Annotated in this window: 109 protein-coding genes and 4 pseudogenes (2 of these 113 only partly in view); 55 read left to right on the top strand and 58 right to left on the bottom strand. The window is 60.8% G+C overall.

What is annotated here, in order from left to right:
• The 3 genes from M5B44_RS09650 to dnaQ form a co-directional block, all read right to left on the bottom strand.
• A protein-coding gene (locus M5B44_RS09650; protein ID WP_248738987.1) for a GNAT family N-acetyltransferase crosses the window boundary here: on the bottom strand, positions 1-523 show its 5' portion. 92 nt of this gene lie to the left of the window's left edge; 523 of the gene's 615 nt are visible here — the first part of the coding sequence; it begins with the start codon at positions 521-523; its stop codon lies beyond the left edge, outside the window.
• Positions 524-537: 14 nt separating this feature from the next.
• Positions 538-2,793, bottom strand: a complete 2,256-nt coding sequence (locus tag M5B44_RS09645) for an Orn/Lys/Arg decarboxylase N-terminal domain-containing protein (RefSeq protein ID WP_248738986.1) — start codon at positions 2,791-2,793, stop codon at positions 538-540.
• Between the two features lie 154 nt (positions 2,794-2,947).
• Complete coding sequence (gene dnaQ / locus M5B44_RS09640) at positions 2,948-3,706, bottom strand: DNA polymerase III subunit epsilon (RefSeq protein WP_085708594.1); 759 nt, start codon at positions 3,704-3,706, stop codon at positions 2,948-2,950.
• Positions 3,707-3,896: 190 nt separating this feature from the next.
• Between dnaQ and M5B44_RS09635 the strand changes: the two genes are divergently transcribed.
• Positions 3,897-4,202, top strand: coding sequence for a DUF2388 domain-containing protein (locus M5B44_RS09635; RefSeq protein WP_248738985.1), 306 nt, complete (start codon positions 3,897-3,899; stop codon positions 4,200-4,202).
• On the opposite strand, the gene rnhA is transcribed toward M5B44_RS09635, so the two are convergent.
• Both rnhA and M5B44_RS09625 read right to left on the bottom strand, forming a co-directional pair.
• Positions 4,203-4,664, bottom strand: a complete 462-nt coding sequence (rnhA, locus tag M5B44_RS09630) for a ribonuclease HI (RefSeq protein WP_039770807.1) — start codon at positions 4,662-4,664, stop codon at positions 4,203-4,205. It abuts the gene before it with no gap.
• 89 nt (positions 4,665-4,753) lie between these two features.
• Positions 4,754-5,512: a methyltransferase domain-containing protein gene (locus M5B44_RS09625; RefSeq protein WP_085708596.1), complete on the bottom strand. Its 759-nt coding sequence runs from the start codon at positions 5,510-5,512 to the stop codon at positions 4,754-4,756.
• A gap of 65 nt (positions 5,513-5,577) precedes the next feature.
• On the opposite strand from M5B44_RS09625, the gene gloB reads away from it, so the two are divergent.
• From gloB to M5B44_RS09580, 9 genes are all read left to right on the top strand, one after another.
• Positions 5,578-6,345, top strand: coding sequence for a hydroxyacylglutathione hydrolase (gloB, locus tag M5B44_RS09620; RefSeq protein ID WP_114886648.1), 768 nt, complete (start codon positions 5,578-5,580; stop codon positions 6,343-6,345).
• A gap of 99 nt (positions 6,346-6,444) precedes the next feature.
• Positions 6,445-7,911, top strand: coding sequence for a transglycosylase SLT domain-containing protein (locus M5B44_RS09615; protein ID WP_248738984.1), 1,467 nt, complete (start codon positions 6,445-6,447; stop codon positions 7,909-7,911).
• Between the two features lie 164 nt (positions 7,912-8,075).
• Complete coding sequence (locus M5B44_RS09610) at positions 8,076-9,908, top strand: extracellular solute-binding protein (RefSeq protein ID WP_248738983.1); 1,833 nt, start codon at positions 8,076-8,078, stop codon at positions 9,906-9,908.
• A complete protein-coding gene (locus tag M5B44_RS09605) occupies positions 9,905-11,746 on the top strand; it encodes an extracellular solute-binding protein (protein ID WP_114882285.1) in 1,842 nt (613 codons plus the stop codon). Before M5B44_RS09610 ends, M5B44_RS09605 begins: the two co-directional genes overlap by 4 nt.
• 4 nt (positions 11,747-11,750) lie before the next feature.
• Positions 11,751-12,824, top strand: a complete 1,074-nt coding sequence (locus tag M5B44_RS09600) for a microcin C ABC transporter permease YejB (RefSeq protein WP_085708600.1) — start codon at positions 11,751-11,753, stop codon at positions 12,822-12,824.
• Position 12,825: 1 nt separating this feature from the next.
• Positions 12,826-13,845, top strand: coding sequence for an ABC transporter permease (locus M5B44_RS09595; protein ID WP_248738982.1), 1,020 nt, complete (start codon positions 12,826-12,828; stop codon positions 13,843-13,845).
• A 1-nt stretch (position 13,846) separates the two neighbouring features.
• Positions 13,847-15,457, top strand: coding sequence for an ABC transporter ATP-binding protein (locus tag M5B44_RS09590; protein ID WP_248738981.1), 1,611 nt, complete (start codon positions 13,847-13,849; stop codon positions 15,455-15,457).
• Between the two features lie 19 nt (positions 15,458-15,476).
• Positions 15,477-16,271 (top strand): enoyl-ACP reductase FabI, encoded by a 795-nt coding sequence (gene fabI, locus M5B44_RS09585; RefSeq protein WP_085708603.1) that lies wholly within the window; start codon positions 15,477-15,479, stop codon positions 16,269-16,271.
• 221 nt (positions 16,272-16,492) lie between these two features.
• Positions 16,493-16,918, top strand: coding sequence for a VOC family protein (locus M5B44_RS09580; protein WP_248738980.1), 426 nt, complete (start codon positions 16,493-16,495; stop codon positions 16,916-16,918).
• Positions 16,919-16,967: 49 nt separating this feature from the next.
• Here M5B44_RS09580 and M5B44_RS09575 read toward each other — a convergent pair whose 3' ends face one another.
• From M5B44_RS09575 to M5B44_RS09555, 5 genes are all read right to left on the bottom strand, one after another.
• Complete coding sequence (locus tag M5B44_RS09575; protein WP_114882282.1) at positions 16,968-17,933, bottom strand: sensor domain-containing diguanylate cyclase; 966 nt, start codon at positions 17,931-17,933, stop codon at positions 16,968-16,970.
• A gap of 62 nt (positions 17,934-17,995) precedes the next feature.
• Positions 17,996-18,574, bottom strand: a complete 579-nt coding sequence (locus M5B44_RS09570) for a hypothetical protein (RefSeq protein WP_248738979.1) — start codon at positions 18,572-18,574, stop codon at positions 17,996-17,998.
• A gap of 1 nt (position 18,575) precedes the next feature.
• Positions 18,576-20,738, bottom strand: a complete 2,163-nt coding sequence (locus M5B44_RS09565; protein ID WP_248738978.1) for a xanthine dehydrogenase family protein molybdopterin-binding subunit — start codon at positions 20,736-20,738, stop codon at positions 18,576-18,578.
• A gap of 17 nt (positions 20,739-20,755) precedes the next feature.
• Positions 20,756-21,211, bottom strand: a complete 456-nt coding sequence (locus tag M5B44_RS09560) for a (2Fe-2S)-binding protein (protein WP_085708608.1) — start codon at positions 21,209-21,211, stop codon at positions 20,756-20,758.
• 128 nt (positions 21,212-21,339) lie between these two features.
• Complete coding sequence (locus tag M5B44_RS09555) at positions 21,340-22,239, bottom strand: acetoacetate decarboxylase family protein (RefSeq protein ID WP_248738977.1); 900 nt, start codon at positions 22,237-22,239, stop codon at positions 21,340-21,342.
• Positions 22,240-22,466: 227 nt separating this feature from the next.
• Between M5B44_RS09555 and M5B44_RS09550 the strand changes: the two genes are divergently transcribed.
• Positions 22,467-23,297, top strand: a complete 831-nt coding sequence (locus M5B44_RS09550) for an alpha/beta fold hydrolase (RefSeq protein WP_085708611.1) — start codon at positions 22,467-22,469, stop codon at positions 23,295-23,297.
• 38 nt (positions 23,298-23,335) lie between these two features.
• On the opposite strand, the gene M5B44_RS09545 is transcribed toward M5B44_RS09550, so the two are convergent.
• Positions 23,336-23,728: a GFA family protein gene (locus M5B44_RS09545; RefSeq protein ID WP_248738976.1), complete on the bottom strand. Its 393-nt coding sequence runs from the start codon at positions 23,726-23,728 to the stop codon at positions 23,336-23,338.
• Between the two features lie 108 nt (positions 23,729-23,836).
• Between M5B44_RS09545 and M5B44_RS09540 the strand changes: the two genes are divergently transcribed.
• On the top strand, positions 23,837-24,985 hold the full coding sequence (locus M5B44_RS09540) for a GGDEF domain-containing protein (RefSeq protein WP_248738975.1): 1,149 nt from the start codon (positions 23,837-23,839) through the stop codon (positions 24,983-24,985).
• 37 nt (positions 24,986-25,022) lie between these two features.
• Positions 25,023-25,694, top strand: coding sequence for a class I SAM-dependent methyltransferase (locus M5B44_RS09535; protein WP_248738974.1), 672 nt, complete (start codon positions 25,023-25,025; stop codon positions 25,692-25,694).
• Positions 25,695-25,699: 5 nt separating this feature from the next.
• Here the strand turns inward: M5B44_RS09535 and M5B44_RS09530 are convergent, their stop codons facing one another.
• The 3 genes from M5B44_RS09530 to M5B44_RS09520 form a co-directional block, all read right to left on the bottom strand.
• Entirely contained in the window at positions 25,700-26,854 is a 1,155-nt protein-coding gene (locus M5B44_RS09530; protein ID WP_248738973.1) for an NnrS family protein, read from the bottom strand.
• Between the two features lie 2 nt (positions 26,855-26,856).
• Complete coding sequence (locus M5B44_RS09525; protein WP_248738972.1) at positions 26,857-27,105, bottom strand: transmembrane sensor/regulator PpyR; 249 nt, start codon at positions 27,103-27,105, stop codon at positions 26,857-26,859.
• A 166-nt stretch (positions 27,106-27,271) separates the two neighbouring features.
• Positions 27,272-28,618 (bottom strand): FG-GAP repeat protein, encoded by a 1,347-nt coding sequence (locus tag M5B44_RS09520; protein WP_248738971.1) that lies wholly within the window; start codon positions 28,616-28,618, stop codon positions 27,272-27,274.
• 148 nt (positions 28,619-28,766) lie between these two features.
• Between M5B44_RS09520 and M5B44_RS09515 the strand changes: the two genes are divergently transcribed.
• Positions 28,767-29,270, top strand: coding sequence for a VOC family protein (locus M5B44_RS09515; RefSeq protein WP_248738970.1), 504 nt, complete (start codon positions 28,767-28,769; stop codon positions 29,268-29,270).
• A 35-nt stretch (positions 29,271-29,305) separates the two neighbouring features.
• Positions 29,306-30,136, top strand: a complete 831-nt coding sequence (locus tag M5B44_RS09510) for a helix-turn-helix transcriptional regulator (protein WP_248738969.1) — start codon at positions 29,306-29,308, stop codon at positions 30,134-30,136.
• Between the two features lie 142 nt (positions 30,137-30,278).
• On the opposite strand, the gene M5B44_RS09505 is transcribed toward M5B44_RS09510, so the two are convergent.
• On the bottom strand, positions 30,279-32,561 hold the full coding sequence (locus M5B44_RS09505; protein ID WP_248738968.1) for a hypothetical protein: 2,283 nt from the start codon (positions 32,559-32,561) through the stop codon (positions 30,279-30,281).
• A gap of 161 nt (positions 32,562-32,722) precedes the next feature.
• Positions 32,723-33,094: a DUF6124 family protein gene (locus M5B44_RS09500; RefSeq protein ID WP_248738967.1), complete on the bottom strand. Its 372-nt coding sequence runs from the start codon at positions 33,092-33,094 to the stop codon at positions 32,723-32,725.
• Between the two features lie 407 nt (positions 33,095-33,501).
• On the opposite strand from M5B44_RS09500, the pseudogene M5B44_RS09495 reads away from it, so the two are divergent.
• Positions 33,502-33,708, top strand: a pseudogene (locus M5B44_RS09495) (helix-turn-helix transcriptional regulator); the annotation flags it as partial.
• Positions 33,709-33,868: 160 nt separating this feature from the next.
• On the opposite strand, the gene M5B44_RS09490 reads toward M5B44_RS09495, so the two are convergent.
• The 3 genes from M5B44_RS09490 to M5B44_RS09480 form a co-directional block, all read right to left on the bottom strand.
• Positions 33,869-35,689 carry a hypothetical protein gene (locus M5B44_RS09490; RefSeq protein ID WP_248738966.1) on the bottom strand — a complete coding sequence of 607 codons (1,821 nt, stop codon included), beginning with the start codon at positions 35,687-35,689 and terminating at the stop codon, positions 33,869-33,871.
• 186 nt (positions 35,690-35,875) lie between these two features.
• Positions 35,876-36,247, bottom strand: coding sequence for a DUF6124 family protein (locus tag M5B44_RS09485; protein ID WP_248738965.1), 372 nt, complete (start codon positions 36,245-36,247; stop codon positions 35,876-35,878).
• 355 nt (positions 36,248-36,602) lie between these two features.
• The gene (locus M5B44_RS09480; RefSeq protein WP_248738964.1) at positions 36,603-37,190 is read right to left on the bottom strand and encodes a LysE family translocator; all 588 of its coding nucleotides are present in this window, start codon (positions 37,188-37,190) and stop codon (positions 36,603-36,605) included.
• A 142-nt stretch (positions 37,191-37,332) separates the two neighbouring features.
• Between M5B44_RS09480 and M5B44_RS09475 the strand changes: the two genes are divergently transcribed.
• Complete coding sequence (locus M5B44_RS09475; protein ID WP_248738963.1) at positions 37,333-38,118, top strand: type 1 glutamine amidotransferase domain-containing protein; 786 nt, start codon at positions 37,333-37,335, stop codon at positions 38,116-38,118.
• Here the strand turns inward: M5B44_RS09475 and M5B44_RS09470 are convergent.
• Both M5B44_RS09470 and M5B44_RS09465 read right to left on the bottom strand, forming a co-directional pair.
• The gene (locus M5B44_RS09470; RefSeq protein WP_248738962.1) at positions 38,096-40,333 is read right to left on the bottom strand and encodes an ATP-binding protein; all 2,238 of its coding nucleotides are present in this window, start codon (positions 40,331-40,333) and stop codon (positions 38,096-38,098) included. The two genes, M5B44_RS09475 and M5B44_RS09470, sit on opposite strands and share 23 nt — an antisense overlap.
• A complete protein-coding gene (locus tag M5B44_RS09465) occupies positions 40,330-40,935 on the bottom strand; it encodes a biliverdin-producing heme oxygenase (RefSeq protein WP_248738961.1) in 606 nt (201 codons plus the stop codon). Before M5B44_RS09465 ends, M5B44_RS09470 begins: the two co-directional genes overlap by 4 nt.
• 273 nt (positions 40,936-41,208) lie before the next feature.
• Here M5B44_RS09465 and M5B44_RS09460 point away from each other — a divergent pair, with 273 nt between their 5' ends.
• Positions 41,209-41,829: a LysE family translocator gene (locus M5B44_RS09460; RefSeq protein ID WP_248738960.1), complete on the top strand. Its 621-nt coding sequence runs from the start codon at positions 41,209-41,211 to the stop codon at positions 41,827-41,829.
• Here the strand turns inward: M5B44_RS09460 and M5B44_RS09455 are convergent.
• Positions 41,826-42,239 (bottom strand): VOC family protein, encoded by a 414-nt coding sequence (locus tag M5B44_RS09455; protein ID WP_248738959.1) that lies wholly within the window; start codon positions 42,237-42,239, stop codon positions 41,826-41,828. The genes M5B44_RS09460 and M5B44_RS09455 overlap by 4 nt on opposite strands.
• A 109-nt stretch (positions 42,240-42,348) precedes the next feature.
• On the opposite strand from M5B44_RS09455, the gene M5B44_RS09450 reads away from it, so the two are divergent.
• From M5B44_RS09450 to M5B44_RS09440, 3 genes are read left to right on the top strand one after another with little or no spacing between them, the layout of a single operon-like run.
• Positions 42,349-43,431: a bifunctional transcriptional activator/DNA repair enzyme AdaA gene (locus M5B44_RS09450; protein ID WP_248738958.1), complete on the top strand. Its 1,083-nt coding sequence runs from the start codon at positions 42,349-42,351 to the stop codon at positions 43,429-43,431.
• 22 nt (positions 43,432-43,453) lie between these two features.
• The gene (locus tag M5B44_RS09445; RefSeq protein WP_248738957.1) at positions 43,454-44,251 is read left to right on the top strand and encodes an isocitrate lyase/PEP mutase family protein; all 798 of its coding nucleotides are present in this window, start codon (positions 43,454-43,456) and stop codon (positions 44,249-44,251) included.
• A gap of 3 nt (positions 44,252-44,254) precedes the next feature.
• Entirely contained in the window at positions 44,255-44,881 is a 627-nt protein-coding gene (locus tag M5B44_RS09440; protein WP_248738956.1) for a DNA-3-methyladenine glycosylase family protein, read from the top strand.
• Positions 44,882-44,894: 13 nt separating this feature from the next.
• Here M5B44_RS09440 and M5B44_RS09435 read toward each other — a convergent pair whose 3' ends face one another.
• The 3 genes from M5B44_RS09435 to M5B44_RS09425 form a co-directional block, all read right to left on the bottom strand.
• On the bottom strand, positions 44,895-45,992 hold the full coding sequence (locus M5B44_RS09435) for an extracellular solute-binding protein (protein ID WP_248738955.1): 1,098 nt from the start codon (positions 45,990-45,992) through the stop codon (positions 44,895-44,897).
• Between the two features lie 2 nt (positions 45,993-45,994).
• Complete coding sequence (gene aguA, locus M5B44_RS09430; RefSeq protein WP_248738954.1) at positions 45,995-47,110, bottom strand: agmatine deiminase; 1,116 nt, start codon at positions 47,108-47,110, stop codon at positions 45,995-45,997.
• 99 nt (positions 47,111-47,209) lie between these two features.
• The gene (locus tag M5B44_RS09425; protein ID WP_248738953.1) at positions 47,210-48,094 is read right to left on the bottom strand and encodes a LysR substrate-binding domain-containing protein; all 885 of its coding nucleotides are present in this window, start codon (positions 48,092-48,094) and stop codon (positions 47,210-47,212) included.
• A 209-nt stretch (positions 48,095-48,303) separates the two neighbouring features.
• Here M5B44_RS09425 and M5B44_RS09420 point away from each other — a divergent pair, with 209 nt between their 5' ends.
• Positions 48,304-48,792: a GFA family protein gene (locus tag M5B44_RS09420; protein WP_248738952.1), complete on the top strand. Its 489-nt coding sequence runs from the start codon at positions 48,304-48,306 to the stop codon at positions 48,790-48,792.
• A gap of 99 nt (positions 48,793-48,891) precedes the next feature.
• The gene (locus tag M5B44_RS09415; protein ID WP_248738951.1) at positions 48,892-49,689 is read left to right on the top strand and encodes a MipA/OmpV family protein; all 798 of its coding nucleotides are present in this window, start codon (positions 48,892-48,894) and stop codon (positions 49,687-49,689) included.
• A 6-nt stretch (positions 49,690-49,695) separates the two neighbouring features.
• Here the strand turns inward: M5B44_RS09415 and glp are convergent, their stop codons facing one another.
• Together glp and moaB are read right to left on the bottom strand one after the other, a co-directional pair.
• Positions 49,696-50,901 (bottom strand): gephyrin-like molybdotransferase Glp, encoded by a 1,206-nt coding sequence (gene glp / locus M5B44_RS09410; protein WP_248738950.1) that lies wholly within the window; start codon positions 50,899-50,901, stop codon positions 49,696-49,698.
• Complete coding sequence (gene moaB / locus M5B44_RS09405; RefSeq protein WP_085733108.1) at positions 50,898-51,437, bottom strand: molybdenum cofactor biosynthesis protein B; 540 nt, start codon at positions 51,435-51,437, stop codon at positions 50,898-50,900. The genes glp and moaB overlap by 4 nt, the downstream gene beginning before the upstream one ends.
• A gap of 298 nt (positions 51,438-51,735) precedes the next feature.
• On the opposite strand from moaB, the gene M5B44_RS09400 reads away from it, so the two are divergent.
• The 8 genes from M5B44_RS09400 to M5B44_RS09365 all read left to right on the top strand — a co-directional run bounded on the left by M5B44_RS09400 (position 51,736) and on the right by M5B44_RS09365 (position 59,304).
• Positions 51,736-52,635: a LysR family transcriptional regulator gene (locus M5B44_RS09400; protein ID WP_248738949.1), complete on the top strand. Its 900-nt coding sequence runs from the start codon at positions 51,736-51,738 to the stop codon at positions 52,633-52,635.
• 108 nt (positions 52,636-52,743) lie between these two features.
• Positions 52,744-53,586 (top strand): formate dehydrogenase accessory sulfurtransferase FdhD, encoded by an 843-nt coding sequence (fdhD, locus tag M5B44_RS09395; RefSeq protein WP_248738948.1) that lies wholly within the window; start codon positions 52,744-52,746, stop codon positions 53,584-53,586.
• A complete protein-coding gene (moaC, locus tag M5B44_RS09390) occupies positions 53,583-54,068 on the top strand; it encodes a cyclic pyranopterin monophosphate synthase MoaC (RefSeq protein WP_039770876.1) in 486 nt (161 codons plus the stop codon). Before fdhD ends, moaC begins: the two co-directional genes overlap by 4 nt.
• The gene (locus M5B44_RS09385; RefSeq protein WP_248738947.1) at positions 54,065-54,316 is read left to right on the top strand and encodes a MoaD/ThiS family protein; all 252 of its coding nucleotides are present in this window, start codon (positions 54,065-54,067) and stop codon (positions 54,314-54,316) included. The genes moaC and M5B44_RS09385 overlap by 4 nt, the downstream gene beginning before the upstream one ends.
• A 3-nt stretch (positions 54,317-54,319) precedes the next feature.
• Positions 54,320-54,781: a molybdopterin synthase catalytic subunit MoaE gene (moaE, locus tag M5B44_RS09380; RefSeq protein ID WP_102717759.1), complete on the top strand. Its 462-nt coding sequence runs from the start codon at positions 54,320-54,322 to the stop codon at positions 54,779-54,781.
• Between the two features lie 71 nt (positions 54,782-54,852).
• Positions 54,853-56,199 (top strand): chromate efflux transporter, encoded by a 1,347-nt coding sequence (gene chrA, locus M5B44_RS09375; protein ID WP_248738946.1) that lies wholly within the window; start codon positions 54,853-54,855, stop codon positions 56,197-56,199.
• Between the two features lie 423 nt (positions 56,200-56,622).
• Complete coding sequence (locus M5B44_RS09370; RefSeq protein WP_248738945.1) at positions 56,623-57,987, top strand: glutamine synthetase family protein; 1,365 nt, start codon at positions 56,623-56,625, stop codon at positions 57,985-57,987.
• A gap of 33 nt (positions 57,988-58,020) precedes the next feature.
• Positions 58,021-59,304, top strand: coding sequence for an NAD(P)/FAD-dependent oxidoreductase (locus tag M5B44_RS09365; protein ID WP_114882248.1), 1,284 nt, complete (start codon positions 58,021-58,023; stop codon positions 59,302-59,304).
• Positions 59,305-59,399: 95 nt separating this feature from the next.
• Here M5B44_RS09365 and M5B44_RS09360 read toward each other — a convergent pair whose 3' ends face one another.
• The gene (locus tag M5B44_RS09360; protein WP_085708644.1) at positions 59,400-60,185 is read right to left on the bottom strand and encodes a DeoR/GlpR family DNA-binding transcription regulator; all 786 of its coding nucleotides are present in this window, start codon (positions 60,183-60,185) and stop codon (positions 59,400-59,402) included.
• A gap of 248 nt (positions 60,186-60,433) precedes the next feature.
• Positions 60,434-61,327 (bottom strand): annotated as a pseudogene (locus M5B44_RS09355) (LysR family transcriptional regulator).
• An 84-nt stretch (positions 61,328-61,411) separates the two neighbouring features.
• On the opposite strand from M5B44_RS09355, the gene M5B44_RS09350 reads away from it, so the two are divergent.
• Positions 61,412-62,188 (top strand): NAD(P)H-dependent oxidoreductase, encoded by a 777-nt coding sequence (locus M5B44_RS09350; protein WP_248738944.1) that lies wholly within the window; start codon positions 61,412-61,414, stop codon positions 62,186-62,188.
• Between the two features lie 361 nt (positions 62,189-62,549).
• Here the strand turns inward: M5B44_RS09350 and M5B44_RS09345 are convergent, their stop codons facing one another.
• From M5B44_RS09345 to M5B44_RS09330, 4 genes are all read right to left on the bottom strand, one after another.
• Positions 62,550-63,569, bottom strand: coding sequence for an AbrB family transcriptional regulator (locus M5B44_RS09345; protein WP_248738943.1), 1,020 nt, complete (start codon positions 63,567-63,569; stop codon positions 62,550-62,552).
• Between the two features lie 28 nt (positions 63,570-63,597).
• Complete coding sequence (locus tag M5B44_RS09340) at positions 63,598-64,020, bottom strand: HD domain-containing protein (protein WP_248738942.1); 423 nt, start codon at positions 64,018-64,020, stop codon at positions 63,598-63,600.
• 15 nt (positions 64,021-64,035) lie between these two features.
• The gene (locus tag M5B44_RS09335) at positions 64,036-64,425 is read right to left on the bottom strand and encodes a hypothetical protein (protein ID WP_085708647.1); all 390 of its coding nucleotides are present in this window, start codon (positions 64,423-64,425) and stop codon (positions 64,036-64,038) included.
• A gap of 200 nt (positions 64,426-64,625) precedes the next feature.
• Positions 64,626-65,051, bottom strand: coding sequence for a hypothetical protein (locus M5B44_RS09330; protein ID WP_248738941.1), 426 nt, complete (start codon positions 65,049-65,051; stop codon positions 64,626-64,628).
• Between the two features lie 590 nt (positions 65,052-65,641).
• Between M5B44_RS09330 and M5B44_RS09325 the strand changes: the two genes are divergently transcribed.
• The 4 genes and pseudogenes from M5B44_RS09325 to M5B44_RS09310 all read left to right on the top strand — a co-directional run bounded on the left by M5B44_RS09325 (position 65,642) and on the right by M5B44_RS09310 (position 67,454).
• The gene (locus tag M5B44_RS09325; RefSeq protein ID WP_248738940.1) at positions 65,642-65,923 is read left to right on the top strand and encodes a fructose-bisphosphate aldolase; all 282 of its coding nucleotides are present in this window, start codon (positions 65,642-65,644) and stop codon (positions 65,921-65,923) included.
• A 260-nt stretch (positions 65,924-66,183) separates the two neighbouring features.
• A complete protein-coding gene (locus M5B44_RS09320; protein WP_248738939.1) occupies positions 66,184-66,546 on the top strand; it encodes a hypothetical protein in 363 nt (120 codons plus the stop codon).
• A 76-nt stretch (positions 66,547-66,622) separates the two neighbouring features.
• Positions 66,623-66,769: pseudogene (locus tag M5B44_RS09315) on the top strand (fructose-bisphosphate aldolase); the annotation flags it as partial.
• A 133-nt stretch (positions 66,770-66,902) separates the two neighbouring features.
• Positions 66,903-67,454, top strand: a complete 552-nt coding sequence (locus tag M5B44_RS09310) for a hypothetical protein (protein ID WP_248738938.1) — start codon at positions 66,903-66,905, stop codon at positions 67,452-67,454.
• A gap of 180 nt (positions 67,455-67,634) precedes the next feature.
• Here M5B44_RS09310 and M5B44_RS09305 read toward each other — a convergent pair whose 3' ends face one another.
• From M5B44_RS09305 to M5B44_RS09285, 5 genes are all read right to left on the bottom strand, one after another.
• Positions 67,635-68,690, bottom strand: coding sequence for a hypothetical protein (locus tag M5B44_RS09305; RefSeq protein ID WP_248738937.1), 1,056 nt, complete (start codon positions 68,688-68,690; stop codon positions 67,635-67,637).
• A gap of 329 nt (positions 68,691-69,019) precedes the next feature.
• Complete coding sequence (locus tag M5B44_RS09300) at positions 69,020-69,568, bottom strand: cupin domain-containing protein (protein WP_011333561.1); 549 nt, start codon at positions 69,566-69,568, stop codon at positions 69,020-69,022.
• A 205-nt stretch (positions 69,569-69,773) separates the two neighbouring features.
• Positions 69,774-71,057 carry an NAD(P)/FAD-dependent oxidoreductase gene (locus M5B44_RS09295; RefSeq protein ID WP_085686396.1) on the bottom strand — a complete coding sequence of 428 codons (1,284 nt, stop codon included), beginning with the start codon at positions 71,055-71,057 and terminating at the stop codon, positions 69,774-69,776.
• Between the two features lie 52 nt (positions 71,058-71,109).
• Positions 71,110-72,600 carry an aldehyde dehydrogenase gene (locus M5B44_RS09290; protein ID WP_248738936.1) on the bottom strand — a complete coding sequence of 497 codons (1,491 nt, stop codon included), beginning with the start codon at positions 72,598-72,600 and terminating at the stop codon, positions 71,110-71,112.
• 78 nt (positions 72,601-72,678) lie between these two features.
• Positions 72,679-74,055, bottom strand: a complete 1,377-nt coding sequence (locus M5B44_RS09285) for a glutamine synthetase family protein (RefSeq protein WP_085708652.1) — start codon at positions 74,053-74,055, stop codon at positions 72,679-72,681.
• Positions 74,056-74,337: 282 nt separating this feature from the next.
• On the opposite strand from M5B44_RS09285, the gene M5B44_RS09280 reads away from it, so the two are divergent.
• The 5 genes from M5B44_RS09280 to M5B44_RS09260 all read left to right on the top strand — a co-directional run bounded on the left by M5B44_RS09280 (position 74,338) and on the right by M5B44_RS09260 (position 79,453).
• A complete protein-coding gene (locus M5B44_RS09280) occupies positions 74,338-75,099 on the top strand; it encodes a gamma-glutamyl-gamma-aminobutyrate hydrolase family protein (protein WP_248738935.1) in 762 nt (253 codons plus the stop codon).
• Positions 75,100-75,318: 219 nt separating this feature from the next.
• A complete protein-coding gene (gene potA, locus M5B44_RS09275) occupies positions 75,319-76,461 on the top strand; it encodes a polyamine ABC transporter ATP-binding protein (RefSeq protein ID WP_007957110.1) in 1,143 nt (380 codons plus the stop codon).
• 29 nt (positions 76,462-76,490) lie between these two features.
• Complete coding sequence (locus M5B44_RS09270; protein ID WP_371321054.1) at positions 76,491-77,372, top strand: ABC transporter permease subunit; 882 nt, start codon at positions 76,491-76,493, stop codon at positions 77,370-77,372.
• Positions 77,369-78,253 (top strand): ABC transporter permease subunit, encoded by an 885-nt coding sequence (locus M5B44_RS09265; protein WP_085708655.1) that lies wholly within the window; start codon positions 77,369-77,371, stop codon positions 78,251-78,253. Before M5B44_RS09270 ends, M5B44_RS09265 begins: the two co-directional genes overlap by 4 nt.
• A gap of 102 nt (positions 78,254-78,355) precedes the next feature.
• Positions 78,356-79,453 (top strand): polyamine ABC transporter substrate-binding protein, encoded by a 1,098-nt coding sequence (locus M5B44_RS09260; RefSeq protein WP_085708656.1) that lies wholly within the window; start codon positions 78,356-78,358, stop codon positions 79,451-79,453.
• A 123-nt stretch (positions 79,454-79,576) separates the two neighbouring features.
• On the opposite strand, the gene thpR is transcribed toward M5B44_RS09260, so the two are convergent.
• Positions 79,577-80,116 carry an RNA 2',3'-cyclic phosphodiesterase gene (gene thpR / locus M5B44_RS09255; protein ID WP_248738934.1) on the bottom strand — a complete coding sequence of 180 codons (540 nt, stop codon included), beginning with the start codon at positions 80,114-80,116 and terminating at the stop codon, positions 79,577-79,579.
• Positions 80,117-80,223: 107 nt separating this feature from the next.
• Here thpR and M5B44_RS09250 point away from each other — a divergent pair, with 107 nt between their 5' ends.
• Positions 80,224-80,418, top strand: coding sequence for a hypothetical protein (locus M5B44_RS09250; RefSeq protein ID WP_248738933.1), 195 nt, complete (start codon positions 80,224-80,226; stop codon positions 80,416-80,418).
• 15 nt (positions 80,419-80,433) lie between these two features.
• Here the strand turns inward: M5B44_RS09250 and M5B44_RS09245 are convergent, their stop codons facing one another.
• Entirely contained in the window at positions 80,434-80,787 is a 354-nt protein-coding gene (locus M5B44_RS09245; RefSeq protein ID WP_085708658.1) for a DUF1428 domain-containing protein, read from the bottom strand.
• A gap of 18 nt (positions 80,788-80,805) precedes the next feature.
• Entirely contained in the window at positions 80,806-81,870 is a 1,065-nt protein-coding gene (locus M5B44_RS09240) for a hypothetical protein (protein ID WP_248738932.1), read from the bottom strand.
• 230 nt (positions 81,871-82,100) lie between these two features.
• Between M5B44_RS09240 and M5B44_RS09235 the strand changes: the two genes are divergently transcribed.
• Positions 82,101-82,373, top strand: a complete 273-nt coding sequence (locus tag M5B44_RS09235) for a hypothetical protein (RefSeq protein ID WP_114882235.1) — start codon at positions 82,101-82,103, stop codon at positions 82,371-82,373.
• A gap of 42 nt (positions 82,374-82,415) precedes the next feature.
• Here the strand turns inward: M5B44_RS09235 and M5B44_RS09230 are convergent, their stop codons facing one another.
• Positions 82,416-82,625: a hypothetical protein gene (locus M5B44_RS09230; RefSeq protein WP_085708661.1), complete on the bottom strand. Its 210-nt coding sequence runs from the start codon at positions 82,623-82,625 to the stop codon at positions 82,416-82,418.
• 283 nt (positions 82,626-82,908) lie between these two features.
• Between M5B44_RS09230 and paoA the strand changes: the two genes are divergently transcribed.
• From paoA to paoC, 3 genes are read left to right on the top strand one after another with little or no spacing between them, the layout of a single operon-like run.
• Positions 82,909-83,550 carry an aldehyde dehydrogenase iron-sulfur subunit PaoA gene (paoA, locus tag M5B44_RS09225; RefSeq protein WP_248738931.1) on the top strand — a complete coding sequence of 214 codons (642 nt, stop codon included), beginning with the start codon at positions 82,909-82,911 and terminating at the stop codon, positions 83,548-83,550.
• A complete protein-coding gene (locus M5B44_RS09220) occupies positions 83,547-84,503 on the top strand; it encodes an FAD binding domain-containing protein (RefSeq protein WP_248738930.1) in 957 nt (318 codons plus the stop codon). Before paoA ends, M5B44_RS09220 begins: the two co-directional genes overlap by 4 nt.
• Entirely contained in the window at positions 84,500-86,698 is a 2,199-nt protein-coding gene (paoC, locus tag M5B44_RS09215) for an aldehyde oxidoreductase molybdenum-binding subunit PaoC (RefSeq protein ID WP_248738929.1), read from the top strand. The genes M5B44_RS09220 and paoC overlap by 4 nt, the downstream gene beginning before the upstream one ends.
• Before the next feature lie 56 nt (positions 86,699-86,754).
• Here the strand turns inward: paoC and M5B44_RS09210 are convergent, their stop codons facing one another.
• Positions 86,755-87,699 (bottom strand): aldo/keto reductase, encoded by a 945-nt coding sequence (locus M5B44_RS09210; RefSeq protein WP_248738928.1) that lies wholly within the window; start codon positions 87,697-87,699, stop codon positions 86,755-86,757.
• A gap of 112 nt (positions 87,700-87,811) precedes the next feature.
• Between M5B44_RS09210 and M5B44_RS09205 the strand changes: the two genes are divergently transcribed.
• Positions 87,812-88,582: an alpha/beta hydrolase gene (locus M5B44_RS09205; RefSeq protein ID WP_248738927.1), complete on the top strand. Its 771-nt coding sequence runs from the start codon at positions 87,812-87,814 to the stop codon at positions 88,580-88,582.
• A gap of 140 nt (positions 88,583-88,722) precedes the next feature.
• On the top strand, positions 88,723-89,589 hold the full coding sequence (locus tag M5B44_RS09200) for a CAP domain-containing protein (RefSeq protein ID WP_085708673.1): 867 nt from the start codon (positions 88,723-88,725) through the stop codon (positions 89,587-89,589).
• 1 nt (position 89,590) lies between these two features.
• Here M5B44_RS09200 and M5B44_RS09195 read toward each other — a convergent pair whose 3' ends face one another.
• Both M5B44_RS09195 and M5B44_RS09190 read right to left on the bottom strand, forming a co-directional pair.
• The gene (locus M5B44_RS09195; protein ID WP_248738926.1) at positions 89,591-90,223 is read right to left on the bottom strand and encodes a PQQ-binding-like beta-propeller repeat protein; all 633 of its coding nucleotides are present in this window, start codon (positions 90,221-90,223) and stop codon (positions 89,591-89,593) included.
• A 31-nt stretch (positions 90,224-90,254) separates the two neighbouring features.
• Complete coding sequence (locus M5B44_RS09190; RefSeq protein WP_248738925.1) at positions 90,255-91,466, bottom strand: helix-turn-helix domain-containing protein; 1,212 nt, start codon at positions 91,464-91,466, stop codon at positions 90,255-90,257.
• A gap of 453 nt (positions 91,467-91,919) precedes the next feature.
• On the opposite strand from M5B44_RS09190, the gene M5B44_RS09185 reads away from it, so the two are divergent.
• A complete protein-coding gene (locus M5B44_RS09185) occupies positions 91,920-92,348 on the top strand; it encodes a nuclear transport factor 2 family protein (protein ID WP_248738924.1) in 429 nt (142 codons plus the stop codon).
• Positions 92,349-92,979: 631 nt separating this feature from the next.
• Here M5B44_RS09185 and mqo read toward each other — a convergent pair.
• The 3 genes and pseudogenes from mqo to M5B44_RS28990 all read right to left on the bottom strand — a co-directional run.
• Positions 92,980-94,629 carry a malate dehydrogenase (quinone) gene (mqo, locus tag M5B44_RS09180; RefSeq protein ID WP_248738923.1) on the bottom strand — a complete coding sequence of 550 codons (1,650 nt, stop codon included), beginning with the start codon at positions 94,627-94,629 and terminating at the stop codon, positions 92,980-92,982.
• Between the two features lie 471 nt (positions 94,630-95,100).
• Complete coding sequence (locus M5B44_RS28995) at positions 95,101-95,826, bottom strand: methyl-accepting chemotaxis protein (protein WP_371856525.1); 726 nt, start codon at positions 95,824-95,826, stop codon at positions 95,101-95,103.
• 129 nt (positions 95,827-95,955) lie between these two features.
• Positions 95,956-96,714, bottom strand: a pseudogene (locus tag M5B44_RS28990) (MCP four helix bundle domain-containing protein); the annotation flags it as partial.
• A 247-nt stretch (positions 96,715-96,961) separates the two neighbouring features.
• On the opposite strand from M5B44_RS28990, the gene M5B44_RS09170 reads away from it, so the two are divergent.
• Both M5B44_RS09170 and M5B44_RS09165 read left to right on the top strand, forming a co-directional pair.
• Complete coding sequence (locus M5B44_RS09170; protein WP_114882220.1) at positions 96,962-97,276, top strand: DUF2388 domain-containing protein; 315 nt, start codon at positions 96,962-96,964, stop codon at positions 97,274-97,276.
• Positions 97,277-97,390: 114 nt separating this feature from the next.
• Entirely contained in the window at positions 97,391-97,792 is a 402-nt protein-coding gene (locus M5B44_RS09165; RefSeq protein WP_248738921.1) for a hypothetical protein, read from the top strand.
• Here the strand turns inward: M5B44_RS09165 and ligD are convergent, their stop codons facing one another.
• Both ligD and M5B44_RS09155 read right to left on the bottom strand, forming a co-directional pair.
• Positions 97,793-100,357 carry a DNA ligase D gene (ligD, locus tag M5B44_RS09160; RefSeq protein ID WP_248738920.1) on the bottom strand — a complete coding sequence of 855 codons (2,565 nt, stop codon included), beginning with the start codon at positions 100,355-100,357 and terminating at the stop codon, positions 97,793-97,795.
• A 122-nt stretch (positions 100,358-100,479) separates the two neighbouring features.
• A complete protein-coding gene (locus M5B44_RS09155; protein WP_248738919.1) occupies positions 100,480-101,223 on the bottom strand; it encodes a tellurite resistance TerB family protein in 744 nt (247 codons plus the stop codon).
• Positions 101,224-101,482: 259 nt separating this feature from the next.
• Here M5B44_RS09155 and pcsA point away from each other — a divergent pair, with 259 nt between their 5' ends.
• The gene (pcsA, locus tag M5B44_RS09150; protein WP_085708683.1) at positions 101,483-102,205 is read left to right on the top strand and encodes a phosphatidylcholine synthase; all 723 of its coding nucleotides are present in this window, start codon (positions 101,483-101,485) and stop codon (positions 102,203-102,205) included.
• Positions 102,206-102,251: 46 nt separating this feature from the next.
• Here the strand turns inward: pcsA and M5B44_RS09145 are convergent, their stop codons facing one another.
• From M5B44_RS09145 to M5B44_RS09125, 5 genes are all read right to left on the bottom strand, one after another.
• A complete protein-coding gene (locus tag M5B44_RS09145) occupies positions 102,252-103,064 on the bottom strand; it encodes a class I SAM-dependent methyltransferase (RefSeq protein WP_248738918.1) in 813 nt (270 codons plus the stop codon).
• A gap of 33 nt (positions 103,065-103,097) precedes the next feature.
• On the bottom strand, positions 103,098-103,370 hold the full coding sequence (locus M5B44_RS09140) for a DUF4242 domain-containing protein (protein ID WP_085708685.1): 273 nt from the start codon (positions 103,368-103,370) through the stop codon (positions 103,098-103,100).
• A 217-nt stretch (positions 103,371-103,587) separates the two neighbouring features.
• Positions 103,588-104,802 (bottom strand): cytochrome c biogenesis protein DipZ, encoded by a 1,215-nt coding sequence (locus M5B44_RS09135; protein ID WP_248738917.1) that lies wholly within the window; start codon positions 104,800-104,802, stop codon positions 103,588-103,590.
• A 78-nt stretch (positions 104,803-104,880) separates the two neighbouring features.
• Positions 104,881-105,177 (bottom strand): hypothetical protein, encoded by a 297-nt coding sequence (locus tag M5B44_RS09130; protein ID WP_085708688.1) that lies wholly within the window; start codon positions 105,175-105,177, stop codon positions 104,881-104,883.
• A gap of 32 nt (positions 105,178-105,209) precedes the next feature.
• A complete protein-coding gene (locus M5B44_RS09125; protein ID WP_085708689.1) occupies positions 105,210-105,470 on the bottom strand; it encodes a DUF2790 domain-containing protein in 261 nt (86 codons plus the stop codon).
• A gap of 308 nt (positions 105,471-105,778) precedes the next feature.
• Here M5B44_RS09125 and M5B44_RS09120 point away from each other — a divergent pair, with 308 nt between their 5' ends.
• Positions 105,779-106,519, top strand: coding sequence for a response regulator (locus tag M5B44_RS09120; protein ID WP_085708690.1), 741 nt, complete (start codon positions 105,779-105,781; stop codon positions 106,517-106,519).
• Positions 106,516-107,823, top strand: a complete 1,308-nt coding sequence (locus M5B44_RS09115) for a sensor histidine kinase (protein ID WP_248738916.1) — start codon at positions 106,516-106,518, stop codon at positions 107,821-107,823. The genes M5B44_RS09120 and M5B44_RS09115 overlap by 4 nt, the downstream gene beginning before the upstream one ends.
• A gap of 58 nt (positions 107,824-107,881) precedes the next feature.
• On the opposite strand, the gene M5B44_RS09110 is transcribed toward M5B44_RS09115, so the two are convergent.
• The 3 genes from M5B44_RS09110 to M5B44_RS09100 form a co-directional block, all read right to left on the bottom strand.
• A complete protein-coding gene (locus tag M5B44_RS09110; protein ID WP_248738915.1) occupies positions 107,882-108,631 on the bottom strand; it encodes a DUF2063 domain-containing protein in 750 nt (249 codons plus the stop codon).
• Positions 108,624-109,463: a DUF692 domain-containing protein gene (locus M5B44_RS09105; RefSeq protein ID WP_248738914.1), complete on the bottom strand. Its 840-nt coding sequence runs from the start codon at positions 109,461-109,463 to the stop codon at positions 108,624-108,626. The genes M5B44_RS09110 and M5B44_RS09105 overlap by 8 nt, the downstream gene beginning before the upstream one ends.
• Positions 109,464-109,821: 358 nt before the next feature.
• Entirely contained in the window at positions 109,822-110,355 is a 534-nt protein-coding gene (locus M5B44_RS09100; RefSeq protein ID WP_248738913.1) for a hypothetical protein, read from the bottom strand.
• 448 nt (positions 110,356-110,803) lie between these two features.
• Between M5B44_RS09100 and M5B44_RS09095 the strand changes: the two genes are divergently transcribed.
• On the top strand, positions 110,804-111,545 hold the 5' portion of the coding sequence (locus M5B44_RS09095) for a class I SAM-dependent methyltransferase (protein WP_169429810.1). Its footprint extends 305 nt past the window's final position; 742 of the gene's 1,047 nt are visible here — the first part of the coding sequence; it begins with the start codon at positions 110,804-110,806; its stop codon lies beyond the right edge, outside the window.

Here is a 111,545-nt window from a genome sequence, read left to right as displayed (position 1 = left end):
TGTTCGGGTCGATACCGCGATAACGCAGATGGTCGATGCCACCGATCACATAACCGCAACGCTCATACAAGCGACAGGCACCGAGGTTGTTGTTCTGGGTCTCGAGCATGATCCCCGGCAGCTTTTTCTTGCGACTCCAGAACTGCGCCACATCCAGCAACGCTTTCGCCACACCATGGCGGCGTGCCGGCGCATGCACCGCCAGCTCATCGATATGGGCGAAACCGTTCCAGTTGGTGCTGATCACCAGATGCCCTACCGGCTGGTCCTCCAGATACGCCATGAAAATCGCACTGTCGGCGGCATCGCGAAAACTGCTGAACTCTTCCGGATCGATGCCGTAGCACTTGCGGTACGGCACGATCGGCGTCACACCCCACTGCGCGACGGGTTTACCGATTTCGGCCGTGCCATAGGCGGCGACCTCGAAGCTGAAATCGCTGCCCCAGATATAAGCGGCAAAGCCGTCGTCGGCAACGCGCACCGACAGCCCGGGGTATTTTGGATTCATGACCGGTTGCATACTGGGAAACGCCCTCATTCCTTGACGCAATCGACGGTGTAGTGCCGTCCATTGCCCTCGTCTTCGTGTTGCAGTCCGTGCACATCGACCACGAAACCCGGAAAACTCGCATCGAACGTGCGGGCAAACTTCAGGTAATCGATGATCGACCGGGTGGATTCGGTAAAACGCTCGCCGGGCATGATCAACGGAATCCCCGGCGGATAAGGCACCAGCATCACCGCTGCGACACGCCCCTCCAGCTCATCGATCGGCACCGCCTCGACTTCGCCGCGCACCAGTTGATCGTAGGCATGGGCCGGTTTCATGGCGATTTCCGGCAACACGGTGTACATACGCTTGAGGTGCCTGGCGGTGGCGTTGCTGCGATAACAGGCGTGGAGCTGATCGCACAGGTCGCGCAGACCCATGCCGCGATAGCGCGCCGGGTCTTCCTGAGCGACACACTTCAGGCAGGTGTCGAGGCTGACGTTGGCGTCGTAGCTGCGCTTGAACTCCAAAAGCTCGGTCAACAGCGTGCTCCACTTGCCTTTGGTGATGCCCATGGAGAACAGCACCAGAAACGAATAGAGCCCGGTTTTCTCCACCACCAGTCCGCGCTCCCAGAGGAAACGACTGACTACCGCCGCCGGAATCCCCTTGTCGCTTAAAGCGCCGCCAGCGGTCAGGCCGGGCATCACCAGAGTGACCTTGATCGGATCGAGCAGCACATAGTCGTCGCTGACTTCGCCGAAGCCATGCCAGTCCGCCTCGGGCTTCAGCAGCCAGTCTTCGGTCTGCACCCGGTCAATACCCTCGACACTTGGCGGCTGCCAGATCGAAAACCACCAGTCATTGGCGTCGATGTGTTGCCGCAGATTGGCCAGTGCCCGGCGAAAGCTCAGGGCTTCATCGAAGGTTTCCTGCAACAGCGAACGCCCGGCCGGGCCTTCCATCATGGCCGAGGCCACGTCCAGCGAGGCGATGATGCTGTATTGCGGCGACGTCGAGATATGCATCATGAACGCTTCGTTGAACCGGTCGCGGTCCAGTTGCCGAGCGCCGCCGTCCTGCACATGAATCATCGAAGCCTGACTGAACGCCGCCAGTAGTTTATGGGTGGAATGGGTGGTAAACACCAGCGGACTGTCGGCACTGCGCGAGGTGGCCATGCCGTAGCGTCCGGCAAAGAATTCGTGAAACGCCGCGTAGGCGTACCAGGCTTCGTCGAAATGCAGGACCTCGACACTGTTGCCCAGGCTCTGCTTGATCAGTTCGGCGTTGTAACAGAGGCCGTCATAAGTGGAGTTGGTGACCACCGCGAGTTTGACTTTCGGCTCCCGGCCCTTGGTCAGCGGGCTTGCATCGATCTTGGCCTGGATCGATTCGCGGCTGAATTCGCTCAGCGGGATCGGGCCGATGATGCCCAGCTCGTTACGTTCCGGGCACAGATAGAGAGGAATAGCCCCGGTCATGATGATCGCGTGCAACACCGACTTGTGGCAGTTGCGATCCACCAGCACCAGATCATCGCGCCCGACCATCGAATGCCAGACGATCTTGTTGGCAGTCGAGGTGCCATTGATCACGAAAAAGGTGTGATCGGCGCCGAAATTGCGCGCCGCCCGCGCTTCCGCTTCGGCCAGCGGCCCGGTGTGATCGAGCAGCGAGCCCAGCTCCGGCACCGACACCGACAAATCCGAACGCAGGGTGTTTTCGCCGAAGAACTGGTGAAACGCCTGCCCCACCGGACTCTTGTGATACGCCACGCCACCGCCATGCCCCGGGGTGTGCCAGGAATAATTGGAGTCGGCGGTGTGCTGCACCAAGGCCTTGAAGAACGGTGGCAACAACCCGTCCAGATACTTGCGCGCCGCCCGCGCCACCTGCCGGGCCAGAAACGGTACGGTGTCTTCGAACAGGTAGAGAATGCCGCGCAACTGATTCAGTTCGGCCATGGCATCGGCCGGGGCGTTTTCCAGGGTGACCTGCTCGCCGAGGGCGAAGATCGGCAGATCCGGCGCCCGCACCCGGGCAAGACCGATCAGTTCGGCCATGTTCTGTAACAAATGGGAATTGGTGCTGGCGTCTTCAGCGGCAATCAACATGCACGCCAGACCATGGTGGGTCGACGCCACCAGCCGGCCCTCGGTGTAGTCCGTGGCCGAAACGATGCTGAAACCTTCCTGCTCGAGTTCACGGGCAATGCCGCGAATGCGTTCGCCGGCAACCGTGTCGGCCTTGATGTCGCGGTGGACGATCAACACCGGGAACTTCAGATCTTTGTACATGAGACTCAGTGTCCTGAGGCGGCGGAGAGTGATCTGCCAATGTCCTCAGGGTAGAGGGTCGGAGCGGATGTGGCGAGGGTGGCCAGTTGTCAGTACTGCCAAAAACAAAGGATCGTCCGAACGCGGCCTGCGCATTCGGACGATCCTTTGCGTTTTACGCCTGGGCTTCGGCTTCCAGCAGCTGAGTCCACAGCGCCGGTGCGCCAGCGGATTTGGCGATGATTTCCAGACGCACCTGGTGCTCGGCCAGTTCGGCTTCGGTGGCGCGAATGATCCGCCCCGGCTTGCGATCCGCCGGCAGACGGCGGATTTCGGTGGCGGAGTTGTCAGCGCCCTCGCCCGTGCCGTTACCGTCGGAGGCGTTACCGGCCAGGGACAGGCTGGTCTGGCCACCGGTCATGGTCAGGTAGACGTCGGCAAGAATCTCCGAGTCGAGCAATGCGCCGTGCAGCTCACGGCCGGAGTTGTCGACGCCGTATCGTTTGCATAGGGCATCGAGGCTGTTGCGCTGACCCGGGTGACGTTCCCGGGCCATCATCAGGGTGTCGAGGATCGTGCAGTGCTGCGTGATGTCCGCGCGATCCTGCTGACCCATCAGGGCGAATTCGTTGTTGATGAAGCCAACGTCGAACGCCGCGTTATGGATGATCAGTTGCGCGCCGTTGATGAACTCGAAGAACTCATCGGCCACTTCGGCGAAACGCGGTTTGCCGACCAGGAATTCGTTGGTGATGCCGTGAACGCCGATCGCGCCTTCGTCACTTTCGCGGTCCGGTTGCAGATAGACGTGAAAGTGCCGGCCTGTCAGGCGCCGACCGATCAGCTCGACGCAACCGATTTCAATGATCCGGTGACCATCGGTCACCGGCATGCCGGTGGTTTCGGTATCGAGTACAACGGATCTGGTGGCCATCAGTGTTCAGCTCTCAACGGGGTCAATCGTGCAAAAGCGGCGATGTTAACACGCTGGTGGCGCGAGTCGCGCACCGCCGGGTGATCGGCGCTCATGCAGTTTTTAACAATCATTAGCAATGTTCATAAAGTCTGGGGCAAACCGGCTTGTTAGCGTGCGCGGCCTGTTTCCCAGTGGATTTGAGCACGTCATGAAGACTGCATACGTTTTTTTGGTTGGCGCCTGCCTGCTGACGGCCGAAGCGCACGCCACCAGTTTTGTCATCAGCACCGACATCACCCTGAGCCTGACGCTCAGCTCCAGCAAAGGCACCAGCGGGTCGTTCAAGGACGACAAGATCGTGCTGGCCGCCAAGGATGATGCGGCGGCCTTCGTGGCCAGCGACGGAGACATTCGTGGCGCGCAGATGGAGGCGGCATTCCAGCGGATTCGCAGCCTGTTGCCGGAACTGTCCGCCACTGACTTGCAATTGGCGAGCGCCATTCTGATGCTGTAATCAATCCTGCTTGTAGCCGCGCACTTCATCCACACCACGATTGGCCAATTGGTCGGCGCGTTCGTTGCCGTGGTGGCCGATGTGGCCGCGGACCCATTTCCAGGTGACCTTGTGGCGATTGACCTGCTCGTCCAGCTCTTTCCACAGGTCGGCATTTTTTACTGGCTCTTTGGCAGCGGTTTTCCAGCCGCGTTTCTTCCAGTTGGCCATCCACTCGTTGATGCCTTTCATCACGTATTGCGAGTCGGTCACCAGCAGCACTTCGCACGGACGCTTGAGGGCTTCCAGGCCGCGAATCGCGCCGAGCAGCTCCATGCGGTTGTTGGTGGTGTTGGCTTCGCCGCCCCACAGTTCCTTTTCGACGCCCTTGCACACCAGCAGGGCGCCCCAGCCGCCCGGGCCGGGGTTGCCCTTGCAGGCGCCGTCAGTGAACAGTTCTACGCTATCGACGCTTTCGCTCATGCCACTCTATCCAGAAAAATGCCTGGCCCCGCCGATCACGGATCGACAACGGCCCGGGCCGGACAGACCCGGCCACAATAAAAGAAGGTTTACGGTTCGATGCGGCGACGATTGACCTTGGCCATCGGCAGCGGAATCAGCTTGCCCATCGGCTCGCGGCGCTCCTGACGCACCGGACGCAGGCCGACCACGATCTTGCGCGCGACCAACAGATAGAAACCGCCGCCCGCCAGTTGCCAGTCGCCGGCCTTGCGTTCCCAGCCGGCCAGACGGGCCTGCCACTTGGGTGACGCGAGCGGCGGACGATAGCACCCGAAGCGGCGTTTCTCCAGCGCGAAGCCCAGCAGGTTGAGCCAGTCGGCGACCCGCGATGGCGAGATGCAGCGCGCCTGATGCAACGCATCGTGAGCGAACACATGGCGCAGGCCCCAGGTGCTCCAGGGATTGATGCCGACAATCAGCAGATGCCCGCCGGGGCGCACGCTGCTGGCCGCTTCACGCAGCAGGCCGTGGGGCGACAGGCAGAAATCCAGACCGTGCTGCAACACCACCACGTCGGCGGCGTGCTCGCTCAACGGCCAGGCCTGCTCTTCGCAGACGATCTCGACACCGGGCAACGGCGCACCGAGCCGCACGTTGCGCTGCACCTGCGGCGCCGACGGCGGTGTTTCTGCAGAAGGGCCGTAATGCACCAGATAGCCGCCGAAGAACCGGCCGAGCTCGTCTTCGAGCATGCGCCGCTCTTCGTCGAGCAGAAATTGCCCGAGGGGACCGGACAGCCATTCACGGGCCGCCCCGATCAGGGCCAGCCAGTCAGGATCGGCCTGAGCGAACGCTTTATCGATCATTGCATTCTCCAACACGCCAGGAACCTCTAAGATGCGCCAATGTTACCCGCTTGGCGAATCCGAAGATGATACAGATCAGTGCCCTGCCCGCCTTCACCGACAACTACATCTGGTTGTTACAGGATCATGCCACCCAGCGTTGCGCGGTGGTCGACCCGGGCGATGCCGCCCCCGTGCAGGCGTGGCTTGCCGCGCATCCGGGCTGGGTGCTGGGCGACATTCTGATCACTCATCATCACCATGATCATGTCGGCGGTGTCGAGACGCTTAAAAAGGCTACGGGCGCCACCGTCTACGGTCCGGCCAGCGAAAGCATTCCGGGGCGGGATGTGGCGCTCAAGGATAACGACAAGGTTCGCGTGCTCGGCTGGGATTTCGATGTCTACGCCGTTCCCGGCCACACCCTGGGGCACATCGCCTATTACCATCACGGCCTGCTGTTCTGCGGCGACACCCTGTTCGCCGCCGGTTGCGGCCGTTTGTTCGAGGGCACGCCGGAGCAAATGCACCACTCCCTTGGTCGTCTGGCGGCCCTGCCGGAAGACACGCTGGTCTACTGCACCCACGAATACACCCTGAGCAACCTGAAATTTGCCGCTGCGGTGGAGCCGGGCAACCCGGACATTGCCGCCCGTCTGGAAAAAGTCAGCCAGCAACGGCAGAACGGGGTCATGACCCTGCCCTCGACCATTGCCCTGGAAAAGCTCACAAACCCGTTTCTGCGTACCAGTGAAACATTAGTTACACAAAAAGTGGACGAACGGAATGGCGCTCAAAACCGGGCGCCGAGTGAGGTTTTTGCGGCTCTGCGGGCTTGGAAAGATAAGTTCTAAGCCGTTCACCACTTGGTACAAAAACGCTGAATGGTTGACCGCAGGGGGTGCGCTTTCTAGAATCGCCCGACATTTTTGCCCGGAACTTACTTCCAGCCAATGTCGTCATCCATACGTAAGTCCGTCAATTCAGACGCATTGACCCGCCTGGCGCAAGCCATCGCGGTGGCTGTGTCCGCCACGCTGGCGGGCTGTTCCAGCCATGCTCCGCAGACTGAAGCGACCCATACGCCGAACATTGCTGCGCGAGCCAAGCAGAAGCCGATCTGGTTGTCCGAGAAGCCCAGCCCGCAGGTGCCCCAGGACATCTGGGAACGCATGCGCGGTGGTTTTCAGCTTCAGGAAGGCCTGGGCGTAAACCCGCGCATCGAGCAGCAGCGCCTGTGGTTCGCCAGTAACCCTTCCTTTCTCGAGAACGCCGGCGAGCGCGGCAGCCTCTACATTCATTACATCGTCGAGCGCCTCGAAGAACGCAACATGCCGCTGGAACTGGCCCTGCTGCCAGTGATTGAAAGCGCCTACAACCCGATGGCCTATTCCCGGGCCGACGCGGTGGGCCTCTGGCAGTTCATCCCGTCCACCGGGCGCTACTACAACCTGCGCCAGACCCGTTTCTACGACGGCCGTCGCGACATCACCGCCTCGACCACGGCAGCGATGGATTACCTGACCCGCCTGCACGACATGTTCAACGGCGACTGGCTGCTGGCCCTGGCGGCCTACAATGCCGGCGAAGGCACGGTCAGCCGCGCCATCGAACGCAACGAAAAGCTCGGCCTGCCGACCGACTACTGGAACCTGCCGCTGCCGGCAGAAACCCAGGCCTACGTGCCGAAACTACTGGCCCTGTCGCAAGTGGTGCTGTCGCCGGAAGCCTACGGGGTGAACCTCAACCCGATCGCCAACGAACCTTACTTCCAGGTCGTCGAAATCAACCAGCGCATGGACCTGTCCAAGGTCGCCGCCGTGGCCAACATCGACGAAGACGAGCTGTTCCAGCTCAACCCGGCGTTCAAGCAGCGCACCACCATCGACGGCCCGCAACACCTGCTGGTGCCGACCTCGAAGGCGCAACTGCTGACCGCCAGTCTGCAGACCATGCGTCCTGAAGAACTGATCAGCCCTCGTTCGCTGAAACCGGTCTTCGAAGGCGCCGACCCGACCGAAGTCGCGAAGCTCAAGCGTGCCTACCGGGTCAAGCGCGGCGACAACCTCGGCTCCATCGCCAAGGCCAACAAGGTCGACGTCAAGGACCTGCAACGCTGGAACAAGCTGACCGGCAAGAACCTCAAGGTCGGCCAGACCCTGGTCATGCAGGACACCACCAAACGCACTCCGGCCAGCAAGACCGGCGGGCGCATCAACACCGTGATCGCGGCCAACACCAAGACCAAAGCCAAGGACGACAGCAAGCAGCAGACCCAGTACAAGGTCCAGCGCGGCGATACGCTGTATGTTGTTGCCAAGCGTTTCAACGTCGAGATGCAGCATCTCAAGCGCTGGAACCCGGGCGCCGGCAAGGCGCTCAAGCCTGGGCAGATGCTCACGGTCTACCAGCCGCACTGACAAAGAGCCCCTGAATTCAGGGGCTTTTTTTTGCCTGTCATTTTTTGCTGTCGATGCCGGCAACTCCCACAATTAACCGCGCATTAAGCCCCTGTCTTTTTCCTGTCCATACAAGCTGTTACTGTACGGCCCACAAAGCCCAAGCCGCCTGGATCGGATCTGACTTGAAGCGTCCCCTCCTCCTGCTCCTGATCAGCCTGGCCTTGAGCTCCCCCGTCAGCGCCACGATCACCGAAAGCCACGGTTATGCGCAGTTCGGCACGCTCAAGTACCCGGCCAGATTTACCCACTTCGACTGGGTCAACCCGCAAGCGCCCAAGGGCGGCACCTTGCGGGTGATGGCGTTTGGCACCTTCGATACGCTCAACCCCTACACCTTCAAGGGCACCAGCCCGGTCACCACCCCGAATTTCCTGCAGTACGGCATCAACGAGCTGAACGAGCCGCTGATGGTCGGCACCGGCCAGTATTCGCCGTCCGGCGATGAGCCGGCCTCCAGCTATGGCCTGATCGCGCAATCGGTGGAATACAGCGAAGACCGCAGCTGGGTGGTGTTCAACCTGCGCCCGGAAGCGCGCTTCCACGATGGCACGCCGATCACCGCCTACGACGTGGCGTTCTCCTATCGGACGCTGCTCAAGGAAGGCCATCCGCTGTACCGGACGGCGCTGCAGGAGGTGTCGCGGGTCGACATCCTCAACCCGCAGCGCATTCGCTTCATCATGAAGCGCTCGGGCAATCCGCTGCTGATCCTGCGTCTGGGCGAGTTGCCGGTGCTGCCCCAGCATTACTGGAAGGGCCGTGACTTCAAGGCCACCACCTTCGAGCCGCCAATGGGCAGCGGGCCGTACCGCATTACCTCGGTGACGCCGGGACGGCAGCTGATTTTCGAACGGGTCAAGGATTACTGGGGCAAGGACTTGCCGGTCAATCGCGGCAAGTACAACTTCGATCGCATGGAAGTCGAGTTCTATCGCGACAGCGATGTGGCCTTCGAAGCGTTCAAGGCCGGCGAGTTCGACATCTATATCGAGCATCAGGCGAAGAACTGGGCCAATGGCTACAACTTCCCGGCCGTGCGCCGTGGCGACGTGATCAAGGCGCAGATCCCGCACCAGATCCCGACCCAGAGCCAGGGCCTGTTCATGAACACCCGGCGAGCCACCTTCTCGGACGTCAAGACCCGCGAAGCGTTGGGCCTGATGTTTGATTTCGAGTGGACCAACCGCGCGCTGTTCAGCGATGCCTACCAGCGCACCACCAGCTATTACCCGAACAGCGAGTTCAGCGCCAGCGGCCTGCCCGTCGGTCACGAATGGTTGATGCTCAAGCCGTACAAGGATCAATTGCCGGCCCGGCTGTTCACCGAGCCGTTCACGCTGCCAAAGACCGACGGGCGCGGCATTCCCCGGGAAACCATGCGCAAGGCCCTCGCGCTGCTGGCCGAGGCCGGCTGGAAGCTCAATGGCCAACGCTTGCAGAACGCCGCCGGGCAACCGCTGAGTTTTGAACTGCTGCTGGTCAACCCGAATCTTGAGCGGATCCTCCAGCCGTACATCGAGAACCTCAACAGCATCGGCATCGACGCGCGCCTGCGCACGGTGGATCGCGCCCAATACAAGCAGCGCCTGGATCAGTTCGACTTCGACATGATCCTCATGACCCTCAACCAGACCCTCAGCCCGGGGCTGGAACAGTGGCAGTACTTCCACTCCAGCCAGGTCGGGGTCAAGGGCAGCAAGAATTACGCGGGCATCGCCAACCCGGTGGTCGATCATCTGCTCGAGCAATTGCTCGCCGCCCGCACCCGCGATGAACAGGTCGCCGCCGGCAAGGCGCTGGACCGCGTGCTGCTCTGGCAGCACTACAGCATTCCCAACTGGTACCTCAATTATCATCGTCTGGCGTACCGCAACCGGTTCGCCTTCGTCACCACTCCGCCCTACACCCTGGGCCTGAGCGCGTGGTGGCTGAAATCTTCGGAGAAAGGTCAATGAACGCCGTTCGCACCCTGCTCGTGCAGGCTTGCGGCCTGTTGTTCGCCGGGCTGGCCTGCGCCGCCCCGCAACACGCCGTGACCCTGTACAACGAGCCGCCGAAATACCCTGCCGATTTCAAGCATTTCGATTACGTTGACCCCAATGCCCCCAAAGGTGGAGTCTTCCGTCAGGCCGGTTTCGGCGGTTTCGACAGCCTCAACCCGTTCATCAGCAAAGGCGTGCCGGCCGATGACGTCGGGCAGATCTACGACACCCTGACCCGGCACAGCCTCGACGAGCCGTTCACCGAATACGGCCTGATCGCCGGCAAGATCGAAAAGGCCCCGGACAACAGCTGGGTGCGTTTCTACCTGCGCCCCGAAGCGCGCTTCCATGACGGCCACCCGGTGCGTGCCGAGGACGTGGTGTTCAGCTTCGAGACCCTGACGAAAGAAGGCTCGCCGATGTTTCGCGGTTACTACAGCGACGTCGAAGAGGCCGTTGCCGAAGATCCGCTCACGGTGCTGTTCAAGTTCAAGCACAACAACAATCGCGAGCTGCCGCTGATCCTCGGCCAGTTGCCGGTACTGCCGAAACACTGGTGGGCCAGTCGCGATTTCAACAAGGGCAATCTGGAAATCCCGCTGGGCAGCGGCCCGTACAGGGTCGCCGAAGTGAAGGCCGGGCGCTCGGTACGTTACGAGCGGGTCAAGGATTACTGGGGCAAGGACCTGCCGGTCAATCGCGGCTTCTACAATTTCGATGTGATGACCACCGACTACTTCCGCGACAACACCGTCGCCCTGGAAGCGCTGAAGGCCGGCCAGTTCGACTACTGGCTGGAAATGACCGCGAAGAACTGGGCCAACGCCTACAACATTCCGGCCGTCACCGAAGGCCGACTGGTCAAGGAACTGATCCCCAACGGCAACCCGACCGGGATGCAGGGCTTCGTCTTCAACCTGCGCCGTCCGGTGTTCCAGGACGTTCGTGTGCGTCAGGCGCTGGGCCTGCTGCTCGACTTCGAATGGACCAACAAGCAACTGTTCAACAGCGCCTATGTGCGCACCCGCAGTTATTTCGAGAACTCGGAAATGGCCGCCACCGGCCTGCCGGACGCCGATCAACTGGCGATTCTCGACCCGTTCCGCCGCCAGCTCCCGGCGCAGGTGTTCAGCGAAGCCTTCGAAAACCCCAAGACCGATGCCAGCGGCATGATCCGCCTGCAGCAACGCGAAGCCTATCAACTGCTGCAAGAGGCCGGCTGGAAGATCGTCGACGACAAGATGGTCGACACCACCGGCAAACCGGTGGTCATCGAGTTCCTGCTGGCCCAGACCGAATTCGAACGGGTGCTGCTGCCGTTCAAGCGCAACCTCGCCGACCTTGGCATCGATCTGGTGATCCGCCGCGTCGACGTCTCGCAATACGTCAACCGCGTGCGTTCGCGGGATTTCGACATGATCGTCGGCAGTTTCCCGCAGTCCAACTCACCGGGTAACGAACAACGGGAGTTCTGGATGAGCGCCGCCGCCGACAAACCGAGCAGCCGCAACTCCATGGGCCTGAAAGACCCGATCGTCGATCAACTGGTCGAGAGCCTGATCAACGCCGACTCGCGCAAAAGCCTGGTGGCCCACGCCCGGGCGCTGGACCGCGTGCTGCAATGGGGTTACTACGTGATCCCCAACTGGCACATCAAGACCTGGCGCGTAGCTTACTGGAACCACATCGGCCATCCGAAAGTCTCCCCCAAGTACGACATCGGCATTAATACCTGGTGGGTCAAGCCCGACACGAAACCTGCGGTAGAAGTGCAAACCCAACTGCAAGCCGACCCTGTGGGCACGGAGTAATCAGATGCTGGCGTATATTTTTCGGCGACTGTTGCTGATCATTCCGACCCTGTTCGGCATTCTGCTGATCAACTTCGTGATCATCCAGGCCGCGCCCGGCGGGCCGGTGGAACAGATGATCGCCAAGCTCGAAGGCTTCGAAGGCGCCACCAGCCGCATTGCCGGCGGCGGTGCCGAAGTGTCGGTGGCCGGCTCCGCCTATCGCGGCGCGCAAGGCCTGGACCCGGCGCTGATCAAGGAAATCGAGCACATGTACGGTTTCGACAAGTCGGCGCCGGAACGGCTGTGGATCATGGTCAAGAACTACGCGCGGCTGGACTTCGGCGACAGCTTTTTCCGCGACGCCAAGGTCATCGACCTGATCAAGGAAAAGATGCCGGTATCGATCTCGCTGGGGCTGTGGAGCACGCTGATCATGTACCTGGTGTCGATCCCGCTGGGGATCGCCAAGGCCACGCGGCACGGCAGTCACTTCGACGTCTGGACCAGTTCGGCGATCATCGTCGGTTATGCGATCCCGGCGTTCCTCTTTGCGATTCTCCTGATCGTGGTGTTTGCCGGCGGCAGTTATCTGGACTGGTTTCCGCTACGCGGCCTGACCTCGAACAACTTTGACGAGCTGAGCCTGGGCGGCAAGGTCCTCGACTACTTCTGGCACCTGGCGCTGCCGGTGACGGCACTGGTGATCGGCAACTTCGCGACCATGACCCTGCTGACCAAAAACAGCTTCCTCGACGAGATCAACAAACAATACGTGGTCACTGCCAAAGCCAAGGGCCTGACTCGCCATCGCGTGCTCTACGGCCATGTATTCCGCAACGCGATGCTGCTGGTGATTGCCGGATTCCCGTCGGCGTTCATCGGCATCTTCTTCACCGGCTCGCTGCTGGTGGAGGTGATCTTTTCCCTCGACGGCCTCGGCCTGATGAGTTTCGAAGCGGCGATCAACCGCGATTACCCGGTGGTGTTCGGCACCCTGTTCATCTTCACCCTGCTGGGGCTGGTGGTGAAACTGATCGGCGACCTCACCTACACCCTGGTCGATCCGCGCATCGACTTCGCCAGCCGGGAGCATTGAGATGAACCTGTCCCCGCTCAACCGCCGGCGCTTCGAACTGTTCAAGGCCAACAAGCGTGGCTGGTGGTCGCTATGGCTGTTTTTGATCCTGTTCGGCCTGAGCCTCGGCGCCGAACTGATCGCCAACGACAAGCCGCTGGTGGTGCACTACGACAACAACTGGTACTTCCCGGCGATCAAGCGCTATCCGGAAACCACTTTCGGCGGCGAGTTCCCGCTGGAAGCCAACTACAAGAGCCCGTACATCCAGGAACTGCTCGAGGCCAAGGACGCCTGGGTGCTGTGGGCGCCGATTCCGTTCAGCTACCAGAGCATCAACTACGACCTGAAAGTCCCGGCCCCTGCCCCGCCCTCGACAGTGAACCTGCTGGGCACTGACGATCAGGGCCGCGATGTGCTGGCGCGGGTGATCTACGGCTTCCGTATCTCCGTGCTATTCGCCCTGACCCTGACCGTGCTCAGTTCGATCATCGGCGTGATCGCCGGCGCGTTGCAGGGCTTCTATGGCGGCTGGGTGGATCTGGCCGGACAGCGTTTCCTGGAAATCTGGTCGGGCTTGCCGGTGCTGTACCTGCTGATCATTCTCGCCAGTTTCGTCCAGCCGAACTTCTGGTGGCTGCTGGGGATCATGCTGCTGTTCTCGTGGATGAGCCTGGTGGACGTGGTACGCGCCGAGTTCCTGCGCGGACGCAACCTCGAGTACGTACGCGCGGCCCGGGCGCTGGGCATGCAGAACGGCGCGATCATGTTCCGCCACATCCTGCCCAACGCCATGGTCTCGACCATGACCTTCATGCCGTTCATCCTGACCGGCGCCATCGGCACCCTCACCGCACTGGACTTCCTCGGTTTCGGTTTACCGGCCGGCAGCCCGTCGCTGGGCGAACTGGTGGCCCAGGGCAAATCCAACCTGCAGGCGCCGTGGCTGGGCATGAGCGCGTTTGCGGTGCTGGCGCTGATGCTGAGCCTGCTGGTGTTTATCGGCGAGTCCGCTCGCGATGCCTTCGACCCGAGGAAGTGACATGAATCAGGACAATCTGATCGAAATCCGCGACCTCGCCGTCGAATTCGGCACGAGCGATCGCGCCCATCGGGTGGTCGAGGGCGTCAGCTTCGACATCAAGCGTGGCGAAACCCTGGCGTTGGTGGGCGAGTCCGGCTCGGGCAAGTCGGTGACGGCGCACTCGATCCTGCGCCTGCTGCCCTACCCGCTGGCCCGCCATCCGGCCGGCAGCATCAGCTATTCCGGGCAAAACCTGCTGGAGCTGAGCGAAAAGACCATCCGTCACATCCGTGGCAACCGGATCGCGATGATCTTCCAGGAGCCGATGACCTCGCTCAACCCGCTGCACTCCATCGAAAAACAGATCAACGAGATCCTCGGCATCCACAAGGGTCTGACCGGCAAGGTCGCGACCAAGCGCACGCTGGAGCTGCTGGAAATGGTCGGCATTCCCGAGCCGCACAAGCGCCTCAAGGCCCTGCCCCACGAGTTGTCCGGCGGCCAGCGCCAGCGGGTGATGATCGCCATGGCCTTGGCCAACGAGCCGGAACTGCTGATTGCCGACGAGCCGACCACCGCGCTGGACGTGACCGTTCAGCTGAAAATCCTCGACCTGCTCAAGGAATTGCAGGCTCGATTGGGCATGGCGCTGCTACTGATCAGTCACGATTTGAACCTGGTGCGAAGAATTGCGCATCGCGTATGTGTCATGCAGCGCGGTTGCATCGTCGAACAGGCATCGTGCGCAGAGCTGTTCCGTTCTCCGCAGCATCCGTACACTCGGGAGCTGCTGGCGGCGGAGCCCAGCGGAGGCCCGGCGAGCAATAAAATCGGCGCGCCGCTGTTGCAGGTCGAGGACTTGAAAGTCTGGTTCCCGATCAAGAAAGGCCTGCTCAAACGCACGGTGGATCACGTCAAGGCAGTGGACGGCATCAATTTCAGCCTGCCTCAGGGTCAGACCTTGGGGATCGTGGGGGAAAGCGGTTCCGGCAAATCCACTCTGGGGCTGGCGATCTTGCGGTTGATCGGCAGCAAAGGCGCGATCCGTTTTGAAGGCAAGCAGCTAGACTGCCTGACGCAGAACGAGGTTCGCCCGTTGCGTCGGGAGATGCAGGTGGTGTTCCAGGACCCGTTTGGCAGCCTGAGCCCACGGATGTGTGTAAGTGACATCGTTGGCGAAGGCTTGCGGATCCACAAGATGGGCACCGCCGCCGAGCAGGAAGCGGCGATTATTGCGGCATTGAAGGAGGTAGGTCTGGATCCGGAAACCCGGCACCGCTACCCCCACGAATTTTCCGGTGGGCAGCGGCAGCGTATCGCCATTGCCCGGGCCTTGGTGCTCAAACCGGCGCTGATCCTGCTGGACGAGCCGACTTCGGCCCTCGACCGGACGGTGCAGCGGCAAGTAGTGGAGCTGTTGCGTTCACTGCAAGCCAAGTACAACCTGACGTATTTGTTCATCAGCCATGATCTGGCTGTTGTGAAAGCGCTGAGCCACCAGTTGATGGTGGTCAAGCATGGCCAAGTGGTCGAACAGGGAGACGCGCAAAGTATTTTTGCCGCCCCCCAACATCCGTATACACAGCAGTTGCTGGAAGCCGCTTTTCTGGCACCAGCCACTGCGCAATAACCTGAAAGAGGAGCAACACATGGGTTTTCTCGCCGGTAAGCGCGTACTGATCGTCGGTGTCGCCAGCAAGCTGTCCATCGCATCCGGCATCGCTGCCGCCATGCATCGCGAGGGCGCTGAGCTTGCCTTCACTTATCAGAACGAAAAACTGAAAGGTCGCGTCGAAGAGTTCGCACAGGGCTGGGGTTCGAGCCCTGAGCTGTGCTTCCCGTGCGACGTGGCCAGCGATGCGGAAATCGCCAAGGTCTTCGAAGAACTGAGCAAGAAGTGGGACGGCCTGGACTGCATCGTGCACTCCGTAGGCTTCGCACCGGGCGACCAGCTGGACGGCGACTTCACCGAAGTCACCACCCGTGAAGGCTACCGCATCTCTCACGACATCAGCGCCTACAGCTTCGTCGCTCTGGCCAAGGCCGGTCGCGAAATGATGAAGGGCCGCAACGGCAGCCTGCTGACCCTGTCCTACCTGGGCGCCGAGCGCACCATGCCGAACTACAACGTCATGGGCATGGCCAAGGCTTCGCTGGAAGCCGGCGTACGTTACCTGGCCGGTTCCCTGGGCCCGGAAGGCACTCGCGTCAACTGCGTATCGGCCGGCCCGATCCGTACCCTGGCCGCTTCCGGCATCAAGAGCTTCCGCAAGATGCTGGCCGCCAACGAAGCGCAGACCCCGCTGCGTCGCAACGTCACCATCGAAGAAGTCGGCAACGTCGGCGCCTTCCTGTGCTCGGACCTGGCGTCCGGCATCAGCGGTGAAATCACCTACGTGGACGGCGGCTTCAACACCACCGCCATGGGCAACATCGAAGAGTAATCTTCGCGCTGCCGATAAAAAGCCCGCCGATTGGCGGGCTTTTTCATGCCTGCGATTCCAGCAGTACTGTTTTTCTGTGGGATTCAGCCTGCTGACTGATCGCGATGTATCAATCCACGCCCCCGGTGCGCCTGATACCGTCATCGCGAGCAGGCTCGCTCCCACGATTGAAAAGCACAGCGCTAGACTCAGGTCACCCAACCGTCGATTGAGGCCTTCCCATGCAGCTCAGCCCATTCCATCTGGCCATTCCCGTATACGACCTCGCCGCCGCCCGGCATTTTTACCGTGAAGTGTTCGGCCTCGAAGAGGGTCGTTCCAGCGATCACTGGGTCGACTTCAATTTCTTCGGCCATCAACTGGTGATTCACCTGGCGCCAAAAAACGCCTCGCAGGAAGCTGCCCATACCAATGCCGTGGACGGCCATGACGTGCCGGTGCCGCATTTCGGTGTGGTGCTCGGGATGGAGGAATGGCACGCCCTGGCCGAACGCCTGAAATCGCTGGGCACGCGGTTTGTGATCGAGCCGGGGATTCGTTTTCAGGGTCAGGTGGGCGAGCAGGCGACGATGTTTCTGTTCGACCCGTGCGGCAATGCGCTGGAGTTCAAGGCGTTCAAGGATATCAGGCAGTTGTTTGCCAAATAGCAGCGCCTGTACAGACGCCTTCGCGAGCTTGCTCGCGATGAGGCCGGCACTAACAGCGCTTCAACGCCTGCTTATGGGCATACATCGCCCCATCCGCATCCGCCAGCAGCTTGTCCACGGTTTCATGCCGTCGCGGGTCGTATTCGATCTGCCCGACACTGAAGCGAATCGCGTACCCCCGATGCAACGTCGCATTGCGCTCCTCGAGGATTTCCTTGAGCCGCGCCATGATTGCCGTGGTTTCGATGTGGCTGGAGCCGGTCAGCAGCGCCACGAATTCATCGCCACCCAAGCGCCCGACCACGTCGCTCTCGCGAAAGGCAATGCGCAACACATCGGCGAAGGTCTTGAGCGCACTGTCGCCTTCGGCATGCCCGTAAAGGTCGTTGATCTGCTTGAAATCATTGAGGTCGAAAAACAGCAGCGTCGCCGGTTTGTCCATCCGTGCGCAGGCGTCCAGCGCATGCTGGGCCAGCATCTTGAAGCCCCGGCGATTGGACAGCAGTGTCAGCTCGTCCATGCTCGCCATCTGCACGGCCATCAGCTCTTGCTCGGCCATGCCGGCGAGATCGCGCAGCAACTCGCGTTCTTCGTCGTCGAGTTCGCGGGGTTTGGTGTCGATCAGGCACAAGGTGCCCATCTTGTTGCCGTTGGGCACGGTCAGCGGGTAACCGGCGTAGAAGCGGATGTTCGGGTCACCGGTCACCAACGGATTGTCGTGGAAACGCTCATCCTCGCGGGCATCGGGCACCAGCAGCAGCTCATCCTTGAGGATCGCGTGGCCGCAGAACGAAACAGAACGTGGCGTTTCGGTAGTGTCCAGCCCCACGCAGGACTTGAACCATTGCCGCTCCTTGTCCACCAGCGTGACCAGGGCAATCGGTACATTGAACAGTCGCCTGGCCAGACGGGTCAGGCGGTCGAAGCGTTCTTCGGGGGCAGTATCGAGGAGGTTCAATCCATACAGCGCCTGAACCCGAGCCGCCTCATTGGCGGGTTTGCCTGGAACCAGCATCAGTACACTCCATTGTCATCAGTGGTCTTTAGCGTAGACCGATTCGGCGATGACTCAACTTCTCATCCGCCAGCCACCGGGCATGGCCCTCCGGCATCCGCCCACAGTTTGAACTGACTGACGAAGATGTCGTGGGGCACCGGCACCGGTTGCCGCCCTGCTCCGGGATTCCAGCCCCAGAGCACCAGTTTGTCCTCGCTGACGTGCTTGATCAGCGCGGCGAAGTCCCGGTCGCCGTTGCTGCTGCGGTCCTTGATCATCGCGCACAGGCGATCCGGCGGCAGGCCGATCCAGGCCATCTTGTGCGAGGCTGGTGGCAGGCTCCAGTGCGGCGCACCCGGTGGCGCGTGGGGGCCATAACTGGCCGGCGGATTGCTCTCGGCGTGGCAGGTGGCGCAGGGCAAACCGGCGGCGCCCTTGCCGTCCATACCGCGCACCACGTTCATCGCGTGGGGCGTGCCGGCGTCGAACTGCAACGGCGAATCGCCGGGAATGTGGCAGTTCTGGCAACGCGGGCTCTGGAACACTTTCTGTACCGTGCCAAAGGCTTTCAGGGCTTCCTGATCGTCAGCGAACAGATCCGAAGCGTAACCACCCAACCCGACCAGAATCACCGTGCCCAACAACAGATGTCGTTTCATCTCACACCCCCGACAGTTGCAGCGGCAGTTCCCGCAAACGCTGCCCGGTCAGGGCGAACACCGCGTTGGCCACCGCCGGCGCGGTCGGCGGCACACCGGCCTCGCCGATGCCACCGGGCTTGTCGCTGCTTGGCACAATATGCACCTCGACCACCGGCATCTCGTTCAGTCGCAGCACCTGATAGTCGTGATAGTTGGACTGCACGACCTGGCCGTCCTTGAGCGTCAGTTTGCTGTGCAACGCCATGCCCAGGCCGAAGGTGATGCACGACTCCATCTGCGCCGCGATGCTCTGCGGGTTGACCGCAATCCCGCAATCCACCGCACACACCACCCGGTGCACACGGATCTTCAGGTTGTCCTGGGACACCTCGGCGACTTGCGCCACGTAGCTGCCGAACGACTCGTGCACCGCCACGCCCAGCGCATGGCCGTCCGGCAGCGGCGCTTTCCAGTTGGCTTTTTCCACCGCCAGATTCAGCACGCCAAGGTGCCGGGCGTGATCCTTGAGCAAGGTTCGCCGGTACTCCACCGGGTCCTTGCCTGCTGCCGTGGCCATTTCATCGATCAACGACTCCATGACAAACGCGGTGTGGCTGTGGCCCACCGAGCGCAGCCACAGCACGTTGATCCCGGTGGCCGGCGAATGCAGATCGACCTGATGGTCCGCCAGCCCCTGGATGTACGGACTGTCCGCCACGCCCTCGACCGAGGTCTGGTCGACGCCGTTCTTGACCATGGTTTTTTCCAGCATGGTGCCGGCCATGATCGACTGCCCGACCAGCACATGCTGCCACGCTTGCGGCATGCCGTCGGCGCCGAGGCCGATCCGCGCCTGATGCAGGAACATCGAGCGGTAATACCCGCCGCGAATGTCATCCTCCCGAGACCACACGGTTTTCACCGGCATCGCGGCAGCCTTCGCCACCTGCACCGCTTCGGCGACAAAGTCCGACGTCGGGTTGGCCCGCCGGCCAAAGCCGCCGCCGAGGAATTCGGTGTGGATTTCCACCTGCTCGGGTTTCAGTCCGGTGATCTTGCCGGCGATCATTTGGTCCAGCGTCTGAAATTGTGTGCCGGTCCAGATCTCGCACTTGTCTGTGCTGATTTTCACCGTGCAATTGAGCGGCTCCATCGGCGCATGAGCCAGATACGGCACGCTGTACTCGACATCGATTTTCTTCGCTGCCTTGCCAAAACTGCCCTTGGCATCCCCGGCCTGGCTGGCGGGAATGCCCGGTGTGGCGGCGAGTTTGCGGAAACTCTCCAGTAGTTTTTCGCTGCTCAGATCGGCGTGCGGGCCAAGATCCCAATCGACTTTCAATGCATCACGACCGAGCTTCGCCGCCCAGTAATGATCGGCAATCACCGCCACGCCAGTCGGCACCTGCACCACCTTGCGCACGCCGGGAATGGCCAGCGCCTGCGCGCCTTCGAAGGATTTGACGCTGGCACCAAACACCGGCGCCCGGGCGACCATGGCGGTCATCAGCCCGTCGAACTGCACGTCCATGCCGAACTTCGCGCGGCCGGTGATTTTCTCTGGAGTGTCGAGGCGTTTGGTGGGTTTGCCGATGACTTTCCAGTCTTTGGCTTCCTTGAAGGTGATCGACTTCGGATCCGGCACCGGCAGCTGTCCGGCGGCGTCCGCCAGTTCGCCGTAAGTGGCGCGATTGTCACCGGCAATTACCACGCCGGATTCGGTGCGGATCGTCGACGGCGCCACGTTGAAACGCTTGGCCGCCGCCTCGATCAACATCTGCCGCGCGGTGGCGCCCGCGAGCCGGTAACGGTCGAACTCCATCCAGGTCGAGGTCGAACCGCCGGTGATCTGCATCCCGCCAAACGCCGGCATGCCGTAATCGGCAGCCGAGGCCGGCGAGTGCTCGACGCGGATTTTCGACCAGTCGGCGTCCAGCTCCTCGGCAATCAACATGGTCAGGCCGGTCCAGATGCCCTGGCCCATTTCCGAATGGCCGAGCAGCACGGTGACGCTGTTGTCCGGCGCAATCCGCAGGAACGCGTTCGGCGCAAAGGCCTTGCCTTCATTTTCCGCCGCTGTGGCAAAGCGGTTGCCGCCGGGCACCACGAACGCCACGACGAGACCACCGCCAAGCACGGCGCTGCCCTTGAGAAATCCGCGACGGGATACAGGACTGTTCATCACTCACCTCCCCTCGCTCAGCCGATGTCGGCAGCACGTTTGACCGCCGCGCGGATTCTTGGATACGTGCCGCAACGGCAGATGTTGCCGGAGAGCGCCTGATCGATGTCGCTGTCGGTGGGTTTGGGGATTTTCGCCAGCAACGCGGCGGCGGACATGATCTGCCCGGACTGGCAGTAGCCGCATTGCACCACGTCCAGTTCGGCCCAGGCCTGTTGCACCGGGTGCGAACCATCGGTCGAAAGACCTTCGATGGTGAGGATTTTCTGGCCGTGGGCGACAGCGGTGGCCGGCGTGATGCAGGAGCGCAGCGGCGCGCCATCGACGTGCACGGTGCAGGCCCCGCACTGGGCCATGCCACAACCGAACTTGGTGCCGGTCAGGTGCGCGACATCGCGCAGAACCCAGAGCAACGGCATGTCCGCGGGGACATCGAGCTCCTGATCCTTGCCATTGATGTTCAAGGTCAGCATCGGGGATTTCCTCAGACTCACGGTGTTCTGAAGGGGCGTTGCGACAGCATTCGATGCCGTGCACGCCTCGGCTTATCCCTTTCAGCTAAGCGCATTTTGCCCCGACGACCAGCCGCCGCGACCACCGGTCATGGCTGTGCCGTCAGCGGCACGGGCAGGTTGAGCACGATCTGGGCGTCCTTGATCACGTCCAGGCGCAGGATTCGCGAAGCCCCGAGGCCGTCGAGCAACTGGCTCAGTGGCCCGCCATTGCGATCCAGCTGCACATCGCGGGGAAACAGGCGTTGGGCAAAGGATAGTGTGTTGCTCTGCACCACGCTTTGATGCCACAGACCGTCAACCTGATGAATCATGGTGGCGGTGCTCATGCGCGATTGCGGGGTGACGTTTTTCAGGGTCGGCAGCGGGGTTTTCAGGACCAGGTCCGGCAGGCCCTTGGGCCCGTCGATGCGGGCGCTGACGCTGGTGCCGATGTTCACGTTGATGTCGGCGCGCCATTTGGGCAGTTGATAGCCGTGTACGCCGCGCACCCGGGCGATTTCGGTGTTCACCGGCAGCGCCAGCACATGGGCAGTGAAGCTACGCCGGCGCATCGCGTCCATCAGTTCCAGCGCGTGGGAGCCTTGGGCACCGGGGCGGCGCACGACAATCGCCACGGAGACTTCGTCGTACGGATCGTTGTCGCAAACCGAGTAAGAGAAAAATGTCAGCGCCACCAGCCCATAACCGGGAAACGCCCGCAGCGGTTCAAGCGGCGCCGGCAACGTGGCGCGCAAGCGGTCCAGCGGTGCGAGGAACAGCAACTGCACGCTGCCGGAGCGGTAATAGAAGTTTGGCGCCCAGGTCGGTCCGACTCGGGACGCCACCTGCTGCTTGGGAATGCGCCGGAAGAAGTCGATGTTGCCGGCGGCCTTGTCCCGGGCCACTTCGTCGAGGTTGGGGTTCATGCGGAAACGGTCGTAGTAGCCGCCCTCCAGCACCTCGACCTTGTGCGATCCGAATTCGACTTCCGTAAAGCGCTTGCTCATGTTCGCTGACCTTTCTCGATGAGTGGCCCGGCAGGTGGCCGGTCAGCGCCACTCTAAGGTTCAACCAAACTTTAAGGTCAAGCGCACAACGGCTATGGCCCACCATTCACGCCAGCGATGACCGTTCGGAACTTGCTTGACCTTGAAGTGCACTTCAATCCTAGAGTTCATAACACTTGTCTTCCCCCCTTCACGTTTCCGTTCCGCATTTTTCAGGAGTAGCGAACATGGGCTATGTCACAACGAAAGACGGCGTCGAAATCTTCTACAAGGACTGGGGCCCGAAAGACGCTCCGGTGATCCACTTCCATCACGGCTGGCCGCTGAGCTCGGACGATTGGGATGCGCAGATGCTGTTCTTCCTTGCTCAGGGCTTCCGGGTGGTGGCCCACGACCGACGCGGTCACGGTCGCTCGAGCCAGGTCTGGGACGGCCACGACATGGATCACTACGCCGACGACGTGGCGGCGGTGGTCAATCATCTGGGGACACAGAAAGCCGTGCATGTCGGCCACTCCACCGGTGGCGGCGAGGTGATTCACTACATCGCCCGACATGGCGAGGATCGGGTTTCCAAAGCCGCGATCATCAGCGCAGTGCCGCCGCTGATGGTGAAAACCGAAAGTAATCCGGGTGGTCTGCCAAAGTCGGTGTTCGACGATCTTCAGGCCCAACTGGCAGCCAATCGTGCGCAGTTCTATCACGATGTGCCGGCCGGTCCGTTCTACGGCTACAACCGGCCGGGGGCCAAGCCTTCGGAACCCGTCGTGCTCAACTGGTGGCGTCAGGGCATGATGGGCGGCGCCAAGGCGCACTATGACGGAATCGTCGCGTTCTCGCAGACCGACTTCACCGAAGACCTGAAAGGTATTTCGATTCCGGTGCTGGTGATGCACGGCGATGACGACCAGATCGTTCCGTATGAAGACTCCGGTGTGCTCTCCGCCAAACTGCTGAAGAACAGCACGCTGAAGATTTATCCGGGCTTCCCTCACGGCATGCCGACCACCGAGGCGCCGACGATCAACGCGGATCTGCTGGCCTTCATTCGCGGCTGATTTTATTGGCCGGGGTCAGGCGCCATACCTGCCCCCGGCTACTCTTCGGTTCTCCCCGCCCCCTCGCGATTACCCACATAGTGTCTGGCCAATGGAAACGCCGGCAGCCAAGACTCGCGACGCACCGTCCAGAGCTCATAAGTCGGCTGCAACTGATCGGGCGCATCCAGCGCGCCGAGACTGACCTCGATTTCATCACCACTGCGCCCGAACACCGACGATCCACAGCGCGGACAGAAAAACCGCCCGGCGTAGTCACGGGTTTCGCCGGTAATGGTCACCGCCTCCGCCGGAAAGATCGCCGCCGACGCAAACAGCGCGCCATGGTGTTTGCGGCAATCCAGACAATGGCAAACGCCAACTCGCCAGGGTCGGCCCGTCGTTTCAATCCGTACCGCGCCGCACAGGCAACCGCCGGTCAGTCGATCCATGGCACACCTCCCGCAAAATGGAATATCCGGTGAGTGAAAATAGCAGCGCACTGGGGGAACGCTTACAATCGTGGCCCATTACCACCATTCAGACAGACCACTCCATTCATGGCGCTCGACCCCCTTACGATGTTGACCATTTCCACCGCTCTGGCAGCGGCGGCTGCCCTTTACCTGGCGGTCGAATGGCGCAGCATCCGCGAATCCTCATTGCTGTTCTGGAGCGCCGGTTTCGCCACCATCACCGTCGGCTCGAGCCTGGCCCTGTTGCGCGCCAACGGTTATCCGTTGATCGGCATCTGGTTCGCCAACGGTTTGCTGGTCGTTGCGCACTGGCTGTTCCTGCTGGGCGTCGCGCAGTTTACCCAGAGGTCGTTATCGCGAGCCTGGTACTTGATGTTCCTCGTGTGGCTGGCGTTGCTGCTGTTACCGGAAGATCCGTCGTGGTCGAAGATCATGCTGGTGGCCAACTCGCTGCTGGTTGCCGCGTTGATGCTGCGAGCCAGTCTGTTGCTGCGCCCTCACGGCAAGTCGCTGAGCATCGGCGCCGTGCAACTGCGTTATGTGCTGCTGATCCACGGCGCGTTCTATTTCACCAAGGCGATCATCGCGGTGACTCCGGGCACTTTGATCGATCTGGCGTCGCTGCGCGGCGAGATCATTCAGATCTCTCTGGTCGAAGGCGCGATGGCAATCATGCTGATCGCGCTGTCGATGACCGGCACCGAGCGCTACCGCCGGGAAAAACAGATCGCCGAACTGGCCGCCCGGGATCCGCTAACCGCGCTGTACAACCGCCGCGCCCTCGAAGTCCGCGCCCCGCGCCTGCTCGGAGAAGTCTCCAGCGCCCGCCCCGGCGCCCTGCTGCTGATCGACATCGACAACTTCAAACTGATCAACGATCTGTATGGCCACACCGCCGGCGACCGCTTGCTGATTTCGCTCAGCGAAATGATCCGCTCGCAGTTGCCTCAGGGCGCGCTGGCGGCAAGGCTGGGCGGTGACGAATTCGTCATGTTGCTGGGCGATGCTTCCCACGAACAGATCATGGTGCTGGGCAGCGAGCTGCGTGAGCAGTTTCAGGCGATGACTGCGCAGGCCTACATCACTCCTGAAGCCGTCACCTTGAGCATCGGCGCCAAGGTTTTCGACCAGCCACCGGCCAGCCTCGCGGCATTGATCGAACAGGGTGACAGCGCGCTCTACGAATCCAAGCGCGGCGGACGCAACCGGATTCGTCTGGCGGACTGCACCTGACCTATCCTTGCCTGCACCCGCATCCTCGGAGTTCGCCATGTCCTCGCCTGAGTCCACCCTCCTCCAGAGCTGGCACCACAACGCCCGGGCCTGGACCGAAGCCATCCGCAGTGGCGCCATTGAAAGCCGCCAGCAGGTCACCGATCAAGCCATGCTGTTGGCGCTAATGGGGCGCCAACCTGAACGCGTACTCGATCTGGGATGCGGCGAAGGCTGGCTTTTGCGGGCATTGGCCGAACGCGGGATCGAAACGGTTGGCGTGGACGGTGATGCCACGCTGGTCGAGGCAGCACAAGCCGCAGGATCATCATCGGTGCACGTCGCCAGCTATGAAGATCTGGTGGAAGCGAAAGTCGATATCGGCTCCGACTACGACCTGATCTGCGCCAATTTTTCCCTGCTGCATCAGGACATCATCCCGCTGCTCGCCGCCATGAACGCCCTGCTCGTGCCCGGCGGCGCGCTGGTGATCCAGACGCTGCATCCATGGTCGGTGGCCGCCGGTGATTATCAGGATGGCTGGCGAGAGGAAACCTTTGCCGGCTTCAAAGGCCAGTGGCAGCCGATGCCGTGGTATTTCCGCACCTTGTCCAGTTGGCTGAATGCGCTGGACATGGCCGGGTTTCAGTTGACCAGCCTGCGCGAGCCGCAGCATCCGCAAAGCCCCGTGCCGCAGTCGTTGTTGATGATTGCCGAGCGTCGTGACTGAAAAAGCTACAGCCTCGGTTTGAGCAGGATCCCGGTGTAATGCCGTAAAAACAGAGCAAACGCAGCGCACCAGAGCACCACGGACAGCCCGAGCCCCAGACTGGAAAACGGCACCAGCAACACTCGGCAACCCGCCGCGATCAACACCAGTGCAAACCCCAGCACCACGGCTTTCGGCGGTTGCAACAAACGGCCGGTGTGGCCGAGGCTGACCCGCGCAATCATCGCCAGAATCAACCCGCCCACGCCGCCAACCGCCAGCGCATGGGTTGCCAGACTTTGCTGGCCGAGCAGCCCCAGATGCCACGCTGCCATGGCCCAGATCGCCAGCGCCATCCAGCCGTAAGCCAGGTACAACGACCAGAGCAGCGGCACCTGCCACATCCCGCGATCATGCCAGCGGATCAGCCGCAACATTTGCAAACTGCCGGTGAGCGCAAACAGCGCTGCCAGCCATAGCCGAGGTGAATCGTTGAGACCCGCCGCAAACGTGATCGCTGTCAGCAGACTGCCGATCAACAGTAACCGCGTGGGCAACGGATGGGCGGCCGGTGCCGGTGGACGGTTCAAGCCGCGCTGAATAAAGAACGGAATCACCCGCCCGCCAATCACGGTCATCAGCGCCGCCACCAGCCACAAAGCGCCCAGAACACCCTGGCGTTGCAGACCTGCGTCGTCGTTGTACAAGCCAATCAAAGTCAGCGCCTGACACCCCGCCATCAACCCGAGCACCAACACAATCGGGTAGTTATCACGTTTGCGCGCGGCGACCAGATCCCGTCCCAGCATCACCGCCTGCAGCGGCAGAAAAATCCATTGCAGCGCGAGGATCAACCCAACAGGCAACGGCATCCACCACACCACTCGACCGAGCAGCCAAACCGACACCAAAACGATCAACGCCCCGCCGCGCACGCCGGGAATCCCCGTCCAGTTGGGCACCGCCGTCAGCAAAAAACCGGCAACGATTGCCGTCGCGAAACCGAACGGCATTTCATGCCGATGCCAGGCGAGCATGCCGCCCGCCGGTTGCAAGTCGAACCAATGGCCGTAAAGCCACAGACCCCAGATCAGGATCGCCAACGCGGCGAATCCGGCCCCGGCCAGAAACAGCGGCCGGAAGCCCAGGCTGAACAGCGGTGCATTGGCGAGTCTGCGCATGTTCAAGCCACCACGGCGGCATGATGCCGGCCCAGCCGATATTGCGACAGGAGCCGCATCACGTAGCCGATTTTCAGCAGCGTCGGACCGATGATGGTCATGGCGTGCATCGCCACCAGCAGCGCAATCGGCATGTGGCCCTGATAAAGGTAGGCGCCGTAGATACCGGCCAGCAACATCACCAGACCGGCGACGAGGATCTTGCTCGACAGGTGCAGAACGTTCAGCGGATTCTCGAAGAAAGTGAACATTTTTTCGTACTCCTGAGCGGATCAGTTTGTACGATTGATGTATCAACTCTTGTGCCAGTTTTTTTATCGTTATAAATCAGCTGCATAATCCAAAAGAAGTCATTATGACTCCACCCAGATAGAGTCATATTGACTTCCATGTTTGTCATAAAGACAACAATCGTCTTCAGGGTTGTTTTGCGTAAGCCCCTCTGAAATCAGAGAACTCACCGGCACCCTCCACTTGCACCGCTCCGTCGAGCAGGCGCAGACGATAGAGCGGCTCGGCGATCTGATCCTGACCAATCACCAGATTGCCCGCCTGCAACGGCCATTGCCGGGTTTCCTGGCGGGGTGGTTTTCCCGCCTGCGTCACAACCATCTGGATGGACGCCTGCTCACCCGCGCCCTTCTCGGTGGCCGGCGTAATCTTGATCGTCAGCCACGCCGATCGCCCGTCCGACGCCATCATCACGTAACGTCCCTCACGCTGATCGCCCGTGGGCGTCTGAAACTTTTGCGGTGCAACCCGGAAAGCAGTCGGTCGCGCTTCGAAGATCAGGGACTTGTCGCCGTTGTGCCATGTTCCGCCCTGAAAGCCGTGCTCATCAGGCTCACCTGCCACGTACCAGTCGCCGGTGACACGGCCCTGAGCATCCAGCTCATGCAGCAGCACGGCTCCATCATCGTAGGTTTCGCCCACCAGCCGGATCGGTTGGCCATTGCCCGTTTTCGTATAACGAACCTCGCCAATGTAGACGCCACCCAACATCTGCCACCACAGCTCGAATGCGATCCTGCCGTCGAGCTTGCCCCGCAGCATCACCGGCGCTTCACCCACCGGTCCTTCAAGGCGACGCTGCTCCAGCCATTTGCCGTCCTTCAATTCCCGCTGGGTGACATCGTTATAACCCGCCGGCATCAGCGGACTGCCTTCGGACGGCCGCTGCGCGACCTCGACTTTTTCGGCCACCTTGACCGGCGAATTGTCCTGCACCTGCCAGGTAATAGTCTGACGCCAGCAGCAACCGCTTTTCGAATGAGTGACGAGCAGTCGAGCAGTGGAATCGACTTCGAACAACCCCAGATACGGTTCGCGAGTCAGCGCCGACAACGCCTTGTTCAGTACCAGCACCGGGCTCGACGGATCGAACAGATAGACGTCATAGGAAGCTGCCGCGTAGCCGCCGTCATTGCCGTTACGGATTGCCAGATCCTGATGCCCATCGAAATTGAAGTCGCCAAACACCAACAGCCGTTGTTCGTCACATCGCAATATCCGGGCCGAATCGTCAATCGGAATCAGATCCGTAGCCTCGACAGCATCGATTCGTTGCAACACTTCGCCACTGGACTTGTCGCGCAGGGTGACTTGCGCCGCCACTGGTTCGAAGTTCTGCGTCGGCAGGTGGTCGACTTTCACATCGATGCTGTAACTGTTTGCCGGATCGGTGAGCTGGCAGCTCAGCGGGTCGGCACTGGCCGAAGCGGCGCCAAACAGGCAGAGAAAAAACAACGCACGAGAGACAGACATGTTGCAGAGCATCCTTGCGGCAAAATCGGGGCGGCAAGTCTAACGACAATCGTTTTTAGGCGCACTTGTCGATCTATGGTGCCTACGCCCTGCCCCGGACTGACTACGCTATTAATCCAGCGTGTCCAACCTGCCGAGGAAGACTGCCATGCAACGCTTTCAAAAGCTGACCCCGTGCCTGTGGTTCGACGATCAGGCCGAAGCGGCGGCGAAGTTTTACTGCTCGATCTTCGACCACTCGAAAATCACCGCCCTCACCCACTACGGCAAGGCCGGCCAGGAGTTTCACGGCCGCCCGGAAGGCTCGGTGATGACCGTCAGTTTTGAACTCGACGGTCACACCTTCACCGGCCTCAATGGCGGGCCGATGTTCAAGTTCAATGAGGCGATTTCGTTTCAGGTCAACTGCCAAAACCAGGAGGAAGTTGACCATTTCTGGGGCACCCTTTCTGCTGGCGGCCCAGTGGAAGCGCAGCAATGCGGCTGGCTCAAAGACAAGTTCGGCGTGTCGTGGCAGATCGTGCCGGTGGCGTTCATGCACATGATGACCGACGCCGACCAGACCAAGGCCCAACGGGCGATGCAGGCCATGCTCGGAATGAAAAAACTCGACATCGCCGAACTCGAGCGAGCCTTCGCCGGCCAGAGCTAATACACTCGGGCACTGGCCTGCCGAGAACCCCGACAATGAAAGCCGCCACCAGGAACCCCGAACAAGCCCCGCGCTTCTGGCGCGACGACGCCCTGCCCTTCATCGAAGCCCGGGGTATCGCCGATGGGCGCGAGGTCTGTTATTCACGGCATTCCCACGCGCACTTTTCCATCGGTGCGATCACCGCCGGGCGCAGCACCTATGTGCATGAGCAATCCTCGTTCGAAGTGGCGGCCGGCACGGTGGTGCTGATGAATCCGGAGGATGTGCACGCGTGCAACCCGATCGACGATCAGCCGTGGTCGTATCTGATGTTGTATGTGGAAACGCCGTGGCTGACGGATCTGCAGCATCAGTTGGGCTTCAGTGCGGAACTGGAGTTTCGGCGGTTTTCCGATACCCACTTGAATGACGCCCGCCTGTTTCGCGACTTGAATGCGTTGTACGCGGTATTGGTCGACGAGCAGCAAGACGTGCTGCGCAAACAGAGCGCAGCGGTAGAGTTCTTCAGCGACCTGCAACTGCGCCTGAACCCCATCGAACCACCGCTGCGCGAACCGAACTTCAAGCTTGAGTGCGCCGCCGACTTCATCCGCCAGCACTGCACCGACCTGCTCAGCCTCGACGACATTTGCGCCGCTGCCGAGCTGTCAGCGTCCTATTTGATCCGCGCCTTCAAACAGCACTTCGGCATGACGCCCCATGCGTTTTTGGTCAACCAGCGCATTCAGTTTGCTCGCGAATGTTTACGTCGCGGGCAGTTGATTGCGGATGTGGCGCTGGAGGCCGGGTTTGCTGACCAGGCGCATTTTCAGCGAGCGTTCAAACAGCATCTGGCGGCGACGCCGGGGCAATATAGGGGTTAAAGCAAAAACGGCCCGCATCGCTGCGGGCCGTGAGGGTAGCGGGTGAAGTTATTGGTCATGACTTTGCCGCAAGTAAATAAATGCGTCCCCTTTTGCACCTTTTACTCTTTTGCATTTTGCACCTTTTACTCTAAAAAACGGATTACCCAATCAAACAAAGTGTAGGGCGAGCTCCGGTGGTTTCCGGGCCACCACCTCCGGGATGTTTTGTAAGTACCGCGTGGTAAATTCCATTTTGGCCATTGAGCCAGACGCCGAACCAAATATGAGGGTGTGATTGAATATTTGGCCAGCCCAATAGCACAGCGACATCTTTATTTTCTCTCGCGTAAATTACATAAAAAGCCACAAGTTCGGAGTACGAAGGCAAGCGGCCACCGCGCGCTATGCAATGGTTGTGTCCGTCTGTCCATGATCTCAACGCTGTATCATTTCGAAGAAGGGTTTTGATTCCCCGCACTGTAAGCGTGTATGAAGCAGTTGCCCCCCTCGCATCAGTGGCGACGATCTGCGTAGTTCCATTGGCTCTGCAGGTAACTGTCCCTCCCTGAGGCGTGACCGTGGCGATTGCCGTATTTTGCGAGTGATATGCGATGGGTTGCACCCCTCCGGTTGCCAACTGTGTATAAGTCAAAGACGCAGGAAAATAGGCGGGTAGCCGACCTTCGGCAAAGATGACGTCAGTCAGATTGAGGGTTTTATTGGCGCCGGGGTTAAGCGCTGCCACTACGGTCAACGTCCAGACATTGGAATACACCGTCCCGGGGTGATACAGCGACTGAATGTAGTACCGATGGCCGCCCTGCGCGACCGTGATGGTGCGCGAATAGGCTCCCGCCGCGTCGGCGGTCACCTTGCCCAACGGTTTCGCGCTCGCGCCGCTGCCATCGTACAACTCGCCCTGCTGACCGGGGCTCAGCTTGCCGCTGATCACCAGCGTGGTTGCCGTGGTGGTTCCTGCGTTCGCAACAGGTTTACCGGTGGCGGTGTTCTCGTTCACGTTGACGATGGTTGGCACAATGAGCGCCACAGCCTTGATCGTATAGACCCGATCCGGAAATTCCACTGCCGTCGCCCTGACATTGCTCATGTCCATCGACACCGCGAACTTGATGCGCAGTGAAGTGCCATCTCCCAGTTGCGTCAGGTAACTGTTCACCAGTGCTGCAGGCCAGAAACCCTGGCTGACCCAAGTCGGATTGACCCGCGCCGGCAGGCCATTCCACAAGGCCAGATTATGTGCCGTACCGTCTGCTTTCTTGCCCTCCAGCGAAAGCCAGCACGGCATGCCATCTGCAATAAGCGTCCAGAGCAAGGCATGAATCGTGGCGTTCTTCGTGCCCAGCGCGATAACGTCAAGTACGTTGTTCGCATCCGCTTCCAGAATTTTCGGCGGGATCAGCGCCGTGGCGGGCAATGGCAGGATATTCAGTGGCAAGACTTGCGATGGGGTCGAGACACCATTGCGCTCGATGACATAGGTAACCTTGACCGCTTTGCCCAGGCTGTAGGCCAGCACCGAGCGTGGTACCGGAAACTTCAGGCCGGCACTGACCAGACGTTGCGCACTTTTGAATGACGCCCCCGGCGCACTGATTGCGCCCTCCCATTCGACGTGGACCTTGTCGCCGGGCAGCAAAGCGCCCGCAGGCACCACTACCTCGACATTCTGCAAGGTCGGGTTGAAGTTGTTGCCTGTCTGCCCCGTGACGGAGGGGGGCGGTAAAACAAGTGTGTTGGCGGTGATTATGATAGAGCTCGTCGGCGACACATTGCGGTTGCTCAACTGGTCGACCACCGTGGCACTCACCTGATGGGTGCCATCGCCAATCTGTTGGAGTTCGGCGGCGGTCAGGGTGTGCGTGATCGGCTTGGTGGGATCGGGGTTGGTGAACGTGATGCTCCAGGTGCCAATGGTCAAGGTGACCGTGTCGTAAGGTCGTGCGTAACCGACGGTGAGGGTAATGACCGCTGGCTGTCCCGGACCGATGCTGGGCGGATGGCTGACGATGATGGTGGGGGCCGGGTTGTTGAACAGCAAATGGAGGATCGGAGTCGAGTCCTCGAAATTGCCGCTGACTCGGGTCACCCGATAGAACAGGGTGTTTAGGCCGTTAACCAGCCATCCCCATGGCAACGACATCTCGATGGGATCGTTCTCTTCGCCCTTCTTGATAGGTTTGATCACAGAAGTCGCCTGGCCGTTGACGTACAGCTCTACCGAGTCACCCACGGCAAAAGCAGTGGAAAAAAACGTGACCGGATCAATCACCATGTAAAGGTCGGTGGACGGCGAATGAATGCTCCGGGAGATACCAAGATCGTAAGTGCCGGCCGGAAGCACGTTGGTTTTCGCTCCGGGGATGGCCATCGGATAGAGCTGGAGTAAAGCGCTGACTTGAGATGAAAGGATGAAGTTGCTCATCTTGTCCTCCCGACGCGTGGCAACTTGGATGGAGTCACATCACAGCGCGAAAGGAGTGCACCGTCACCTGTCAGATCTGACAGGTGAGCGTGCTTTCCAGATAAACGGTTTCCAGCACAAACAAAAACGGCCCCGCACAGGGGCCGTTTCAGTTTCATCACTCAGGGCCGAGGCTCTGCCGCCACCTCCAGATTATCCAGCACCCGATTTACCGCCAGTTCCGCCAGCATGATCAGTTGCCCGATCCCCAGCAGCACATGCCGCTGCGGCGCATCGATCATCCCGGCGAAATCGCTGGCCATGGTTTTGGCAGAGGTCAGGGTTTCGCAGGCGTCGGCCAGCAGTTCTTCGTTCGCGATGCCGGGGGCGATGAGGTAGCGGGAGTTGGGTTTGAGCAGAGGTTTTCTGGGGTGGAACGGGTTGAGGTAGTGGTCGAGGGCGCGTTCGGCGGCTTCGTGGAATTTCTTGGAGTCGAGGGTTTCGTAGGGCGAGGTCGGATCGGTTTCGGGCGGGTTTGGCGTTGGTTTGATCATGGTAAAACTCCCTGATTGATGGAGCTGCCACGGTTCGCTGCGAAACGAAAGGAGGTGACAGCTGTACGCGGGTTCGCAGACCGGGAATCAAGGAACCCGGCATACCCGAAGGTATCCCGCGCACAACCGCCATTACGCGATCAGCCAAAAAAAGCTGAACGGAAACGACGCTCTGGGCGCCTTGATTGATCCGGGCTGCGAAACCCGGTCGCTGATTCGTCAGCGACCGACACACGATAGAACCCGACCCCAAGGCCCACAAGCCGGCGGATTCTGGCGGATGCGTAGGCAAAGGCGCAAGGCGTTGTGGCTTGCCGGAAGCATCCTTAAACACCTTTAAACCCAAGGCTCGCCACGTTCACGGATACAACAGCATGGTAAATAAATGCGTCCCCTTTTTTCTGCTTTTTTCGATCCGCGCCTTCAAACAACACTTCGGCATGACGCCACACGCGTTTCTGGTCAACCAGCGGATTCAGTTTGCCCGCGAGTGTTTGCGGCGCGGGCAGTTGATTGCGGATGTGGCGCTCGAGGCGGGGTTTGCTGATCAGGCGCATTTTCAGCGGGCGTTCAAACAGCATCTGGCGGCTACACCGGGGCAGTATCGCGGGTGAAAAACAAAACGGCCCGCATTGCTGCGGGCCGTGAGGGTAACTAGCGAAGTCATTGGTCATGACTTTGCCGCAGGTAAATAAATGCGTCCCCTTTTACTCTATTTTTTTACTCTTTTACTTTTTACTCCGTTTGGAAACTGGTACGCAGGAGTAACTTTACTCAAAGGCGTTGAACATAAATGGATGAGATGTAGTAATCATTTCCTCCTTGCGCCCCTCCGTATCCGCCTCGATCTTCATGATTAAAGAATTCAATAGTGTAAACACCATCAACATTAACCCTGAAGTTAGCCGTTTGTTGGTAATAGGAGTTGGTCCTGGGGACGGAAAATGGATTGAGAATCGCCACGCCACTACTCGTTGCGACGCTGATTACAGGTGGAACATTTTCAGGTTGCGGACTCACGTTTGCTATCTGGTAGGTAAGTCGATAAGTTCTAGTCGCTTCTAATTGAAACGATTGCCTTAATATAACCCCCCTGTTGCCTGCGGCATCGTAAGTCAAATTTTCGTAATAACCGTTCATGAACCTTGCAGTCCTCGAAGCCGGGCCCATCACCCAGCCTCCAGGATTGCCACCGTTGAAATCCACGATTGAGTCGCGCCAGGTATCGACTTTGACTGTCAAATACCAAGGGGTCGAAACCGGCGACGTTCCATATAGACCCTTGATCGTATAGCTGCGCGCACCCAGCGTCGCATCGACATGGGTATACGAAAATGTACCCGTAACACTAACCGTGATCGTATCGATCACTGCCCCGTTTTTCAGCACTTGAAGCTGTCGACCTGCACTCGCCGTACCGCTGACCACCAACGTGGTCGCATAGGTCGATCCTCCGTCCAGAACGAGCGCACCGGTGGCGGAATTTTCATTCACTTTTTCGATGATGGGATCAACTAGTGCCTCTGCCTTGATCGTGTACACCTGATCCGCAAACTTCGTCGCCGTCGTAAAGTTGTTGCTCTTGTCCTCTGATACCCAGAACTCCATCCGCAAACTGGAGGCATCGGCCAATTGCGACAGAAAGCTGGCCGGCAGCGGTTTGGGCCAGAAGCCCTGGCTGACCCAGGTCGCATTGACCTGACTGCCGCCGCCATTCCAGATCTGCAAGGTGACGGTCGAGCCGTCGGGTTTATGTCCGGCCAGTTTGAGCCACACCTGCTGCCCCGACGCGATTCTCGTCCACGTCAGGCCGTGAATCGTGGCGTCTTTGCCGTTCAGTGCTGCAACGTCGAGAATCTTTCCCGGTTCCCCCTCCACGATGATCGGCGGGTTATACACTTTCTGGTTGGCGGAAATGGTGATTGAAGTCGTCGGCGACACATTGCTGTTGGTCAATTGATCGATCACCCGGGCACTTACCGAATGAGTGCCATCGCCGATCTGTTGGAGTTCGGCTGCGGTCAGGGTGTGAGTGATCGGTTTGGTGGGGTCGGGGTTGGTGAACGTGATGCTCCAGGTGCCAATGGTCAAGGTGACCGTGTCGTAAGGCCGTGCGTAACCGACGGTGAGGGTGATGACCGCTGGCTGTCCCGGGCCGATGCTGGCCGGATGGCTGACGGTGATATTGGGGGCCGGGTTGTTGAACAGCACGTTGAGTATCGGTGTGGAGTCCTCGAAGTTACCGCTGGGTCGGGTCACCCGATAAAACATTGTGTTGATACCGTTCACCAGCTGTCCCGGCGGCAGATACATGAGAATGCGGTCGTTTTCTTCGCCCGGCTGGATGATTTTGATCGCCGAAGTGGGTTGACCATTGAGCCAAATCACCACGGTATCGAAAGCGGTCAGCGTGGTGGACAGCGTTGTCACCGGATCAATCACCATCGCCAGCCCGGTGGTCGCCGGGTAGATGACCAGAGGCGCACCGAGGTGGGCAAACCCCGTCGGCTGCACTGAAGTAAGCGCACCGGGAACGAACATGGGCAGGAGCGCAAGCGCGCTATCAGCCTGCGTTGAATTGACGTTGATATTCATCTTTTTCTCCTCGGGTGCCGCGCCTGGGCCATTTCAGGGCAGGTCTCATTTCAGCGCGAAAGGAAAAAGTCGTCACCTGTCAGATCTGACAGGTGAGCAGGGTTTCAAGACGAACGGTATTCGACGACAGGATTTCCCACAGACGTAAAAAGCGGCCCCGCAAAGGGGCCGTTTCAGTTTCAGCACTCAGGGCCGAGGTTCAGTCGCCACATCCAGATTATCCAGCACCCGATTCACCGCCAGTTCCGCCAGCATGATCAGTTGCTCGATGCCCAGCAGCACATGCCGCTGCGGCGCATCGATCATCCCGGCGAAATCGCTGGCCATGGTTTTGGCCGAGGTCAGGGTTTCGCAGGCGTCGGCCAGCAGCTCTTCGCTCGCGATGCCGGGGGCGATGAGGTAGCGGGTGTTGGGTTTGAGCAGCGGCTTTCTGGGGTGGAACGGGTTGAGGTAGTGGTCGAGGGCGCGTTCGGCGGCTTCGTGGAATTTCTTGGAGTCGAGGGTTTCGTAGGGCGAGGTCGGGTCGGTTTCGGGTGGGTTTGGCGTTGGTTTGATCATGGTGAAGCTCCTTGATAGGCGGAGCTGCAACCGTTCGCGGTCAATCGAAACAGGTGGCAGCTGTACGCGGGTTGACCGACCGGGAATCAAGGAACCCGGCATACCCGAAGGTATCCCGCGCACAACCGCCATAAAACGAACAGCCACGAGAGCTGAACGGAAACGGCACGCTGGCGCCTTGATTGAGTCGGACGGTCAAGTCCGGTCGCTGATTCGTCAGCGACCGACACACGATAGAACCCGGCCCCAAGGCCCACAAGCCGGCGGATTCTGGCGGATGCGTAGGCAATGGCGCAAGGTGTCGTGGCTTGCCGGAAGCATCCTTAAACACCTTTAAACCCAAGGCCCGCCACGCTTACGGCAGCAACAGATACACCGCACTTACCGCCAGCAACAAAGCCATCACCCGATTGAACAACCGCATCCCCGCCGGGTTGCCAAGATAGCCGCGCAAGAACGTCCCGGCATACACCCAGCATCCGACCGACAAATAACAGATCACCAGATACACCGCCGCAAACTGCCACACCAGCCGTGCCTCGCCATCAGCAACAAACGCGCCCATCCCCGCCACGCAGGCCAGCCAGGCCTTGGGATTGAGCCATTGCATCACTGCGCCGTAGAGCATCGACGGCGCCCTGCCCGATTCTCCCGCATTCAACTGCCCATTATCGGTGGCCAGTTTCCAGGCCATGAACAGCAGAAACGCCACCCCGGCCAGTTGCACCACACGGGTCAGCGCCGGCCACATCTTCAACACTTCGTGAAGACCAAGCCCCATCAACACCAGCAACAACACAAACCCCAGCGTCGCCCCGGCCACATGCCGCTGACTGGCGCGAAAGCCGAACTGCGCCCCCGAACTCAACGCCACGATATTCACCGGCCCCGGGGTAATGGACGCAGCCAGGGCAAACGCCGCCATCGACACAATCAGACTCATCGCACACCTACTTCAAATCGAGGAACAAGGCGCTCACGGTAACCAGCGCCCTGCCCTTGGGTATTGAACGAAATTACCCCCGCGCCTGCAGACCCACTACGCTCTACCTCAATGACCACTCTCGACCAGGAAGTCGCCCGCGATGATTCTGATTCTGCTGCCCTCCGCCGATTACGACCCCACCGAAAGCAGCGTGCCGTGGCAGGCCATGCGCGACGCGGGCATCGAAGTGCGTTTTGCCACGCCGCAAGGCTTGCCCGCCCACGCCGACTCACGACTGGTGGACATCGGCTTTGGCCTGCTTAGTTCGATGCTGATGACACACAAAGCCGATCTGGACAGTTACGCGAAAATGATCGAGTCCGATGCGTTCAGGCAGCCGCTGGCATATGCCGATGTAGACACGACGCGGTTTGACGGCTTGCTGATTCCCGGCGGCCATGCCAAGGGGATGCGCACACTGCTGGAATCCAAGCAAGCCCAACAGATCGCCCTGCAATTTTTCAAGGCCGAAAAACCCGTGGCGGCGGTGTGTCATGGCGTGTTGTTGCTGGCCCGGACGCTCGATCCCGACACCGGGCGTTCGGTGTTGTTCGGGCGCAAGGTCACGGCACTGCTGGCGGCAACCATGGAGTTGCCAGCGTGGCTGATTACCGCCGCGTGGCTGGGGCGCTACTACCGCACCTACAAGCAGACCGTCGAGGCAGAAGTGAAAACCGCATTGGCGAGCAAGGCCGACTTCATACGCGGCCCGCTCATTGCCAAACGCGACCAGGCAGGGAACCCGCAAATCGGTTTTGTGGTGCGCGACGGCAACCTGCTCACGGCGCGCTGGCCCGGCGACTGCCATCGATTCGCCGCCGAGTGGGTGGCCCTGTTGCAGGCCACCCGCCGCGAACCGCTGCTCAGTCCAGACGTGGCACGGTGAAGCGGAATTCGCTGCCCTGCCCCGGCTCGCTCTCGGCCACGATCCACCCGCCGTGGGCCTCGACGATGCCCTGCGTGATGTACAGGCCCAGCCCGGTGCCGTTCGGATTGCCTTCCTTCACCGTCCAGTAACGGTCGAAGACGTGCGGCAAGTGATCCTTGGGAATGCCTTCGCCGCTGTCGCGCACCGTGAAGACGATGTCGTCGCCGACCGATTTGGCATACACATCGACCGTGCCCAGGCGCGGAGTGAATTTGATCGCGTTGCCGACCAGATTCGACAGCACCTGAAACAACCGTTCGGGGTCGGCATGGATGCTCAGATCGGGATCGGCCTCGAACGAGATGCTGATGTCCTTGTCCAGCGCCAGCGGTGCGAGCAGTGACTGCGCCTCTTCGAACATCTGCGCGACATCGAGTTTCTGCGGCGCGATGGTGTAACGCCCGGCGTCGATTTTCGAGGTGTCGAGCAAGTCTTCCAGCAACGTGTTCATGCGCCCGGCGGCTTGTTGCATGGTGTCGATGGCCGTCGAAATGCGTCGTGAGGTGTGCGGGCCGTCCGAGCTGAAAGCCTTTTGCATCATGCCGCACAGCATCGAAATGACGGTCATCGGGTTGCGCAGATCGTGGGAAACCACCGCCACCAGTTCATCACGGGCGCGCACCGCTTCCTGCTCGCGGCGCACCTGGCGGGCCAGATCGTTTTCCAGTGCCGAGCGACGCAGGTCGTTGGCGGCAAACAGATCGCCGTGGCTCCATTTGGTGGAGATCCCGGCCATCTCGACCTTCCAGATTTCGAACGAAGTACGCGGGCGCAGACGCAGGCCGGCGTCTGAGTTTTCCAGGTCCAGCGGCTTGCGTGGGTCGCCACTCCAGTTGATGTTCTCTTTGACCTCCGGGCGGAACCACAGCACGCCGTTGTCCACCGGTTTGGGCAGGCTCATGGCGAGCACACCGCTGGCGACCTGCTGATACTGCGCGGCCGGCGGATAGACGCTGGCCAGGTGATGACTGGCAAACACCGGCTCGTCGCGCTCCTGCAGCCACTTGTGCAGGGCGCGAATCTCGTCTGGCTCCGGGCAGTTGCCGTAACGGTGCAGTTGCTTGTCTTCGATGATCGCGATGCCACCGGCATTGGCCAGCGCCATCAGGACCTGCGGCTGGTTGGCCAGGCCATCAAAGACGTTCTGTGGCGAATCGATCATCGCCTGATTGAGCAGCGCCAGCGCCTCTACCTTTTCTTCACGCTGACGGCTGACTTCCAGCGCTTCCATCGCGCTGATCTGCAACGACAGCACCTGGCCGATGGTCTGGCACGCCGTGCGCAACTCATGCGGCACGTGCAACGGCTGACGGTTGCCGCAGCTGATCAGGCCCCAGAGCTTGTCGCCCTTGAGCAGGGAAATGCTCATCGACGACAGCACGCCCATGTTCTTCATGTACTGGCAGTGAATCGGCGACACGCTGCGCAGCGTGGCGAAGCTCAGGTCCAGTGGGGTCTGGGTGTCCGGGCGCAACTTGGGCACCAGCGGCACCGGTTGATAGTCGGCATTGGGGATGATCCGCAGCCAGTTGGTGCGGTACAGCTCCCGGGCCTGCTCGGGGATGTCCGACGCCGGGAAGAACAAGCCGTTGAAGACTTCCATCGACGGGTCGGACGCTTCGGCGATGACCTGACCGTGGCCCTCCTCTTCGAAGCGATAGATCAGCACCCGGTCGTAACCGGTCATGGCCTGGATTTCCTTGACGCTGATGTCGTACAGCGCCTGCAGGCTCTGGGCCTTCTGCAGGCGCGCGAGCATCCGCCCGAGGTGGGTTTCGGTGCCGGCGACGTTGCGCGACTGGAAGTTTTCGACGTGGATTTCCAGCTCCAGGATCAGCACATCCTGATGCCGATGCAGCAAGCCTTCGAACGCCGTGCCGTTGAGGCGAAAGTGCAGCGGCGGCGCGTCGGACAGGGTCGGTTGCTGCAAGGCCTCGCGAACCTGCGCGGCATGGGCATCGCCAATCAGGCTTTGCAGCGGCTGGCCGATCAGTTCCTGTGCCGGGCGCGCGAGCAAGGTCTCGACGTTGGCACTGATCTGGACAATCGAAAGCTCCGGCTCGCTCAGGGTCAACAGCAGACCGTGAGGCTGAATCGCGCCGGGAAAGCGGATCGGCTCGTCGGCGCAGTTGGCCAGCAACTCTTCAAAGGCTTCTTTGTCTTGCGGGGTCATACCAGAACCTCCTGGCTTTCGAGCCAGCGCTCGAAACAGCTGAATGTGGTGTGGGCGGCCGCCACGACGGCTTCACGCTCGCCGGCGTCCATCGGGCGGCTGCCCAGGTATTCGATGAAGTCGCGCCAGCGCCGGCCGGTGGCAGCGCCGTAGATGTCCAGAAATGCTGCGCCGTTGTCTGCGCCAAGACTCAGGCGTGTGGCGATCTCCCGGCGCAGGATCTGCCCGCCGAGGGTTGCGCCTTCCAACACATACAGCACGCCCAGACCTGCAGCGGCGGAGTCGATGACGGGCAACTGGCGGCAGATTGAGGAAACCTCCGGATTTGCGCCCAACGCGTGCAGATCCCGTTGCAGGGTCGGCGCCTTGAGGCGTGAAGCCAGATCGAAATCGGCGGGGATCGCGCCGCTGTCCTGCAACGCGGCTTCCAGTGGCTGGTAGAAGCCGTAATAGGCGCGCATCAATCGCTCGAAAGCGTGCAGATCAAGGGTGTCGGAGAAAAAAGGAAGGCGTTTTTCCAGTGCGATGTGCAGTTCGGCGGTGCCGGCGCGCAAGTCCTGCAACACCGGTGGCACATGAACCTCGCGGGCCTTTGCTTGCATGTAGTCGCTCGTACAGTGGGCCGCCTGGGGCCATTGGGGAATGGAAACGCATGGCGCGAAAGCTTACACGGCAATTGTCCTTTCTGACCTGGCAGATAATTTTTTCTGGCGGATTCATCACCCTGTGACGGTTTCAGAGTTGACGGGGCGGCGGAAAGTTCGAACGGATTCACGCCCGACAATCGCTGTACCGCGACTCCGCAGCCTGACTGTACGGTTCCGGCCTGCCGCCAGCGTGATAAAAATAGCCGTCCCGCCACCGGAGCCCGCGCCATGGATCTCGCCACCCTTTCCCTGTTTCTGCCCGCCTGTTTCGCCTTGAACATGGCGCCCGGCCCGAACAACCTGCTGTCGGTCAGCAACGCCACCCGTTACGGTTATCGTCGCGCCTGTGTGGCCGGAGTCGGTCGGTTGTTGGCGTTCGCCGGGATGATCGCCCTCGCGGCAGCGGGGCTGGCGGTGGTGCTGCAGACGTCCGAACTGTTGCTCTACGGAATCAAGATTGTCGGCGCGGGGTATCTGTTGTATCTGGCGTGGCAGCTGTGGCGGGCGAATCCGGCTACCGAAGATGCCGTTACTGCGCCGGCAAGTGGACTGCTGGCCCTGGCACGTCAAGAGTTTCTGGTGGCCGCAGGCAACCCCAAGGCAATCCTGATCTTCACTGCATTCCTACCGCAGTTCGTCGACCCGAACCGCGCCATCACCCCGCAATTCATGCTGCTGGGCGTGCTGTTCCTGCTGCTGGAATGGATCGCCATCAGCGCCTACGCCTACATGGGCCTGCACATGCGCCGCTGGTTCGCCGAGCCGCGCGGCAAGCGAATCTTCAACCGTTGCTGCGCGGGGCTGTTGTCGGCGGCGGCTTCGGTGTTGCTGATGGCCAAGCGGGCCTAGGCTTCGGACGGGCCTTTGAGTTCGACCTGATTGCCGTCCGGGTCGAAGCAGTACAGCGACAGGCCGTTGCCCTCGGCGCCGAAACGGGTGGCGGCCTTGTCGACGGTCAGGCCACAGAATTGCAGGTGGCTGATCAGCGCCGCTTCATCGAACGGTTCGATGCGCAGGCAGAAGTGATCGACATTGCGCCGTTCGCTGCCGGCAGCGGCGCCGCCCTTGCGGCCGATTTCGCCGTCGAGGTCGACCAGATCGATCATCGACGTGCCGGCGCGCAGGTGCACCAGACCGAACTTTTCGTTGCGCTTGACCACTTCGGCGCCGAAGACCCGGTCGTAGAAATCAATGCTGCGTTGCAGATCGGCAACGCGCAGCACGATGTGATCGATGTGGTGAATCGTGAACGGTGGCATACCTTCATTTCCCGAGTTGTAGCGACCCGATCACTGTAGTGCAGCGGCCCGAAAATTCACTGTCGATTTTTCGGTGGAGCCATCGAATAACTGGTTTTATCCTCGGCCCATGAACATACAAGCCGCTGTCCTGCCCCCTCACGCCGAAATGGTTCGCGCCATGCTCGCAAGCGACACTGCCTATGAAGGCGTGTTCTTCACGGCCGTGAAAACCACCGGGATCTTTTGCCGCCCGACCTGCACGGCGCGCAAGCCGAAACCGGAAAACGTCGAGTTCTTCGCCCACGCTGACGACTGTCTGTCCGCCGGTTATCGCGCCTGTTTGCGCTGCAAACCGCTGGACGCCGCGGCGATAGCCCCGGATTGGGTGCAACGGCTGCTCAAGGCCGTCGACGCCGATCCGGAGCTGCGCTGGAGCGACGCACAATTGCTCGCCGAAGGCATCGAACCGCTGAAGCTGCGGCGCTGGTTCAAGCAGCATTTCGGCATGACGTTTCATGCGTGGCTGCGCACCCGTCGGCTCGGCGTGGCGCTGGGCGGGATCAAGCAAGGCACCTCCATCGACCATGCGGCGTTCGACTCCGGCTATGAATCCCTCAGCGGCTTTCGCGATGCATTTCAGAAGTCGTTCCACATCACGCCGGGCCGTGTGGCAGCCAGCGAACCGCTGCTGTTCACCCGCCTGACCACGCCGCTGGGGCCGATGATCGCCATGGCCGAGCGACGTGGGCTGGTGTTGCTGGAGTTTCTCGACCGTCCGGCGCTGACCCGGGAAGTCGAAGAACTGCAAAACCGCTACGGCTACGTGGTCGCACCGGGGCACAACGCGCATTTGCAGCAGATCGAAAACGAACTGGCGCTGTACTTCGCCGGCAAACTGAACGAATTCAGCGTGCCGTTGCATCTGCCCGGCAGCGAGTTTGCCCGCCAGGTCTGGGCCGAACTGCGGCAGATCCCCTACGGCCACACCAGCACTTACGGCACCATCGCCGCGCGGCTGGGCAAACCCGGCGCTAGTCGCGCCGTGGGCCTGGCCAACGGGCACAATCGGCTTTCGATCGTGGTGCCGTGCCATCGGGTGATCGGTGCGGACGGCTCGCTGACCGGCTATGGTGGTGGGCAACCGCGCAAGGCGTTTCTGCTCAGGCTGGAAAACGCTGCCGTGCAAATGACGCAACCGCTGGCTTTCTGAACGACGACAAGAAGGGATTTCGATGAACGCGCTCGACAAACAATTTCACCAGTTGCACCACGATGGCCTGCTGATCCTGACCAACGTCGCCGACGCCACGGGCGCGCGGCTGGTCGAGCAGCTTGGTGGCAAAGCCGTCGCCACCAGCAGTGCCGCCGTGGCCTGGGCCCACGGTTATCCGGATGGCAACACTTTGCCGCTGGAGCGTTTGATCAGCACCGTGGACTCGATTGCCCGGGTCATCAAGGTGCCGTTGAGCGTGGACATCGAGGCCGGTTATTCCGATGACCTCGACCGGGTCGCCGAAGTGATCGATGCGGTTGTCGCCGCCGGCGCGGTCGGGATCAATATTGAAGACGGCAACGGGACGCCGGAACTGCTGGCGCGCAAGATCGAAGTGGCGCGGCAAGTCGCCGGAAAGCGCGATGTGAAGCTGTTCATCAATGCCCGCACCGATGTTTATCTGAAAAGTCTGGTGCCGGCCGAGGATCGCGTTGCCGAAACTTTGCACCGTGCCGCGCTGTATCAAGCAGCCGGGGCCGATGGCCTGTTCGCAGCCGGGGTGACTTCCGCCTACGAAATCGAAGCCATCTGCAAAGGCACGACCCTGCCGGTCAACGTCCTGGGCTTCGCTGGCCTGCCCTCCCCCGACGAACTGAAATCTCTCGGTGTACGCCGCTTGAGCGCCGGCTCCGGGATCGCCGAGTTCATGTACGGCGCCATGGGCTCGCTGGTGAAAAGCTTCCTCGCCAGCGGCAAGCTCGACACCCACGACCTCAAGGCCTTCACCTATGGCGAAGTCAACGGTCTGCTGAAGTAAGCCATGCCCGATCCCTACCAACCGGCCAGCGAGTTTCTGGCCAGCCTCGACGCCGACTGGCAGCGCCACATCGCTGCGGTCGGCCCTTGCCTGCATCAGCCGCACCCGGCGCGGGATCCTTATGAGTCGCTGGTGCGGGCAATCGCCTATCAGCAACTGCACGCCAAGGCGGGCGACGCGATTGTCGGGCGGCTGGTGGGGTTGTTCCCCGGGCGGACGTTTCCGCGTCCGGAGCAGATTCTGGCGACGGGGTTCGATCAGATGCGCAGTTGCGGGTTTTCTGCCGGAAAGATTGCGACGATTCAGGGGATTGCCCAGGCGACACTGGATGGTGTGGTCCCGGATTATTTGACTGCACTGGCGATGGAGGATGAGGCGCTGATCGAGCGGTTGGTCAGTTTGCGCGGGGTTGGGCGCTGGACTGTAGAGATGTTGCTGATCTACAGCCTGGAGCGGCCGGATATTCTGCCGGCGGATGACTTTGGTGTGCGCGAAGGGTATCGGCGGTTGAAGGGGTTGGAGGTGCAGCCGACGCGTAAGCAGATGATTGAGATCGGGTTGGGGTGGAGTCCGTTTCGCACCGTTGCGGCCTGGTATTTATGGCGGGTGCCAAAAGCGCCCTCACCGTAAGTGAGGGCGACTTTCACAGGCCTGACTTCAACCGACTGAACGCCCGCACCAACGCCCGGTTGAACACCTTGCCATTATCATTCTTGCTATACAACGAAGCCCTCACCGCCTCCGGCGGATAAGTCCCCGGATCATTGCGAATCGCCGGATCAATCAACCCGTCCGCCGCCGTGATCGCATTGGCGTAGTGAATCGTATCGGTGATCGGCGCGATCACCTCAGGCGTCATCAAATAATCCATCAATGCCAATCCGGCCGCGGGGTGAGGTGCATCCTTGGGAATGACCATCGCATCGAACCAGATCAGCGTGCCCTCCTTCGGAATCCGGTAATTCAACTTGAACGGCTTTTTCGCCGCCTCTGCCTGACCCGCCGCGATGGCAACGTTGCCGTTCCACGACATCGCCACGCAGGTGTTGCCGTTGGCCAGGTCGCTGATGTTCAGGTCGTTGTCGAAGTAGCGGATATACGGGCGGATCTTCGCCAGTTGCTGTTCGGCGAGTTTCAGGTCGTCGAGGCTCTGGCGGTTGATGTCCAGGCCCATGTATTTCATGACCGCCGCGAACACTTCGTTCGGATCGTTGAGCAGGCTCACCCCGCAATCGGCGAATTTCGACACCACTGCCGGATCGAACAGCATTGCCCAGCTGTCCCGTGGCGCCTCCGGCAGGCGCTGCTTCACGGCCTCCTCCTGATAGCCGACGCCGGTGGTGCCCCAGGCGTAAATCCCGGCGTAGCGGTTGCCTGGATCGAACACCGCCATGTGCTGACGGAACTCTTCACCGACTCCGGCAAAGTGCGGGAGCTGCTGCTTGTTCAGGGTCTGGATCGCACCGCTCTCGATGGCCCGCGACAGGTGCTGGCCGGCGGTCAGCACCAGGTCGTAGCCGCTGCGGCCAGTCAGTAATTTGGTCTCGACGGTTTCCAGCGAATCGAAGTGATCGGCGACCACCTGAATCCCGGTTTTCGCCTCGAAATTCTTCAGGGTATCCGGGGCCAGGTACTCGCCCCAGATATACAGATTGACCACCGGTTTCGCCGGCTCGGCGGCCTGCACACACAGGGGTGCAAGCACCAGCAATAACGCTTTACTCAGTTTGTGCAGGCCCATGGTCAGGCTCCTTTTTTCTGGCCGGCGTATTGCGGCATGGTGATGCACGCGACGTTGCCGCCACCGAGCAGGATTTCCCGGGAGTTTTCGATACCGACGATCTTGTGCTGCGGGAACAGTTCGGCGAGGGTCGCCAGCGCCACTTGATCGTTGCGATCCCCGAACAGCGGCACCACGATCGAACTGTTGCCGGCGTAGTAGTTGATATACGAGGCGCAGATTTTGGTGCCGGCCTGACGGGTGTGGGTGCTGTCCTGCTGATCGAGGCCTTCGGCTTCTTCGGCGGTCCACTCCAGTACGTCCGGTTGCGGCAGCTTGTGCACGATCAGTTCGCGGCCACGGCTGTCGCGGGTGCTGCGCAGAATGTCGTAGGCCTCCTGATAGATTTCCCACTGCGGGTCGTCACGGTTGTCGGTCCATTGCAGCACCACTTCGCCGGGGCGCACGAAGCACGCGAGGTCGTCGACATGGCCATCGGTTTCGTCGAACTTGCAACCGCGCGGCAGCCAGATCACTTGCTCGGCGCCGAGGTAATCGGTCAGCCGGCGGGTGACTTCGTCCTTGCCCAGGTGCTGGTTGCGATTGCGGTTGAGCAGGCATTGTTCGGTGGTCAGGATGCTGCCTTGGCCGTCACTCTGAATGCCGCCGAGTTCGGCGATCAACGGCGCGCGATAGCGGTCGAAGCGCTCGATTTCGAGGATCTTGCTGGCGATCTGGTCGTCCTTGTCCCACGGGTAGTAGAGCCCGCCATCGAGGCCGCCGTAGGCGTTGAATTCAAAATCGACACCACGCACTTCACCGCTCCGGTCGTTGACCACGAAGCAAGGGCCGCTGTCGCGGAACCAGGTGTCATTGCAGGTCATCTCCACCACGCGCACTTGCGGCGGCAACTGGCGGCGGGCAGTGGCGAACTGGGAGGCCGAAGCGCAGACCGTCACCGGTTCGCTGTGGGAGATCGCGGTGACGATCTCCACCCAGACTTTCTGCGCTGGCTTGGCGCCATTGCGCCAGACGTCGGTGCGCTCAGGCCAGCCGAGCCAGCATCCGGACTTGGCTTCGAATTCGCCGGGCAGACGGAAGCCGTCCTGTTTCGGGGTGGTGTCGAGCAAACGTGCCATGGTCAAACCTCGTCATCGGGATGGGAATGACCTCAGGCTACGGTCGCGAGCGGTCGGCCCGCCAACGATGATTATTTCGGAACAGTTGAATTCAACTCATCAATCCGCCAGCTGATCGTTGAACCATTCCAGCATCTGCGCCACCGCCGGACGCTCCAGGCGCACCCGCTCGCAGACCAGCGCGTATTGGCCGAGTGCGGTCATGTTGGAAGTGAACGGTCGCACCAGACGGCCGCTCTGCAGATCTTCCTGCGCCGTGAGGTTGTCGCCCATCGCCACGCCCTGCCCTTGCGCGGCGGCTTCCAGCGCCAGGCCGGCATGGGCGAAATACAACTGGCGCTCCGGGCGCAGGTCGCCGGCATGGCTGGTCAGCCACGCGGTCCAGGTCTTGCCGTCCTGATCGTCGTGCAGCAGGCAATGGCGGGCCAGGTCCTTCGGGGTTTTCAGGTTGCCCTGGTTGAACAGGCCGGGGCTGCACACCGGGAAGAACTGCAACGCGGGCAACGGGCGAACGAAGTACGCGCTGCTGTCCACCGGGCCGGTGCCGTAGGTGATCGCCAGGTCGATGTCTTCGCCGGGCGCCGTGGCGTCGATCGGTTGTTCGTAGAGGTGCAAGGTGATGTGCGGATAACGCGCGTAGAAATCGGTGAGACGGTTCATCAGCCACTTCTGCGCCAGCTCCGCCGTGACCGCCAGCCGCAACACGGCGAGCGAGGACGGATCACGCAACTCGTCGCAGGCATCGCCGATCAGTTCGAAGGCCTGTTGCAGGCTCTGCATCAAGCGCCCGGCGGCGATGGTCGGGCGAATCTGCCGGCCCTCGCGGATGAACAGCGGCACGCCCAGTTGCTCTTCGAGTTGGCGGATCTGATGGCTGACGGCGCTGTCGGTAACACAGAGCTCGGCGGCGGCCCGGCCGAAATGCGCGTGGCGGGCGGCGCACTCGAAGGTTCGCAGGGCGGCCAGGGAAGGTAGTCGACGCATGGGTTTGAGTACCTTTTTTTGCGGACATGCTGACCGGGCTTTTCGTGGGCGTCCAGTTGCACCGCGTAATCGTTTATCGCGAGCAGGCTCGCTCCCACAGTTGGACCGTGTTTCAAGTGTGGGAGCGAGCTTGCTCGCGATAGCGGCGGCACAGACGCGACATCTCTTCTAGGCTGAACCGCATCGACAAAGCCCACCGGAGGCCAATCATGCACCTCGAAGGCTCCTGCCACTGCGGCGCGGTTTCATTCACCCTCGACAGCGCCCACCCCTACCCTTATCAGCGCTGCTACTGCTCGATCTGCCGCAAGACCCAGGGCGGTGGCGGCTATGCGATCAACCTCGGCGGCGACGCGGCCAGCCTCAAGGTGCGCGGGCGCAAGCACATCACGATCTACCACGCGAAGATGAAAGACGATGGCGACAAACGCGCCCATCGCAGCACCGCCGAACGACACTTCTGCTCGCTGTGCGGCAGCGGCCTGTGGCTGTTCAGCCCGGAGTGGCCGGAGCTGATCCACCCGTTCGCCTCGGCCATCGACACACCGTTGCCGGTGCCGCCGGAGTACACCCACCTGATGCTCGGCTCGAAAGCGCCATGGGTCGAAGTGCAGGCGAGCGCGAAGGATCAGCAATTCGAGGTCTATCCCGAAGAATCCATTGCCCAATGGCACGAACGGCTGAAATTGACCCGGTAACCACGTTCACAGTCTTTGACAGTTTCCCGACAAAGCTGCCAAAGATTGCCGGCCGCTGCCCGCCTAGCATGGCGCATCCACATTTCCCTCGGGTGCCCCATGCCGGTTTCGCTGCGTACGTTCTCGCTGTCCCTGACCTCCCTTTGCCTGCTGCTGCCCGGCGACTCGCTGCGTGCCGAAGACTGGCACACCACGCTGCGCGCCGGGGCCGCCAGCGCTCCGCGTTACAGCGGCAGTGATGAACGGGTGGTGGCGCCATTGGTGGGTGTCGAAATCGTCAGCCCCTACGGCGTATTTCTCGACACAAGCCGAGGTCTGGGCTGGGGTTTCGATGAAGAGGATTTCGGCCTCAGCGTCTACATCGGCGCCAGCGATGTGCGCAAGGATCGCAAGACCGGTTACAAAGGCTCGGACGAACTCAACGGCATGGGTTCGATCAAGTCGCGCCCGGTGATCGGGCTCGACGGGACGTATCACCTCGGCCCGCTCATTCTCGGCGCGAGTTTCGAGCATGCGCTGGAAAAAGACGACGATGACCACGACACCGGCTCGTCCTGGAACCGCCTCAAGCTGAGCATCAGCGCGCCGCTCTACGAAGGACGTTTCGGCAAGGTCACCGGCGGCCTCAACAGCCAGTTCGGCGACAGCAACTACATGCGCACCTGGTACGGCGTCAGCGATGCCCAGGCTTCGCGCAGCCAGTTCCGCGCGTACAAGGCCCGGGCCGGGTTGATCAGCCGTGGCGCTGAACTGACGTGGTCATTGCCGCTGGACAAACAATGGAGCGTCTCAACGGTGCTGGCCGTGCAGTACCTGAACCACGAAGCGGCCGACAGCCCGATTGTCGAGCGTCGGCTGCAGACGTCCCTTGCCGGGCAAGTGGTCTACACCTTTTGATCGCTCTCAGAACAGTTCGCTGAACGGAATGAAGCGCAGCGGATCGCCCATTCGCAACGTGCTGTTCTCCGGGATTTCCACCAGCCCGTCAGCCCAGGTCGCGCCGAGCAGTACGCCGGAACTCTGGTTCGGATACAGCGCCGCCTGCCCGCCCTCCAGCCGCACCCGCAGGTACTCGCGGCGGCTGCCGGGTTTCGGCCAGTCGAACCCGGCGTTGACGGTGAGGCTCAGCGGCATCACCTCTTCCACGCCTTGAATGCGCAACAGGTAGGGGCGCGCCAGCAGGCCGAAGGTCACCAGTGCCGAGGTCGGATTGCCCGGCAGACCGATCACCGGCACCATGCCGAAATGCCCGACCGTCAGCGGTTTGCCGGGTTTGATCGCGAGTTTCCACAGCAAGGGTTTGCCGTTGTCGCGCAGCACCTGGCCGAGGCAATCGGCGTCACCGGCAGACACACCGCCGGTGGTCAGAATCAGATCGGCCGCCACCTGCAACTGCTCAAGTTTGAGCCGGGTCTGCGCCGGGCGATCCGGAAGAATCCCGGCGTCGATCACCTCGCAACCCAGCTCGCGCAACCAGTGATCGAGCAAGGTGCGGTTGCTGTTGTAGATGCTGCCGGGACGCAGGGGCTGGCCCGGTTCCACCAGTTCGTCACCGGTCGACAGCAATGCCACACGGGGACGACGGACCGCCGGCAAATGGGTCATGCCCTGCCCCGCCGCCACCGCCAGTTCGAACGGGCCGAGGCGTTTACCGGCGCGCAGCAGCGTGTCGCCGACACGGTTTTCCTGGCCCTGGGCGCGGATGTTCTGGCCGACTTTCAGCGGTTGCAGAAACCGCACGCGACCATCCTCCAGCACCTCGACGTTTTCCTGCATTTCCACGCAATTGGCGCCATTGGGCAACGGCGCACCAGTGAAAATCCGCGCGCAGGTGCCGGGCAGCAAGGCGTCCGGCGCCAGCCCGGCGTAGACCCGTTGCGAGACGCTCAATGGCTGGCGGTGCAGATCGGCGAGGTTCAAGGCGTAACCGTCCATGGCACTGTTCGGCCATGGCGGCAGATCGAGGGTGGCGACCAGATCGCTGGCCAATACTCGACCGCGCGCCTCAGTGAGCGGCACCGGTTCGCTGTCCGGCAAGCGTTGTTCGTTGGCCATCGCCAGCAACTGGTCGAGTGCGTCCTCGACCGGCATCAATCCAGGCTTGCTCATCCCCGTGGCCCGCAGGCTTGCACCGGTTTGAGGTGCGGGACGAAGTTGCACGGGCGGTGACGGTTATCCAGTTGCTCGGCGAGGATGCCTTCCCACGCCGTGCGGCACGCGCCGGTGGAACCCGGCAGGCAGCACACCAGCGTGCCGTTGGACAGCCCCGCCAGTGCGCGGCTTTGGACGGTCGAGGTGCCGATGTCGAGAATCGAGATGGCGCGGAACAGTTCGCCGAAACCGTCGATCTGTTTGTCCAGCAAACACGCCACCGCTTCCGGGGTGCTGTCGCGGCCAGTGAAACCGGTGCCGCCGGTGATCAGCACCACTTGAATGCCGTCGTCGGCAATCCACTGCGCGACCTGAGCGCGGATCTTGTACAGGTCGTCCTTGAGCAGGTTGCGTTCGCTCAACGTGTGGCCAGCCTCCAGCAGACGGCTGACCAACAACTGGCCGGAAGTATCGCTGGCGTAATCGCGGGTATCGCTGACCGTCAGCACGGCAATATTCAAGGGAACAAACAGGGCATCCGCTTTAACACTCATGGCACTCTCCGGCCTTCGCCAATTCAATTGGGCCAGAGCCTAAGTGCCACTTATGAACACTGTCTAATCACTCTAACCAACCACATTATCGACCCGCTCTATCGGCTGTTTTTTATCGGGCGGCGCTCACTGACCCAGCCAATGAAACCGGCCATGATTGAATTCCTCGATAGCCTCTTCAACGCTTCCGATTGGACGTAAAACGCGATCAGTGGGATCGTCGCCACCTGCGCTTTCCGTGCGCCGTACGCATCTGCGTCAATACTCAATCCAAATTTCCCTTCGAGCAGGTGCCATCGTGGACATCAAACAACTCAAGTTCCTGATCGCGCTGGACGAAACCCGCCACTTCGGCCAGGCCGCCGCGCGCTGCCACATCACCCAGCCGACCCTGTCGATGCGCCTGCGCAATCTGGAAGACGAGCTGGATCTGGTGCTGGTCAATCGCGGCCAGCGCTTCGAAGGTTTCACCCAGGCCGGCGAACGCGTACTGGCCTGGGCCCGAACCCTGCTGGCCGCCCACGACGGATTGTTCGCCGAAGCCGCTGCCTGCCGCGGGCAACTGGTCGGCAGCCTGCGCCTGGGGCTGGTGCCGCTGAGCAACTTCAATCCGGTCAATTACATTCAGGGTTTGTCGGGGATATTTCCCGAGCTGAAATACAGCCTGTCGTCCCTGAGTTCGGACGAGATCATCGAGGGTCTGGGCAACAATCAGCTGGACCTGGGCGTGTGTTATCTGGACCACGTCAACCCGAACTATTTCGAGTTCTTCGAGATCGGCGAAACCCGCGTCGGCCTGCTTTACGACACCCGCCACTTCCATTTCGAAGGCCCGGAAATGAGCTGGGAAGACGCCGCCGAACTGCCGCTGGGAATGATCACCACCGGCATGCATTACCGAAAATCCATCGATTTGAGTTTCCGCAGTCGCAGCTTGAATCCGCAGCCGATCATGGAAAGCGATTCGACCTATCAACTGTTGCAGGCGATTCACCAGGGTTTCTGCTGCTCGATCATGCCGCTGGACAGCGGTCTGGAAGAACCGATCGAACACCTGGCCTTCATCAATTTGCCGGACGCCAGCGTGCTCGCACCGTTGGGGCTGGTGATGCGCAAGACCGAACCGCGTTCGGCGATTGCCGAGAAGTGCTTTGCCGAGGCGCGGAAGATGTTCGGGATCGAGGCGCCTGCCGTTTAACGCCTTCAGTGATCGACCAATCCAATCACTGCATCGGAACAAGCGATTGGACGCACTTTTCCCTGCCCCGTAGCCTGAACCCACTTCAGCGCTTCGGGGATTTTCAGGATGCTGTGCCAGGTTGAACCAACCATCGAAACGGGCGATGCCAACGCCCCCGCGCCACAACCGGCGCAAGTGGCTTATCGCGAATACCTCGACGACGCGCCGGTGTCTCACGCGGCGCTGGCAGCAGAGATTGCATTGGCCATCAGCTACAACGGCTTGAACCAGGCGGTGATGATGGTCTCGCCGGGCAACATCGAGGACTTCATTCGCGGCTTCAGCCTGAGCAACGCCATCGTCGACAGCCTCGATGATATTCATGACATCCGCCTGACCCATTTCGACCAGGCCTGTCAGGCCGACGTGCAGATCTCCAGCCGCGCATTCTGGGCCCTGAAAGATCATCGCCGGCAGATGGCGGGCACCAGCGGTTGCGGCCTCTGCGGTGTGGAAGCGCTGGAGCAGGCCCTGCCACAACTGGAGATTCTGACCCCGACACTGTTGCCACCGGCCGCGCATTTCGACGGCATCCGCCAACGCATCGAACAGGCCCAGCAACTGGCCCGCAGCAGCGGCGCCCTGCACGCAGCGTTGTACTTCGACGCCGCTGGCGAAGCGCTGCTGTGCCGCGAAGACATCGGCCGACACAACGCCCTCGACAAGCTGATCGGCGCCCTGCAATTCAAAGGCCTCGATGCACGTCAGGGCTTCGTCGTGGTCACCAGCCGTTGCAGTCTTGAACTGATTCACAAAGCCGTGCGCGCCCGCCTCGGCACCCTTGTCAGCCTGTCCGCGCCCACCGCATTGACCGTGCGTTGGGCGCTCAAACACCGCTTGAACCTGATCCACGTCCCGCACCGCAACGCCCCGCGAATCTACAGCCCGATCCAGGAGCCAACCGCATGAGCAACACCCTCACCCACCTCGACGATCAGGGCCGCGCCAACATGGTCGATGTCAGTGACAAAGCTGCGACCCGCCGTGAAGCCACCGCGCAAGCCTGGGTGCAGATGCGTCCTGAAACCCTGCAAATGATCCAGTCCAACGGCCACCCCAAGGGCGACGTGTTCGCCGTGGCGCGAATCGCCGGGATTCAGGCGGCCAAGCGTACTCACGAGTTGATTCCGCTGTGTCACGCGCTGTTGCTCAGTTCGATCCACGTCGAACTCAAGGCCTGCGAACCGGACCGCGTGCAGATCACCAGCACTTGCCGCCTCACCGGCCAGACCGGCGTCGAGCTCGAAGCCCTGACCGCCGCCAGCGTCGCCGCGCTGACGATCTACGACATGTGCAAAGCGGTGGACCGGGCGATGGTCATCGGCGACATCCGCCTGCTGAGCAAACAGGGCGGCCGCTCCGGGCACTTTCAATGGGAGAACCCGCAATGATTCTGATCAACTACTTCGCCAGCTACCGTGACCGGCTCAATCTTGGGGGTGAAAAGATTCCGGCCAGCAGCGGCCTCGCCTGTGTCGAGGATGTGCGGCAGATGCTGATGGCCCGGGGTGATCTGTGGCGTGAAGTGCTCGGCGCCGGCAACCTGATGTGTGCGGTGAACCAGGAGTTGTGCCAGCCGGATCAGGCGATCAAGGATTTCGACGAGATCGCGTTTTTTCCGCCGGTCACGGGAGGATGAACGATGGGGGTTCGAGTCCAGCGTAAAGGCTTCGATGCCGGTCAGTTGATTGCCGACCTGCATGCGCGCAACCCACGGGTGGGCGCGGTGGTGAATTTCATTGGTTATGTGCGGGATCTGAACGTCGGGCAGTCGGTGACGGAGCTGTTTCTGGAACACTATCCGGGCATGACCGAAAAGGCCTTGGAGCAGATCGCCGAACAGGCCCGCGAGCGCTGGCCGTTGCTGGCGGTGGAGATCGTGCATCGGGTCGGCGCGCTGTCGGTGACCGAGCCGATCGTGTTTGTCGGCGTCAGCAGCAAGCACCGGCATGCGGCGTTCGAGGCCTGCGCGTTCATCATGGATGTGCTGAAGACCCGTGCGCCGTTCTGGAAGCGTGAGACCACGCCTGAGGGTTCGCACTGGGTCGAGGCGCGGGAGAGCGATCAGAATGCGGCGTTTCGCTGGAGTCTGGCGCATGCCTGACAGAGCACTGTCGGCTGCAACAAAAGCCTGATTAGATAGCGGCTCGCACCGATTGGACCGTGGAGCCGCACTTGAGCACAACGCCCCCCGAGGACTTGCCCCGCCCCCAGCCTGTCAGCCTGCGCCAGGCCTGGCCCTTCTGGCTCAAACTCGGCTGCATCGGCTTCGGCGGCCCCGCCGGGCAGATCGCGATCATGCATCAGGAACTGGTGGAGCGCCGGCGCTGGATTTCCGAGCGGCGCTTCCTGCATGCGCTCAACTACTGCATGTTGCTGCCCGGCCCCGAGGCCCAGCAACTGGCTACCTATATCGGCTGGCTGCTGCACCGAACCCGTGGCGGCGTGCTGGCCGGGGCGTTGTTTGTGCTGCCTTCGCTGCTGATCCTGATTGCCCTGTCCTGGGTGTACATCGCATTTGGCGACGTACCGGTGGTGGCCGGGGTGTTTTACGGAATCAAACCGGCGGTGACCGCGATTGTGCTGCACGCGGCCCATCGCATCGGCTCCCGGGCCTTGAAAAATGGCTGGTTGTGGGCAATTGCCGGAGCGGCGTTCGTGGCGATTTTTGCCTTCAACGTGCCATTCCCGCTGATCGTGCTCGGTGCGGCATTGATCGGGTACTTCGGCGGACGCTGGGCGCCGCAGCGGTTCAACAATGGCGGTCATCGCGGCAGCGAAAAGTCCTTCGGCCCGGCGCTGATCGATGACGACACCCCACCACCCGAACATGCGCGGCTCAGCCTGCCGAGGCTGTTGCGTCTGGTACTGATCGGCGCGTTGCTGTGGTGCCTGCCGATGGCGCTGCTGACAGCATTGTTCGGCTGGGACGGCACCTTCACCCAGATGGGCTGGTTCTTCACCAAAGCGGCGCTGCTCACCTTCGGCGGCGCTTACGCGGTGCTGCCCTATGTGTATCAAGGCGCGGTCGGGCATTACGGCTGGCTGACACCGACGCAGATGATCGACGGCCTGGCCCTGGGCGAAACCACGCCGGGGCCGCTGATCATGGTGGTGGCGTTTGTCGGGTTTGTCGGCGCTTACGTGCAACCGACGTTCGGCCCGGAGCACGCGTTTGCCGCCGGTGCGCTGGCCGCGACGCTGGTGACCTGGTTCACCTTCCTGCCTTCGTTCCTGTTCATCCTCGCCGGTGGGCCGCTGGTGGAGTCTACGCACAACGAGCTGAAGTTCACCGCACCGCTGACGGCAATCACGGCGGCGGTGGTCGGGGTGATCCTGAATCTGGCGTGTTTCTTTGCTTACCACGTGTTCTGGCCCAAGGGTTTTGCCGCACAGCCTGACTTTTTTGCGCTGTTGCTCGCCCTCGCCGCTACCCTCGGGTTGTTTGTTTTCAAGCGCGGCGTGATCGAGGTGTTGATCGTTTGCGCCCTCGTCGGGCTGGGGTTTCATATGCTGCGCTGAGCCGGTGGCTTGCCGCCCGCATCGGAATCAGGCGTTTACTTATCCCGGACTTCCCCCTTACTATCCAGCCACACCGGCATGGCGGGACACTCCCGCCGCCGACGTTTTCCGCCAACGGAAACACGCGTCATGAGCACGTCACTACAACAATCAGAATCGTTGAACGTCTCTGCACTGTGCGCCCTCCTTCACAGGGGCCGCGCATGAATCGCATCGTCAATCTCCCCATGGCCCTGAGCCGTTCCAAGCTGCGTCACTCCGCACGCCCGCCGGATATCTGCCTGCCCGTCTGATCGCGCCGCTAAAAATCGCGACAGCTCCCCCTCTTTTTTCGATATCCCTGCCAGGACGCCCGCGCCTTTTGCCGAGCTGCGTCCGGCCCGAATCTGCGCGCCTGTGCGGCGCCATCGTGAGTGATTGATTATGATATTCGCAGCCATTGAAGACGCCCGCCATTTTCTGGATCAGAACCCCGACATCGACATGATCGAGCTGTTCATCCTCGACGCCAACGGCGTGCCCCGCGGCAAGCTGTTGCACCGCGAAGAACTGCTCGCCGTGTACGAAAGCGGCCGCCCGCTGCCGAGCACCATCCTCGGCCTGACCGTGCACGGCGAGGACGTGGAGAACTCCGGTCTGGTGTGGGACGTCGGCGACATCGACTGCCGCGCCTACCCGCTGGAAGGCAGTCTGGTGCGTCTGCCGTGGCGGCAGATTCCGACCGCGGCGGTGCAGGTCAGCATGCACCCGGAACAAGGCATGCCGGCGAGCATTGCCGACCCGCGTCACCTGCTGATCAAGGTCATCGACGCCCTCAAGACCGAGGGTTATCACCCGGTGATGGCCTGCGAGCTGGAGTTCTATCTGCTCGACGCCAAACGCGATCACAACGGTCGCCCGCAACCGGCGCTGGATGCCGACGGCGGTCGACCGAGGCACACCCAGGTCTACGGTTTGCGTGAGCTGGAGCAGATCGAACCGTTCCTCGCCGACCTCTACAGCGCCTGCAAACTGCACGGCATTCCGGCGCGTACTGCGATCTCGGAATACGCGCCGGGCCAGGTGGAAATCACCCTCGAACACGGCGATGCGCTGGAGGCAATGGATCAAGCGGTGCGCTACAAACGGCTGGTCAAAGCCGTGGCGCACAAGCACGGGATGCAGGCGACGTTCATGGCCAAGCCGTTCGATCACCTGGCCGGCACCGGCATGCACATGCACGTCAGCCTCGCCGATGCCGAGGGGCGCAATCTGTTTGCCTCCGAAGACCCGGCCGGCACCCCGCTGCTGCGCACGGCGATTGGCGGGATGCTCGCGTCGTTGCTGGACTCGCTGCTGCTGTTCTGTCCGAACGCCAACTCCTACCGCCGCTTTCAGGCCAACAGCTATGCGCCACTGGCGCCGACCTGGGGCGTCGACAACCGCACCGTCAGCCTGCGCGTGCCCGGCGGCCCGGCCAACACCCGGCACATCGAACACCGCATCTGCGGCGCCGATGCCAACCCGTATCTGGCGGCTGCGGCGATTCTCGCGGGCATTCATCGCGGGATAAAAGAAGACATCGATCCGGGCGAGCCGGTTGAAGGCAACGGTTATGCGCAGGCGAAGGAACTGCTACCGACGGACTGGCTGACCTCGCTCACGGCGCTGGAAAAATCGGTGTGGGCGCGGGATGCGCTGGGACAGGAATTTCTTGGGGTGTATCTGGCAGTGAAGCGTGCGGAATACCGGCAGTTCATGGCCGAAGTGGGTGAGCAGGACTGGCGCTGGTACCTGACCGAAGCCTGATCCTCTTTTCCTCTTTTTGCCTTGGATACCGACATGACTGAACGCAGCAATTCCTACTACACCGCCACCCTCAACCGCGACACCGACTACCCGACCCTGCAAGGCCGGCACAAGGTCGATGTGGTGATCATCGGCGGCGGTTTCACCGGCGTCGCCACTGCAGTGGAACTCGCCGAGAAAGGCCTGAAAGTCGCCATCGTCGAAAGCCACAAGATCGGCTGGGGCGCCACCGGGCGCAATGGCGGACAGGTGACCGGCAGCCTGTCCGGCGATGGTGCGATGCGCAAGCAGATGCGCAACACCTTGGGCGATGAGGTCGACGATTTCATCTGGCACCTGCGCTGGCGCGGCCACGAAATCATCAAACAGCGCGTCGAAAAATACGGGATCGAGTGCGACCTGAAACACGGCCACTTGCACGCGGCCTACAAGCCGAGCCACATGGCCGGTTTGCGCAGCGATTACGACGAAGCCGTGCGTCGCGGCATGGGCGATGAAGTCAGCCTGCTCGACCGCAGCCAGGTGCGCGACCTGCTGCAAAGCGACCTCTATCACGGCGCAATCAAGAACACCCGCAACATGCACCTGCACCCGCTCAACCTGTGCATCGGCGAGGCGCGGGCGGCGGAAAGCCTCGGCGCGCTGATTTTCGAAAACAGCGAAGTACTGGAGATCATTCACGGTGACAGCCCGGGCGTGCGCACGGCCCATGGCCGGATCGACGCCAATCAGGTGCTGCTGGCCGGCGATGTCTATCACAAACTCGAACCGGGCCAGCTCAAGGGCAAGATCTTCCCGGCCATGGGCGGCATCGTCACCACCGAACCGCTGGGGGATCTGGCCCGGCAGATCAACCCCGAAGACCTCGCCGTTTACGACTGCCGCTTCGTCCTCGACTACTACCGCCTCACCGCCGACGGCCGCCTGCTGTTCGGCGGCGGTGCCAACTACAGCGGCAAGGATTCACGGGACATCGCCGGCGAACTACGGCCGTGCATCGAGCAGACCTTCCCGGCGCTCAAAGGGGTGAAGATCGACTACCAGTGGAGCTGCGCGATGGGCATCGTCATCAACCGCATCCCGCAACTGGGCAAGCTCTCGGACAACGTCTGGTATTGCCAGGGCTACTCCGGGCACGGCATCGCCACGACCCACATCATGGGCGAAATCATGAGCCGGGCGATCACCGGGCAGATGCAGCAGTTCGACACGTTTGCCGCGTGCTCGCACATTCGCGTGCCGATGGGGGATCTGCTGGGGAATCCGATGCTGGCGGCGGGCATGTGGTACTACCAGATGCTGGAAAAACTGCGCTGATTGAACGGGCCCCATCGCCAGCAGACTTGCTCCCACACGATCTACTGTGGGAGCCAGCCTGCTGGCGAAGAGGCCTTTAACCTCACCACAAAATCTCAATCCTGCAGCTGTTCAACCTCAATCCCCAACCGCCGATAATCCTCGGCACTGCCCGACGCCAGATGCCGCTCGGTAATCAACGTATGCACCCGGCTGCACGGCGCCACCACAAACGGCTCCACCGCCCCCAGCTTGTCGGCGGTGGTCACGGCAATCACTTGTGCCGCACTGTCGAACAACGCCTGCTTCACCGGCACTTCATCGAAATACAGCGAACTCAACCCCACCTCCGGATGAATCGCACACACCCCGGTGAACAACAGGTCAGCCTTGATGCTTTGCAGCAGTCGCACCGTCTCGTGGCCACTGACCGACATTGTCGCCAGATTCAACTGCCCGCCCGCCAGAATCACCTTGATCCCCTTGTATTCCGCCAGGGTGATCGCCGTCATCGGTGATGTGGTCACGGCTGTGATCGAGATATCCGAGGGCAACGAACGGGCGATCTGCAAGGTGGTGGTGCCGGAATCAAACAGCACGATCTGACCGTCCTTCACTCGCCCCGCTGCGAGCTGCGCAAGGCTGGTTTTCACCTCGTCGGTTTCACTGATCCGCGTGAAGTAATCCTTGCCAGTGTCCTTCGGTCGCGGCAGCGCCCCGCCATGCACCCGCTGCACCAGCCCGGCATTGTCCAGCTCCGCCAGATCGCGACGGATGGTGTCTTCGGACACCGCAAAGTGCTGGCTCAACTCGGACGCCATGACCTTGCCGTCACGTTCGAGGATCAGCAGGATTTTCTGCCGACGCAGGGAGGGAAGCTCGGAAGCGGAATGATCGTGCATGGTTTTGCCTGTTTGTGCTTGTAGTTGCAGGTTTGGCGAGTCTAACCAATGCATCTGCCAAACACAAACCGGCTGATATCAATTGTTTCGATCTTTGAAATCATGAAGCCGAATTTTTTCTTTGCTTTCAGCCTGTTCACAATGGCACCACTTAAACAAGGCTCAGGATGAACAACTCATGAATCTCAATTTTGCGTTTGCGTGCATGATCGTCGTGTCGTTTGCGATTGCCCTGGGGCATGCATGATTCACACGGACGCCACCAGATGTTCGCGAAACCATTTGTGAGCCGGATCCCGATGCGAGCGCTCGGCCCAGAGCATCGCCATCTCGTAACCCGGCACCGTCAGCGGCGGTTCAACCACTTGCAGAGCTGAATGGTCGCGCACCAGCCGCGACGGCAACATCGCCACCAGATCGGTACTCGCCAACACCGACATCAGCAGCAGAAAGTGCGGCACCGACAGCACGACTTTCCTGCTCAGCCCCACCTCCGCCAGCGCCTTGTCCGTCACCCCGAAAAAACCTCCGCCCTCCGGCGACACCAGCACATGCTCAAGCTCGCAGAATTGCTCGCGCGTCAGTTTGCGCTGCAACCCCGGATGCCCCACCCGTCCCGCCATCACATAGCGCTCGCTGAACAGCGCCCGTCGATGCAGCTCCAATGGCGAATCTTCGCTGGTGTGCAGCGCCAGATCGATCACGCCCTGCTCCGCCTGCTTCACCAGATGCTGCGGCGACAGATCGAGCACCGCCAGGCGCGAACCCGGTGCTTGCGTACGTAATCCGGCCAGCGCCGACAGGATAACGGTCGATTCGCCGTAGTCCGATGCCGCAACTTTCCAGGTATTCGTTGCCTGTGCCGGGTCGAACGCACAGGCCGGCGCCACCGCCCGCTACAGTGCTTCCAGTGCCTCGCGCAACGGCTCGCGCAACTCATCGGCCCGTGCTGTCGGGCGCATGCCCCGTGGGCCGGGCAGCAACAGCGGATCGCCAAAGATGTCGCGCAATTTGGCCAGATGCACACTCACCGACGGCTGCGACAGGTTCAGCCGCTGCGCGGCGCGGGTGACGTTGTGCTCCGACAGCAGCACGTCGAGGGTCAGCAGCAGGTTGATATCCAGGCGACGTAAATTATTCATGGCTATACCAGACATATCAGACATTCATTTCCAATATACCTGTCGAGCGCCGATCCTGCTGTCACTCAGCAACGGAGCCTCACCATGAATGTGCTACTGGTCTACGCCCACCCCGAACCGCAATCGCTAAACGGCGCATTGAAAGACTTCACCGTCCAGCACCTGGAAGCCGCCGGCCACAGCGTGCAGGTTTCCGACCTCTACGCGATGAACTGGAAAGCCAGCCTCGACGCAGACGACAGCCCCGGTCGTGACAACAGTCGGCCATTCGATGCCTCCCTCGACTCGAAACTCGCGTTCGAACAAGGCCGGCAAGCCACTGACATCGCCGCCGAACAGGCAAAATTGCTGTGGGCCGATACCTTGATGCTGCAATTTCCGCTCTGGTGGTTTTCCATGCCGGCGATCCTCAAGGGCTGGGTCGAGCGCGTGTACGCCTACGGATTTGCCTACGGCGTCGGCGAACATTCTGACGCCCGCTGGGGCGATCGTTATGGCGAAGGGACATTGAAAGGTAAACGGGCGATGTTGATGGTCACAGCCGGCGGCTGGGAATCGCATTACAGTCAGCGCGGGATCAACGGGCCGATCGATGATCTGTTGTTCCCGATTCATCACGGGATGCTCTACTACCCCGGATTCGAAGTGCTGCCGCCGTTTGTGGTGTATCGCACGGGGAAAATGGATGAGGCGCGGTTTGCCCGGACGTGTGAAGAACTGGGGCTGAGACTGGATGAGTTGTGGAGTACCCGGCCGATCGGGTTTCGACGGCAGAATGGCGGGGACTATGAGATTCCGGCGCTGACGTTAAAGGACGGGATTGCGCCGGGACTCGAGGGATTCGCGACGCACATCCTCTAGTGTTGCTCGACCTGCTTTCGCTGGGCTGCACAGCAGCCCAGATTTAGTAGCAGGGCACCGCCGATCAATCAGGCTCGGGGGCGAAAAACCTGATATCAAACTCCCCGCCCCGCTCGTTCAACAAAATGATCCGAGCGCAATGCCAGCACCTGAGAAGCATGTCGGACTCTGCAAACAGCTTGTCGACGAGCTGATGGGCGGACATTGCATTTCCATCCGGCAGATCAAGCGCATCCTCTGAAGCCACCAGAGATACACCCGTCCCGCAAAACCAGTTTTTGTGAACCAGCTCATCACATTTGCACCGAACCCATGACCCCATGACCTACCTCAAGACACAAATAAGTGAACGACGCACAAATCAAACCTCTTCCCGCCCTCTACGCACCTGCACCAACAACGCCGGCGCAAAGTGCAGCAGCACCATCCGCACCAGATGGTGAGTCAGGATAAACACCACGTTCAACCCGCCACCAAACGCCACGATGGCAATCGTCTCAATGGCCCCCGGCATGTAGGCCAGCCACAGCGACAACGCATCACTGCCCAGCAATCGCGCCGCCACTTCGGCGAATCCCGCTGCGACCAGAATCATCAAACCCACCGACACCAGTGCCGTGCGGCCATGACGTCCGAGTTCCGCGAGACCAAGGCCCTGGAACCGTGATCCGATCCGCACCCCGAGAATCAGCGCCGCCAGATTCAGGCTCCAGTCCGGCATGTGAAAGCCGTGCAGCCATCCTGATTTCAGGAACACGGCGGTGAGGATGATTGCGGTCAACATGAACGGCGCCGGTACGCCAATCGCCAGCAGCAATCGCCCGACCACCACGCTCGAAATGATCAACGAGAACACGGTCAACGCCATGCCCGTGGACAACGGATCGACCTCGGCCACCGCGACCGCTGCCTGACCGGGAATCAGCAAACTCACCAACACCGTGATCAGCAGCAAACGCATCAGGTGCACGATGATCACCTTGCTCGATGCCTGATGCGATTCCAGCAAATCAAATACCGCCGCCAGCGCCCCGGGATACACCGCCAGCAAGGCATCGGTGCGATTCCACCCTGCCCCGCGCGCCAGCCACCAGGCGGACAGCGCCACTTGCACTGTCAGGCACAGCAGCAACAGGCCGAGGCTTGGCAGCATTGTCGAGACGGTCGCACTGTCCCACGCTTCGAACATCAGTCCGGTGGCGATGCCCAGCGTGACCTGGATATAACCCAAGCCATAAGGGGTCCTGGGTGCAAAACTGAATTTGGTAGCGGCAAGAGCGGTGACAAGGATCGAGCCCAGCAGCAACCCGTGGGGCACGCCCTCGAACTGCAATAGCGCGCCGAATCCGGCAGCAATTAACAAACACAGAATGGATTTCATGGTCGCCTTCCTGGCTATTCAAATGACGTCAGGCGCGCAACCGTCCAATCGCCCGCCGATACTTTTCGATCCGCCCCAGATCCTCCCAGCTCGGCGAGGCAATCCGCGACAGGTCGCTGTTCTCCTCCAGATCCGCGAGTTTCACCACCCGCCCGATCGGGTTCTGCGCCGCACGCTCGACGAAGTCCTCGTAGGATTCGCCGGGCACTTTGGTGACCGATTCGATAGCCGACAAAACCTCTTCGCTGAAGCCTTCCTTGCGCAAATCCTCCAGGCTGATGCCGCAGTCTTCGACCACATCGTGCAGCACCGCGACGATGCGTTCTTCCAGGCTGCTCATGCGCAGCATGACTTTCAGCGGATGCAAAATGTACGGTGCACCACCCTTGTCCACCTGCCCGGCGTGAGCCGTGGCGGCAATGGCGATGGCGCGTTCCAGAGTCTGAGTCATGGGCGTTTCCTCGGGTCAGACGCCGTACCGGCCGCCAATATAGAAATGACGCTTGAACCAGCGCCCGATCGCCTGCAAACGCCCGGTCGGCTGCGCCGGCTCGGCGTAGCGCTGGAGAATCAGCGAAACCAGATCAGCCTGACTCTCCCCCGGATGCGCGTCCAGCAACTCCGCCACCCAGGCGCAATTGGCCTTCTTCAAATGCTCGCGCCACTCCCCGGGCCAGCCATCCAGCTCATCCAGCGCCAGCCACCGCGCACCGCCCTGCTCCACATGCCCGCCGCCAATCGATTGCTCGAAACAGAACGGTGTCGCTGGTCGGGACAGGTCGATGCTGAAGATGTAGATATCCTGGGTCTTGTGCTGCGGCGTGGGGGCGTTGTTGCGATGGCCGATCTGAATCATGCGCGGTTCCGTCCGTGGGAGAGGCGTTACAACTTGTTTCGCAGTCTACGACGTGGTGCGGATGGGGGAAACCTTTGGCGATGAGCCGGGTTGTGGCAAGTGAAAAGATTGACTGGGTGGTCCGGGAAATCCGTTTCAGGCGCCAACAAAAAAGGGACACCGTTGGGTGTCCCTTTTTGCATTTGGCGTTGGCCGATGGATCAGCGTTTCATCGCCTCACACCGCGCGCGCAAATCATGGTTGTCGATATTCCCGCAACTACTGCCGCCCGTCGTGGCATTGCAGTAGGCACGCTGGTCGTGGTCATCGATATTGCCGCAGGAACTGCCACCCTGCTCTGCGTTGCACCGTGCACGCAGGTCATGATCATCGATGTTGCCGCAACTGCTGCCGCTCTTTTTGGCGTTGCAGTAGGCGCGCTGGTCATGGTCGTCAATGTTGCCGCAGGAACTGCCGCCCATCTCCGCATTACACGCCGCCCGCAGATCGTGATTATCGATGTTGCCGCAGCTGCTGCCGCTCTCCCTTGCATTGCAATAGGCACGCTGATCGTGGTCATCAATGTTGCCGCAACTGGCAAAGCTATAGCCGCTCAACATCAACAACATTGCGAGTAATAGTCTCATCACACACTTCCATGGTTGACCAGGAACCAGCCTGGCACTGCTTGAGCCGATGAATGAGCGTCGCGACACGCCATCAAATTGACATCGGTTTTGGGGAAAGTTCCAAGACGAAAAAGAGCGCTTGAAAATCGAAATCTGAAAACCCCGTAGGAAATCACCACCCGTGGCGAGGGAGCTTGCTCCCGCTGGGCGGCGAAGCAGGCCTAAACCCGGAAAGTCATTTTCCTCTGACACTCTGTAGCCCTTGATTTACGCCTGCTGAGCAGCCGAACTAGAGCAAAATCGCTGGCCAGTCGTGGCTATTTCGCGTCCTACAGGCTGATTGCGACGGTGGGGAGCGGTGCCTAGAGTGGGTCTGTCGCTGAACGAATTTGGCGATAGGGTTTCGCAGCCCTTAAGATTGACACCCTGTTCCGTCTGGCACGGCCGACTCCCGGCTGCGCAAATTTTATGGCGGTTGTGCGTGGGAGACCTTCGGGTCTGCCGGGTCTTGGTGTTAATCCTCCGGTCTGCGAACCCGCGCATAGCTGCCACCCATTTTGTTTCGCAGCAGGACGGTGGCAATTCTTCTCATTAAAAGGATTAGCACCATGACGAACAAAAAATCGCTCTACCACTGCGTTGACATGTCCTATCCGGCTTCGGATCACCCTGTCCTGCTGATTAATGCCGAAGCCCCCTTGAGTGACCTACATGCCTGCGCATCCGAACGCCTCGAGGCAGTCCTCAAGTATTTAGATCTCATGGCGTGCACCAGCCTCCCCGACCATTCCGAACACGACATCAGCACCATCACCACGATCGCAAGAATCCTGGTGCAGGACGTGAGGGACGTATTTCGAGTAATTGGGCAACGAGCAATTGAATCCTGATCCAGGCGTTCTACCCCCCCCCCTTTGAAGCCATAAAAAACCGCGATATCGCCGTTTTTTTGTCCTTTGGATGGGTCGGAGTAGAAAACTCAGTCGCAAAATCGGCTGAGGCTCCGCCGGCTAGCGACTTTGGTCTCAACGTCTTCCACTGACAAAAACTTAGTGGCACTCTGACATCCGGCAATTGATCGGTGTACTGAGGATCTTCGATCCTGATCAGCGACAATCACGGCAACAGTAGACGAGGAAAGGATATCTCCATGAAAAAATTGCTCTTCATTCTCACACTCTTCAGCTCATTTTCTTGCACCGCCGCGACAATTCTCAATCCGATGGATTTCGACGGTTCAGAAGCACAGAAACAACAGGTCGTTGATTCCATCACCGCAACGGTGAGGAAGGACTACTGCGAAAAAATCGACATGTGTCAGGAAAGCACTCTTCGCATGATGGAAAAGAAGAACCTTGACTCCTTCAAAGAAGCGACTAAAGCCACTGATCGAAAAATAATGAACGCAGTAATTCATGACTACTGCGAGAAAATTGACATGTGTAATTACAGCACTATATGGATGATGTATAAGAAAAATTTTGAAGCCAAGAACAAAAGCCTTACATGGTAGTTAAAGTACGAAACTTAAAGGTGACAGATCTACAAAACACCATACAAATAAATCTGTCACCTTTTCTCGACCACTTTTTCTCGACCTCATGGCCTGCGTCCACTTCCCCGACCACGCCGAACACGACATCAACACAGTCACCCCCATCGCTAGAATCTTGGTTCAGGACGTGAGTGATGTGCTTCGAGTGATAGAGCAACGAGGGGTTAGTGTTTTAGGTTAAAAATTTGACGGTGACAGATTCATAAAATAAACCTGTCACCTTTTGGTCTTTTTTGATCATATAGTGGCCAGCTGAGCGACATTATGGTCATAAAGCTCCCGTCCAGACAAAAAAACAACTGAGGAGAACTGCTATGCTAGCACGCGACAAAATAATCAAAAGCTACGCAGAATGGACTGTACTTTCAGCACTTCGAAGCGGCTCTCCCATAAAAAGCCGAGTTGATGTATATGGCATTCTCAAGAAAATTGACTTCTCCGACATCCTCGACAAATCCCGCGGCCCAATAACCCGTGAAGAATTCGAAAACTGGCACAAAGAAACATTATTCACTCTGACAACGACTTGCGAAAAACTCAAACATCAATTTGGGTGGGCGGCAAAAATAATAAACATTTACTTGAAAACCTATTGCTACATTGGAGACGGAGGACGCATTAATGTTCGCGAGTGCTTACACCCACCAATCGACTCAGGATTGTGGAAAGGTATAAAGAGAAAATATAAAAACACCCACCACATATTCGAAGACACTCACTCAAAAGAAACGATAAAAGAAATAACCACACACGAATCGTATCTGAGAATAATTACTGGCCTACGAAAAGTATCGCTCGATCGCAAGTGCTGCCTTATTGAGGTCGAAGAACTATGGGAAAACAACCAACCCCGCCACCTCCCATAAAACCAACTCCTGAAATCACGCCCAGCAAAAATAAATCTGTCACCTTTTCAAGTTGGTGCAGGACGTAAGTGATGTGTTCCGAGTCATAGAGCAACGAGGGTTTGATGTTCCTGGGTAGAACATTTGAAGGTGACAGATTCACATAAATAAATCTGTCACCTTTTCACTTGCAAAGCAGACTTAGTAATCTGGAGCAAACACGACAATGACTTTCAACTTATCCGAAGCCGCGCAAAACTCCTTTTTCAAGGCAGCCGGATTTCTTATATGGCCGTCCGGGTCATACACAAAAAATATAATTGTCTTGCACGCCGTGTGCGACTGATACCTGGCGATATCAAGAATCAACTCATCACCAAGAGAGCGATCAGTCATACTCGCTCGTGCCATTTTGACTTCTACCACCAGTTCCTCATCGGGAATCGAGAAGTCTACCCTTGACCCTCCACCCAGGACGTTTGGCGCGATGTCCTCTGATTTGACATTTGAAAAATACATTCTCAACAATGCGAAAACCAGATACTGAACATCGTACTCATCCTCCACCAGAAGTGCCGGACGATTACGCTTGCGTACACTCAAGTCTTTCGCGAAACGATGAAATCTCCGAAGAAGCAACTCTATACGTTCTTCTACACTCAAGTTGCCGGAGGCGTTTTCACCTGTTTCAAAAGCAAAAAAGTTCCTTAACACATCTTCTTCAAACTCAATCTGCGCCGCAGGCGGCTTCCAGAGAAGAAAGTACCAGCCAAACAACAAAATACAGGCTTCAATGATCAAAAACACAACCAGGTGAACAAAATTCAAACTCAACCTGTAAGCACTCTCATACTTGTATTTATGTCCTCCTCCAGACCTTTCTCCCGACACAGGAACAAGATTAAGGTCAAACTTTACAACCACACCTTTAAAACCCTGAACCCCATGAAGGTCATACCTTACAAAATCATTTTCACTTAAAAACCCTTCATTATAAGAAGCGAGCTTTTCAAACTGCCCATTCGTGATCGATTGATACTCCTTCGAGGTCACAACACCCACCACTGCCGAGTTTGTGATATCGACTTCTTCAAATACTGGATAAATCCAGAGCGAATAGGCCATCAACGTCAGAAAAAAAGAAAAACACAACAAACCTTTCGAGAAACGATTGAGTCGCCTTGTATTAAGTATGACAGCTGGAGTTGATCTGTCTTTACTCACGATCCCTAACAAACCAGCAATTTTCCCAAGCAAGACTCACCCCAATTACAAATTCAATCAAAACCCACTGATTCAACAATCCGAAAACCCGTGAAGAAGGTTTTCGTCGCTTTCATTTCAATCAATCGCCACGTCCACTTTCTCAAGACCTTACACGTGGAAGCCGCAGCAACGAGGGCAATAAATCACGCGCCTTTATCGCGAGCCTTAGCGATTATCTTCGCTCTCGCCCTAAATGATGGCATATGGACATCGCCAAATTTATCACATGAACCGAAACGGGGTACTGAAAATCAGGGACAAAAAAAACCGCACTTCTGCGGTTTTTTTAGATCACTCGAAAGCGCCGTGAAAAATCAAACTCAGAAATTCGCCGGCGTATTCGCACTGATAATCTCCGCCTCATCCGCCCCGATATTCCGGAACTTGTGCGGCAGCGTCGTCGGAAAATAATACCCGTCCCCCGCACTCAACACGCTCACCTGCCCGTCCACCGTCAACTCGACCGTGCCGCGCGTCACCAACCCACACTCCTCGCCTTCCGCGTGAACGATCGGCTCTTCCCCGGAACTCGCGCCCGGTGCGTATTGCTCGCGCAGCAGGCGCATCTGGCGGCTGGGGACCGAGGCGCCGATGAGCAGCAGGCGCAGGCCGTGGCGGCCGAGGTCGGGTTGTTCGTTGGCGCGGAAGACGTATTGGTGTTCGCGGGGGGGCTGGTCGAAGGTGAAGAAGTCGGCCAGGGACATCGGGATGCCTTCGAGCAGCTTTTTCAGTGAGCTGACGGAAGGACTGACACGATTCTGTTCGATCAGGGAGATGGTGGCATTGGTCACGCCGCTACGCCGGGCCAGCTCGCGCTGGGAGAGTTTGTAGCTTTCGCGTACTAGTTTGAGTCGAGAACCCGTATCCATGACAGCCTTATGTGAGAACGACTTAAGGGTAATGGGGGTGGGTGGCGGGTGCCGCGCAAGGCGCGCGGATCACGTTGCTCCCGTGTCCCGGAACCGTGAAAGGCGGCTATTAAATCACGTTTGTCGGTGTTGCTCAGCAGGTTCGATGGACGGCACATGAAAAAGCCGGCAGCGCCCTTTTCGGGGGCGCCGCCGGCGAGGTAAATCAGATGCCGAAACGGTCGCGCAGCGAGTAATACACCGCGCCGAGGGCGGTCAGCGGGGCCGAGAAGGTACGGCCGCCGATCATCGGCATGTGTGGCAGCGAGGCGAAGGCGTCGAAGCGTTCGGCGTCGCCACGGATCATTTCCGAGATCAGTTTGCCGGCCAGGTGCGAGCAAGTGACGCCGTGGCCGCTGTAGCCCTGCATGTAGTAGGCGTTTTTCTCGATGCGGCCGAATTGCGGCATGCGCGACATGGTCAGCAGGAAGTTGCCGGTCCAGCGGTAGTCGATTTTCACGTCCTTGAGTTGCGGGAAGGTCTTGAGGATCTTCGGGCGGATCAGGGTTTCGATGTCGTCCGGTTCACGGGCGCCGTAGACCACGCCGCCGCCGTAGAGCAGACGGTTGTCGGCGGTGAGGCGGTAGTAGTCGAGCAGGTAGTTGCAGTCTTCGACGCAGTAATTGTTGGTGATCAGGCTGCGGGCCTGCTTTTCTGTCAGCGGTTCGGTGACGCAGATCTGCGAGCCGCACGGCATGCTCTTGGCCGTCACGCGGTTGTCGAGGCCTTGTGGCAAGTAGGCGTTGCCGGCGATCAGCAGGTACTTGGCGCGGACCTGGCCTTTGGCGGTGCGCACGACGTTGGGCTCGCCGTACTTGATTTCCACCGCAGCGGATTGCTCGTAGATCTTGCCACCCAGACGCACGATGGCCGCAGCTTCACCGAGGGCCAGGTTCAGCGGGTGAATGTGGCCGCCCTGCATGTCCAGCAGGCCGCCGACGTAGGCGTCGGAACCGACTTCGCGGCGGATGTCCGCAGCGTCGAGCATCTTCAGGTTTTTATTGCCGTAACGTTCCCAGCTACGTTTTTGTTCGGCGAGGCCCTTGAGCTGCTTGTTGTTCATCGCTGCGAAGATACCGCCCGGGCGGTAGTCGCATTTGATGTCGTATTCCTTGATGCGCGAACGGATGATGTCGGCGCCTTCGAAGATCATGCTGCCGAGGATTTCGGCGGTCTTGTCGCCGTAGCGCTCTTCGATCACGTCGACGTCGCGGCTGTAGGAGTTGACCAGTTGACCGCCGTTGCGACCGCTGGCGCCGTAGCCGACTTTCGCCGCTTCCAGCACCGTCACCTTGTAGCCGGCTTCGCTCAGGAACAGCGCCGAAGACAGGCCGGTGTAGCCGGCGCCGATGATGCAGACATCGCACTCCACCGACTCTTCGAGGACCGGAAAATCGATCACTTCGTTGCGGGTGGCGGCGTAGTAGCTGTTCACGTGTTGTTGTTTCATTTTTTTATTCTCCGAGGGTCGCCGGTTGCAGGCGACCACCGCTGTAAAAGAGTCAGAGCTTGATCCAGGTCGCTTTCAGCTCGGTGTACTTGTCGAACGCATGCAGCGATTTGTCGCGACCGTTGCCCGACTGCTTGAAGCCACCGAACGGTGCGGTCATGTCGCCGCCGTCGTACTGGTTGACCCACACGCTGCCGGCGCGCAGGCCACGGGCGAAGGTGTGGGCCTTGCTCAGGTTGCTGGTCCAGACCCCGGCGGCGAGGCCGAAGATGCTGTCGTTGGCGATGTGCAGCGCTTCTTCAACGGTGTCGAAGGTGATCAGCGACAGCACCGGGCCGAAGATTTCTTCCTTGGCGATGGTCATGGCGTTGGTCACGCCGTCGAAAATCGTCGGTTCGATGTAGGTGCCACCGGTTTCTTCGAGGGTGCGATGGCCGCCGGCGATCAGCTCAGCGCCCTGCTCCCGGCCGATGCTGATGTAGCGCAGCACGTTGTCCAGTTGACGCTGATCGACCACGGCGCCGACGGTGGTGGCCGGATCGAGGGCGTGCCCCGGTTTCCACGCTTGCAGCGCTTCCACCAGCAGCGGGATGAATTGCTCGCGGATCGAACGTTCCACCAGCAGGCGCGAGCCCGCGGTGCAGACCTCGCCCTGGTTGAACGCAATGGCGCCGGCCGCCGCTTGTGCTGCCGCGCGCAAGTCCGGTGCGTCGGCAAACACCACGTTCGGGCTCTTGCCCCCTGCTTCGAGCCAGACGCGTTTCATGTTGCTTTGGCCGGCATAAATCATCAGTTGCTTGGCAATCGCCGTGGAGCCGGTGAAGGCCAGCACGTCGACGTCCATGTGCAGCGCCAGCGCCTTGCCGACGGTGTGGCCGAAGCCTGGCAGGACGTTGAACACGCCTTTGGGAATGCCCGCGTCCAGCGCCAGCTGAGCGATGCGGATCGCGGTCAGCGGCGACTTTTCCGAAGGTTTGAGGATGAACGAGTTACCCGCCGCCAGCGCCGGGGCGAATTTCCAGCTGGCCATGATCAGCGGGAAGTTCCACGGCACGATGGCCGCGACTACGCCGGACGGCTCGCGGGTGACCAGACCGAGTTGATCGTGCGGGGTGGCGGCGACTTCGTCGTAGATCTTGTCGATGGCCTCGGCGCTCCAGCGGATCGCGTTGGCGGTCGCCGGGATGTCGATGCTCATCGAGTCGCTGATCGGTTTGCCCATGTCGAGGGTTTCGAGCAGCGCCAGTTCTTCCTGGTGCTGCAGGATCAGGTCGGCGAAGCGAATCAGAATGCGCTTGCGCTCGGCCGGGGCCTTGTTCGCCCACACGCCGGAATTGAAGGACTGGCGCGCGACTTCGACGGCGAGGTTGGCGTCGGCTTCATCGGTGCTGGCGACGGAGGCCAGGAAACGGCCATCGACGGGGCTCAGGCATTCGAAAGTGTCGCCGCTGATCGCCGGGCGATATTCGCCGTTGATGAAGGCGCGGGATTCGAGGGTCAGGGACTGGAAGCGTTGTTCCCAGTCGTTGCGGGTCATGGTCATGGGGGTGACTCACACAGAGAAAGAGGTGACCGCCGCTCAGATGGGAGCGGCGGTGCTTGCGAGGTAAACGCTTGAGCGTCAGACGGTATGCAGATACCAGTTGTACTCAAGGTCAGAGATCGAGTTCTCGAACTCGGCCAGCTCGCTTTCCTTGCACGCGACGAACACGTCGATGTACATCGGGTCGATGTACCGGGCCATGACTTCGCTGTCGTCCAGCTCACGCAGGGCGTCGCGCAGGTTGTTCGGCAGGCTCTGTTCGTTCTGCTCGTAGCTGTTGCCTTCGACCGGGGCGCCCGGCTCGATCTGGTTGGTCAGGCCGTGGTGAATACCGGCCAGAACGGAAGCCATCAGCAGGTACGGGTTGGCGTCGGCACCGGCGACACGGTGCTCGATGCGCACGGCGTCTGCCGAACCGGTCGGCACGCGGACGGCCACGGTGCGGTTGTCGATGCCCCAGCTCGGCGAGTTCGGCACGTAGAACTGCGCGCCGAAGCGGCGGTACGAGTTGACGTTCGGGCACAGGAACGCCATTTGCGCAGGCAGGGTCTCCAGCACACCGCCGATCGCGTGGCGCAGCGCGGCGTTCTGCTCGGGATCCTCGCTGGCGAAGATGTTGTTGCCTTCCTTGTCCAGAATCGAAATGTGCACGTGCAGACCGTTGCCCGCCTGGCCCGGATACGGCTTGGCCATGAAGGTGGTGTCCATTTCGTGGTCGTAGGCGATGTTTTTCACCAGACGCTTGAGCAGGACGGCGTAGTCGCACGCCTTAACAGGATCGGAAACATGGTGCAGGTTGACTTCGAACTGCGCCGGGGCGCTTTCCTTGACGATGGCGTCGGCCGGGATGCCCTGCTCTTTCGCGCCTTCGAGGATGTCTTGCAGACAGTCGACGTATTCGTCGAGATCGTCGATCAGATAAACCTGAGTCGACACCGGACGCTTGCCCGAAACCGGCGAACGTGGCGATTGCGGACGGCCGTTCACGTTGTCCTGGTCGATCAGGTAGAACTCGAGTTCGAACGCGGCGCAGATGGTCAGGCCCAGTTCGTCGAATTTACGCACCACGTTGGCCAGCACTTCACGCGGGTCGGCGAAGAACGGCTCGCCTTCCAGTTCGTGCATGGTCATCAGCAGTTGAGCGGTCGGACGCTTCTGCCAGGGCTCGATGCTCAGGGTGCCCGGAATCGGGTAGCAGATACGGTCGGCGTCGCCGATGTCCAGGCCCAGACCAGTGCTTTCCACCGTGGAGCCATTGATGTCGAGGGCGAAAAGCGAGGCCGGCAAGTTGATGCCTTTCTCGTAAACCTTATGAAGACTGGTGCGCTCGATGCGCTTGCCGCGCACCACACCGTTCATGTCTGCAATCAGAAGGTCGACGTACAAAACCTCAGGATGTTTCTTAAGGAATGCGTTTGCTTCGTTGAGTTGAACGGCACGCAGAGGGACCGACATGATGCACCTATTTAGCTGTTAATTATTATGTTCACTGCTGTTTCGCGGAGCCAGTCAACCCGAACGGCAAAGTGAAGTCAATAGCGAACACATGGCCGTTCAGCGTTTATTTTTCGGGCTTTTTTTAACACTCTCGTGCCAACGCAGGCGCCAGAGCCCCGGTCTTGATGAAGATTTGATGAACGGCGTTTAGAATTTTTTACATGGGAGTTGTTAATTAAAATCAACGAGGCTAAGCTCCGGAAAAGCTCGTTCAAGTGTCAAACTTCGAGGTGAATAAAAATGGCATTCAAGCCATTGATCGGCGTTACTGCGTGCGTCAAACAGATTGGCCTGCACCCCTATCACATCAGCGGCGACAAGTACGTTCGCGCTGTCAGCGTTGCGGCGCTGGGGTTGCCCGTCGTCATTCCTTCCCTTGGCAAACTGACTGAAATCGAAGACCTGCTGGGTCAGCTCGACGGTCTGTTGCTGACCGGCTCGCCGTCCAACGTGGAACCTTTCCACTATCAGGGCCCGGCCAGCGCTCCCGGCACGGATCACGATCCGGCACGGGATGCCACCACCCTTCCTCTATTGCGTGCAGCCATCGCGGCGGGCGTTCCGGTACTCGGCATCTGCCGGGGTTTCCAGGAAATGAACGTGGCGTTCGGCGGCAGCCTGCACCAGAAGGTGCATGAGCTGCCGGGCATGCTCGATCACCGCGAAGCCGACAGCCCGGATGTCGCCGTGCAATACGCCCCGGCTCATGCCGTGTCGGTACTGCCCGGCGGCGTGTTCGAAGCGCTGGAGCTGCCGGGTGAATTCCAGGTCAACTCGATTCACAGTCAGGGCATCGACCGCCTCGCTCCCGGCCTGCGCGCCGAAGCCGTGGCGCCGGACGGCCTGATCGAGGCGGTCTCGGTGGAGCACAGCCCGACCTTCGCCCTCGGCGTGCAATGGCACCCGGAATGGCAGGTGCTGGACAACCCGAACTACCTGCGGAATTTCCAGGCGTTCGGCGAGGCCTGCCGCCAGCGTGCGGCGCGACGCAACCAGCGCTGACGCCACCCAACGATTGCAAAACCATTTACTGCCCCCGCGGGGTCGGCGGCTGCGCGCTTGCGCATCCGTCATCCGCGATCAGCAACACACCGCGAAAACAAAAAGCACCACCCGGCAGCCAGGACGGCGGCGCCGAACAACCCGCACGGTGCGGGTCTGCAATCCACTCTTAAGCCAGGCCGCGTTGGCCCGGCGACTGAAACCTGTTGGGAGTTTCACATGGCAAACGCCTCCAGCACTTACAGGAAGGCTCTTGAAGGTCATCAGCAACCGAAAAAGGTTCTGGTGAAAGTAGATCGAGTCACCAAGAAGTTCGACGAAACCACTGCGGTGGACGATGTGTCCCTGGAGATCCATCAGGGCGAAATCTTCGCCCTGCTCGGCGGCTCCGGCTCGGGCAAATCGACCCTGCTGCGCATGCTCGCCGGTTTCGAACGGCCGACTGAAGGACGCATTCTGCTCGACGGTGTCGACATCACCGACATGCCGCCGTACGAGCGGCCGATCAACATGATGTTCCAGTCCTACGCCCTGTTCCCGCACATGACGGTCGCGCAGAACATCGCCTTCGGCCTCAAGCAGGACCGTTTGCCGGCCAGCGAAATCGACGCCCGTGTCGAAGAGATGCTGCGCCTCGTCCACATGACCCAATACGCCAAGCGCCGCCCGCATCAACTGTCCGGCGGTCAGCGTCAGCGCGTGGCCCTCGCCCGCTCCCTGGCCAAGCGTCCGAAGCTGTTGCTGCTCGACGAACCGATGGGCGCACTGGATAAAAAACTGCGTTCGCAGATGCAGCTGGAACTGGTGGAGATCATCGAGCGCGTCGGCGTGACCTGCGTGATGGTGACCCACGACCAGGAAGAGGCCATGACCATGGCCGAGCGCATCGCGATCATGCACCTGGGCTGGATCGCCCAGATCGGCAGCCCGGTCGACATCTATGAGGCACCGGTCAGCCGCATGGTCTGCGAATTCATCGGCAACGTGAACGCCTTCGACGGCACTGTGGTCGAGGACCTCGAAGGTCACGCGATCATTCACAGCCCGGACTTGCAGCAAAAGATCTACGTCGGTCATGGCGTCAGCACCTCGGTGCAGGACAAGTCGATCACCTACGCGATCCGCCCGGAAAAAATGCTGGTCAGCACGATCAAGCCGGAGACCCGCTACAACTGGTCCGAAGGCAAGGTGCATGACATCGCCTATCTCGGCGGCCACTCGGTGTTCTACGTCGAATTGCCGAGCGGCAAGATCGTCCAGTCGTTCATGGCCAACGCCGAACGCCGTGGCGCGCGTCCGACCTGGGACGACAAGGTCTACGTCTGGTGGGAAGACGACAGCGGCGTGGTACTGCGCTCATGAGAACCTTCAATCAGCAATTCCTGCGCCTGGTGCCCAGCGGGCGAAAGTTCGTCATCGGCATCCCGTTCATCTGGCTGTTCCTGTTCTTCATGCTGCCGTTTTTCCTGGTGATGAAGATCAGCTTCTCGGAAGCCGCGCTGTCGATCCCGCCGTACTCGGAGATCTACACCTACGCCGAACAGAAATTCCAGCTGTTCCTGAACATCGGCAACTACACCATGCTCGGCGAAGACGAGCTGTACCTGTCGGCTTACCTCGGCTCGCTGAAGGTCGCGGCACTGAGCACGATGATGTGCCTGGTGATCGGTTTCCCGATGGCCTACGCGATCACCAAGGCCAGCAAGGAAGCGCAAAACGTCCTGCTGCTGTTGATCATGATGCCGACCTGGACCGCGATCCTGATCCGCGTTTACGCGTGGATGGGCATCCTCAGCAACAACGGTCTGCTCAACGCATTCCTGATGTGGACCGGGCTCACCGATCACCCGATCGAGATCCTCAACACCAACACGGCCGTCTACATTGGGGTCGTGTATGCCTATCTGCCATTCATGGTGCTGCCGCTCTACGCCAACCTGGTGAAGCACGACGGCAGCCTGCTGGAAGCCGCTCAGGATCTGGGCTCGAGCAACTTCAACAACTTCTGGAAAATCACCGTTCCGCTGGCCAAGAACGGCATTATCGCCGGCTGCATGCTGGTGTTCATTCCGGTGGTGGGCGAGTTCGTGATTCCGGAACTGCTGGGTGGCCCGGAGACCCTGATGATCGGTCGCGTGCTGTGGCAAGAGTTCTTCAATAACCGCGACTGGCCAGTGGCGTCCGCCCTGGCGGTGGTGATGCTGTTGATCCTGATTGTGCCGATCCTGCTGTTCAACCGCAGCCAGGCCAAAGAGATGGAGGGACGGGGATGAAACGCTTCGGATTTTCAAAGTTCATGCTGATCTTCGGCCTGATGTTCATCTATCTGCCGATGCTGATTCTGGTGATCTACTCGTTCAACGCCTCGAAACTGGTGACGGTCTGGGGCGGCTGGTCGGTGAAGTGGTACGTCGGCCTGCTCGACAACACGCAACTGATGGGCTCGGTGGTGCGCTCGCTGGAAATCGCCTGCTACACCGCTGTCGCCGCAGTCGCGCTGGGCACCCTCGCCGCGTTCGTGCTGACCCGCGTGACGCGCTTCAAGGGTCGTACATTGTTCGGTGGTCTGGTGACCGCGCCGCTCGTTATGCCTGAGGTGATCACCGGTCTGTCGCTGTTGCTGCTGTTCGTGGCCATGGCGCAACTGATCGGCTGGCCGCAGGAGCGTGGCATCGTCACGATCTGGATCGCCCACACCACGTTTTGTGCCGCTTATGTGGCGGTGGTAGTCTCCGCCCGCTTGCGTGAGCTGGACCTGTCGATCGAGGAAGCGGCGATGGATCTGGGCGCGAAACCGTTCAAGGTGTTTTTCCTGATCACCATCCCGATGATCGCGCCGTCGCTGGCGGCGGGCGGCATGATGTCGTTCGCCCTGTCGCTGGATGACCTGGTGCTGGCGAGCTTCGTGTCGGGGCCGGGTTCCACCACCCTGCCGATGGAAGTGTTCTCGGCCGTGCGTCTGGGCGTGAAGCCCGAGATCAACGCCGTGGCCAGTTTGATTCTGCTGGCGGTGTCGCTGGTGACCTTCCTGGTCTGGTACTTCGGCCGCAAGGCAGAAGCCAACCGCAAGCGGGCGATTCAGGAAGCGATGGATCAGACCGCCAACGAATCGTGGCAGCAACCGCAACCTCAACGAGTGGCAGCGACAGCCTGAGTACCGGGTGGCGAGGGAGCCTCTCCCCCGCCACCGATTCACTGAATTTCCGCTTTGTGTTTTTGAATAAAGCTTTTGAATAAAAAGAATGGAGTTGTACCGATGAAAATGTTTGGCAGGACTCTGCTGACACTGTCCTTATTGGGCGCAATCGCCACGGGCGCCCAGGCCAACGACAAGGTGCTGCGCGTTTACAACTGGTCGGACTACATCGCCCCGGACACCGTCAAGAAGTTCGAAGACGAGACCGGCATCCGCGTGACCTACGATGTGTTCGACAGCAATGAAACCCTCGAGGCGCGATTGCTCGCGGGCAAGTCCGGCTACGACATCGTGGTGCCGTCCAACAGTTTCCTGGCCAAGCAGATCAAGGCCGGGGTCTATCAGACCCTGGACAAATCGAAGCTGCCGAACTGGAAGAATCTCAACCCGGTGCTGCTGAAAAACGCCTCCGCCAGTGATCCGGGCAACGCTCACGCGTTCCCGTACATGTGGGGCTCGATCGGCATCGGTTTCAACCCGGCCAAGGTCAAGGAAGTGCTCGGCAAGAACGCGCCGACCAATTCCTGGGACCTGCTGTTCAAACCGGAAAACGCCGAGAAGCTCAAGGCTTGCGGCATCAGTTTCCTCGACTCGCCGACCGAAATGATCCCGGCGGCCCTGCACTATCTGGGCTATCCGGTGAACGACAAGGACACCGCGCACATCAAGGAAGCCGAGGCGCTGTTCATGAAGATTCGCCCGAACGTGGCGTACTTCCACTCGTCGAAATACATCTCGGACCTGGCCAACGGCAACATCTGCGTGGCGGTCGGTTACTCCGGTGACGTACTGCAGGCCAAGGCCCGCGCGGTGGAATCGGGCAACAACGTGGTGATCGACTACAGCATTCCCAAAGAAGGTGCCGGCAGCTTCTACGACATGGTCGCCATCCCGCGCGATGCGGCGAACGTCGAGAACGCTTACCTGTTCATGGACTTCCTGATGCGTCCGGACATCATCGCCGAGATCACCAACAGCAACGGCTACAGCAACGCCAACGCCGCCGCCACGCCCCTGGTGGACGAAGCGATCCGCAACGATCCGGGCTCATACCCGTCGCAGGAAGTGATGGCCACGCTGTACGCGGTGCCGGATCAACCGATTGCCACGCAACGGATCATGACCCGGGGCTGGACCCGCGTAAAACTCGGCAAATAAACACACATCAATTTCCGTTCACGCAGCGCCTTACCACCGCTGCACCCTCGCTCTGAACGGCCTCACCTGGCCTCCCTCGGTTCAGGTGAATTCAGGCGCCCTCGGGCGCCTTTTTTTGTGGGCTCAGGTCAGCGGCCAATCCTGAACAATTCGATAACGACCCTTGTGGGATTCGAACAGCGCAAAGCGCTCGGCCCTCAGGAAGAACTCCGGTGGCGTGGCGGATTCCGGTTCCGGAGCGCGATAGTCCCGGGCCAGCGTCAGATGCGGGCGATACTCACGCGTCGCCTCTTCAAAACCGAACGGCAGCATCGCCTGCTCCAGTCCGTAAACCAGCCGCAACAATCCCGCAGGTGCCTGCTCCGGCGCCAGCGACAACACCCCGGCACGATGCCAGACCTGCAAACGATCCAGCGAAATTTTCAGCGCCTCGCCCGGCGTGCGCACTTTCGCTGCCGCCTCACAGACTTCACCAATCTGCGCCAACGGCACCGCGCCGAGAAACAGCAACGTCAGATGAAAATTGTCCGCTGGCACCGGTTTGCCGGTGCGCAGCCCCAGTTCGCTGCGCCACTGGGCAATTGCCTTGCGCTGCGCCGGCGGGCAGTCCAGGGCAAAGAACAGCCGCTTGAACGGTTGATCCCCGCGTGTTTCGTCCGTCATGGCCACGCTCCTTCGTTCGTCGAGATCCCTGGATTCTACACGCCCGTTTCTGGCGACTCTCGGCCTGGGGGTTATAGTTCAACGATTGCCATCAACCGGAGGACGTCATGCGCGCAATCCTCAGCAAAGAACCCTGGTGGGCCCGTCCGCCGAGTCCCGGACAGGATGAAAGCGAACTGGAATGGGGCTGGCTGGTGCATTACAGCGAGGGAGAACCGCGTTTCGAATTCGTGCGCGAGCGGCCGACGGACGAGCAGATTCGCAACCGCAAAGGCTGCCGGATCACCCCGTCGGCGGAGTGATCCGGCTGTTCTGCCTCAAGACTCGAGAATGTTCTTGAAGCCACCGAAGATCATCCGCATCCCATCGAACGGCATCGGATTGACGTCCGGCTGCATGCGCGGATCTTCCATCATTTTGCCCATGCCGGCGTCGCGGGTGGCCTTGTCCGGCCAGACCAGCCAGCCGGCCGACACGGTTTCGCCTTCCTTGAGTTTCACCGCCATCGGAAATGAGGTGACCTTGCCGTCCGGCACGTCATCGCCCCAGCCTTGAACCACCTCCAGAGCGCCGTATTCCTTGAACAGCTTCTCGGCGATTTCGCAGTGTTTTTTGTACTGTTCGCGATTGGCGTTCGGAACGGGTGCGACAAAAACATCGATGTAAGCCATGGTCGTTCTCCTGCGGGTTTAGGGATCGATCTGCTGAGTAGTCGACTCAGGCGGATGCCATTCGACAGGTGTGGCGCCCAATCCGACCGACGGTTCATCGCCCCCGCCCAGATTGCCCTCGACCTGCGCCGCCATATGCAGCGTACCGGCCATCACGCCGGTCGTCGGGTTCTGCACCAGTTTCAGCCAGGCCTTGTCGAACGTGTTGCCCAGGCTGCTGCGGATCAGCGCTTCGCTGTCCGGGCGATCATTGGCCTGAAGGATGGCGCGGATGCCCGCCACGCCAACCGAGATCACCCCACCGACGAGTTTGCCTGCCGCAGCCGCCACCGCGCTGGCCGCGCCCCGAGGGGCCATCTCCGCTTCCATGCGCTGGCTGGCACGCTTGGCCACCGGGGCCATGCCGGCATCGGTCGAGGCGATGCCCTTGGCCCCGCCTTCGGTGTGGATCTTGTCGATCAGCGCGGCATAGGCCGGCAAGGTGTTCAACGGCTCGGTGCTGACGACCTGATACAGCGAGGCATCCCGGGCCGGCGGCGGCCCGAGGGCGATGGCGGGGATTTTCTGCAAATGCCCGTTGAGCTGGGCGACGGGCACGCCATAGCGCTGGGCGATGACCGGCATCTGCTGCGCCATCAGCTGCGCGTAAAACGCGGTGGACTGGGCGAGGATCGCGTCCGGATCGATCTCCTGAGCCACCGGCGCCAGCACCCGCTCCTGATATTGCTCCAGCAAATAGGCGGCCAGACGCTTGGATGAGGCGTCCTGCTCGCCCCCGGCGCTGAGGGTGTACCAGCTGACCTTCATCGACAGCCATTCCTGGGTCCAGTAGCTGCTGAACCACGGGATGAATTTTTCTTCAGTTTGCTCGTAGACCCGAATGCGCCAATGTTCCATCGAACCGCGGGCAAAAGCCTTGACCTGTTCGGTGGACTGCCGGGAAGCCACAACGATATCCCGGTCGATCTGCTGCCAGGTGGCCGGCGAAACCACCACCGCCGGCGCGCTCGCCGGGCCCCGCGCCGAACTCGCGCAACCGGCCAGCAACATCAGTGCGGCGACGATCAGCGCACGCAGGTTCACGGTGGCGGTGTCCTTTGGTGGGTCAGATCTGGAGGTAACGACTTGAGTATAGGTGCGGGTTTCAGCCGTTTGTCCGGTTGTATCGATCCTCGATCCGGGCGCGGGATTTCAGTTTTTCCTCCAACCATCACTGACGTCGATGATCACCATTACGACGATTGCCTTCCGCATCAGACGCGTCCGGCGCAGGATTCACCCATCCGAGACACACACCACGAGGAGTTCACATCATGAGTCATACCGTCACCCTCGCCGTGAGCTTCCCGGTCTTCGGCAACAACTATTACGACCAGCATCCGGTGTCGCTGAAGACACAGCCGCTGGTGTTCAACGAAGATTTCGAAGATCTGCTGATGCCCGCCGCGAGCAATCATTTCAGCAATGAAGTGGTGGGCCTCAACGATCAGTTCCGTTTTCTGAGCGACATACTCGCCACCCATTTGCTGGACATCGAGGCCTCCGTGCCTGCGCGATCCAGCGTCCGGGCGAACGCTCATTTTTAATGCCAAGGGGCGTTCCCGTGAGGGAACGCCCCTTTTTGCTCATTACTGGTCGTCGTTATCGCCGCGATGATAGCGACGCCCGTCGCGACGGTCGTAGTCGCGATCATCCCAGCGCCGGTCATGATCGTAATAACGGCCATGATCACGGTCGTAATGCCGGCCATGGCGGTAGTCATCATCAAAATCCGCCACACAACCGCCCAGCAATACGGCGGCAGAAACTGTCAGCAACAGGCTTGTTGCACGCATCATTCAGAATTTCCCTAAAACCAAGGTCTTGACGACGGAAGTGGTCAGCGCAGTGCGCGCAGCCGCGGCTTCGACCAGGAAAAACACCGATGATTCACTGACGGCCCATGACCGTTGATCGCCTCGTTAGCCTCAACGTGGCGGGCCTGATGCCAGAGCAAAAATCCGACAAAACCTTTTCCTCTCCCCCGCGGTCACTCCTAGAACAGACCAAGACTGGCAACCACGCCGGCGTGCACGTGCGGGTCATTTGCAACCCGCCGACCTGATCAGAGGAAGCCCAGCCATGAACGATCATCCGCCATCGGGGATGTCCCGACGCCGGTTCCTGATTCTCGGCGCCGTGACAGCGACAGCCTTTGCGCTGCCGCCCTTCATCAGCCTCAAGGCCTATGCGGCCAGTCTGGAGCAACCGGCCATGAGCAAAGTGACGCTTGAAGTCAACGGCACGCCGCAGGCCCTTGATATCGACACCCGCACCACACTGCTCGACGCCCTGCGCGAACACCTGCACCTGACCGGCAGCAAAAAAGGCTGCGACCACGGCCAGTGCGGCGCCTGCACGGTGATCGTCGATGGCCGGCGGATCAATTCGTGCCTGACCCTGGCGGTGATGCAGGAAGGCGCCAAGGTCACCACCATCGAAGGCCTCGGCATGCCGGACCACCTGCATCCGATGCAAGCGGCGTTCATCAAGCACGATGGTTATCAGTGCGGCTATTGCACACCCGGACAGATCTGCTCGGCGGTGGCGGTGCTCAAGGAAATCCGCGACGGCATTCCCAGCCACGCCAGCCCCAGCCTGACCGAGCCGCCGCAACTGATCGCCAGCGAATTGCAGGAGCGCATGAGCGGCAACATCTGCCGTTGCGGCGCCTACTCCAACATCATCGAAGCCATCAGCGAAGTCGCGGAGGTATCGGCATGAGAGCGTTCAATTACAGTCGCGCCGACTCCCCCGCCGCAGCCGCTGCACAAGCGGCGCAAACGCAAGGCGCGCGGTTCATCGCCGGCGGCACCAACCTGCTGGACTTGATGAAGCTCGATATCGAAACGCCGCCGCACCTGATCGACGTCAATCATCTGGGACTCGACGGGATCGAAGCGACCGACGACGGCGGCTTGCGCATCGGCGCGCTGGTGCGCAACACCGATCTGGCCGCCGACCCGCGTGTGCGCAAAGACTACGCCCTGCTTTCGCGGGCTTTGCTGGCCGGGGCTTCGGGACAGTTGCGCAACATGGCGACCACCGCTGGCAACCTGTTGCAACGCACTCGTTGCCCGTACTTCTACGACACCAACCAGGCCTGTAACAAACGTAATCCCGGCAGTGGTTGCGCGGCGATTGGCGGGGTCACCCGGCAACTGGGAATCATCGGAGTCAGCGACGCGTGCATCGCCACGCACCCGAGCGACATGGCGATTGCCCTGCGTACGCTGGATGCGCAGATCGAAACCCTCAAACCCGATGGCAGCACCCGGCGCATTGCCATGGCCGATTTCCATTCATTGCCCGGCAGCACACCGCACATCGAAACCGCGCTCACACCTGGGGAATTGATCACTGGCGTTACCCTGCCCGCGCCGGTTGGCGGCACCCACATCTATCACAAGGTGCGGGATCGCTCGTCCTATGCCTTCGCGCTGGTGTCTGTCGGATTGATTCTGCAAAAGGACGGCAGTGGCCGCATCGCCGTCGGCGGCATCGCGCCGAAACCCTGGCGGGTAGAAGCCGCAGAAGCGCTGCTGCCCCAAGGGGCGAAAGCTGTCAGTGCACACCTGCTCGATGGCGCCACGCCTACCCATGACAACCAGTTCAAGGTAACGCTGGTGGAGCGCACGCTCGCCTCGGTGCTGGCCCAAGCGAGGGACGAAGCATGAAATTCGACACGCCCGCCGCGACCAATCCGATTGACCAGTTGAAGGTCATCGGCAAACCCACCGACCGCATCGAAGGCCCGCTGAAAACCAGCGGTCAGGCCCCTTACGCCTACGAACAACATGAAGCAGTGAAAAATCAGGCTTACGGCGTCATGGTCGGTGCGGCCGTCGCCAAGGGTCGCATCACCCGCATGGATCTGGACGAGGCCCACGCCGCCCCTGGTGTGCTGGCCATTGTCACCGCCGCCAATGCCGGCAAACTCGGCAAGGGCAAATACAACGCCGCACACCTGCTGGCCGGGCCCGAGGTGCAGCACTATCACCAGGCAGTGGCGCTGGTGATCGCAGAAACCTTCGAACAGGCACGGGCCGCCGCGCAGCTTGTGCATGTCGAGTACGCGACAGACAAAGGCCAGTTCGATCTGGCCGCCGTACGCGATCAGGGCAAGGAGCCGAAGGAAGAACTGCCGGACGTCAAACACGGCGATTTCGCCACGGCCTTCGCCGCCGCCCCGGTGCAGTTCGACCAGACCTACAGCACCCCGGACCAGTCCCACGCGATGATGGAACCCCACGCGACCCTCGCCGCGTGGCAAGGCGATCAACTGACCCTGTGGACCTCGAACCAGATGATCGCCTGGAGTGTCGGCGACATCGCCACCACCCTCGGCCTGCCCAAAGAAAAAGTGCGGTTGATTTCGCCCTACATCGGCGGCGGTTTCGGCGGCAAGCTGTTCATCCGCGCCGACTCTATCCTCGCCGCGCTGGGCGCGCGACTGGCCAGCCGCCCGGTGAAAGTCGCCCTCGCCCGCCCGCAAATCGCCAACAACACCACCCATCGCCCGGCCACCATCCAGCGCATCCGCATGGGTGCCACGGCGGACGGCAAACTCACCGCCATCGCCCATGAAGGCTGGTCGGGCAACCTGGCCGAAGGCAAGGTCGAAGTCGCCGCGCAGCCGAGTCAGTTGCTCTACGCCGGGGAAAACCGTCTGGTGAGCATGCGCCTCGCACCGCTGGATCTGCCCGAAGGCAACGCCATGCGCGCGCCCGGCGAAACCCCGGGTTTGATGGTGCTGGAAATCGCCATGGACGAGATGGCGGAAAAGCTCAAGCTCGACCCGATCCAGTTCCGCATCCTCAACGACACCCAGGTCGATCCGGTAAAAACCGAGCGGCCGTTCTCGCAACGACGCCTGATCGAATGCCTGCAAACCGGCGCCGAACACTTCGGCTGGGACAAGCGCAATGCAACGCCCGGCACCCGCCGCGAAGGTCGCTGGCTGATCGGCATGGGCGTGGCGGCGGCGATTCGCAACAACCTGCTGGTGAAATCCGGAGCAAGAGTTCGGCTGGAGCGTGACGGCAAGATCACCGTGGAAACCGACATGACCGATATCGGCACCGGCAGCTACACGATCATCGCCCAGACTGCCGCCGAAATGATGGGCGTGGGCCTGGAGGATGTGGTGGTGCATCTGGGGGATTCGAGTTTTCCGGTGTCGTCCGGCTCCGGTGGCCAGTTCGGTGCCAATTGCTCGACCGCCGGGGTCTATGCCGCATGCATGAAACTGCGTGAAGCGGTGACGGCAAAACTGGGCATGACCGAGGGTGACGCAGTGTTCGCCGATGGCCAGGTGCAGCTCGGCAACAAACAGGTGCCGTTGCGCAACGCCGCGCAAAACGGGGCGGTTGAAGCCGAGGACAGCATCGAATTCGCCGACCTCGCCAAGCAGTATCAGCAGTCGACGTTCGGTGCGCATTTCGTTGAAGTCGCGGTCGATGCCGCCACCGGCGAAGTGCGCGTGCGACGCATGCTCGCGGTCTGCGCTGCCGGGCGGATTCTCAACCCGAAAGCCGCCCGCAGCCAGGTGATCGGCGCGATGACCATGGGCGTCGGGGCGGCGTTGATGGAAGAGTTGGCGGTGGACAAGCGCCTGGGCTTTTTCGTCAACCATGATCTGGCAGGCTACGAGGTGCCGGTACACGCGGACATCCCGCATCAGGAGGTGATCTTCCTCGATGAAACCGACCCGATCTCTTCGCCGATGAAGGCCAAGGGCGTGGGCGAACTGGGCATCTGCGGGGTCAGCGCGGCGGTGGCGAATGCGATCTACAACGCAACCGGGGCGCGGGTGCGGGAGTATCCGATTACCCTGGACAAGCTTCTCGATTCGTTGCCGCCGATGATCTGAATCTGCTAGCGCACTAGCATGGGGTGCTGGTGCGCTATTCACTCCTCCGATAGAAATTACCCGACCAACGCAATCAACTGCTGCCGCTGCGCATCCGTCAGCATCGGCCCGAACCCGGCGCCGGCGTTGTCGGCCATGTAACGTGGATTGCCGGTGCCAGGGATTACGCAAGTCACCGCCGTGTTCGAGAGCAGAAATTTCAGCGCCAGTTGCGGCCAGCTGTTGACCTGCACGTCCGATACCCAGCCCGGCAGGGGCTTTCCCTTGAGTCGGGTCAGCAACCCGCCACCGCCAAACGGCCGATTGCAGATCACCGCCACACCCCGTTCACGGCATAACGGCAGGATGCGTTTTTCCACGCCACGGTCATCGAGGGCGTAATTGATTTGCAGAAAGTCGAGCGGTTCGGCTTTCAGTACCGCTTCCACTTCCTCGTACGCCGAGGGCGTGTAATGGGTGATGCCGATGTAGCGGATGCGGCCCTGCTCCTTCCATTCGCGCAGGGTCGGCAGATGAGTCTGCCAGTCCAGCAGGTTGTGGATCTGCATCAGATCGATGCGGTCGGTGCGCAGCAGGCGAAAGGAGTTTTCCATCTGCGCGATGCCCTCCTCGCGCCCGCGGGTCCACACCTTGGTCGCCAGAAACGCCGGTGAACGGGGTTCGTGGATCGACAACAGCTCGCCGGTGGTTTCTTCGGCGCGGCCATACATGGGGGAACTGTCGATCAGCGTGCCGCCCTTTTTGAACAACTCATCGAGCACCGCCGGCAATTGTTTATAGGCCGGCTCGCCGGGCGCGACGTCGAAGCCGCGATAGGTGCCCAGCCCTACCAACGGCAGCAGCTCGGAGCTGGAAGGGATGGCGCGGGTCTGCATGGTCTGGCCTCCGGGGGCACTCGATGACGTGGCCGCAGCCAACGCCCGGTCAAACGTGAAAACGGTCGTTACCCCCGCCGCCAGCTCGAGCAGACGGCGGCGGGAATAGCCCTCAGTGTGGCTCATGCTGGCTTCTCTGTCGGGTGGATCTGTTGCACCTTGTGTGCACCGGCGGTCACCGGGGAAGGCTCAACTACACTGCATGGGCAAACCCTCACGCCCCGTTAAAGTTAGCCGAATGTCCAGAATCCTGATGTCACTCGTCGTTTTGCTGCTGGCCCTGTACCTGATCCTGTGTGCAGCGCTGTTCGTGTTCCAGCGCTCGCTGATCTATTTTCCGCAGGCGGGTTCAGTGGATTCGGCAGAATCGCGGATGACCCTGACCATGGCCGATGCGGACATTCGGGTCAGTGTCCGCGAACATTCCGGGGCGCGGGCGTTGATCTATTTCGGTGGCAATGCCGAAGACGTCTCGCGCAATCTGCCGGCCTTTGCCGAGGCGTTTCCCGACTACGCGATCTACCTGCTGCACTATCGCGGTTTTGGCGGCAGCGGCGGTTCGCCGTCCGAAGAGGCGATTGCCCGGGACGCCCTGGGGTTGTTCGATCAGGTGTTTTCCAGGCATCCGCAGATTGCGCTGATCGGGCGCAGCCTCGGTTCCGGCGTCGCGGTGCGGCTGGCCAGTCAGCGGCCGGTGACCCGGCTGATTCTGGTCACCCCCTTCAACAGCCTCCAGGAACTCGCCGTCCGGCATTACCCGTGGGTGCCGGTGAAATGGCTACTCAAGGAGCGTTACGAATCCGGCAAATACGCCGAGCATATCCGCGCGCCGACCCTGCTGCTGGCGGCGAGCGATGACAAGGTGGTGCCTCGGGGCAGCAGCGAACGCCTGCTGCGCAATTTCCCGGATGGCGTGACGACACTGAAAGTGGTGCCGGAGGCGACGCACAATTCGATTTCCGAACGCCCGCAATACCTGCAATGGATGAAGGAAGTGTTGAACCGGTGAGCGGCCACTGCGCAGTTCGTCGGCGTCCGGACAAAGCCATGGGCGCCCCGTGAACCAAGTGCAGAAAGGCCAGTCCTACTCGCGCCGCATTCGCGGTTAACTCCCTGTCAGCGCTGTCTTTTTTCAGAGTCCTGCGTCCCATGCGCCACGCCGTTCGTTCGTCTCGCTTCGTATCGCTGTGCCTGTTGATCCTCTCCCCTCTGCTCGCTCCCACTGCCCATGCCGGCGCGGAACGACAACTGGCGGCCGCCATCAATGACCTGCGCGCCCATCCCCAACGCTGTGACCGGCGTGCGGCACAACGCCTGGCGCCACTGGCGCTCAAGCAGAATATTGCGTTGCCCATCGGCTATGGCTACGGCGGCGGGTTGCGCGAGCAGTTGAAGTCTTCCGGTTATGCGGCGGTGGCCGTGCGCAGCATCCGCATTGTCGGGGCCGAGGATGCCGAAGAGGCGTTCGATCAGTTGCAGGACGAACATTGCAGCGCACTGATCGACGCGCAGTACGCCGACATCGGCATCAGCCGCGCCCGCAGTGAATGGCAAGTGGTGCTGGCCCGACCGGTGATCGACAGTCGCATGGGCGACAACCGCAGCGTCGGCAAGGCCCTGCTGGCGCAAGTCAATGCTGCCCGCGCCCGGCCCCGGATGTGCGGACGCCAGCGTTTCGCCGCCGCCCGCCCCTTGAGCTGGAACCCGTCCCTTGGCGCCGCCGCCCAGGGCCACAGCAAGGCCATGGCTTACGGCAACTATTTCGCTCACCAGGACCCGGACGGTGACATGCCTGCAGACCGTGCAAGATCCGCCGGCTACCGTGGCCGGCAGATCGGCGAGAACATCGCCGCGGGACAAAGCTCACCCGGCAGCGCGATGGCCGGCTGGCTCGCCAGCCCCGGGCACTGCGCCAACCTGATGAACCCGATGTTCACCCAGGTCGGCGCCGGTTTTGCCAGTGATGCCCGCAGTGATAACGGTGTGTACTGGACGATGCTGTTCGGCGCGCCCTGACTCACTTCGGCCGGCGCACCGCCCGGACGCTGCTGGTATCCCCGCCGCCACAGTAGAAGCGTTCACCGCCATCGGCCTCCAGTCCCGAGACGCCGATGCCGCTGGGCAACGCGAGGCTTTCCAGCACCTCGCCGTTGCCCGGATCAATACGCCGGATCTCGCTTTCATCGCCCTCCCACGTCCCATGCCACAGCGCACCGTCGACCCAGGTCACGCCGGTGACAAAGCGGTTTGACTCCAGCGTACGAAGAATCTTGCCGGTTTCCGGGTCGATCTGATGGATCTTGCGTTCGCGATACTGCCCGACCCACAGCGTGCCCTCGGCCCAGGCCATGCCCGAATCGCCACCACCGCCGGGAGCTGCGATGGTATGGAGCACCTTGCCGGTAGCCGGATCGATCTTGTGGATACGCCGGTCTGCAATCTGGTACAGATGCTTGCCGTCGAACGCGGTACCGCCATCCGCACCGACCTTGATAGTGCGCACGGTTTCGCCGCTGGCCGGGTCCAGCGCATTGAGCTGGCCGTCGCTGGCGAACCAGACCTGCTGGCCATCGAAGGTCACACCATGGACGCCGTGGATGCCTTCGAACGGGCCGTATTCACGAAGGATTTCTGCGTTTGCCTGTTTCATGCCGGTTGCCTCGTTGAGTGGTGAGTCCAGCCTAGCCATTGCCCAACGACACCGGGAGTAACAAGATCGTCGCGAAACCCGGCACCGGCGGAGTCAGCCAGCGTCGCGCACGGCCGACACCGAATGCCTGGACCTTGCCCTGCGCGGCCAGGGTTTCCAGGGCCCTTTGTATCTGGCGCTGACTGCTGCCCAGCGCAAGCGCCAGTGCCGAACTCGACCATGCCTCACCGTCCGCAAGCAGGGCCAGCAGTGCCGCGTGCTTGTCTTCGAGGGGTAACGTCAGCAGCGCCACGTCTTGCGCAACCAGCGCATAGCCACGGGACGTCGCAGTGATTCCGGCCAACGGCATCAGTGCGGCGCGCAGCCGGCCGATCTCGACCCGCAATCGGACGCGGTGGGATTCATCATCGAGTTTCAAACGAAAGGCCCTGGCGATCAGCGTCTCTCGGGGAACATCCCCGGGCCAGGCTTCAGCGAGCAGTTGCAGCAGATTGAACAACACCGGTCGGGTTGCCAGCGCCACCGTCATGCCGGCACCGCGCACGCTGTAGCGACAGGCATCCACCACCAGCGTCGCAGACGCAAACAAGGCTTCGACCTGAGCGAGCGTGACCGTTTTCACGTCACCGGCAGTGCGCAATCGGGCGGCGGGAGCGTCGAGGGTTTGCCGGGCGTGTTCGATCTCCGCCAGCAGCGCCGGAATGTCGGCCAGTTGCGCCGCCCGTTGCGCACGCTCCAGCGCCGATTGCGCCTTGTGCGCCTGCACACGCCGCAACGCGATCCCGGCTGACATCAGTTCATGGGCGGCGCGCAAGGCCGGGGGTAACGGTGCAGGCTCCTGTTCATCGAGCAGCGCGTCCGCCTCATTCAGCTGCCCGATCAACAACAACCGACGAATCTGCAGATAGCGCGCGTGTGCCGCATTGAGCCGGTCACCGTGATCCTGCAAGACCTGCCGCGCCGCCTCCAGCGCCTGCACCGGCCAGCCCAGATCCCGCGCCGCCAGCGCCACTTCGGCCTCGGCCACCACGCAGCGCGCCCGGGACAAGGGCTCATTGGCGCCGAACGCTTTCACTGCCCGTTGCAGCAAGGCCTTGGCCCGCGCCATGTCGCCGAGCTGGGCCATGGCGATTCCGCGCAAGGCCAGAGCCGGTGGATCTTCACGCAGAGCCACGAAATTCAGCGCCGCCAACGGGTCACCCGCCGCCAGGGCACGGCCGGCGGCGTTGATCAGCGAGTCCATGACACAGGCGCCACGGTGGGTACTCCAGTGAAGGGATACCCCGGTTTAGTTCAAATCCTGTGCAGGCACCAGTCCTGGCCTGCGGAAAACCGACTGACGCGGGACGGTTCAGACCGGTGAAATCGTGGCCAGAACGCCGATCATGATGGTCAACACGAGAAAGCCACCGAGGAAAAACGCCATCTTAGCCATGAAGGCCTCCTGAATACTGAATGTCCGGCGCACCGGGTGCTTCGGAATGAAGCGCGTCGCGTATGGCCGAACGGCAAGGGTATTTTGGGCCTATGGCTGAGACGGTTACAGATGCAGATTCAACAGGAAAAAGCGGATCAGATGGATTCGGCCCGCGCATGTGTCGATATTCAGAGCGGTACAGAGGGTTTCCATTGCGCCGCTTTGATCTAGAGTCATGGGCGCCGCGCCAAGAACAACAAAAAATACAGGAGTGAAACCATGTCCGAGCTGACCCTGCACCCCCACGCCGCCGAATCCCTGAACCGCTGGCACGACATGATCCGTACCGGCAACTTGAAAGCCCTGCCCGACCTGCTCGATCCGCAAGCCGTGTTCCGCTCTCCGATGGCCCACACGCCTTACCCCGGCGCACCGGTGGTCTCGATGATCCTCAACACCGTGTTCAACGTATTCGAAGACTTCAAATACCACCGTGAACTGGCGACGGCGGATGGCTTGAACGTGGTGCTGGAATTCAGCGCGAAGGTCGGGGCGAAAGAGCTGAAAGGCATCGACATGATCCGATTCGATGAACAGGGGAAGATTGTTGAATTCGAGGTGATGGTGCGGCCGTTGAGCGGGTTGCAGGCGTTGGGGGAAGAGATGGGACGGCGGTTGGGCGCCTATCTGGCTGCCGCCAAGGCCTGAAACCATCGGGTAGAGTAATAAAAAGTGGAAGCTTAATTTTTAGGATTAGTACCCATGCAGATCCTGATTTATAAGAGAACGCATATTGGAGATCCGGACGCTTCCGGCCAATTCGGTATCAATGACTGCATGGGCTCCATCCGTAACTGGCGCTTTGATGCAGTAATTGGCGTTGGTGGGACTAGTTCGGAACCCCAGAGCTATGGAATAGCAGGTCGCGTGAATTGGATAGGATGTAACCCAGTCAGGAGAGATAACCCACTCGGTCGCGGGCAAATTGTTACATTTGAATCCTTCAAACTGCTCGAACACACCGGCCCTTTGCTGTCGTCTCTTGCTCCCTGTTTGGCACGTAGAATGTATGAGAAACGGGCTCGCTTCCTGCTTAACACTTACTCAAAGGAAGAACAATCTGAGGCAGAAGCTCTCGTAACTACACTGCTGAGTAACACATTCCCCGACCTGAAGTTTTTACCTGATTGCAGTAGAACATTGAAAGAGCAGGAATCTATATGCAACGACGCGACGAGAACCAAATGTAAGCCTCATTCAAACTGCAACTAAAGTACAGGCACAAAAAAGCCCACTGACCGTCACCGGTTCAGTGGGCTTCGTGTGTCAGGCGTCTGAATTACAGAGCCATGTCACGTGCAGCGCTTTCTTTCGGAGCCTGTGGCTTTTCAGCCGAAGCTGGTGCCGCCGCAGGTGCAGCCTGGCCAATCGCCGGAGGCGTTGGCAGTTGCAGGATCTTGGCGGTGTAAGCCCACTCTTCAGCCACTTTGGCCGGATCGTTGTTCAGCTGGGTGCCGTAGCTTGGAACGATCTGGTGCAGCTTGGCTTGCCACTCAGGGGTAGCGACCTTGTCCTTGAAGACTTTCTGCAGCACGCTCAGCATGATCGGTGCAGCGGTCGATGCGCCTGGGGATGCGCCCAGCAGACCGGCGATGGAGCCGTCTTTCGAAGCAACGATTTCGGTGCCCAGTTTCAGCACGCCGCCAGCGGCTTCATCACGCTTGATGATCTGCACGCGCTGGCCGGCTTGCCACAGGCGCCAGTCTTCGGCTTTCGCGTTCGGGAAGTATTCCTTCAGCGCGTTCATGCGGTCTTCATCCGACAGCATCAGTTGACCGGCCAGGTACTCGACCAGCGGGTATTCCTTGATGCCGACCTTGGTCATAGGCCAGATGTTGTGGGTGGTGGTGCTGGTCAGCAGGTCCAGGTACGAACCTTCTTTCAGGAACTTGGTGCTGAAAGTCGCGAACGGGCCAAACAGAATGACGCGCTTGCCGTCCAGGACACGGGTGTCCAGGTGCGGAACGGACATCGGCGGCGCGCCAACCGACGCTTTACCGTAGGCCTTGGCCAGGTGCTGCTCGGCGATGGCCGGGTTATCGGTCACCAGGAACGAGCCGCCTACCGGGAAGCCAGCGTATTCCTTGGCTTCTTCGATACCGGACTTCTGCAGCAGGTGCAGGGCACCGCCGCCGGCGCCGATGAACACGAACTTGGCGTCGGTTTCAGTCTTGGTGCCGTCTTTCAGGTTCTTGTAGCTGACGCGCCAGGTGCCGTCGGCGTTCTTGGTGATGTCCTGTACTTCGCTCGACAGTTTCAGATCGAAGTTAGGCTTGGTCTGCAGGTAACCGGCGAACTGGCGGGTGATTTCGCCGAAGTTCATGTCGGTACCCAGCGGGCTCCAGGTGGCCGCGATTTTCTGGTTCGGGTCACGCCCTTCCATCATCAGCGGGACCCACTTCTTGATGACAGCCGGGTCTTCGGAGTACTGCATGCCGGCGAACAGCGGGCTCGCCTGCAGGGCTTCGTAGCGCTTTTTCAGGAACTTGATGTTGTCATCGCCCCACACGAAGCTCATGTGCGGAGTGGTGTTGATGAACGAGCGAGGATTCTTCAGAACGCCTTGCTGAACCTGCCAGGCCCAGAACTGACGGGAAACCTGGAACGCTTCGTTGATCTCGACGGCTTTCGGGATCGTTACGTTGCCTTTGTCGTCTTCCGGGGTGTAGTTCAGCTCGGCCAGGGCGGAGTGACCAGTACCGGCGTTGTTCCAGCCGTTGGAGCTTTCCAGGGCGACGCCGTCGAGGCGCTCGACCATTTCCATCGACCAGTTCGGTTCCAGCTCATTGATCCACACACCCAGGGTGGTGCTCATGATGCCGCCGCCGATCAGCAGGACGTCGACTTTCTTTGCTTCTGCGGCATTGACGGACGACATCCCCATCGCCAAAGCCAGCCCCAGCAAGGCTGTGTTCACTTTTTTAAACATCTGTTGCACCTATGATAAAACGCCTTCCGCCCGCCGCTGTTGTACGTATGCGTTCCCCTTTTTTCGCGACACTCAGGCCAGCGTCGCGGGTTCCGGCACACTTCAATTTTGACGGGTGGGCACACAAGGCCGACAGGCTGCGTCGACCTCAGTTATATGTCCCTTCTGAACTGACTTTTTATCATTATTGGCTTCAGCTACTTGAGCGACAGGGGTTCGGTCGGCTCGCCAAAAAGCGCGCCAGACTGAATTAGGTCAAACCAAGTGGCGCGAAGAATATCACGTCAGGGCAAACCCGCGCGTCTGTTCCCGACTTGATGGTCTTTATCCGCCCAGAGACTTATCGGCGGCCAATCGCCGAACATGACCCCGGCAATGCCTCTGGCTGAAGCCTTTCAGCGATTTGGTCGCCTTTCCCTTCGCTCGTGTGCGGTCTTGCACTTGTTACAAATGAGGCAGACGGCGCCCGCCTCACAACCGGAATCGATCCACCGACTGCGCCAGCCGCCCCGCCAGATTCGACAACTCGTCCGTCGTATTCGCCGTCTCGCCGATCACCTTGCTGTTGCCTTCCGACATGCCCGCGATCATCTCCACCTGATGGGCGATTTCGTTGCTGGCCTGGCTCTGTTCGCCAATAGTGCGGGTGATGTCGTTGACCAGTTGCGTGGTGTTCAGGGTGGCGTCGAGGATTTCGCGAATGGCCCGTTCGACGTCGGCGGTGACGGCCATGCCCTTGTCGACCTGAGCCACACCCGCCTCCATGCTGCTGACCGCCTCACGGGTGCTGTTCTGGATGCGCGCGACCATCGCGGCGATTTCCTGGGTCGAGGCGCTAGTGCGGGCGGCCAGACTGCGCACTTCATCGGCGACCACGGCAAAACCCCTGCCCTGCTCGCCGGCCCGGGCCGCCTCGATGGCCGCATTGAGCGCCAGCAGGTTGGTCTGGTCGGCGATGCTCTTGATCACCTGGATGATGTTGAAGATGCCTTCGGACTCATGATCCAGCGTGCGGATCACCTGTGCCGACTGCTGGGCGGAGCGGGCGATGTCGTCCATGTCGCTGACCACTTGATGGATCACCTGCCCGCCGTTCTTGGCCAGTGACTCGGCCTGATTCGCCATGCTCAGGGCCCGCTCGGCGTGGCGGGTGATTTCCTCGATGCTGGCGGTCATCTGGCTCGCGGCAGCGGCCATGGTGCCGGCGGCGGTGCTTTGTTGCTGGCTGCTGTCCGCCACCCGATGGCAGCCGTGGCTCAGTTGCTCGCTCATGCCACTGACGCCGTGGGCATTGCGCCGCACCACGTCGATCATGTCGCGCAGATCCCGCTGCATGGTCGCCAGCGTGCGGATCAGCGTGCTGGCTTCGTCTTTTCCGGAGGGCTCGGCGATCGGTTCGCTGAGGTTGCCATGAGCGATGCTTTCAGCGATGCGGCTGGCGGTTTTCAGCGGGCCGGTGATGCTCAGGATCACCCAGCGACCCTGCACCAACAGCAGCAACAGGCTGGCGATCAGCACGATGCCGAGGGCGATGTTGGCATTGCGGATCGCGGCTTCGGTGCCCTGGCTGGTCTGCCGGGTGTTGGTTTCGATCAGTTCGCTCAGAGACGCCATCTGCTCTTCGAGCTGGCTGAACGCAGCGCTGAAGGTGCCGAGCTCCTGTTGCGCCGTGTCGGGATTGTCCAGCGCCAGCCCGACAATCCGCTCGCCCGCATTGATGTAAGTGTCGAGACTTGGCTTGATCTGATCCAGTGCAGACCGGATTGTGGTGTCGAGCGGCAGTTTCAGGTTTTCGCCCAACACCTCGCGAAAATGCCCGGCGTGCTCTTCGATAGAACTGCGCACTTCGTCCGCCGTACCGGTGCTTTTGCCCAGCCCCACCAGCATGGCCGAGTAGACATCGGCGCGCAGGGCGTCGTGCATCATGTCGGCTTCCATGTGATTGCGCAGCGCGCTCATGCTGACGGCGTTGGCACTGACTGCCGACGCCATGCGCTGATTGCCGACATAGCTGACCAGGCTCACGATCAGCGCCGTCAGCAGGCTGGTCGCAATCAGCAGCACCAAACGCAGTTTGATCGACACGGTGATTTCCTCCCTGGTCGCGCCGCACAGCGCTTTCAACGCTTCAGTTAAGCCTATTTCCGCGAACCCGCCGGGTTAGAGCGTCTCAAGGTATGTCGTCACATCCGCTAAAAAAGAATTCTGTGCGGCAGTTATCGGTTTGCAGCCCCGAGAACTTGTTCCGGCGCATGGAACTCCCGAGCCACGCCGCACCTCTCACATTATGTGGTACTTCCTTTTCGCTTTACGCTGCTGGAGGAACACCGTCATGCGTCGTTTATTACTCGTTTCGTCTCTTGTGCTCTGCCTGCCTTTTGGCTCGGCCTTCGCCCGCGTGGATGCGGGGGATGTCGCCACTTCGGCCGGTGTTTCAGCGTCGCTGTATTCCACCTTCAAGGATCACAAAATGGTGATTCCGGCCCGTGACGACCTGTCCGCATTCGTCGCCAGCGGCGGTGCCATCCGTGGCGCGTATCTGGAGTCGGCGCTGCAACAGGTTCGTCAGGAAAACCCGGGCTTGAACGCCAGCGATGAAGAGCTGGCCAATGCGATCCTGGTCCACTACGAAGGCCTGTCGCAATAACAGCCGCACGCTCGACGACGGTGGCTGACGGATTTGCCACCTCTGCGTTCTGCCGATGGACGGCAGCCGGGCGACCATGGGCAAAACCGTCGAACGGCCTCTATGATGGAGGCCATGACGATTGCCGCCCCACTTCGCTCCCCCTGCCCGCCCGGCGCCTGCATCTGCGGGCGCGATCCGTTGCTGGAAATGCCCGGCGCGGATTTGCGCATACTCTTGCTCACGCGGCAGGAGGAAAAGCGCCTGCTCGAACGCCTGGAAAACCTGCAAAGCCTGGCTGACCTCGAACGCCTGCAACAGCGGATGTTCGAGCAGTTGGGGATTCGCATGGCCATCGCCCCGGGCTTCAACGAAGTGCGGACCATGCGTGGCATCGCCATCGAGATCGATGAACTGCCGGGGATGTGCCGCAAGACTCGTCAGGCGATCCCGGCCGCCATTCGCCGCGGGCTGGAAAAACACCCGGAAATCGCCTTCGAACTGCTCAACGCCCACGACTTGCTGCGCGACGCCTGATCACGTTTTCAGGCCGACCCGTTTGCGCATCTCGGCGGTGATGCTCTGGCGGATTTTCTTCATGTCCGCCCAGGGTTCATCGCCGACGTCCGTCAGCCGTTCGTGGACATTATGAATATTCCACTGATTACCGCCCTTGATCGCCTTCACTTCATCGGCAAACAGCGGCACCGAAACCGGCAGCCCTTTCCGAGTCCGCGCCGCGTAAGCACAAATCGTGGTGGCGCCGAGCCCGTTGCGCAGGTAATCGATGAAGATCCGCCCCACACGATTCTTCGGTCCGGACACCGCCGAAAACCGCTCCGGCAACTGTTTGGCCATGTGACTGACGATGGCATGGCTGAAATCCTTGACCTCGTCCCAACCGTGCTTGCGAATCAGCGGCACCACCAGATGAATGCCCTTGCCGCCGCTGGTCTTGAGGAATGCCCGCAAACCGAGTTCATCCAGTACGGTCAGGGTCAGGGCGGTGGCTTCGACCATGCTTTTCCAGGGCAGCGCCGGATCCGGGTCGAGGTCGAGAACGAAGCGGTCGGGTTTTTCCAGATCCACCGTGGTGGCGTTCCAGGTGTGCAGTTCGACGGTGCTCATCTGCACCGCACCAATCAGCGACTCGGCGTTGTTGATCAACATCATCGGTTGGCCGGTCAGTTCCTTGTCCAGCTTGCGGATGCCGGGGATCGCCAAGTGTTCGGCGTTCTTCTGGAAGAACAGTTCGCCAGCGATGCCATCCGGTGCCCGCACCAGCGCCACGGGGCGATCCTTGAGCTGCGGCAGGATCCATTCGGCAACGCTGGCGTAATACTCGGCCAGTTGCCTCTTGGTGGTGCCGCTGCTGGCGTCGATCACGCGGTCCGGATGAGTGATTCTGACCTTGCCGCTGACCATCCCGGTTTGAGACGGCGCCTTGGCGGCGGGTGGCGTTTTTTTCGCCGGGGTTTTCGCGGCTGAAGTTTTCATCGGTTTCGCTTGCTCCTCCGTAATCTCCAGAGCCGATTTGTCATCGCGCAAACCATGGAATACGGCATGGCGCACCGCCCCCTCCCGAGTCATTTCGGCAAACGCCACCTCCGCCAGCAGGTTCGGCTTGAGCCAGTGCACACCCTTGGCCTCGAAACCACTGGGCGGGTTGACCAGCGCAGTCTTCTTCGCCCGCAACGGTTTCAGCCGGGCTAGCACTGTTTTCAGGGTGGCCTCGTTGAAGCCCGTGCCAACCTTCCCGGCATAACGCAACTCGCCGCTGTCGCGATCGTGCAGTCCCAGCAACAAAGCACCAAAGGCACTGCGCGAACCTTTCGGATCGGTGTAACCAACGATCACGAATTCCTGGCGATGTTTGCACTTGAGCTTGATCCAGTCGCTGCTGCGCCGTGACACATAGGGGGAGCCAAGACGTTTGCCGATCAAGCCTTCCATCTGCATCTGGCAGGCACTGTTGAGCAAGGCCTCCGGGGTTTCGTCGAAGGCTTCGGAGAAGCGCAGCAACGGACTCTTGTGCGCCTTCAATATCGTGGCCAGCGCCGCGCGCCGCTCTTCCACCGGGACTTCGCGCAGGTCGACACCGTTGAGGTAAGGCAGGTCGAACAGGTAATAAAGGATGTCGCTGCTGCGACTGTCGTCGAAGGCGTTCTGCAGCGCCTGAAAGTCCGGAATGCCGTTTTCGTTGGCGACCACCACTTCACCGTCAAGCCACGCCGACTCCAGCCCTAGCGCCGCGAGTGCCTGGGCCTGCTCGGGTAGTTTGTGCGTCCAGTCATGGCCGTTACGGGTGAACAGTTGCACCGTTTCATGATCGATGCGCGCCATGATCCGGTAGCCATCGAACTTGATTTCGTAGCTCCACTCCCCTGCCGGAGCACTGTCCACCAGCGTCGCCAATTGCGGTTTCAACTGGGCGGGGATTCGCGCCTTGTGCGCCCCGACGAGCTTGCCCGAGGCGGGTTTGCGCGTTGGCTGTTTCAGCGGTTTGACCTGTCTGGCGTCGAGCTTCGGTTTGTCGACGAGGGTGCGCTCGCTAAGCACGCTGTCCGGCTCGGCGACCAGCACGTCGTAATTGCTTTGGGGCCGGGCGGCGCTGTCCTGGTGCTTGATCAGAAACCACTGTTCCTGTTTGCCCGGCATGTGGGTGCGCACCAGATTCCACACCCCGCCAAGCTTCTCGCCCTGCAGCTCGAACTTGAGTTTGCCCTTGGCGTAGGCCTTTTGCGGATCCTCCAGCGGAATCCACACGCCGCGATCCCAGACGATGACATCTCCTGCGCCGTAGTGCCCCTCGGGGATGTGGCCTTCGAAGGTGGCGTAATCCAGCGGGTGGTCTTCGACATGCACCGCCAGGCGCTTGACTTTGGGATCCAGCGACGGCCCCTTGGGCACCGCCCAGCTCTTGAGTGCACCGTCCAGCTCCAGGCGAAAGTCGTAATGCAGGTGCGAGGCGTCATGCTTCTGGATGCAGAACTGCAGCGCGTGATCGGCGCCAGCCTTCTTGCCCCGACGTTTGACCGCTGCCGGTTCCGAGGTCGCCGAGAAGTCGCGCATGCGGTTGTAGTCGTCGAGGTTCCTGTTCATGGCGGCTCCGGCTGCAGTCTGGTGCTGTTATGCAGAAGAGCGACGCCTGCCCGGAAAAATTCAATCGACGTAAAAAAGCCCCGGACGGATGGAAACGTCCGGGGCGCGGGTGTTGAGGTGTTTCAGGCGGTGCCCTTGGCCTGTTGCTCCAGATGCACCTGCAACTCAGGATCAATCTGCAATGCCGCCGCCAGTTCATCCAGGTAATTGCGTTCGGCGTCCTGCTGGTCATCCACCAGCATCACGCTGGCGATATACATTTCGGCGGCCACCGCCGGATCGTTGTTCGCCGCTTGCGCGACTTCGCGGGCATCGAGGGGTTTGGCGACTTCGGCGTCCAGCCATTGCTGCAGGCCCGGGTCATCGGTGTGGCGGCCGATTTCGCTGCTGATCAACTGTTTCTCCGACTCGTCGATCCGCCCGTCGGCCTTGGCCGCCGCGATCAATGCGCGCAATACCGCGTGGCTGTGCTCCTCGACCTGTGGGCCGGCCAACAGGTCTGCGGTCTGCGGTGTCTGTTGCGGCGCCGACGACGCCTGACTGCGTTGCCAGGCCTGATAGGCCTGAAACGCCATCATCCCCAGCGAGGCCAGGGCTGCGTAGTTGGTGCCGCCGGAACGATTTTGCGTCCCACCGCCAAGCGCCCCGCCACCCAATCCTCCGCCACCGAGCAATCCGCCGAGCAGCCCACCAAGGCCACCGAGTCCGCCGGCAGGTGCACCGCCGCCGCTGGTGCCACCGCCACCGAGCAGGCCGCCCAGCAAACCGCCGAGCCCGCCCAGGCCATCGCCGGCCGAGGCGCCACTTTGTTGTCCCGTCGAGGCCTGGCCTCGCAGCAGTTGTTCGAGCAGATCACTGGTGTTCATGACGTCATCCTCAGGCAAAGGCGTAACTGTGTCAGGCAACGATAGACCTGCGCACGGGTTGCGCCAGCACCGTTTGGCTGACGCTGCTGCGGTGAAGCGATATCGGCGTCGAAAAATTTTCCCGGCCAGCTAAGATTCATGAAGGATGAACCTTATCCCGGCCCGACCGGTCGATAGCTGCAAACCCGACCCGGTTGGCCGCCACCCTTGTTGCTCAAGTGTGATTCCCGGCTTGCTTCACTTTCTGGAGAACGCCCCTGTGATATCGACCGTCCACATTGCCAGGCTCAAGGCCTGGGGCGCCCATGGTTTCACCGCGACCGGCGTGGTCACCGCCTTCCTCGCCACCCTCGCCCTGCTGGAAAACCAGCCGACCCATTGCCTGATGTGGCTGGGCGTCGCGCTGATCGTCGACGGCCTCGACGGAGCGCTGGCGCGCAAGGTCAACGTGCAGTCAGTGCTGCCGAGTTTCGACGGATCGATCCTCGATCTGGTGATCGATTACCTGACCTACGTGTTCATTCCGGCGCTGTTCATCTATCGCTACATTCCCCTGCCCGACTACACCCTGCTGCTGACGGTGTCGCTGATTCTGGTGTCGTCGCTGTTCTGCTTCTGCAACGTCAACATGAAGAGCAAGGACAACTACTTCGTCGGTTTCCCCGCCGCGTGGAACGTGGTCGCGCTGTGCCTGTACATCATCGCCCCGGGGCCGTGGATCACCTTCCTGACCGTGATCGGCCTGGCGCTGCTGACCATCACCCGGATGAAATTCCTGCACCCGTTCCGTGTGCGCCGCTTCATGCCGATCAACATCGCGGTGACGGCGATCTGGCTGTTGTGCAGCCTGTCGCTGGTACTCAACCACCCGGTCATCAACCCGCTGGTGATGGGTTTGTGGCTGCTGGCGTCGGCGTATTTCCTCGGCATCTGCATCTGGCGCACGGCGCTGGAGTGGTTTGACAGTGCCCATCTGAAGTAGAAGAACCTGTGGGAGCGAGCTGGCTCGCTCCCACATGGGTTCGCGCTCAACGTTTGGTCAGCACCACCTCCAGATACTCACTGGGCACCACCATCGAACCCGGCCCGGCCCGGTTCAGCCCGTCGATCAATTGCGTCAGATCTCCTTCCAGTGCCTGCCCGCTCTCTGGCGGCAGCGCCGCGAACGCCTTGTGCACCGGCCCGTACCAGTGGCGGAAGATGTCGATGAAGTGTGCCGCCGAGCGATAACGGAAATTGAAGTGGCGGCGAGTCACTTGCATCAGGAACTGACGCTCATCGAAGTGCGAATGCAGCCAGGCTTCCGCGCCCCAGTTCGACGGTGGTTGCGCACCGGCCGGCGGTGGCAGATGGCGGCCGAGGGTCTTGAACATCTGGCCGACGAAGCCTTCCGGCGTCCAGTTGGCCAGGCCGATCCGCCCGCCACGACGACAGACCCGGGCCAGCTCCTGCGCTGCCTTGGCCTGATCCGGGGCGAACATCACCCCGAAAGTAGACAGCACGGCATCAAAGCTGGCGTCGGCAAACGGCAGCGCTTCGGCATCGGCCACCTGGAATGTCACGTCCAGATGTTCGGCCCGCGCCCGATCCTGGCCACGCTCCAGCAATGCCGCGACATAGTCGGTGGACAGCACCCGACAACCCCGACGCGCCGCCGCCAGCGTGGCATTGCCATTGCCGGCGGCGACGTCCAGCACTTCTTCATCGCAGCGTAGATCGCAGGCTTCGGCGAGGTTCTCCCCGACGATCTGCAAGGTGGTGCCGATCACGGCATAGTCGCCACTGGCCCACGCGACTTTCTGGCGTTCCTTGAGGGCATTGAGATCGATGGGGGTGCTCATCAACAGGTGCTCCAAGACAGGCTGGATCGGGCTTTACTCGGCGGTGGTCGGGTCGATGACACTCATCACCCGGGACACGCTGTTAGCCGGGAACCCGCCCAGCCGCGCGTGCTCGCGCACCAGTTCCTCATCAGGGGCGATGTACACACAGTAGATTTTGTCGGCGGTGACGTAACTCTGCAGCCATTGCACCTGCGGCCCGAGTTCACGCAACACCTGACAGGACGTTTGCGATACCGCCTTGAGTTCTTGCTCCGACAGGTTTCCGGCCCCTGGAATCTCGCGTTCAATCACGAATTTCGGCATGGCAACCTCGCTTTCTTTTTATCAGTGACAGAGCGGATACAGCCCTGCTCTTTCACTATCGTCCCGAGACTGTGCGCCGTCCTTGCCAATCGTCTGGAGAGCCCCGTAAACCGGGACTTCGCCGATGAGTGGCGGGATTTTGTAAAGCGCTCGAAACAGATTCCGTGCAAACGAAAACGACCCGGAGCATTCACCTCCGGGCCGTCGTCGATCAGGCTCATGCGGAAGGCGCTTTCGCCTCCTTGAGCAACTGCTGAATCATCTGCTCCTGAGCTTCGTAGCGGCCCTCACCAAAGTGGGTGTAACGCACCTGCCCCTTGGCATCGATCAGGTAGTGCGCCGGCCAGTATTGATTGTCGAAATTGCGCCAGATCGCGTAGTTGTTGTCGATGGCCACCGGGTAGGTGATACCGAGTTTCTTCACCTGATCCTTGACGTTGTCGATGATCCGCTCATAACCGTATTCCGGGGTGTGTACGCCGATCACCACGAGGCCCTCCTTGCCGTATTTTTTCTCCCAATCCTTCACATACGGCAGTGTGTGCTGGCAGTTGATGCAGTCGTAGGTCCAGAAGTCCACCAGTACCACTTTGCCGCGCAGGGATTCGGCGTTCAGCTCCGGTGAGTTCAGCCATTGCACTGCGCCGGCCAGCGACGGCATCGCGCCCTTACTCTGCTCGTCCGAGGTCGAATCCGCCCGCACTTTGCTGATGAAGTAATCGATCACTTTCGGCGCGTTTTCCAACACGTTTTTCTCGACACTGGCGACGCCCTCGGACGATGTGCCGGCCAGCAGGGTTCGATCGGCACCGGTGGAAATCACCACCGCCGCCGCCAGCACGGCGACACCTGCGCCACGACGGAACCAGCCCGTGAACGGGATCGACGGTTTCAGCCGGTTGACCAGGCCGCGACCGGCGAAAATCAGCGTCCCCAGCGACAGCGCACTGCCCGCGCCGTAGGCCAGCAGCAACAGGCTGGTCTGGGCACTGGCGCCTTGCAGCATGGCGCCGGTGAGGATTACACCGAGGATCGGCCCCGCGCACGGTGCCCACAACAGACCGGTGGCCACGCCGATCATCACCGACCCCATGGGGCCAGCCTTCTTGCGAGTGTCCGGATCCAGGCGATTGCCGAGCAACACGAACGGCCGTGCCAGCCAGTCACCGATGCGTGCGGAAATCAGCGACAGCGCAAACAGCACCATCACGATCAGAGCGATGTGTCGGCCGGTGTTGTTGGCCTGGATCACCCACTCGCTGCTGACCACCGCGAGGCTGGAGATCAGGGCGAAGGTCAGGGCCATGCCACCGAGGGTCAGCAGGATCGAAGAGCGGGTGCGGTCGGCGCCGGCAAACAGAAACGGCACCACCGGCAGGATGCAGGGGCTGAGGACAGTCAACAGACCGCCCAGGAACGCGATAAGGAACATGAGGTTCACCTCTTGAAGGATGGGCGGTCTGCCGATAAAAGAGGTGTCTGCCGTTCACCGGCAGACACGCACGGAGGCTCAGGCGTTCTGGCTGTCCAGCCATTGGCTCTGCGGGGTCCGGCTGGCGCCGTTTTCGGCAACCATCTGCCCTTGCGGTGTATGACTGGAGCCGTCTGCCGCGACCATCTGCCCCTGCGGCGTATGGCTGGCGCCGTCGGCGGCAATCAAGGCATCGCTGCCCTGCTTGGCTACCGGGCTCAGCTGGAAGCAGGTGCTGCCGGCGCAGCTGCTCTGCTCGACGGCGCTGTTGGCGTGAGCCGCGACACCGGCAAAAGAGAAGGCAATGGCGGTCAGGAAACGCGATACGTTGTTCATGGCAATCTTCCTTTAAGTCAGTGGGTGGCGGATCAGTTCTGGTTGTCGCAGCCGTCGGCGAATTTGCTGTAGTCGAGCACGCGGGTCTGACCGGCCGAATCGAGGTAGGTCATGCGGGCGTCGACGATGCCGCAGGTCATCGATTTGTCTTCTTTCATCGAGATCACTTTCTGGATATCCAGATGTGTGCCGTAGGTGTAGGTTTGCGGGGCAACGGCTTCGGCGCGGGCCGACAGGGTGCAGATGTTCAGGGCAGCGAACAGGCAAGCGGCGATTACGGATTTGTTGGTCATGGCGTTTTCCTCAGGGCTTCAATGGGTAGATCGGTTGATTGAGCCGAGGCGCTGTGGTGTGCCTCGATGGAGCTCATTTAAAGCTCGCGAGGTATCCCGTCTGTGTCGGAAAACGGCCGGTATAAATCGCTACGTATCTCGCCCGCCGGGGGATACACAGCGATACAAAACCCTGAAAAAATCCTGATTTTGCGTCCACATGTATCCGTCGTTGCGGCAGATACACTGCAATACAAAGGCAGGCAGGCGAGCCCGCGCGGGCTCTATAGACTGCGAGACATTCCCCCACTTGATAGAGGTTTGGCTCCATGGATCATGTCGATCACATTCTCATCGTCGATGACGACCGCGAGATTCGCGAACTGGTTGGCAATTACCTGAAAAAGAACGGCCTGCGCACCACGGTGGTCGCCGATGGCCGGCAGATGCGCAGTTTTCTGGAAGCCAACACCGTCGACCTGATCGTGCTCGACATCATGATGCCCGGCGATGACGGCCTGCTGCTGTGCCGCGAACTGCGCGCCGGCAAACACAAGGCCACGCCGGTCTTGATGCTCACCGCGCGCAACGATGAGACCGACCGCATCATCGGCCTGGAAATGGGCGCCGACGATTACCTGACCAAACCCTTTGCCGCCCGCGAGCTGCTGGCGCGGATCAACGCCGTGTTGCGCCGCACGCGCATGCTGCCGCCCAATCTGGTGGTCACCGAGAGCGGTCGCTTGCTGGCCTTCGGTCGCTGGCAGCTCGATACCTCGGCCCGGCATCTGCTGGACACCGACGGCACCATGGTTGCCTTGAGCGGTGCGGAATATCGCTTGCTGCGAGTGTTCCTCGATCATCCGCAGCGGGTATTGAGCCGCGATCAACTGCTCAACCTGACCCAGGGCCGCGACGCCGATCTGTTCGACCGCTCCATCGACCTGCTGGTCAGTCGTCTGCGCCAGCGTCTGCTCGACGACGCCCGCGAGCCGGCCTACATCAAGACCGTGCGCAGCGAGGGTTATGTGTTCTCGCTGCCGGTGGAAATCCTCGGAGCCCCGGCATGAAGGTTGCGTTGCACTGGCCGCGCACCCTCGCCTCGCGGTTGTCGCTGATTTTTCTGATCGGCCTGATCCTGGCTCAAGCCCTGTCGTTCGGAGCGCAGTATTACGAGCGCTACGAAAGCGCGAAGAACACCATGCTCGGCAACCTGGAAACCGACGTTTCGACTTCGATCGCGATCCTCGACCGACTACCGGCCGAAGAACGTCCGATGTGGCTCGAACGTCTGGCCCGGCCCAACTACGGCTACCTGCTCAGCGAAGGCGAACCGGGTACACCGATCGGCGCACGCGAAGTGCCGATCGCGGTCACCTCGATCACCGACGCCATCGGCGAAGCCTATCCGCTGACTTTCACCGACATTCCGGGACCGAAAAAGCACTTTCAGGGCCACTTGCGTCTGAGCGACGGCAGCCCGGTGACCATTGACGTGCGACCTTCAATGGTGCCGCTGTCGCCATGGCTGCCGGTGGTGCTGCTCGGGCAACTGGCGTTGATGATTGCCTGCACCTCGCTGGCGGTACGCATCGCCATCCGTCCGCTCACCCGCCTGGCCAATGCGGTGGAAACCCTTGATCCCAACGCCCATCCGATCAATCTGGATGAACAGGGCCCGAACGAAGTGGCGTACGCCGCCCGTGCGTTCAACACCATGCAGGCGCGGATCGCCGCATACCTCAAAGAGCGCATGCAATTGCTTGCAGCGATTTCCCACGACCTGCAAACCCCGATCACCCGGATGAAACTGCGGGCGGAGTTCATGGACGATTCGGCGGAAAAGGACAAACTGTGGAACGACCTCGGCGAGATGGAGCACCTGGTGCGTGAAGGCGTGGCGTATGCCCGCAGCATCCACGGCTCGACCGAAGAAAGCCGGCGCACCAACCTCGATTCATTCCTCGACAGCCTGGTGTTCGACTATCAGGACATGGGCAAAGAGGTGCAATTGAGCGGCAAGAGCGAAGCGGTCATCGACACCCGCCCCCACGCCCTGCGCCGGGTGCTGGTCAACCTGACCGATAACGCGCTGAAGTTTGCCGGCGCTGCCGAGCTGCTGATTCAACGGGACAAGACCGGCCTCTCGATCAAGGTCATGGATCGCGGACCGGGCATTGCCGAAGAAGAACTGGCCCAGGTAATGGAGCCGTTCTATCGCGTGGAAAACTCGCGCAACCGCAGCACCGGCGGCACCGGCCTCGGTCTGGCGATTGCCCAGCAACTGGCGATGGCGCTGGGTGGCTCGCTGAATCTGAGCAACCGTGAAGGTGGCGGATTGTGCGCGGAGTTGAAGCTGCCGCTTCAGGCCTGAGACAAACAAAAAGACCCGGGGAACCATCGTGTTCCCCGGGTCTTTTTTGTTTGTGGGATCAATTGATTCCGATCACACCGTCTTCATGCATTTGTTGCAACAACGCCGATCCGCTGTCCATGAACGACACAGTTCCCGGCAAACCCGCCTCCATCGCCAGTCCCCCCAGTTGCTCACGACCGCTCAGCAACGGAAACTCGCCAATTCGCTGCAACAACCGCCACGCCAACGGGCTCAGCTCGGAAAACTTCACACTGAAATCCGCCGCGCGCCGCACCAGCAGCAACGTTGGCTGGGCCGGTGGAGTGGACGGCTGATATTCAGGGCTGAGGATCTGCACCGGCCACGCATACGCCAATGGCCAGGCCAGCGCCGAAACCTGCAATGGCCGCTCCAGCAACAATGCGGGATCACTTGCCAGCAGCGGATCGGCATCGGACTGCTGCAACACCATCTCCACCCACTCGTAATGCGCCAGTTCCACCAGAAACGCCGGCCACTCTCCCGTGCTCAACACGGCGGGTTCCGAGGCGAGGTAACCGACGAACTCCTCGGCGATCTCACCGAATTTCGGCGTCTGTGCCCGGTAGTCCCGCAGGAAGCCGCGAATCAATGTGCGCCAGCGATCCTGACCGATGATCCGGATCAGCACCGGAAAGGTCCCGCCCAACAGTTGCGAGACATTGTTGAAGACCAGATCACGATAGACGTTGACCCGCGCCGCATTCATGTCGGCCGGGGGCGTCTGGTTCTCGGGATCGCGCAGGTAGCGAGTCAGGGCCTGTTGTTGCTGCTCAAGGTTATCCACGCTGGCCTCCCTGGTTCTGCAAGCGGCGAATGGTCTGCAACTCCGCCACCAACTCGGAGAAGGCCGGGAAGTTGAAGTCGCGTTCGAGCAGCGTCGGCTGCGCACCAAAGCGTGCATAGGCGTCTGCCAGCAGCGCCCAGACCACCGGTTTCACAGAGGCGCCGTGGGTGTCGATTTTCAGCGTGTCGGACTCGTCGAAATGCCCGGCGACGTGCATTCCGACCACCCGACCCGGTTCGATCCCGGCCAGAAACGTCTGCGGGTCGAAGCCGTGGTTGATCGAATTGACGTACACGTTGTTAACGTCCAGTAGCAGGTCGCAATCGGCCTCGCGCAGCACGGCATTGGTGAAGGTCACCTCGTCCATGTCCTGCCGGGGAGCGGCGTAATAGGAAACGTTTTCCACCGCCAGGCGCCGGCCGAGGATGTCCTGGGCCTGACGGATCCGCGCGGCAACGTGGTGCACCGCCTCTTCGGTGAATGGCAGCGGCAGCAGGTCATAGAGGTGACCGTCGTCGCTGCAATAGCTCAAGTGTTCGCTGTACAGCGGCACGTTGTAACGATCGAGAAACACCCGGACTTCCCGAAGGAAGTCGATGTCCAGCGGCGCCGACCCGCCGAGCGACAACGAAAGGCCGTGGCAGGACAACGGATAACGCTCGGCCAGTTCACGCAGCGCGGCACCGTGGGCACCGCCGACGCCGATCCAGTTTTCCGGGGCGACTTCGAGAAAGTCGAAATCGCCGGTGCGGGCGGCTTGAAGATCCTTCATCAGGCCGCGACGCAGGCCGAGCCCGACGCTGGCCTGCAAGGTGGGGTGGGGAATCTGCATGGGCAAGACCTCTGCAAAGGAGCCGCCGACAGTGGCGGCCAAGAGGCTCAGTTAAACCGGAGGGTGTATCGCTGCTGTGTGGGCGATGCGCGGGAAATGGCGGTTTTTGTATCGGCGACGAGCCTGTACACAATGGGATACAGAGCCGCTGCCCTCTTCCTGAAAGACGAGTTACGAATTCATTGACGTATCCGCCAGTTTTCGTTAGTTTTGCCCCCATCGAAGCGACTGACCAGATGAGATTGAGCGCTTCCCGGCAGCGAGAGCTGTAACCGCGCAAGGCGGTTCGTAAGTGGTGTCTGGATCTGCTTTACCGAATCGAAAAAGGCGCCTCTGGCGCCTTTTTTTGTTTCTGGTATCAGCGTTTGGTGGAGGTCGGTTGCCGAAGGTAGACCTTACCGCACAGCAGCATAAATCCCATTTTCCCGAACAGCCTGGGCGGCTTTTCAGTCTGGTGGTAGGCGCTTTCCACGACCAGGTTGAGATCTTGTGGCTTCCCCTCTGCAGCGCGGCGTAACTCAAAAAAGACATGGTAGGGCCCGCTCGGATCCTCAATCATGATGGAGTACGCCCAGTTTCGCATCGCCGCCGTTTCACTGACTTTCGCCTGGGGATGATTCAATCCCTTGATCACTGGCGGCAGTGACAGTGAAAGGCGGTAGCGGGTCATGCAAAAGCTACGCTGCCGCTGGGCATGGTCGAGCAGGATGGGCTCCCCGGCCGGATGTAAGGCTTGATCGTACCCCGTGCTGAAACAATGATTCGAAAAAGTGACATGCACACGCAAATCACGCCTCGCCAATTGACTCTGAATCGTGAATGTAAAGGGTTCTAGATGAGAAAGGTTGTACGTCACTCCGCCTATGCACAGCGGTGGAAAGTAGGCGGTCAATTCGCTCTCCGTTGCATCCAATGCATCACTTTGTTTCTGCGCTTCGGCTCCCGAGCACCATCGGTGAGTAACCCGGCAAGACGACAGAGTTAATGGCTTTTAGCGGGGATGATTTCTCGGCGGACTCGATCAATCTGTGCGAGGAAGTGGCTTCGGACTTCACAGATAAACAAAGACTTCAGCACTCAAAAGTCCTTGCCTCGACCGAGTCGATTCAGAATATGGGATAGAGCCACGTCGAAGTTGTAGGCAAAATCTGCGTGTTGCGTAAGGAAGTGCGCCTATCGTGCTTTCGCCAGCACCAACACCGACTAGACTCAATCATTACCCAGTCGAGGGGGACGCAGGACAGCAGTGTCGCCCTGCCCGTTTCCACGACCACCGCCCGGTGGTGAATGCCTCGACCCCCATCACCACCGGACTGTGATCCTTGACAGGAGCACATGACATGGACGAGGCCAGACTCAACGAATTCATGGGCAAACTGGTCAACGACATGGGCGGCGCGGCGATGCTGGCCAATGTCATCGTCGGCGAAGAACTTGGCTTGTATAAAGCCATGGCCGACAGCCAGCCGATCTCCCCGGAAACCCTCGCCGAAAAAACCGCCTGCAACACCCGACTGGTCCGCGAATGGCTCAGCGCCCACGCGGCCTCCGGCTACATGGAACACCTGGACGGCAAATTCCGCCTGCCGGAAGAACAGGCCATGGCCCTGGCCAAGGAAGATTCGCCGGTCTATGTGGCCGGCGGCCTCGGCGTGGTGGCGTCGTTTTTCCACGACAAGGACAAACTGGTCAAAGCCATGCGCGGCAATGGTGCCTTGCCCTGGGGCGATCACCATCCGTGCATGTTCACCGGCACCGAACGGTTCTTCCGCCCCGGTTACAAAGGGCATTTGATCGCCGAATGGCTGCCGGCGCTGGAGGGCGTGGTGGCCAAACTCGAAGACGGCGCCAAGGTCGCCGATGTCGGCTGTGGTCATGGCGCCTCCACGGTGATCATGGCCCAGGCCTATCCCAACTCGCGTTTCGTCGGTTTCGACTATCACGCGCCATCGGTAAGTGTCGCTACCCAGCGAGCAGAAGAAGGCGGAGTGAGCAGCCGGGCGCGGTTTTTCCAGGGCACGGCGAAAAGCTTTCCCGGCGATGACTACGACCTGATCTGCTACTTCGACTGCCTGCACGACA

Source organism: Pseudomonas sp. MWU12-2029, assembly GCF_023242425.1.
GTDB classification, from domain to species: Bacteria; Pseudomonadota; Gammaproteobacteria; order Pseudomonadales; family Pseudomonadaceae; genus Aquipseudomonas; species Aquipseudomonas kribbensis.
Note: the sequence above shows the minus strand (reverse complement) of the source record. Positions and strands in the feature narration are given on the sequence as shown.

What these genes read in the sequence shown, in the direction of transcription:
- M5B44_RS09575 (WP_114882282.1), bottom strand. Translation starts at nt 17,933, where the DNA reads ATGCTGGTTCCAGGCAAACCCGCCAATGAGGCGGCTCGGGTTCAGGCG.
- M5B44_RS09440 (WP_248738956.1), top strand. Translation starts at nt 44,255, where the DNA reads ATGCCCGATCCCTACCAACCGGCCAGCGAGTTTCTGGCCAGCCTCGAC.
- M5B44_RS09475 (WP_248738963.1), top strand. Translation starts at nt 37,333, where the DNA reads ATGATTCTGATTCTGCTGCCCTCCGCCGATTACGACCCCACCGAAAGC.
- M5B44_RS09250 (WP_248738933.1), top strand. Translation starts at nt 80,224, where the DNA reads ATGCGCGCAATCCTCAGCAAAGAACCCTGGTGGGCCCGTCCGCCGAGT.
- M5B44_RS09205 (WP_248738927.1), top strand. Translation starts at nt 87,812, where the DNA reads ATGTCCAGAATCCTGATGTCACTCGTCGTTTTGCTGCTGGCCCTGTAC.
- M5B44_RS09210 (WP_248738928.1), bottom strand. Translation starts at nt 87,699, where the DNA reads ATGAGCCACACTGAGGGCTATTCCCGCCGCCGTCTGCTCGAGCTGGCG.
- M5B44_RS09595 (WP_248738982.1), top strand. Translation starts at nt 12,826, where the DNA reads ATGAACCTGTCCCCGCTCAACCGCCGGCGCTTCGAACTGTTCAAGGCC.
- M5B44_RS09535 (WP_248738974.1), top strand. Translation starts at nt 25,023, where the DNA reads ATGTCCTCGCCTGAGTCCACCCTCCTCCAGAGCTGGCACCACAACGCC.
- M5B44_RS09155 (WP_248738919.1), bottom strand. Translation starts at nt 101,223, where the DNA reads ATGAACACCAGTGATCTGCTCGAACAACTGCTGCGAGGCCAGGCCTCG.
- M5B44_RS09120 (WP_085708690.1), top strand. Translation starts at nt 105,779, where the DNA reads ATGGATCATGTCGATCACATTCTCATCGTCGATGACGACCGCGAGATT.
- M5B44_RS09520 (WP_248738971.1), bottom strand. Translation starts at nt 28,618, where the DNA reads ATGTCTGTCTCTCGTGCGTTGTTTTTTCTCTGCCTGTTTGGCGCCGCT.
- M5B44_RS09545 (WP_248738976.1), bottom strand. Translation starts at nt 23,728, where the DNA reads ATGGATCGACTGACCGGCGGTTGCCTGTGCGGCGCGGTACGGATTGAA.
- M5B44_RS09615 (WP_248738984.1), top strand. Translation starts at nt 6,445, where the DNA reads ATGTCGTCATCCATACGTAAGTCCGTCAATTCAGACGCATTGACCCGC.
- M5B44_RS09435 (WP_248738955.1), bottom strand. Translation starts at nt 45,992, where the DNA reads ATGGGCCTGCACAAACTGAGTAAAGCGTTATTGCTGGTGCTTGCACCC.
- M5B44_RS09530 (WP_248738973.1), bottom strand. Translation starts at nt 26,854, where the DNA reads ATGCGCAGACTCGCCAATGCACCGCTGTTCAGCCTGGGCTTCCGGCCG.
- M5B44_RS09265 (WP_085708655.1), top strand. Translation starts at nt 77,369, where the DNA reads ATGAAACGCTTCGGATTTTCAAAGTTCATGCTGATCTTCGGCCTGATG.
- M5B44_RS09195 (WP_248738926.1), bottom strand. Translation starts at nt 90,223, where the DNA reads ATGAAACAGGCAAACGCAGAAATCCTTCGTGAATACGGCCCGTTCGAA.
- M5B44_RS09565 (WP_248738978.1), bottom strand. Translation starts at nt 20,738, where the DNA reads ATGAACAGTCCTGTATCCCGTCGCGGATTTCTCAAGGGCAGCGCCGTG.
- M5B44_RS09145 (WP_248738918.1), bottom strand. Translation starts at nt 103,064, where the DNA reads ATGAGCACCCCCATCGATCTCAATGCCCTCAAGGAACGCCAGAAAGTC.
- M5B44_RS09350 (WP_248738944.1), top strand. Translation starts at nt 61,412, where the DNA reads ATGAATGTGCTACTGGTCTACGCCCACCCCGAACCGCAATCGCTAAAC.
- M5B44_RS09525 (WP_248738972.1), bottom strand. Translation starts at nt 27,105, where the DNA reads ATGTTCACTTTCTTCGAGAATCCGCTGAACGTTCTGCACCTGTCGAGC.
- M5B44_RS09290 (WP_248738936.1), bottom strand. Translation starts at nt 72,600, where the DNA reads ATGACCATGACCCGCAACGACTGGGAACAACGCTTCCAGTCCCTGACC.
- M5B44_RS09635 (WP_248738985.1), top strand. Translation starts at nt 3,897, where the DNA reads ATGAAGACTGCATACGTTTTTTTGGTTGGCGCCTGCCTGCTGACGGCC.
- glp (WP_248738950.1), bottom strand. Translation starts at nt 50,901, where the DNA reads ATGAGCAAGCCTGGATTGATGCCGGTCGAGGACGCACTCGACCAGTTG.
- M5B44_RS09280 (WP_248738935.1), top strand. Translation starts at nt 74,338, where the DNA reads ATGGCATTCAAGCCATTGATCGGCGTTACTGCGTGCGTCAAACAGATT.
- M5B44_RS09235 (WP_114882235.1), top strand. Translation starts at nt 82,101, where the DNA reads ATGAGTCATACCGTCACCCTCGCCGTGAGCTTCCCGGTCTTCGGCAAC.
- M5B44_RS28995 (WP_371856525.1), bottom strand. Translation starts at nt 95,826, where the DNA reads ATGGCCGCTGCCGCGAGCCAGATGACCGCCAGCATCGAGGAAATCACC.
- M5B44_RS09465 (WP_248738961.1), bottom strand. Translation starts at nt 40,935, where the DNA reads ATGCAAGCAAAGGCCCGCGAGGTTCATGTGCCACCGGTGTTGCAGGAC.
- M5B44_RS09115 (WP_248738916.1), top strand. Translation starts at nt 106,516, where the DNA reads ATGAAGGTTGCGTTGCACTGGCCGCGCACCCTCGCCTCGCGGTTGTCG.
- M5B44_RS09480 (WP_248738964.1), bottom strand. Translation starts at nt 37,190, where the DNA reads ATGAGTCTGATTGTGTCGATGGCGGCGTTTGCCCTGGCTGCGTCCATT.
- M5B44_RS09230 (WP_085708661.1), bottom strand. Translation starts at nt 82,625, where the DNA reads ATGATGCGTGCAACAAGCCTGTTGCTGACAGTTTCTGCCGCCGTATTG.
- M5B44_RS09190 (WP_248738925.1), bottom strand. Translation starts at nt 91,466, where the DNA reads ATGGACTCGCTGATCAACGCCGCCGGCCGTGCCCTGGCGGCGGGTGAC.
- M5B44_RS09365 (WP_114882248.1), top strand. Translation starts at nt 58,021, where the DNA reads ATGACTGAACGCAGCAATTCCTACTACACCGCCACCCTCAACCGCGAC.
- paoC (WP_248738929.1), top strand. Translation starts at nt 84,500, where the DNA reads ATGAAATTCGACACGCCCGCCGCGACCAATCCGATTGACCAGTTGAAG.
- M5B44_RS09450 (WP_248738958.1), top strand. Translation starts at nt 42,349, where the DNA reads ATGAACATACAAGCCGCTGTCCTGCCCCCTCACGCCGAAATGGTTCGC.
- rnhA (WP_039770807.1), bottom strand. Translation starts at nt 4,664, where the DNA reads ATGAGCGAAAGCGTCGATAGCGTAGAACTGTTCACTGACGGCGCCTGC.
- M5B44_RS09625 (WP_085708596.1), bottom strand. Translation starts at nt 5,512, where the DNA reads ATGATCGATAAAGCGTTCGCTCAGGCCGATCCTGACTGGCTGGCCCTG.
- moaC (WP_039770876.1), top strand. Translation starts at nt 53,583, where the DNA reads ATGAGCAACACCCTCACCCACCTCGACGATCAGGGCCGCGCCAACATG.
- M5B44_RS09340 (WP_248738942.1), bottom strand. Translation starts at nt 64,020, where the DNA reads ATGACTCAGACTCTGGAACGCGCCATCGCCATTGCCGCCACGGCTCAC.
- M5B44_RS09445 (WP_248738957.1), top strand. Translation starts at nt 43,454, where the DNA reads ATGAACGCGCTCGACAAACAATTTCACCAGTTGCACCACGATGGCCTG.
- M5B44_RS09385 (WP_248738947.1), top strand. Translation starts at nt 54,065, where the DNA reads ATGATTCTGATCAACTACTTCGCCAGCTACCGTGACCGGCTCAATCTT.
- M5B44_RS09505 (WP_248738968.1), bottom strand. Translation starts at nt 32,561, where the DNA reads ATGAGCAACTTCATCCTTTCATCTCAAGTCAGCGCTTTACTCCAGCTC.
- M5B44_RS09590 (WP_248738981.1), top strand. Translation starts at nt 13,847, where the DNA reads ATGAATCAGGACAATCTGATCGAAATCCGCGACCTCGCCGTCGAATTC.
- M5B44_RS09485 (WP_248738965.1), bottom strand. Translation starts at nt 36,247, where the DNA reads ATGATCAAACCAACGCCAAACCCACCCGAAACCGACCCGACCTCGCCC.
- M5B44_RS09105 (WP_248738914.1), bottom strand. Translation starts at nt 109,463, where the DNA reads ATGCAGATTCCCCACCCCACCTTGCAGGCCAGCGTCGGGCTCGGCCTG.
- moaE (WP_102717759.1), top strand. Translation starts at nt 54,320, where the DNA reads ATGGGGGTTCGAGTCCAGCGTAAAGGCTTCGATGCCGGTCAGTTGATT.
- dnaQ (WP_085708594.1), bottom strand. Translation starts at nt 3,706, where the DNA reads ATGGCCACCAGATCCGTTGTACTCGATACCGAAACCACCGGCATGCCG.
- M5B44_RS09285 (WP_085708652.1), bottom strand. Translation starts at nt 74,055, where the DNA reads ATGTCGGTCCCTCTGCGTGCCGTTCAACTCAACGAAGCAAACGCATTC.
- M5B44_RS09605 (WP_114882285.1), top strand. Translation starts at nt 9,905, where the DNA reads ATGAACGCCGTTCGCACCCTGCTCGTGCAGGCTTGCGGCCTGTTGTTC.
- thpR (WP_248738934.1), bottom strand. Translation starts at nt 80,116, where the DNA reads ATGACGGACGAAACACGCGGGGATCAACCGTTCAAGCGGCTGTTCTTT.
- M5B44_RS09560 (WP_085708608.1), bottom strand. Translation starts at nt 21,211, where the DNA reads ATGCTGACCTTGAACATCAATGGCAAGGATCAGGAGCTCGATGTCCCC.
- M5B44_RS09600 (WP_085708600.1), top strand. Translation starts at nt 11,751, where the DNA reads ATGCTGGCGTATATTTTTCGGCGACTGTTGCTGATCATTCCGACCCTG.
- M5B44_RS09580 (WP_248738980.1), top strand. Translation starts at nt 16,493, where the DNA reads ATGCAGCTCAGCCCATTCCATCTGGCCATTCCCGTATACGACCTCGCC.
- M5B44_RS09550 (WP_085708611.1), top strand. Translation starts at nt 22,467, where the DNA reads ATGGGCTATGTCACAACGAAAGACGGCGTCGAAATCTTCTACAAGGAC.
- M5B44_RS09130 (WP_085708688.1), bottom strand. Translation starts at nt 105,177, where the DNA reads ATGAACAACGTATCGCGTTTCCTGACCGCCATTGCCTTCTCTTTTGCC.
- potA (WP_007957110.1), top strand. Translation starts at nt 75,319, where the DNA reads ATGGCAAACGCCTCCAGCACTTACAGGAAGGCTCTTGAAGGTCATCAG.
- M5B44_RS09325 (WP_248738940.1), top strand. Translation starts at nt 65,642, where the DNA reads ATGACGAACAAAAAATCGCTCTACCACTGCGTTGACATGTCCTATCCG.
- M5B44_RS09455 (WP_248738959.1), bottom strand. Translation starts at nt 42,239, where the DNA reads ATGCCACCGTTCACGATTCACCACATCGATCACATCGTGCTGCGCGTT.
- M5B44_RS09335 (WP_085708647.1), bottom strand. Translation starts at nt 64,425, where the DNA reads ATGATTCAGATCGGCCATCGCAACAACGCCCCCACGCCGCAGCACAAG.
- M5B44_RS09185 (WP_248738924.1), top strand. Translation starts at nt 91,920, where the DNA reads ATGTCCGAGCTGACCCTGCACCCCCACGCCGCCGAATCCCTGAACCGC.
- M5B44_RS09245 (WP_085708658.1), bottom strand. Translation starts at nt 80,787, where the DNA reads ATGGCTTACATCGATGTTTTTGTCGCACCCGTTCCGAACGCCAATCGC.
- M5B44_RS09360 (WP_085708644.1), bottom strand. Translation starts at nt 60,185, where the DNA reads ATGCACGATCATTCCGCTTCCGAGCTTCCCTCCCTGCGTCGGCAGAAA.
- fdhD (WP_248738948.1), top strand. Translation starts at nt 52,744, where the DNA reads ATGCTGTGCCAGGTTGAACCAACCATCGAAACGGGCGATGCCAACGCC.
- M5B44_RS09645 (WP_248738986.1), bottom strand. Translation starts at nt 2,793, where the DNA reads ATGTACAAAGATCTGAAGTTCCCGGTGTTGATCGTCCACCGCGACATC.
- M5B44_RS09170 (WP_114882220.1), top strand. Translation starts at nt 96,962, where the DNA reads ATGCGTCGTTTATTACTCGTTTCGTCTCTTGTGCTCTGCCTGCCTTTT.
- M5B44_RS09490 (WP_248738966.1), bottom strand. Translation starts at nt 35,689, where the DNA reads ATGAATATCAACGTCAATTCAACGCAGGCTGATAGCGCGCTTGCGCTC.
- M5B44_RS09515 (WP_248738970.1), top strand. Translation starts at nt 28,767, where the DNA reads ATGCAACGCTTTCAAAAGCTGACCCCGTGCCTGTGGTTCGACGATCAG.
- M5B44_RS09200 (WP_085708673.1), top strand. Translation starts at nt 88,723, where the DNA reads ATGCGCCACGCCGTTCGTTCGTCTCGCTTCGTATCGCTGTGCCTGTTG.
- M5B44_RS09320 (WP_248738939.1), top strand. Translation starts at nt 66,184, where the DNA reads ATGAAAAAATTGCTCTTCATTCTCACACTCTTCAGCTCATTTTCTTGC.
- M5B44_RS09220 (WP_248738930.1), top strand. Translation starts at nt 83,547, where the DNA reads ATGAGAGCGTTCAATTACAGTCGCGCCGACTCCCCCGCCGCAGCCGCT.
- M5B44_RS09500 (WP_248738967.1), bottom strand. Translation starts at nt 33,094, where the DNA reads ATGATCAAACCAACGCCAAACCCGCCCGAAACCGATCCGACCTCGCCC.
- gloB (WP_114886648.1), top strand. Translation starts at nt 5,578, where the DNA reads ATGATACAGATCAGTGCCCTGCCCGCCTTCACCGACAACTACATCTGG.
- mqo (WP_248738923.1), bottom strand. Translation starts at nt 94,629, where the DNA reads ATGTTTAAAAAAGTGAACACAGCCTTGCTGGGGCTGGCTTTGGCGATG.
- fabI (WP_085708603.1), top strand. Translation starts at nt 15,477, where the DNA reads ATGGGTTTTCTCGCCGGTAAGCGCGTACTGATCGTCGGTGTCGCCAGC.
- paoA (WP_248738931.1), top strand. Translation starts at nt 82,909, where the DNA reads ATGAACGATCATCCGCCATCGGGGATGTCCCGACGCCGGTTCCTGATT.
- M5B44_RS09330 (WP_248738941.1), bottom strand. Translation starts at nt 65,051, where the DNA reads ATGAGACTATTACTCGCAATGTTGTTGATGTTGAGCGGCTATAGCTTT.
- M5B44_RS09135 (WP_248738917.1), bottom strand. Translation starts at nt 104,802, where the DNA reads ATGTTCCTTATCGCGTTCCTGGGCGGTCTGTTGACTGTCCTCAGCCCC.
- M5B44_RS09370 (WP_248738945.1), top strand. Translation starts at nt 56,623, where the DNA reads ATGATATTCGCAGCCATTGAAGACGCCCGCCATTTTCTGGATCAGAAC.
- M5B44_RS09555 (WP_248738977.1), bottom strand. Translation starts at nt 22,239, where the DNA reads ATGAGCAAGCGCTTTACGGAAGTCGAATTCGGATCGCACAAGGTCGAG.
- M5B44_RS09570 (WP_248738979.1), bottom strand. Translation starts at nt 18,574, where the DNA reads ATGAAACGACATCTGTTGTTGGGCACGGTGATTCTGGTCGGGTTGGGT.
- M5B44_RS09425 (WP_248738953.1), bottom strand. Translation starts at nt 48,094, where the DNA reads ATGCGTCGACTACCTTCCCTGGCCGCCCTGCGAACCTTCGAGTGCGCC.
- M5B44_RS09295 (WP_085686396.1), bottom strand. Translation starts at nt 71,057, where the DNA reads ATGAAACAACAACACGTGAACAGCTACTACGCCGCCACCCGCAACGAA.
- M5B44_RS09260 (WP_085708656.1), top strand. Translation starts at nt 78,356, where the DNA reads ATGAAAATGTTTGGCAGGACTCTGCTGACACTGTCCTTATTGGGCGCA.
- M5B44_RS09165 (WP_248738921.1), top strand. Translation starts at nt 97,391, where the DNA reads ATGACGATTGCCGCCCCACTTCGCTCCCCCTGCCCGCCCGGCGCCTGC.
- M5B44_RS09125 (WP_085708689.1), bottom strand. Translation starts at nt 105,470, where the DNA reads ATGACCAACAAATCCGTAATCGCCGCTTGCCTGTTCGCTGCCCTGAAC.
- M5B44_RS09310 (WP_248738938.1), top strand. Translation starts at nt 66,903, where the DNA reads ATGCTAGCACGCGACAAAATAATCAAAAGCTACGCAGAATGGACTGTA.
- ligD (WP_248738920.1), bottom strand. Translation starts at nt 100,357, where the DNA reads ATGAACAGGAACCTCGACGACTACAACCGCATGCGCGACTTCTCGGCG.
- M5B44_RS09300 (WP_011333561.1), bottom strand. Translation starts at nt 69,568, where the DNA reads ATGGATACGGGTTCTCGACTCAAACTAGTACGCGAAAGCTACAAACTC.
- moaB (WP_085733108.1), bottom strand. Translation starts at nt 51,437, where the DNA reads ATGAGTGTTAAAGCGGATGCCCTGTTTGTTCCCTTGAATATTGCCGTG.
- M5B44_RS09510 (WP_248738969.1), top strand. Translation starts at nt 29,306, where the DNA reads ATGAAAGCCGCCACCAGGAACCCCGAACAAGCCCCGCGCTTCTGGCGC.
- M5B44_RS09470 (WP_248738962.1), bottom strand. Translation starts at nt 40,333, where the DNA reads ATGACCCCGCAAGACAAAGAAGCCTTTGAAGAGTTGCTGGCCAACTGC.
- M5B44_RS09345 (WP_248738943.1), bottom strand. Translation starts at nt 63,569, where the DNA reads ATGAAATCCATTCTGTGTTTGTTAATTGCTGCCGGATTCGGCGCGCTA.
- M5B44_RS09415 (WP_248738951.1), top strand. Translation starts at nt 48,892, where the DNA reads ATGCCGGTTTCGCTGCGTACGTTCTCGCTGTCCCTGACCTCCCTTTGC.
- M5B44_RS09420 (WP_248738952.1), top strand. Translation starts at nt 48,304, where the DNA reads ATGCACCTCGAAGGCTCCTGCCACTGCGGCGCGGTTTCATTCACCCTC.
- M5B44_RS09460 (WP_248738960.1), top strand. Translation starts at nt 41,209, where the DNA reads ATGGATCTCGCCACCCTTTCCCTGTTTCTGCCCGCCTGTTTCGCCTTG.
- M5B44_RS09140 (WP_085708685.1), bottom strand. Translation starts at nt 103,370, where the DNA reads ATGCCGAAATTCGTGATTGAACGCGAGATTCCAGGGGCCGGAAACCTG.
- aguA (WP_248738954.1), bottom strand. Translation starts at nt 47,110, where the DNA reads ATGGCACGTTTGCTCGACACCACCCCGAAACAGGACGGCTTCCGTCTG.
- M5B44_RS09540 (WP_248738975.1), top strand. Translation starts at nt 23,837, where the DNA reads ATGGCGCTCGACCCCCTTACGATGTTGACCATTTCCACCGCTCTGGCA.